This is a genomic window from Citrobacter sp. Cpo221 (assembly GCF_030332345.1).
Classification (GTDB): Bacteria; Pseudomonadota; Gammaproteobacteria; order Enterobacterales; family Enterobacteriaceae; genus Citrobacter; species Citrobacter portucalensis.
This window is the reverse complement of sequence record NZ_JAOWIA010000010.1, coordinates 1-115,343: the sequence shown is the minus strand read 5'-3', so window position 1 is coordinate 115,343 and position 115,343 is coordinate 1. Positions and strand designations below refer to the sequence as shown.

Below are 115,343 nucleotides of genomic sequence, written 5' to 3'. Positions count from 1 at the left end.
TGATATCTGACATTGGCTGCAACGGTAAATCGACAATGCCTTTCAACTGCGGATGCAAATCGGAGATTAATTTTCCTGCATCATTGCTTTGCGCTGAGACGGTCAAAGCGGTTATGGTCATATCAGGATGGCGATTTACATAGGTCACAAGCTCTGCGCCGGCATAGCCACTGGCGCCCACAATCAGCGTATTCAACATCGGGGCTGCTCACCTTCTTAGATTCTGTTGCCAGGTATAAGCCTTTATCACCTCACCTTACACTTGGTGGGTTTTATTACGCTCAACGTTAATGTATTTTTATTCACAAATACTGCATGAATATTGATACTATCATGACCCGAGGTGTGTCAACAATGAAAAACAATTTACCGCCATTTATCGAGATTTACCGCGCTCTGATTGCCACGCCATCGATTAGCGCTACCGAAGAAGCGCTCGATCAAAGCAATGCAGGTTTAATCACTCTGTTGACGGGCTGGTTTAAAGATTTAGGCTTCAATGTGGAGGTCCAGCCGGTTCCCGATACGCGAAATAAATTCAATATGCTGGCGAGCATTGGACAGGGCGCTGGTGGTCTGTTGTTGGCGGGTCATACCGATACCGTACCCTTTGACGACGGACGCTGGACGCGCGATCCGTTCACCCTGACCGAACATGACAATAAGCTCTATGGTTTGGGTACGGCGGACATGAAAGGCTTCTTCGCCTTTATCCTCGACGCGTTGCGTGATGTCGACGTCACAAAGCTGAAAAAGCCCCTCTACATTCTGGCCACTGCTGACGAAGAGACCAGCATGGCGGGAGCTCGCTACTTTTCTGAAACCACTGCTCTGCGCCCAGACTGCGCGATTATTGGCGAACCCACTTCACTGCAACCGGTTCGCGCGCACAAAGGTCATATCTCTAATGCGATACGCATTCTGGGGCAGTCGGGTCATTCAAGCGATCCGGCGCGTGGCGTTAATGCGATTGAACTGATGCATGATGCCATCGGCCATATCATGCATCTGCGCGATGACCTGAAAGCGCGCTATCACCATGATGCCTTTACCGTCCCGTATCCAACGTTAAATTTGGGCCACATCCACGGCGGCGACGCCGCCAACCGAATCTGCGCCTGCTGCGAACTGCATATGGATATTCGCCCGCTACCGGGTATGACGCTAAACGATCTCAATGGGTTACTTAACGAAGCGCTGGCCCCTGTCAGCGAACGCTGGCCGGGTCGCCTGACCGTATCGGAACTGCATCCGCCGATTCCAGGCTATGAGTGTCCGCCTGACCATCAACTGGTAGAGGTGGTTGAGAAACTGCTGGGCGCACAGACTGAAGTGGTGAACTACTGCACCGAAGCGCCATTTATCCAGACGCTTTGCCCGACGCTGGTATTGGGTCCAGGTTCTATTAATCAGGCGCATCAGCCGGATGAATATCTGGAAACACGCTTTATTAAGCCAACTCGCGAATTAATCACCCAGGTTGTGCATCATTTTTGCTGGCATTAACTACTTGTCACCCCGCTAATCCTTAAGTGGTAAGCGGGGTGATTTTTTAACATTTCCATAAGCAACGCTTATTTGATTGGATGTGAATTAAATAACGTAAATTCACGGCATTTATTCGTTTGCTGAACCGATTTCGCAGCAATTGACGTCACGTGTTTTACGTGGCTTTATAAAAGACGGCTAAAAAGTTAAGTCCGCAAGATTTCGCGTGATAGTCAGGCGCGAAAGATACAGGACATATTCAAAATAGATGGGGTGTCTGGGTTAATATGAACGAACAATATTCCGCGTTGCGTAGTAATGTCAGTATGCTCGGCAAAGTGCTGGGAGAGACCATCAAGGATGCGCTGGGAGAGAACATTCTTGATCGCGTAGAAACAATTCGTAAGCTGTCCAAATCATCTCGCGCTGGCAATGAAGTTAATCGCCAGGAATTGCTCACCACACTGCAAAATCTGTCTAACGACGAGCTACTGCCGGTTGCCCGCGCATTTAGCCAGTTCCTGAACCTGGCCAACACCGCCGAGCAATACCACAGCATTTCGCCAAAAGGCGAAGCAGCCAGCAACCCGGAAGTGATTGCTCGCACTCTGCGTAAACTGAAAGAGCAGCCCAACCTCAATGACGCCACCATCAAGAAAGCCGTAGAATCACTCTCTCTGGAGCTGGTACTCACCGCCCACCCGACCGAGATCACTCGTCGTACGCTGATCCATAAAATGGGTGAAGTGAACGCCTGCCTCAAGCAGCTTGATAACAAAGACCTCGTCGATTATGAACGCAACCAACTGATGCGCCGTCTGCGTCAACTCATTGCTCAGTCCTGGCATACGGATGAGATCCGCAAGCTGCGCCCAAGCCCGGTTGATGAAGCCAAATGGGGTTTCGCGGTAGTTGAAAACAGCCTGTGGGAAGGTGTGCCGAACTACCTGCGCGAGCTGAATGAACAACTGGAAGAGCATCTGGGTTATAAGCTGCCGGTTGATTTTGTCCCGGTTCGATTTACTTCCTGGATGGGCGGTGACCGTGATGGTAACCCGAACGTAACGGCAGATATCACCCGTCACGTGCTGCTGCTCAGCCGCTGGAAAGCGACAGACCTGTTCCTGAAAGACATCCAGTTTCTGATTTCTGAGCTGTCGATGGTGGATGCCACGCCGGAGCTGATGGCGCTGGTAGGCGAAGAAGGTGCAGCTGAACCTTATCGCTATCTGATGAAAACCCTGCGTTCTCGTCTGATGGCAACCCAGGCCTGGCTTGAAGCCCGTCTGAAAGGCGAGAAATTGCCGAAACCTGCGGGACTTCTCACCCAAAACGAACAGCTCTGGGACCCGCTATACGCGTGCTACCAGTCTCTACAGGCCTGTGGCATGGGCATTATCGCCAATGGCGAATTGCTCGACACCCTTAGGCGCGTGAAGTGTTTCGGTGTACCGCTGGTGCGTATTGATATTCGTCAGGAAAGCACCCGTCATACTGAAGCCCTGGGCGAACTGACTCGGTATCTGGGCATTGGCGACTACGAAAACTGGTCGGAAGCGGATAAACAGGCTTTCCTGATCCGCGAACTGAATTCCAAGCGTCCGCTCCTGCCGCGTAACTGGGAACCGAGCAACGACACCCGCGAAGTGCTCGACACCTGTCGGGTCATTGCCGAAGCCCCATATGGCTCCATTGCCGCCTATGTTATCTCGATGGCGAAAACTCCGTCGGATGTGCTGGCCGTGCATCTGCTGCTGAAAGAAGCCGGAATTGGTTTTGCTATGCCGGTCGCTCCGCTATTTGAAACGCTGGACGACCTCAACAATGCCGATGACGTCATGTCGCAACTGTTGAATATCGACTGGTACCGCGGCTTTATTCAGGGCAAACAGATGGTCATGATTGGCTACTCTGATTCCGCAAAAGATGCGGGCGTGATGGCGGCCTCCTGGGCGCAATACCAGGCTCAGGACGCGCTAATCAAAACCTGCGAAAAAGCCGGTATCGAACTGACGCTGTTCCACGGTCGCGGTGGTTCCATTGGTCGCGGCGGCGCGCCTGCCCATGCAGCGCTACTCTCTCAACCGCCGGGCAGCCTGAAAGGTGGTCTGCGCGTGACAGAACAAGGGGAGATGATCCGCTTTAAGTACGGCCTGCCGGAAGTGACCATCAGCAGCCTGTCGCTGTATACCGGAGCAATTCTGGAGGCCAACCTGTTGCCACCGCCAGAACCGAAAGATAGCTGGCGTCATATCATGGATGAACTTTCCGATATTTCCTGCGAGCTCTATCGTGGATATGTGCGTGAAAACAAAGACTTCGTCCCTTATTTCCGCTCAGCTACACCGGAGCAGGAACTGGGTAAACTCCCGCTCGGTTCACGTCCGGCAAAACGCCGTCCGACCGGCGGGGTAGAGTCTCTGCGCGCCATTCCGTGGATCTTCGCCTGGACGCAGAACCGCCTGATGCTCCCGGCCTGGCTGGGTGCAGGTACCGCGCTGCAAAAAGTGGTTGAAGACGGCAAGCAAAGCGAACTTGAAGCCATGTGCCGCGACTGGCCATTCTTCTCCACACGCCTTGGCATGCTGGAAATGGTTTTCGCGAAAGCAGACCTGTGGCTGGCAGAGTATTACGATCAGCGCCTGGTCAAAAAAGATCTGTGGCCGTTGGGTGCAGAGCTACGCCAACGCCTGGCAGCAGATATCGATGTCGTACTGGCGATTGCCAACGACTCACATTTGATGGCCGACCTGCCGTGGATTGCCGAGTCCATTCAGTTAAGAAATATTTATACTGACCCGCTAAACGTATTACAGGCAGAGCTGTTACACCGCTCACGCCTGGCGGAAGAGCAAGGCAATGCACCGGACCCTCGCGTGGAACAAGCATTGATGGTCACAATCGCTGGTGTCGCCGCTGGTATGCGTAATACAGGCTAACATCCCTCCCCCGTCGCCTTCGTGCTATTATTCGGAGGCGACGGCAAAAACCGCTGTTACAACCACTTCATTTTCAATATATTCCCCCTCGAATATATTCACTAAATGAATATATAGATGGCAAAACACGATCCTAAGATCGTGATGCTTCAGTTCCTCTTAATGTTTAAGTGCTACTCTTGGCGCTACAATTAAAGACAGGCTTACATTATGCAATCCTTACACCCCCAGTCTAAACCTAAATTTAGCTGGAAAGCCCTGGGTTGGGCGCTCCTCTATTTTTGTTTTTTTTCCAGTTTACTCCAGGTCGTTATTCTCTTATCCGGCTATAGCGGAACTAATGGTTTACGCGACTCCTTACTGTTCAGTTCGCTGTGGTTGATTCCGGTATTCTTATTTCCAAACCGTATCCGCGTTATTGCTGCCGTCATTGGCGTAATGCTATGGGCGGCCTCGCTGGCTGCTCTAAGCTATTACGTCATTTACGGACAAGAGTTCTCGCAAAGCGTTCTGTACGTAATGTTTGAAACCAATGCGAACGAAGCCAGCGAATATCTGAGCCAATATTTCAGTCTGAAGATTGTCTTAATTGCGCTGGCCTATACAGCTGTGGCAATTCTGCTATGGACACGTCTGCGTCCTGTGCATATTCCATCACCCTGGCGCTATCTGGTGTCGTTTGCACTGTTATACGGTTTGATTCTGCATCCGATGACGGTGAACACGTTTATCAAACATAAACCATTTGAAAAAACGTTGAATGGTCTCGCCTCACGCATGGAACCAGCTGCGCCATGGCAATTCATCTCCGGTTATTATCAGTATCGTCAGCAGTTGACCGCGCTGAACAGCCTGCTGAATGAGAACAATGCCCTACCGCCGTTGGCCAACTTTAAAGACAGCTCAGGTGATGCACCGCGTACGCTGGTACTGGTGATTGGCGAATCAACGCAACGTGGCCGCATGAGCCTGTACGGTTACCCACGCGAAACAACGCCGGAACTGGATGCGCTGCATAAATCCGATCCTAACTTCACCGTGTTCAATAATGTTGTGACCTCCCGTCCGTACACCATTGAAATCCTGCAGCAGGCGCTGACCTTCGCTAACGAGAAGAACCCGGATCTGTATCTGACTCAGCCGTCCCTGATGAACATGATGAAACAGGCAGGTTATAAAACCTTCTGGATCACCAATCAGCAGACGATGACTGCCCGCAACACCATGCTGACAGTGTTCTCTAAGCAGACGGATAAACAGTTCTATATGAACCAGCAGCGTACACAAAGTGCGCGCGAATATGACAGCAACGTGCTGGCACCGTTTAAAGAAGTACTGGCCGACCCTGCACCGAAAAAGTTCATCATCGTGCACCTGCTGGGAACGCATATTAAGTACAAATTCCGCTATCCGGATGGTCAGGGTAAGTTCGACAATAATATCGACAATGTGCCCGCTGGCCTGAGTGACGATGAGCTGGAAGCTTACAACGATTACGACAGCGCGAATGTTTACAATGACCATATCATTGCCAGTCTGATCAAAGACTATAAAGCGACCGATCCGAACGGCTTCCTGCTGTACTTCTCCGATCATGGAGAAGAGGTATACGATACGCCGCCGCATAAAACGCAGGGTCGTAATGAAGACAACCCAACGCGTCATATGTATACGGTGCCGTTCCTGCTGTGGACCTCGGAAAAATGGCAGGCTGCACACCCACGTGACTTCTCACAGGATGTGAATCGTAAATACAGCAGCTCAGAGCTTATCCACACCTGGTCTGATTTAGCGGGCTTCACCTATGATGGTTTCGATCCAACTCGTGCCATTACCAGCCCGCAGTTCAAAGAGACGACCCGCTGGATTGGCAACCCGTACAAAAAGAATGCCCTGATTGATTACGATACCCTGCCTTACGGCGATCAAATCGGTAATCAGTAACAGTCTGCCGGATGCGCTACGCTTATCCGGCCTACAGCTCGCAAAGACTTGTAGGCCGGATAAGGCATTAGCCGCCATCCGGCAATAATCACTTGAGGGCGATTGTTTTCAACGTTACTGTTTCCCTGTCTGCTGCCTGCAAGGGATTAACATGTATCACGACATCAGCCACCTGCTCTCTCGCCTGATCAACGGCCCCACACCGCTGCGCCAGATTTACTTTGCCAGCACCAGTAGCTCAACGCCGGAACTGGCGTATCAGGTCGATTTCCCCCGACTGGAGATTGTGCTGGAAGGTGAATTCACCGATAACGGTGTTGCTGGAGCATCCGCGACGTTACAGCCTTGCGATGCCTTGTTCGTTCCGGCTGGTGGCTGGAACTTTCCACAGTGGCTCACACCGGTGACCACGCTCAGTATCTTATTTGGCAAACAGCAACTGGGTTTTAGCATCGTGCAGTGGGACGGTAAGCAATATCAAAACCTTACCCGCCAGCACGTCGCGCGGCGTGGACCGCGTATTGGCTCATTCCTGCTGCAAACGCTCAATGAAATGCAGATGCAGCCGCAGGAGCAGCAAACCGCCAGGCTAATCGTTGCAAGCTTACTGAGCCACTGTCGCGATCTGCTCGGCAGCCAGATCCAAACCGCATCACGCAGTCAGGCGCTTTTCGAAGCCATTCGCAACTATATTGACGAACGCTACGCTTCACCACTCACCCGAGAATCCGTCGCGCAGGCGTTCTACATCTCACCCAATTATCTTTCCCACCTTTTTCAAAAAACGGGCGCTATCGGTTTTAACGAATACCTGAACCACACGCGACTGGAGCACGCAAAAACGCTGTTGAAGGGTTACGAATTGAAGATTAAAGAGGTGGCGCACATTTGTGGGTTTGTTGACAGCAACTACTTCTGCCGCCTGTTTCGCAAAAATACCGAACGTTCGCCATCAGAATACCGTCGGCAGTACCACAGCCAATTGACGGAGAAAGAAGCTAATCCAGAGTAAGATGCGTATGCTGTGGCGCTGAAAGCAGCTTTCGCACGGCGCTCATCACCCGCTGCGGCTCACGCAGAAATGCGCTAATGCCCGACTGAACGTATCGGCTCTGCGTAAAACGCTCTGCTCCTGCCAGTTCAATATCAGTAATCAGCAACACCACATCAGCGCGGTTAATATCCTCTTCCGTCAGGCGATTTTCGGTACCCAACGCACCCTGAGTTTCGATCTTGATGCTCCATTTTTCTTGCTGGCAGAGTTTCTCCAGCCGCTCAGCTGCCATATAGGTATGGGCCACGCCGCTTACGCACGCGGTGACAGCGACCAGATATCGTACAGGTGCGATGGTCATACTATCCTCCTACTGTTACCTGAAATCCGGCGCATTCTGCCATCTTACGTATACTATCCACCTCTTGCGCCGTCGGTACGGGCACTTCTTTCATCAACCAGGGCAAACCGAGCAGGCTGTATTTTGGCTCGCCATATTGATGAAACGGTAGCAGGTGTACCTGCTTTATGCCTAGTGATGACAACATCGTCAACACATGCTGCGTGTTATCTGAATTCATCGTAAAGCCCGGAATCAGCGGCAGGCGAGGTATGACATTAACCCCTTCCTCCACCAATAACCGTAAATTCGCCAGTACACGCGGTAGGTTCATGTTGATGACCTCACGAGCCAGATCTCCATCCATTATTTTGAGATCGAACAACACCTCATCACACTCTTTTGCCAGCGATAACAAGCGACCGGCCGGCGCATCGCCAGCCGTTTCAATTGCACAGCGCACATCCCAGCGCCGCAGACGTTGCAGGAACCGTGTGGCAAAGGGCGCTTGCATCAGCACTTCACCGCCGGAAAGCGTCACCCCTCCACCAGAAGAGCGAAAGAAAATATCATCTTTCATCACTTCACGTTCCAGCTCGTCCAGCGTGATATCACGACCAATACGCTCAAACGCACCGGAGGGACACTCGTCAGCATCACGCAGACAGGGTGTGCAGTGCAGGCATTTACTCTCCCGCCGTACCGTTTCAATACGTGGGGAGAGAGATTCAGGGTTAGCACACCAAGGGCAGGTATGCGGACAGCCTTTAAAAAAGACGACCGTACGAATACCCTGCCCATCATTCAGTGAGTAACGCTGAATGTTGAATATACGCGCGACGTCCTCGCCACGGGGGTCAATTACTTCACAGTTGATGCGCGGTGCGGCGAATGATGTCATCCTGGATCTCCTTCGACAGCTCGACAAAGAAGGCGCTGTAACCCGCCACGCGCACCACCAGCCCGGTGAAATCCTGCGGGCGCTGCTGTGCTTCGCGCAATGTGTCGGCATTTACCACGTTAAACTGGATGTGCTGGAGCTTGAGCTGGGTAAATGCCCGCAGAAAATCCGCCAGCTTGCGTAAACCGGCCTCACCTTCCAGTGTGGCTGGCGTAAACTTCACATTCAGCAACGTCCCATTGGAAAGTAGCGTGTTATCCAGCTTGCTGACCGACTTCAATACCGCCGTCGGTCCTTGCATATCCTGTCCCAGCATCGGCGACAGGCCCCCATCTGCCAGTTGTTCCCCGGCGAAGCGGCCATCCGGTGTTGCCCCAACGACCGAACCCAGCGGCACGTGCGCAGAGACGGTATACGAACCCGGCGTAAATTGCCCGCCGCGTGGATTCTGGTATTTCTCTACCTCTTTGCAGTAATGACGTAGCAGTTCGGCGCTGATGTTATCTACATCATCGATATCGTTGCCGTATTTTTCGAAGCGATTGATCAGCCTGGCGCGAACTTTCTCGCCTTCCGGGGTAGCAAAGTTATCTTTTAGCACCGACAAAAGTTCATCAAAAGATAAGCGCTGTTGTTCGAATACCAGCCCATTGAGCGCATGCAGCGAATCGCTCAGGTTTGCAATACCGATCCCCTGTACGCCGGAGAAGTTATAACGCGCGCCGCCGTCGGTAATATCGCACCCTTTATCCAGACAGTCGCTAATAAACGAGGAGAGCAGCGGCACCGGTGCCCAGTCGCGGTGACCGATATCGCAGATATTACTGCCCTCCACCATCAACGTGATGTAGTGGCTGATTTTGGCACGAATATGCGCCAGGAGATCGTCGTACGTCAGAGTGCGGTTGCCTTCGTTCTCATGCAGACAAATTTCCATCACTTTCAGCAGATTAAACATAGCGATATCGTGCAAACCGTATGTTCTGCCTGGAATAGACAGCTCGACACAGCCTACTACCGCGTAATCCCGCGCATCTTCCAGAGAAACACCGCGATTCAGAAACGCGGGCACCACCACTTCATCGTTAAAGATTTGCGGGATGCCGGTACCAAGACGAATGGTCTGTGCTGTTTTCATCAGGAACGGTGTATCGATCAACGCATTCGTGCGCACACCGAGGTTTGGTTGTGGCAGCTGTACGTTCTGATACGCATCAAGACAGAGGAAAGACAGTACATTTACCGCACTACGACCATTCTCCGTTAATCCCCCCAGTAGCGCGGTGTAGCCTGTTGGGAAGCCAGCGAAATAGCGCGCGCTGCTGGTGGATCGCAGCAGTACGATGTCATTACATTTCACCCACAGGGATTCGAGGATCTCTTGTAAGAATGCCGGGTCTTCCCCCTGCGTCAGCGAAGCCTGATAAAACGGCAGCATATACTGGTCGAAGCGTCCGAGTGAAAGCGAACTGGCGTTGGATTCATATTGCAAAATAATGTTCATGTACCAGAACAGCTGACATGCCTGCCAGAAGGTTTGCGGCTTGCTCTGGGCGTTATGCCGGGAGTTTTCAGCAATCGTCAGTAATTCCTGGCGTCGCTGCGCATCCGGGCAGCTTTCCGCCATCTTCTCTGCCAACATAGCGTAACGCAGAATATGGTTTTGCGAAGCCTCCAGCAGTAGCAGCGCAGCCTGATAAAAGTGATTCTCCGGCTGCTGCAGACAATGCGCTCGCATCTGCGCTACCAGCTCGCCAAGCCCGTGATTCAACAGGCGTGGATAATCAATAATGATATGTCCCTGACCTTTGTCAGTCTGGTTAATGCTAAAAATCTGGGTGCTGACGGCAGCTTTAACCTCATCGGTCATCTGACCGTTGATGAAATCTTTCATCGACCGCTTTTCCCAGTACGGATACAGCACATCACGATAGCGATGTTTATCCTCTTCGCTGATGTCAAAACGGTCCTGCGGACGGGTTGGAAACTGCTCCAGCTCTTTAAGCAGCCAGTAAGGATCCATTTCCGGTGACATAATGCCCGCACGCGGTTTAACAGTACGGTTTCCGGCAATCAGTTCCTCATCACGAATCGAAATCTCAACGTGCTCAAGAATATATGCGGTGGCTTTCGCCCGACGCAGAATAACCGGCTCTCCCTCCGTCTGCTGGTGGCTGGCGGTATATAACAGCGCACGCTCAAGCGAAATTTCACGGTTGTTCTGAAACAGAGCGGTTTTTAAACGTTGGATGCGGTTCGTCATGAGGAACTCCTGCGGGAATAGTTGCCTGATGGCGCTACGCTTATCAGGCCTACGCATCTGTAGGCCGGATAAGGCGAAGCCGCCATCCGGCAAACAAACGGTTAAGCGGTTTGCGCCAGATGCGCGCCAATCTTGCTCATGATGGCGTCGGCACGTTTCACTGCATCGCTGATGTTGACGCGAACGATAGTTTTGCCCGCAAAACGTTCTTCAAATTTAATACCAATGTCCTTGGTCAGAATGACCATGTCGGCTTCCGCCACATCCGCCGCGGTCAGTTCGTTTTCCAGACCGATCGAACCCTGAGTCTCAACCTTTACTTGCCAACCTTTAGCTTTAGCGGCGCTTTCCAGCGCTTAGGCTGCCATATAGGTGTGGGCAACGCCAGAAGGACATGCGGTTACTGCGATAATCTTGGTCATGACTCATTCCTCACTTAATTCATTTCAAAATCTAAATCCAGGTCATCTTCTTTCTGATCGACCTGAGACACTTTTTTCCGCGCCAGACTTTTCAGTACGTTAACGCACACGGCGGTCACTACAGCACCAACGGCAACCGCCGCGATATAACCCAGTTTTCCTTCCACTACAGGCAGAACAATCAGCCCGCCCCAGCCGGCATAACACTGCGCACCAAACAGGGCGGCAGTTACCGTGCCGCAGGCGGAACCCACCATAATCGATGGAATGACGCGCAGCGGATCGGCTGCAGCAAACGGAATCGCGCCTTCCGTTACGCCAACACAACCCATTACCAGCGCAGCTTTACCGGCTTCGCGTTCTTCAGAAGAGAAATTCTTACGACCAATCAGCGTCGCTAAACCTAAACCCAGCGGCGGCACGCAGATCCCTACTGCGGCGATTGCCACCACGGTATAAACCCCCTGCGCCACGCAAATCAGCATGAAGGCATAGGCAACTTTGTTAATTGGCCCTCCCATATCGAAGGCCAACATCAGTCCCATAATTACCGCCAGCAGCACAATGCTGCCCTGCTGCATACCCTGCAGCCACTCGGTCAGGCTAGTGGTTAACGCGCCAACAGGCTCCCCCAGCCCCCACATCATGATGCCTGCGGTGATAAAAGTGCCGACGATGGGAATAACGAAGATAGGCATTACCGAACGCAACACCTTATGTACGGGGATCTTCTTCAGATAATGGACAACGATACCGCCAATAATCCCAGCAATTAATGCGCCAAAGAAACCTGCACCGAAGCTGTTTCCCACCCATGCGCCAATCGCACAAGGGGCCAGAGCAGAACGTTCAGCGATGGAATAGCCGATAAAAGCAGCAAGAAATGGCACCATCAAAGTCAACCCGGCGACGCCAATATCAAACAGCTTTTTAAGATTAGGATCGGTCGCAGCATCCGGTACCGCGCCTTTGCCATACAGCATGACGGAGACAGCCAGCAAAATACCGCCCGCTACGACGAAGGGGATCATATGCGAAACACCGGTCATCAGGTGCTGACGAGTATTTTTCAGGATTTGTACCAACTCTTTCATAAGTCGCTCCCGGGCTGCCTAAAGCCCATATCCATAAACTTGTTGCGGAAAACAATAGGCAATCTGACGCGACGCAAACAGTGGATAAAAAGGCCATTTGCTGGACTTTTGTAATATCAGTACAAAAATGCGATCCGCCTCATAACTTGCAGTTTCTCGGAATTTATAGGGGATACGCTGACTTGTGAGGGATGTCTCACTTTGATGGTTACATTACATTTATCCAGTTTTTGGCAGTTTTGTCACATGGCAGGCTCAGGCGTTGCCCTTTTATCCTGTAGCGAGAAATCGTTATGGGAGATGAGGCTATGGCCCTGATTGTGGAATTTACCTGTGAGCTACCCAATGGCGTACATGCACGCCCGGCAAGCCACATAGAAACGCAGTGCAACACCTTTACTTCGCACATTGAGTGGCACAACCTGCGTACCGAACGTAAGGGCAACGCTAAGAGCGCGTTATCGCTGATTGGCACCGATACTCTGGCGGGTGATAGCTGTCAGTTGCTGATTTCCGGTACAGATGAACAAGCAGCTCACCAGCATCTGAGCCAATGGTTACGTAATGAATTTCCACACTGCGATGCACCGCTAGCGGAAGCCAAAAACAACGAGCTGGAGCCTCTTCCGGCATCGCTCACCCATTTAAATCCACAGCTTTTCCGCGCTCGCACCGTCTGCAGCGGCAGCGCAGGAGGCGTTCTGAGTCTGCTTTCTTCGCTGGATCTTAACGCGCTCAGTAACCTTCCATCCGCTCAAGATATTGAAACCGAGCAAGCGGCACTGGATAACGGTTTAACGCTGTTGATGAAAAATATTGAGTTTCGATTACTCGACAGCGACGGCGCTACCAGTGCGATTCTGGAAGCACACCGCTCGCTGGCAAGCGACCTCTCACTGCGCCAGCACCTGCTCGCCGGCGTATCACGCGGGTTAAGCTGCGCCCAGGCGGTTGTTGAAAGTGCCGGACATTTTTGTGATGAATTCTCCCGTTCAAGCAGCAGTTATTTACAGGAGCGTGCGCTGGATGTACGCGATGTTTGCTTCCAGCTTCTGCAGCAAATTTATGGAGAACAGCGCTTCCCTGCGCCGGGAAAACTGACCCAGCCTACGGTTTGCATGGCGGATGAGCTAACACCGAGCCAGTTCCTCGAACTGGACAAAACATTGCTGAAAGGCTTGCTGTTAAAAAGCGGTGGTACTACGTCACACACGGTGATTCTCGCCCGGTCATTCAACATCCCTACGCTTGTTGACGTAGATATTGAATCTTTGATGCCATGGCTGCAGCAAACAGTTTATATCGATGGTAACGCAGGAGCAGTCGTCGTTGCCCCTAATGAATCCGTCGTACGTTACTATCAGCAAGAAGCCCGTATTCAGGATGCCATTCGGGAACAGCAACGTATCTGGCTGACCCAGGAGGCACGCACGGCTGATGATATCCGCATGGAAGTCGCCGCCAACATCGCCCACTCCGTGGAAGCGCAGGCAGCCTTTAGTAACGGTGCGGAAGCGGTTGGCCTGTTCCGTACGGAAATGCTGTATATGGACCGTACCTGCGCCCCGGATGAGAACGAGCTATACAACATTTTCTGCCAGGCGCTGGAACCCGCACAGGGACGCAGCATTATTGTGCGCACCATGGATATCGGCGGTGATAAACCCGTTGATTACCTGAATATTCCTGCTGAGGCCAACCCGTTCCTCGGTTATCGCGCGGTGCGTATCTATGAAGAATATGCCGCATTGTTTACCACGCAACTGCGATCGATCCTGCGCGCCTCAGCGCACGGTAGCCTGAAAATCATGATCCCAATGATCTCCTCGATGGAAGAGATCCTGTGGGTCAAAGAGAAACTGGCTGAAGCCAAACAGCAGCTACGAAGTGAACACATTCCGTTTGATGAGAAGATCCAGCTCGGTATTATGCTGGAGGTTCCGTCTGTGATGTTCATCATTGACCAATGCTGCGAAGAGATTGATTTCTTTAGTATTGGCAGCAATGACCTAACGCAATACTTACTGGCGGTCGACCGCGACAACGCCAAAGTTACCCGCCACTACAACAGCCTGAATCCGGCCTTCCTGCGCGCACTGGATTACGCCGTGCAGGCAGTACATCGACAGGGGAAATGGATTGGCCTGTGTGGTGAACTGGGTGCCAAAGGTTCTGTACTGCCACTGCTGGTGGGGCTGGGCCTGGACGAACTTAGCATGAGCGCTCCCTCCATTCCCGCCGCCAAAGCGCGGATGGCGCAACTCGACAGCCGCGCCTGCCGTCAGTTGCTGAATCAAGCGATGGCTTGTCGAACTTCGCTGGAGGTCGAACATCTGCTGGCCCAGTTCCGCATGACCCAACAGGATACTCCGCTGGTTACCGCCGAGTGCATCACGCTGGATAGCGATTGGCGCAGTAAAGAAGAGGTCATCAAAGGGATGACCGACAACCTCCTGCTGGCAGGCCGTTGCCGCTATCCACGTAAACTGGAAGCAGATCTGTGGGCACGCGAAGCCGTCTTCTCTACCGGATTAGGTTTTAGCTTCGCCATTCCACACAGCAAATCCGAACATATTGAGCAGTCCACCATCAGTGTAGCGCGCCTGCAAGCGCCTGTACGTTGGGGTGATGATGATGCACAGTTCATTATTATGCTGACGCTCAACAAACATGCCGCTGGCGATCAGCATATGCGTATTTTCTCGCGTCTGGCGCGCCGCATTATGCATGAAGAATTCCGTAACGCGCTGGTTAGCGCCGCCTCAGCCGACGCTATCGCCAGCCTGTTGCAACATGAACTTGAACTTTAAAGAGGATGTTTTTGTATGGAACTTTACCTTGATACCGCCAACGTCGCGGAAGTTGAACGTCTGGCACGCATCTTCCCTATCGCGGGTGTTACCACCAACCCAAGCATTGTAGCGGCAAGCAAAGAATCCATCTGGGATGTACTGCCGCGCCTGCAAAACGCCATCGGCGAAGAGGGTATTTTGTTTGCCCAAACCATGAGTCGAGACGCGCAGGGCATGGTGGAAGAAGCTAAACGCCTGAGCAATGCGGTGCCTGGTCTGGTAGTGAAAATCCCGGTGACATCCGAAGGTCTGGCCGCGATTAAGATGCTGAAAAAAGAGGGCATCACCACGCTAGGAACCGCGGTTTACAGTGCTTCTCAGGGGCTACTGGCTGCGCTGGCGGGAGCTAAATATATCGCACCTTACGTTAACCGTATCGACGCGCAGGGCGGCGACGGAATTCGCACTGTACAGGAACTGCAAACGTTACTGGAACTGCATGCGCCAAACAGCATGGTACTGGCAGCCAGCTTTAAAACCCCACGTCAGGCGCTGGATTGCTTACTGGCAGGATGTGAAGCTATCACCCTGCCATTAGACGTAGCGCAACAAATGCTCAATACCCCTGCGGTAGAGTCAGCAATAGAGAAGTTTGAGCAGGACTGGAACAACGCATTTGGTCACATCAACCTGTGAGGGAAATAAAGTATGGATCGCATTATTCAATCACCTGGTAAGTACATCCAGGGTGCCGATGTTATTACCCGTCTTGGCAGCTACCTCAAACCACTGGCAGAACGCTGGCTGGTCGTTGGGGACAAGTTTGTCTTAGGTTTTGCCCAGGGCGCACTGGAAAAAAGCTTCCAGGATGCCGGACTGGCGCTGGAAATTGCACCGTTTGGCGGCGAATGTTCACAAAACGAAATCGACCGTCTGCGCGGCGTGGCAGAAAAAGCGCAGTGTGGCGCAGTACTTGGTATTGGCGGCGGTAAAACGCTGGATACCGCCAAAGCGCTGGCGCACTTTATGGGCGTGCCTGTCGCCATTGCCCCAACCATCGCCTCTACCGATGCGCCGTGCAGCGCGCTGTCCGTCATTTACACCGATGCCGGTGAATTCGATCGCTATCTGCTGCTGCCCAACAACCCGGACAGGGTCATTGTGGATACCAAAATTGTCGCGGGCGCACCGGCACGTCTGTTAGCTGCGGGTATTGGCGATGCGCTGGCGACCTGGTTCGAAGCCCGTGCCTGTTCACGTAGCGGCGCAACCACCATGGCGGGCGGTCAGTGTACTCAGGCGGCGCTGGCGCTGGCAGAGCTGTGCTTTAATACGCTAATCGAAGAAGGTGAAAAAGCGATGCTGGCAGCCGAGCAGCACGTGGTTACACCAGCACTGGAACGTGTTATTGAAGCCAACACCTATCTGAGTGGCGTCGGTTTTGAAAGCGGTGGTCTGGCAGCGGCTCACGCCATTCATAACGGTCTGACCGCAATCCCGGATGCGCATCACTACTATCACGGCGAGAAAGTGGCTTTCGGTACGCTGACGCAGCTGGTGCTGGAAAACGCGCCGGTCGATGAAATTGAAACCGTTGCAGCACTGTGCCATTCCGTTGGCCTACCGATTACCCTGGCGCAACTGGATATCAAACAGGATATCCCAGCGAAAATGCGCATTGTGGCTGAGGCAGCCTGTGCCGAAGGCGAAACCATCCACAACATGCCTGGCGGCGCGACGCCGGACCAGGTGTATGCCGCCCTGCTGGTGGCTGATCAGTACGGTCAACGTTACCTGCAAGAGTGGGAATAACCTGCAAATAGAAAATCCCCGCAAAAGCGGGGATTTTTTTATTCATACCATGCCGGATCCGCGCAAGCGACATCCGGCATTAGCTGTTACAGCAGATCGAAACGATCCAGGTTCATTACTTTCACCCATGCGGAAACGAAATCTCTCACAAACTTCTCGTGAGCATCGCTGCAGGCATAAACTTCAGCCACTGCGCGCAGTACGGAGTTAGAACCGAACACCAGATCGGCGCGGGTTGCCGTGTATTTTACTTCGCCGCTCAGACGGTCACGACCTTCGAACAGCTCTTTTGACTCATCAACCGCCTTCCACTCATGACGCATATCCAGCAGATTGACGAAGAAGTCAGTGCTGAGTACGCCTGGACGATCGGTAAAGACGCCATGCTGGCTGCCGTCGAAGTTGGCACCCAGTACGCGCATACCGCCCACCAGCACAGTCATTTCCGGTGCGGTCAGCGTCAGCTGCTGTGCTTTATCGATCAGCAGCGACTCGGTGGTCGACACGTCAGGACGAGAGCGGTAGTTACGGAAACCATCGGCAATCGGCTCGAGCAGTTCAAACATCTCAATATCCGTTTGATCCTGGCGCGCATCCACGCGGCCCGGTGCAAAAGGTACTTTGATGCTGACACCCGCAGCGCTAGCCGCCTGCTCTATACCAACAACCCCGGCCAGCACGATAATATCGGCTAACGAAGCGGTATGGGCTGACTTATAAATGCCTTCCAGCACAGGCAGTACGCGTGCCGCGGTAGCATTCACATCCCAGCCACGCTGTGGGTCCAGCGCCAGACGCGCACCGTTAGCGCCGCCACGTTTATCCCCACCGCGGAAAGTTGATGCGGAAGCCCACGCTACCGATACCAGTTCGCCCACGGACAACCCGGAAGCGGCGATGGTCGCCTTCAGCTTCAGAATATCTTCTTCGCTTGGGTTGAAGAACGCATGCGGCAGCGGGTCTTGCCAAATCAGATCTTCTTTTGGTACTTCCGGTCCGATGTAGCGCGATTTTGGCCCCATATCACGGTGCGTCAGCTTAAACCATGCACGGGCAAACGCTTCGTTAAACGCCTGCGGATCGTTCAGGAAACGGCGGGAGATCTTTTCGAACTCAGGATCAAAACGCAGCGTCAGGTCGGTAACCAGCATCGTCGGCTTACGTTTTTTCGATGGATCAAACGGATCGGGAATAATTTCTGGTGCGTCAACGGCTTCAAACTGAATCGCGCCTGCCGGACTGCGAGTTTGTACCCACTCGTATTTGAACAGGTTCTCGAAGAAATAGTTGCTCCATTGGGTCGGCGTCTGCGTCCACACAACTTCCAGACCGGAAGTAATTGCGTCTGCACCCGCGCCGCTGCCGTAGCTGCTGGCCCAGCCCAGGCCCTGCGCTTCAATCGGCGCGGATTCTGGATCGGCGCCAACGTGCGAAGCCGGTGCTGCGCCGTGGGTTTTGCCCAACGTATGACCGCCGCCAATCAGCGCCACGGTTTCTTCGTCGTTCATGCCCATGTTACCGAAGGTCGCACGAATCGCCGCTGCCGCTGAGAGCGGTTCGCCGCTATGGTCCGGCCCTTCTGGGTTTACATAGATAAGACCCATTTCGGTCGCGCCCAAAGGCGCTTTCGCCAGCTCTTCCGGGTGACGGTGGGTCAGCCAGGCTTTTTCATCACCCCAGTTTACGTCGAGATCCGGTTCCCAGACATCTTCACGACCAGCACCGAAGCCGAAGGTGCGGAAGCCGGAGTTTTCCAGCGCCACGTTGCCCGCGAGGATAAACAGGTCGGCCCAGGATATTTTCTGACCATATTTCTGCTTGATAGGCCACAGCAGGCGACGCGCTTTATCCAGGCTGACGTTATCTGGCCAGGAGTTCAGTGGAGCAAAACGCTGCTGTCCGCGACCCGCGCCACCGCGTCCATCGATGGAGCGATAGGTCCCTGCACCGTGCCATGCCATGCGGATAAATAATCCGGCATAGGTTCCCCAGTCAGCGGGCCACCACGGTTGAGATTCGGACAGAAGGGCTCTGAGATCCCCTTTCAGGGCAGAATAGTCGAGTTTGCTAAACTCTTTACGGTAGTCGAAGTCCTCACCCAGCGGGTTCGAACGATTAGAATGTTGGTTTAAAAGATCAACGCGGAGTTGATTTGGCCACCAGTCGCGGTTATTCGTTCCTGCTCCCGCGCTCTGATCGTGACCGCCCTGATGAAAAGGACACTTACCGGCAGTTGATGCGTTCTGGCTATCGTCGGACATGCTCATCTATATGCTCCCTTTACAGTGTTCTGACTACGATATACACCACCAGAGATAAGATATAGTCGAAATAACCCACAGATTCGATAGCTAATTCCTTTTATATTTTAAGTTACAGAGATGTAGATCAAAATGATCAAAAAAAAGCCCTCCGTAGAGGGCTGGGGCATCTGTTTAATTCGGTCTTACACCCAGTGTGTGACAAATTGCGTAGCTCATCTCGGCGCGGTTGAGCGTATAGAAGTGAAAATCTTTCACCCCTTCGCGACTGAGGATCTTCACCATGTCCATGGCAATATTCGCACCCACCAGCTTACGGGTTTCGGCATCATCATCCAGACCATCAAACATGGTCGACATCCAGGAAGGGATACGAACATTGGTCATATCGGCAAATTTTTTCGCCTGTTTAAAGTTAGATACCGGCAAGATGCCCGGAATAATTTCCACATCGATACCCGCAGACACGCAGCGATCACGAAAACGCAGATAGCTTTCTACATCGAAGAAAAACTGGGTGATCGCGCGGTTTGCACCGGCATCTACCTTCCGCTTCAGGTTCAGCAGATCGGCCTGAGCGCTCTTCGCTTCCGGGTGTACTTCCGGATAAGCCGCAACGGAGATATCAAAATCCGCAACGTCTTTCAGCAGAGTCACCAGGTCAGAGGCATACATATCCGGTTTACCGCTTCCCGGCGGCAAGTCACCGCGCAGAGCAACAATATGACGAATACCGTTATTCCAGTAGTCCTGAGCAATGGTCCGCAGCTCATCGCGGGTTGCATCAATACAGGTCAGGTGCGGAGCCGCTTCAAGACCCGTGCGATCCTTAATACCTTTAATAATGCTGTGCGTGCGGTCGCGCTCACCAGAGTTTGCACCGTAGGTGACTGAAACAAACTTCGGCTTCAGGCTGCTCAGGCGATCGATGGAATTCCACAGGGTTTGCTCCATTTCACTGGTGCGCGGCGGGAAAAACTCAAATGAAACGTTAATCTGACCCTGCACTTCCGCCAGGCTCTGATTCAGGGCTTCCCGCTGGTTGGCGTGAAAAAAGCTCATACCTTACCTCATCAATCTTTTGTCGTTATATGTTGTGTTGTGAACTGCTATACGTTTAGACGTCTAGATGTAAAAATGACGGAAAAGCACGCTGGCGTCAACACAAAAATCATCGTTAAAGGTGAGGAATACTCAGCCAACGTGAAAAAAATTCACATCAGCCTGAAAGATGGGGGATTGCGGCACGACCGTCTGCAAGCCGTTAACGAGAGCGGTGACAGCCTCGCCTCTGGCCAGAGCGCGGGTAAGACGCAATACGGGTAGGTTTAACCCAGGATGAGAGTTGAAGTGATTATGCAGAAGGCTGTTGACGTATTTTATCCGGCCAGGGTCACAAACGAACCGTCGGCCGGATCATCCGGCAACAAAAACTACAGCAGCTGCGCCAGACGGTTGATGTCTGACTGAATAGCGCCGGCGGTGACGTCACGACCTGCGCCCGGTCCACGGATCACCAGCGGGTTATCGCGATACCAGCGGCTTTCAATGGCGAATACGTTATCACACGGCAACAGCGCCGCCAGCGGGTGTTCAGGACGAACCGCTTCAACACCAACGCGCGCTTTACCGTTAGCATCAAAACGCGCCACATAGCGCAGCACCAGCCCCATTTCACGCGCCGCTTCCAGACGCTGCACCATCTGCTCGTTCAGCTCATCGCCATTCTCAAAGAAATGGTCAATAGAGCCTTCTTCACAGTGCGCAGGCACCAGCGATTCCACGCGAACCTGGTCCGGTTCGATGTCGTAACCCGCTTCACGCGCCAGAATCACCAGCTTACGCATCACATCTTTGCCGGAAAGATCTACGCGCGGATCGGGTTCAGTCAGACCCTGTTGCCACGCCTGATCCACCAGATCGGTGAACGGGACCGTGCCATCAAATTGCAGGAACAACCACGACAACGTGCCTGAGAAGATCCCGCTGATCGACAGAATGGTATCTCCGCTATCAATCAGATCGCGCACGGTATGGTTGATCGGCAAGCCTGCACCCACGGTGGCGTTATACAACCAGTGGCGACCGGTTTTTTCAAAAGCGTCATGAATTTGGCGATAATTATGACTGCTGCTCGCCCCCGCCAGTTTGTTGGCGCTGATAACGTGGAAACCATGGCTGGCAAAATCCAGATACTGATCCGCCAGTTGCTCGCTGGCAGTAACGTCCAGCACCACTAAATCATCATACGGGTGAGCACGCATCCACAGGAATAGAGACTCTTCATCCTGCTCTACTGCCTCGTCATCAAAGAAAGCTAACGCGCGGCTGGCATCCAGCCCTTCGTAATTCAGCAGACTACGACGGCTATCAACCACACCCGCCAGCACAAACTCTAATCCGGTGCGCGCCGAGAGCGTGCTCTGCTCGCGAGCGAACAGCTCCAGCCAGCGCGAGCCAATGTTGCCTTTGCCGAACAGCACCAGACCAATGCGTTTTTCCGCACGGAAGATTGACTGATGCAGACCCTGAATCAGGCTCTCCGTTGGCCCAGTACGCAGTACCGCGACCAGGCTGATACCCTCTTCCGACTGCCAGGTGAATTCAACCGGCTGACCTTTCAACTGTTGCCAGAAACGGTGGCAGTGCAGCGGGTTACGAGTGACGCCCGCCCCGACCATCGCCACCAGCGCCAGCCCCTGGCGCAGACGCAGCTCGCCTGGCAGACCAGCTTCATCCAGAATTTTTAGTGCGCCATCGGCGACTTCGGAGGTATAGCAAAATTGCAGCAGTTGGCGGTCAGGATGCACACCCACTGCCAGCGGACGCACCTGGGTACGTTTTAAAACCTGATCAATCTCTTTATAAGCCAGCTTAAAGTCCTGGCCAGTCGGAACCAAAAACTCAATCAGGCAGACGTCATCATGACTGGTCACAATACGCGCCCCGGTACCGGAGGCTAGTACGCGTTCAATGCGCGTTGAACCCTGCTCCGGCGTATAGCTACAACGCAGCTGGAGATCGATATCGCTACCGGAAACCGGCTGTAAGGTACGGGCATGGAGAACCGGTGCCGCCAGACGCGCCAGTTCGCTGGCTTCATCCAGACGCAGCAGCGGCAGCAAACAGGCGTCTTTTACTTTACGCGGATCCGCGCTGTAAACCCCGGCGACATCGCTCCAGATAGTTACGCGAGAAACGCCCGCCAGCGCGCCAACCTGCGTCGCCGAGTAGTCGGAGCCGTTACGCCCCAGCAGGACCGTTTCACCGGAATTGCTGCGGCTAATAAAGCCGGTAACCACCAGCCGTTTACCCGGATGCTGCGCCAGCAGTTGCTGTAGCAGCGGGTAAGAAAGACCTTCATCTACCTGCGGCTGGGCACCGCGTTCAGCACGTAAAAAATCGCGCGCATCCAGCCAGGCTGACTCCAGCCCCTGTTGGTTAAGGACCGCAGACATCAAACGCGCGGACCATACCTCACCATGCCCAACAACCTCAGCATAGACGGCATCGTTCACACCGCTGTCGAGTAATCCGGCCAGACGCTCCAGATCGTGAATAAACGCGCCAATCAGTCCATCCGCTACCTCAGGAGGTAACAAACCGCTGATAAGCTCACTTTGATAGCGACGTAACGCCTGTTGAACCTGATGCGCAGAAAGGCGATCGGTCTGGCTTAATTTCAGCCAGCTAATCAACTGGTTAGTGGTACTGCCTGCGGCTGAAACAACCATCATGTCATCAGGCTGCGAGTAATCCGCCATAATGCCTGCGACACGCAGATAACATTTCACGTCTGCCAGACTACTACCACCAAATTTGTGCAGTTGACGACCCTTCGCCCCTGCCTGCGCAATCACACTCATGTTTACCCCTTGTTTGCAGCCCGGAAGCCATTTTCCAGGTCGGCAATTAAATCTTCGCCATCTTCAATACCGGTGGAGATACGCAGCAGCGTTTCGGAAATCCCGGCAGCAGCACGCGCTTCTGGTGCCATGCCCGCGTGTGTCATGGTTGCGGCGTGGGAGATCAAACTTTCAACGCCCCCTAACGATTCCGCCAGCGTAAACAATGACAACCCGCCGAGGAAACGGCGCAGCGTTTGCTCATCGCCATCCAGTTCAAAACTTAACATCGCGCCAAAGCCTTTTTGCTGACGCGCAGCAATCTCATGGCCCTGATTATCCGGCAATGACGGGTGATACAATTTTTTCACCAGCGGCTGAGTTTGCAGATAATCGACTATCGCCTGAGCATTACGTTGCGCCACCTCCATTCGAGGAGACAGAGTACGCAGGCCGCGCAACAGCAGATAACTATCAAACGCGCCGCCGGTCACACCAATATTATTCGCCCACCATGCCAGTTCAGTGACCGTTTCCGGATCTTTCGCTATCACAACACCAGCCACCACGTCTGAGTGACCGTTTAAATATTTCGTGCATGAATGCAACACCAGATCGGCGCCCAATGCCAGTGGATTTTGCAGTGCCGGGCTTAAAAAAGTGTTGTCGACCACGCTGACCGCGCCAGCTTCACGCGCCAGCTGACAGATTTTCGCAATATCCACCACGCGCAGCAGCGGGTTGCTTGGGCTTTCTACCAGCACCAGCTTCGGTTTTTCCGCCAATGCGGCCTGCAATGCCTGCTCATCTCCTTGATCGACAAACAGGACGCGGTAACAGCCACGTTTTGCCAGACTGTCAAACAGTCGATAGCTCCCGCCGTAGCAGTCATGCGGTGCGACCAGCAGATCGCCTGGCTTGAGGAAGACCGTGGTCACCAGATGAATCGCCGACATGCCAGTATTGGTCAGCACAGCACCAGCACCGCCTTCCAGTTCCGCCAGCGCACGCTGAACAACATCGCGCGTTGGGTTGCCGCGACGCGAATAGTCATGGGCGCGAGGTTCATTAAATCCGGTAAAGTTATAGGTGCTGGAGAGGTGAATCGGCGGGACAACGCAACCGTACTGTTCGTCGTCATTTAACCCGCTACGCACTGCGATGGTGGCCTGTTTACGCGTCATATTGAGGAGATCCTGGCTGAGTCGGTGAAAAGTCAGACACCAGAGTAATCATAGTTACGATAGCCGTCAATACATCTGGACATCTAAACTTCTTTGCGTATAGATTGAGCAAACTGGAAATAGCCGTTAAAATTATATGCATTAGCGTACATCTGCGTCGGCTTACTTCGTGTCAGGGCCACGCCACTACGATAAACTACGCGCAATTATGGTCCGGGCTCAGGTTCTGGCCTCAATATTAATGACGAAGAGGATTAGGTATCTCATGGCTGAATGGAGCGGCGAATATATCAGCCCATACGCTGAGCACGGTAAGAAGAGTGAGCAAGTCAAAAAAATTACGGTTTCCATTCCTCTGAAGGTGTTAAAAATCCTTACCGATGAACGCACGCGTCGTCAGGTGAACAACCTGCGCCACGCCACCAACAGTGAACTGCTGTGTGAAGCGTTTCTGCATGCTTTTACTGGGCAACCCTTACCCAACGATGACGACCTGCGTAAAGAACGCAGTGATGAAATCCCGGAAGAAGCAAAGGTAATCATGCGTGAACTGGGTATCAACCCGGAAACGTGGGAATACTGATAGTTAGAACAGCAATGGGCGTGTAGAGGCGGGAATGCTCCCGCCTTTTCTCACTGTGTTACTTACTAATACCATTGAGTTTATTCAATGTTTCTTCCATTTTGAGCGTTTCCGTACGGTTCAATGGATAGAAATAAATCAGAATGACCGCCGCCAAAAACAGGCATAGCGCCGGCAAGAGATTCGCCATCGTATAAATATTTTCCTGCACAATGCTGGTTTGCACTGCACCACCTGTTGACGATGATTGATAGCCAATGATAGCCAACATAAAGCCACCAATCGCCCCTGCGCATGCCTGACCAACCTTGCGCGCAAAGAAGTTCACACCATAAACCGTGCCATCCTCGCGATCGCCAGTGACATACTGATGGTAGTCACAAACATCAGTCATAAACGCCCAAATCATCAGGTTGAATAACCCTGCACCCAGTGTCGCCAGGAACAAGAAAACCAGATAGACCTTTGCATCCGTAATGTGGACAAAGTACATAATCACATACATGACCACGGCAAAAAGCAACGCGCCTACGCTGGCTTCTTTTTTACCAAACCGCTTCGTGAGCCAGGATGCCGATGGCGCCAGCAAAACCAGGGAACCAAAGGTAAACAGCAACGCGACTGACATCGCCTCTTTATTGTGGAAATAGTCATTAAACAGGTAAGTCATGTTGGTACCGGACAACCCCTGATTAATTACAATCAGCAAATCCACAACCACTAAAACAATCAGCGCCTTATTGCGTGCCAGTCCCTTCAGCAACACCGAAACGGGCATGCTCTCTTTTCTCTCCACGCGCACGCGCTCCGTCGTTAAATGACAGGTCAAGGATAAAAAGATCAAGCCCAGCACTGCGCAACCAATGGAAATCCAGAAGAAGTGTTGCCCGGAAATCACCTGGCTTCCGTCCACCAGGGTGGTGTACATCAGGATCGGAATGAAAAAGCCAGTTGCCCCACCGCCAATTGCTGACCCAACGCTACGCCAGGTTGAAAGCGATACACGATCATCCGGATTCGAGCTAATCGCCGCAGACATAGCACCGTACGGAATACTCACGGTCGATAACAGCGAACCGTAAATGAAATAGGAGCAACAGATGTAGATGATTTTCGCCGTATAAGAAAAATCATTCACAAACGGCAGGAACAGGACAACCGCAATGATGCAAAATGGATACTTCATGCGACGCACCCACGGGTTGAAACGTCCATGTACCGTCAGTTTAGAGGTATCGCATAAGCGCCCTACACCAACATCAACGAACGCATCAAAGAGTTTGGTCACAAAATAGAGTGAGCCAACAATAACGCCGGAAATACCGAGGACGTTAGTGTAATAAATCATTAAAAAACTATTAACTAAGCCAAGAATAAAACAGGTTCCGAGGTCACCACATAAATAACCGATTTTATCTCTAATTCCGAAAGGCCTGACGGCAGTGGTTTCATTATTTCCGATAATAGTTCCATCATTAGACATGATGTCAACTCCTTAGACATATTATTCACACAAACTATGCTTATCGACGTAATCAGCCAATACGAAAACTATTACCGATTAGAAGTTATAACCAAGACCGACACGATAACGGGTCTGACGATCGTCTGTAGTGGTAGTGTTATAACCCGAGGAAACGTTGCCAACTTCAACAAATGGAACCCATGAGCCTAGTTTATACGCCACGCGGAAGTTATATTCATAATCATCTTTCCGGTTGTTATATAAATCTTCGCTATCGGCAATTTTATAAATACCATTTAGCTCAAACATCCAGTCATTGACGTTATAACCAAGCCAGGCTTCCGGACGATAGACCATGCGGTCATCTTTGCCGTCAGTGTTTCTGCGCATGTACTCCTGACGATAGCGGAACGCGGTCCACCAGTTGTCGTTGATGTTGTACTGCACGCGGATATAAGGCTTATAAATCGCGATATTATCGCCCGTTTCGATCGCAATGCCGGGCTGCCAGACAAGACCCTGCCATGTGAACTGGTAGCTTGCGGTATACTCGTTACCGTTACTTTCCATATTATTCCACGCATCATTTGACTGCGTGTTTTCGGAACGAGAAATGGCTTCGACTGCGACACCAAAACCCGTGGCAAAACGGTGAGACATATACACACGATCGTAATTACGTCCATCGTCATAATATTCATGTCGGTAATCAACATAACCCGCCTGTGCGGCCGCAGAGAATAATGGAATCAGTAATAACGCAGATTTAAATTTCATGACAATCCCTCTTCACACTCAACAACGGAAATAACCCATCTCGTTTGTCCATAAAATGGGAAAACAAAAAGGCTTTTAGATTAATTTTATATTTCCACGAAAGTGTATTTTAGAAAGAAAGCAGAAACCTTTGGTATTTTGCCAGGAGCTGGTAAAAGTGGCAAAAGACAGAAGATAAAAAGGACGCAGATCACCAGTTGCAATATTTTATCGAAAAAATAAAACACCGTTTTATTTATTGAATAAAATAGATTATTCAATACATCAATATATATTTCAGTTCTGAAGCGCAGAAACAAAAAAAGCGCCATAAGGCGCTTTTTTCTGACAGCTGAAACTTACTTGCTGCCTGGGATGCTGAAACGCTTGTTGAAGCGATCAACACGGCCACCGGTAGCAACATCACGCTGCTTGCCAGTATAGAACGGGTGGCACTGACCGCACACGTCCAGGTTCAGATCGTGACCGACGGTAGAGCGGATTTTCATGACGTTACCGCAAGAGCAGTTTGCAGTAATTTCTTCGTATTTCGGGTGAATATCTTTTTTCATGGGAAAACCTCGGTTTAAGGCCGCGTCGCTCTTCCAGCCCTAACGCCAGACACCACGCGATGTTAATTATTCCCCGTCACCTTTCACACTGCTGATGCGTTGCCTGCGTTCACTCACTCTGGTCACATAGTTCACTATGCTCCCAGAGATTCGCTCGCTTGCCGCCTTCCAGCAGCGCGAAACTCTCGGGTAATGGTCAGTATTTGACGCAATCAATTTGCATCAAAGGCGGCGAATCATACAGAAATTAACCTGCTCATGCAAACTGATCCGCATTCTACCCTCCACTAATGTGTATACTAACCCGCCAGATTTCAAGTCAGGATGATTCAATGCCCGTTGCGCACGTTGCCTTACCTGTTCCGCTACCTCGCACCTTTGACTACCTCCTGCCGGAAGGCTTGAGTGCCAAAGCCGGGTGTCGTGTACGCGTGCCCTTTGGCAAGCAGCAGGAGCGCGTGGGTATCGTCCTTTCCGTCAGCGAGCACAGTGAACTGCCGCGGAGCGAATTGAAAGCCGTTCTAGAAGTGCTGGACAGCGAACCGGTCTACTCGACCTCTGTCTGGCGTCTGCTGTTGTGGGCGGCTGATTATTATCATCATCCCATCGGTGACGTACTGTTTCACGCTCTGCCAATTTTACTGCGCCAGGGACGCCCGGCGACAAACGCGCCCATGTGGTACTGGTTTGCCACTGAAGAAGGCCAGGTTATTGACCTCAACAGCCTAAAGCGTTCTCCCAAGCAGCAACAGGCGCTAGCTGCGCTACGCCAGGGGAAAATCTGGCGCGACCAGGTGGCTGAACTGGAATTTAATGATGCCGCATTACAGGCACTGCGGAAAAAAGGGCTGTGCGATCTGGCGAGCGAAACACCAGGCTTTAGCGACTGGCGTACGCACTACGCGGTTTCCGGTGAGCGTCTGCGGCTGAACACCGAGCAGGCCACCGCCGTCGGGGCGATTCACAGCGCCTCAGACAGTTTTAGCGCCTGGCTATTAGCGGGCGTAACGGGATCAGGCAAAACAGAAGTCTATCTCAGCGTTCTGGAAAACGTCCTTGCCCAGGGCAAGCAGGCGCTGGTGATGGTGCCGGAGATTGGCCTGACGCCGCAAACTATTGCCCGTTTTCGCGAACGCTTCAATGCGCCGGTCGAAGTCCTGCACTCTGGTTTAAACGACAGCGAACGTCTTTCAGCCTGGCTGAAAGCCAAAAACGGCGAGGCGGCGATTGTTATCGGCACACGCTCGTCGCTGTTTACGCCGTTTAAAAATCTCGGCGTGATTGTCATCGACGAAGAACACGACAGCTCTTATAAACAGCAGGAAGGCTGGCGCTATCATGCGCGCGACCTCGCGGTTTACCGCGCCCATAGCGAGCAGATCCCGATTATTCTCGGCTCAGCCACCCCGGCGCTGGAAACGCTGTGCAACGTGCGGCAGAACAAATACCGCATGCTGCGCCTGACGCGCCGCGCCGGAAATGCGCGCCCAGCCACTCAGCACGTGCTGGATCTCAAAGGTCAGCAGGTGCAGGCCGGTCTAGCCCCTGCGCTGATCGCCCGTATGCGTCAGCACCTGCAGGCGGATAACCAGGTGATCCTGTTTTTGAACCGTCGTGGTTTTGCGCCTGCGCTGCTGTGCCACGACTGTGGTTGGATTGCCGAATGTCCGCGTTGCGATCATTACTACACGCTACATCAGGCGCAGCACCACCTGCGTTGCCACCACTGCGACAGCCAGCGCCCAATACCGCGTCAGTGCCCTTCCTGCGGTTCGACGCATATGGTTCCGGTAGGACTCGGCACCGAACAGCTTGAGCAGGCTCTGGCACCTTTTTTCCCCGGTGTGCCAATTTCACGTATAGATCGCGACACCACCAGCCGTAAAGGGTCGCTGGAGCAGCATCTGGCGGAAGTGCATCGCGGCGGCGCACGAATACTTATAGGCACGCAAATGCTGGCCAAAGGCCACCACTTCCCGGACGTCACTCTGGTGGCGCTGCTGGACGTTGACGGCGCGCTATTCTCCGCAGATTTCCGGTCAGCAGAACGCTTCGCCCAGCTCTATACGCAGGTCTCTGGCCGTGCCGGACGCGCCGGGAAGCAAGGCGAAGTGGTGCTGCAAACGCACCATCCTGAACATCCGCTGCTGCAAACCTTGCTGTATAAAGGCTATGACGCGTTTGCCGAACAGGCGCTGGCCGAGCGACAAACGCTCCAGCTTCCACCGTGGACCAGCCATGTGATCGTGCGGGCAGAAGATCATAACAACCAGCATGCACCAATGTTCTTGCAGCAACTACGGAATCTCATTCAAGCCAGCCCGTTGGCCGATGACAAACTCTGGGTGCTCGGCCCGGTTCCCGCACTGGCGCCCAAACGCGGTGGTCGTTATCGTTGGCAAATATTGTTGCAACATCCATCACGAATTCGCCTGCAACATATCGTCAGCGGCACGCTGGCACTGATCAATACGCTACCCGATGCACGCAAGGTTAAATGGGTGCTGGATGTCGATCCCATCGAGGGATAACCCCTCACGATGCGAGGCGGATCGTAAAATTAAAGATCCATCACACTTTTTATGAAAATTCTGTAACCGCTTCCATTCACTATCTGATAAAAATGTTTCAGATGAAGGTTATCCAGGGACGAGTCTGTGCCAGCAGCTCTCTGGCGAGGAGAAAGAGTGAAACCGAATAAGCAGGTTGCCGCCGCTACGATGAAAGATGTTGCTCTGAAGGCGAAAGTCTCAACGGCAACCGTATCCCGCGCATTAATGAACCCGGACAAAGTCTCGCAGTCAACCCGTAACAAGGTTGAGCAGGCAGCGCTGGAAGTGGGATATCTACCCCAATCAATGGGACGTAACGTTAAGCGTAATGAGTCGCGTACCATTCTGGTGATTGTGCCGGATATCTGCGATCCGTTTTTTAGCGAAGTGATTCGTGGCATTGAAGTGACTGCCGCAGAACAGGGATACCTGGTGCTTATTGGCGACTGCGCGCACCAGAACCAACAGGAAAAGACGTTTCTTAACCTCATTATCACCAAGCAGATCGATGGCATGGTACTGCTCAGCTCGCGCCTGCCGTTTGATGCCAGCGTGGAAGAGCAGCGCAATTTACCGCCGATGGTCATGTCCAACGAGTTCGCGCCAGAGCTGGAACTCCCCACCGTGCACATTGATAACCTCACCGCCGCCTTTAACGCGATGAATTATCTGCTGGAACTGGGGCATAAACGCATTGGCTGTATCGCCGGCCCCGAAGATATGCCGCTGTGCCATTACCGTCTGCAAGGCTACGTTCAGGCATTACGCCGCAGCGGAATTACGGTCGATCCGCATTTTATCGCGCGCGGTGACTTTACCTATGAAGCGGGAGCCAATGCGTTGAAGCAGCTCCTTGAACTACCGCAGCCGCCTACCGCTGTCTTTTGTCACAGCGACGTCATGGCGCTGGGCGCACTCTCTTACGCCAAACGTCAGGGTCTGAAAGTCCCTGACGATTTATCCATTATTGGCTTTGATAACATTTCGCTCACGGAATTTTGTGATCCACCCCTGACAACCGTCGCACAGCCGCGTTTCGATATCGGACGTGAAGCTATGCTGTTACTGCTCGATCAATTACAAGGGCAGAGCGTCAGCAGTGGCTCACGTTTACTGGACTGCGAGCTTATTATTCGGGGTACTACCCGGGCACTGACGTAAAGTAAAGTGCTTTCGGACTCCCCTGTCTGGTCAAAGGCCCGCCGCTTAAGTAACATGGCGGGCTGACGAACGAATAAATACAGCGAAACGATAGTGGCACAACGAGATTATGTACGTCGCGGCCAACCGGCACCTTCGCGGCGCAAGAAGAGCACATCACGGAAAAAACAACGCAATACGCCTGCGGTATCGCCCGCAATGGTTGCTATTGCTGCAGCCGTACTCGTGACCTTTATCGGTGGTCTGTACTTCATTACGCATCACAAGAAAGAAGAGTCCGAAACGCTGCAAAACCAGAAAGTCACCGGTAATGGCATTCCGCCAAAACCGGAAGAGCGCTGGCGATACATCAAAGAGCTGGAGAGCCGTCAGCCTGGCGTACGTGCGCCTACCGAACCGTCTGCGGGCGGCGAGGTGCTGAATGCCGATCAGCTAACCAATGAGCAGCGTCAGCTATTGGCGCAAATGCAGGCTGATATGCGTCAACAGCCGACACAGCTCAACGAAGTACCGTGGAACGAGCAAACGGCTGAACAGCGCCAGCAAACGCTGCAGCGTCAGCGTCAGGTGCAACAGCAGCAGTGGAACAATGCCCAGCAGCAAACGCGTACAGCACAAGCCGCGCCGGTACAACAGCCGAAAGCGCAGCCAAAACCGGCGGCGCAACAGCCGTATCAGGATCTGCTGCAAACGCCAGCGCATACCACCGCTGCTCAGCCAAAACCGCAGCCGGCCGCGCCAATAACCAATGAAACGCAGCCGCCAAAACAGACGGCTGAGAAAAAAGATGAACGCCGCTGGATGGTTCAGTGCGGATCATTTAAAGGCGCTGAGCAGGCAGAAACTGTGCGTGCACAGCTGGCCTTTGAAGGCTTTAACTCCCGTATAACCACCAATAACGGCTGGAATCGTGTGGTCATTGGTCCGGTCAAAGGCAAAGAGAATGCCGACAACACCATCAGCCGCCTGAAGGTTGCTGGTCACACAAACTGCATTCGACTCTCTACTGGGGGTTGAAACCCCCAAAATCTCCCCCATCTATACTTGCATTACGCCCCGTACACTGTGCGGGGCCTGTACATTGCATTTGTAACCAAGGGGTCTGCTCGTGACAACAATAGTAAGCGTACGCCGTAACGGCCATGTGGTAATCGCCGGTGATGGTCAGGCCACACTGGGTAACACCGTAATGAAAGGCAACGTGAAGAAAGTCCGCCGTCTGTACAACGATAAAGTCATCGCGGGCTTTGCGGGCGGTACTGCGGATGCATTCACGCTGTTTGAACTGTTTGAACGCAAGCTGGAAATGCACCAGGGTCACCTGGTGAAAGCTGCCGTTGAACTGGCAAAAGACTGGCGTACCGACCGTATGCTGCGCAAACTCGAAGCGCTGCTGGCCGTCGCAGATGAAACTGCATCGCTCATCATCACCGGTAACGGCGATGTCATCCAGCCAGAAAACGATCTGATTGCTATCGGCTCCGGCGGTCCCTACGCCCAGGCTGCTGCACGCGCTCTGCTTGAAAACACCGAGCTTGGCGCACGCGAGATTGCTGAGAAAGCGTTGGATATTGCAGGGGATATCTGCATTTATACCAACCACTTCCATACCATCGAAGAATTGAACTCCAAAGCGTAAGGATCCCCCATGTCTGAAATGACCCCACGCGAAATTGTCAGCGAACTGAACAAACACATCATCGGCCAGGATAACGCTAAGCGTTCCGTGGCGATCGCCCTGCGTAACCGCTGGCGTCGTATGCAGCTCAACGAAGAGTTGCGCCATGAAGTCACGCCGAAAAACATTCTGATGATTGGCCCGACCGGCGTCGGTAAAACCGAAATCGCCCGTCGTCTGGCAAAACTGGCCAACGCGCCGTTCATCAAAGTCGAAGCAACAAAATTCACCGAAGTCGGCTATGTTGGTAAAGAAGTTGACTCCATCATCCGCGATCTGACCGATGCGGCCATCAAAATGGTCCGCGTGCAGGCAATCGAGAAAAACCGCTTCCGTGCCGAAGAGATGGCGGAAGAGCGCATTCTCGACGTGCTGATCCCACCGGCTAAAAATAACTGGGGACAGTCAGAGCAGCCGCAGGAACCTTCTGCAGCACGTCAGGCGTTCCGTAAAAAACTGCGTGAAGGCCAACTGGATGATAAAGAGATTGAAATCGATCTCGCGGCCGCACCGATGGGCGTTGAAATTATGGCGCCTCCGGGAATGGAAGAGATGACCAGCCAGCTGCAGTCCATGTTCCAGAACCTCGGCGGTCAGAAACAAAAACCGCGTAAGCTGAAAATCAAAGACGCGATGAAGCTGCTGATTGAAGAAGAAGCGGCCAAACTGGTGAACCCGGAAGAGCTGAAACAGGAAGCTATCGACGCCGTTGAACAGCACGGGATCGTGTTTATCGACGAAATCGACAAAATCTGTAAGCGCGGTGAATCCTCCGGCCCGGACGTGTCCCGTGAAGGCGTACAGCGCGACCTGCTGCCGCTGGTTGAAGGCTGCACTGTCTCCACCAAGCACGGCATGGTGAAAACAGATCACATTCTGTTTATCGCTTCTGGTGCATTCCAGGTAGCCAAACCGTCCGACCTGATCCCAGAACTGCAGGGTCGTCTGCCGATTCGTGTCGAGCTGCAGGCGCTGACCACCAGCGATTTTGAGCGTATCCTTACCGAACCGAATGCCTCCATCACCGTCCAGTACAAAGCGCTGATGGCGACTGAAGGTGTGGACATCAACTTCACTGAATCCGGTATTAAACGCATTGCCGAAGCGGCCTGGCAGGTTAACGAAACCACCGAAAACATCGGTGCACGTCGTCTGCATACCGTTCTGGAACGTCTGATGGAAGATATTTCCTATGATGCGAGCGATTTGAACGGCCAAAGCATCACAATTGATGCCGAATATGTGAGCAAACATCTGGATGCGCTGGTCGCAGATGAAGATCTGAGCCGTTTTATCCTATAATCGCGTTCAATGCATTTTCATCACTGTTGATGGGGCTGATAAAGCCCCATTTTTATTGGCGCTAAATATGACTGAACAACAACAAATTAGCCGCTCACAAGCCTGGCTGGAAAGTTTACGACCTAAGACCTTACCGCTCGCCTTCGCGGCGATCATCGTCGGTACGGCATTAGCATGGTGGCAAGGATACTTCGATCCGCTGGTTGCTCTGCTGGCATTGATTACGGCGGGACTGCTGCAAATTCTGTCCAATCTCGCTAACGACTATGGCGATGCCGTCAAAGGCAGCGACAAGCCCGACCGTATTGGACCGCTACGCGGTATGCAAAAAGGGGTCATCACCCAACAGCAGATGAAGCGCGCGCTGATCGTCACCGTGGTGCTGATCTGTCTGTCCGGGTTGGCCCTGGTTGCTGTAGCCTGTCACACGCTGGCGGATTTTGTCGGTTTCCTGGTGCTCGGCGGCCTGTCGATTATCGCCGCGATCACTTACACCGTGGGTAATCGCCCTTACGGATATATCGGCCTGGGCGATATTTCTGTGCTGGTATTCTTCGGCTGGCTCAGCGTAATGGGAAGTTGGTATCTGCAGGCGCATACGTTGATTCCAGCGCTGATTCTGCCTGCCACCGCCTGCGGCCTGCTGGCAACCGCCGTGCTCAACGTCAACAACCTGCGCGATATCAACAGCGACAGAGAGAACGGCAAGAACACGCTGGTCGTACGTTTAGGCGCTGTTAATGCCCGCCGCTACCACGCCTGCCTGCTGATGGGGACGCTGGTCTGCCTGGCGCTGTTTAACCTGTTCTCACTGCAAAGCCTGTGGGGATGGCTGTTTATTCTCGCCGCTCCGTTGCTAATCAAACAGGCGCGTTACGTGATGCATGAGATGGATCCGGCGGCAATGCGCCCAATGCTGGAACGTACTGTAAAAGCGGCATTGTTAACTAACCTGCTGTTTGTCGTTGGAATTTTCTTAAGTCAGTGGTCTCTTTAACTGACAAATATCAATTAACAATTGATGATTTTGCCAACAGTACACATAGCGCGATATACTAAAAATTCTCGCAGCAACTGAACGTTAAGCCTATGAAATACGATACATCCGAGCTTTGTGACATCTATCAGGAAGATGTCAACGTCGTGGAACCGCTGTTCTCTAACTTTGGAGGACGGGCGTCGTTTGGCGGACAAATCATCACGGTAAAATGTTTCGAGGACAACGGGTTGCTGTACGATCTGCTCGAACAAAATGGCCGTGGTCGTGTTCTGCTGGTCGATGGCGGCGGTTCTGTTCGTCGTGCGCTGGTCGATGCCGAACTGGCGCGCCTGGCAGTACAGAATGAATGGGAAGGTCTGGTCATCTACGGCTCAGTCCGCCAGGTAGACGATCTGGGAGAGCTGGACATCGGCATTCAGGCGATTGCCGCGATTCCGGTAGGCGCCTCAGGTGAAGGCATTGGGGAAAGCGATGTACGCGTCAACTTCGGTGGCGTGACGTTCTTCTCCGGCGACCACCTGTACGCCGATAACACCGGGATAATCCTCTCCGAAGACCCGCTCGATATCGAGTAAGCGAAAAAGGCCATCAGCAAATTTGATGGCCTTTTTTTCATTCATTTGATTCGTAATGAATGACTTTAATATCATACTTTTTATATTTTTCTTCGACAACGATACTCATCGTCTCACGACTGACAGGATAAGTTTCGATATAAGCATTTAATTTATCCTCAGCTATCTGAATGCCACTCTTTTGTATCCCGGTAAAAATTATCTCACTGCGTTGAAGATGACTACCATCATCTGCATAGCTTACAAAAAACCAGTCGTTAGATATCCTTGGAGCCTGTTTAAGAGGTTTCGGTGTTAGCAGATGATAAAATAATAAATTCTGCTGAGTGTAGATTTTTTCTGTATAGATGCTCACCATAAAATGACAATAAAATAGCGCAATAAAAAGCATAAACACAATAATAAATCCTGATCTCCTGGATTTCATATGTGAAGTTCCCGAACATAATCAGGATTAGCAATAGGTCTTATTACATCCATAAATAAAGGTAATTCACCCGAATAGGGTTCATGTCTCTTATCTTTATTGATAGGGTCAGGAAACAGTAACGGAATAACACTTTTATTCTTAAACTCACCAACTGGGCCATAGAAGTCCCAGATTCGATAAGCCTTTTCTTTCGAGCATATCTGAAGGTAAGAGGTGTAATCTGCATGATTTACCGCTTGGTAAAAACCAAATAGATTTGAGACCAAATCTTCAGCACTATAACCACTATCCGTTAAATAAACATAAGGCCAAAAGTCCTGTAAGGACTCAAAGCGATGTGACGTACCTAAGAATATTGATAAAGCAATACCTTGTAAGGTTCGCTCCTGCAATCCTCGGCGCACCATAAATCTACGATATATACCAGTATTGATATTTATGCCATGAATGTTTTTGGACATACTTTGATGATAATTCACTTCATAAAACTCACTATCACCACCACGAGGCCTTGTCATTTCAAACCATAATTTTTCAGCCCCTGCCGGATTAGCATGGCCTAAATCAATCCATCCTAAATTATCTGTATAGATAAGACCATATCTAATATCTCTGGTGATAAGTCGATCCGAATCATCAATAATATCGTTTCTTTTTGTCATATCGTATTCTTTGATATTTAAAAAATACGATATCCTAATCTCTACATAGCAAAAAGGCATCCATTATGGATGCCTTTTTCAAGAAATCAGAATTAGACTTCTTCCATACGACCCAGCAGGGCATGCAGACGATCCTGCCAGCCGCTCTGCTGTTCTTTCAGGCTGTTGTTCTCACGCTCCAGCTCTTCACGCTGCTGCTGTGCAGTCTGAACTTCCTGCGACAGTGAGTTGTTCTTTTCTTTCAGCTCTTCGATTTCCATCTGCAACAGCGTGATGGTATCAATCGCCTGCTGTACTTTTGCTTCCAGTTTCTCAAACACTTCTAATGACATCGTCATACCTCTCCTGAATTGCAAGGCGTTGATGGATAAAAATCCTCGTCCCGATAACCGGCGACGCCTTAATAAAAACGAGCGCACTCTACTTAACACCGATTGTATGAAGCCGCGTCATCCCTGTCCAGCGGCATCCCGCGCAGATTGCGGTTTGCAACACTTTTAGTCTTTCTCCTGGTGACATTACTGTCATAACTCTTAAGTGTTAACAGATTGATCAGTGAAATGATTCAGCTCACACTATTTTTGTATAACAAATACCTCACAATGGCGCGAAAACGCTCATTTTGTTGATGCAGTACACACATTTTAATTTCGATATTTCTCGTTTTTGAGCGTTAACGATAAATTAACAGTGTGCCTACCGGCTCCGGGGATGTCAGTGACCTTCTCGCACACAATAAACATTAAACTCTCTTCAGGATCCGATTATGAGTCAAACATCAACCTTAAAAGGCCAGTGCATTGCTGAATTCCTCGGTACCGGGTTGTTGATTTTCTTCGGTGTGGGCTGTGTCGCTGCACTTAAAGTGGCTGGGGCTACTTTTGGTCAGTGGGAAATCAGTATCATCTGGGGTCTGGGGGTAGCGATGGCTATCTATCTGACCGCAGGCGTTTCTGGTGCACACCTGAATCCCGCGGTAACCATCGCACTCTGGCTGTTCGCCTGTTTTGATAAACGCAAAGTTGTTCCTTTTATTATTTCGCAAATTGCCGGCGCCTTTTGCGCAGCGGCACTGGTTTACGGGCTTTATTACAATCTTTTCCTCGATTTCGAACAAACTAACCATATCGTACGCGGCAGTACCGAGAGCCTGGGTCTGGCAGGTACTTTCTCCACCTATCCGAACCCGCATATCAATTTTGTGCAGGCCTTCGCGGTTGAAATGGTCATTACCGCTATTCTAATGGGGCTGATTCTGGCTCTGACCGACGATGGTAACGGTGTACCTCGTGGTCCGCTGGCACCACTGCTGATCGGCTTGTTGATTGCCGTTATTGGTGCTTCCATGGGTCCGCTGACAGGTTTTGCGATGAACCCGGCACGTGACTTCGGACCGAAACTCTTCGCCTGGATGGCCGGATGGGGTGAGATTGCCTTCACGGGTGGTCGCGATATCCCTTACTTCCTGGTTCCGGTGTTTGGCCCGATTACCGGCGCGATTTTGGGCGCATGGTCATATCGCAAACTGATTGGTCGTCATTTACCGTGCGATGTCTGCGCGATTGAAGAAAAAGACGTTGCGGCCAACACTCAACAAAAAGCTTCGCAGTAATGTGACTACGGGACAAAAAATTATGACTGAAAAAAAATATATCGTTGCGCTCGACCAGGGCACCACCAGCTCCCGCGCGGTCGTAATGGACCACGATGCGAATATCGTTGCCGTTTCACAGCGCGAATTCGAACAAATCTACCCGAAAGCCGGTTGGGTAGAACATGACCCAATGGAAATTTGGGCGACCCAAAGCTCCACGCTGGTAGAAGTTCTGGCGAAAGCCGATATCAGTTCCGATGAAATTGCAGCGATCGGTATTACCAACCAGCGTGAAACCACCATCGTCTGGGAACGCGAAACCGGTAAACCAATCTATAACGCCATTGTGTGGCAGTGCCGTCGTACCGCGGATATCTGCGAAAAGCTCAAACGTGACGGCATGGAAGAGTACATCCGTAACAACACCGGTCTGGTTATTGACCCGTACTTCTCCGGTACCAAGGTGAAGTGGATCCTCGACCACGTAGAAGGCTCGCGTGAGCGCGCTCGTCGCGGCGAACTGCTGTTTGGTACCGTAGACACCTGGCTTATCTGGAAAATGACGCAGGGGCGCGTACACGTAACAGATTACACCAACGCCTCGCGTACCATGCTGTTCAACATCCACTCCCTGGACTGGGATGACACGATGCTGGATGCGCTGGATATTCCGCGTGCCATGCTGCCTGAAGTACGTCGTTCTTCTGAAGTATACGGCCAGACCAACATCGGTGGTAAAGGCGGTATTCGTATTCCTATCTCCGGTATCGCCGGTGACCAGCAGGCGGCGCTGTTTGGCCAGCTATGCGTGAAGGAAGGGATGGCGAAAAATACGTACGGTACCGGCTGCTTCATGCTGATGAACACCGGCGAGAAAGCCGTTAAGTCCGAAAACGGACTGCTGACCACCATCGCCTGCGGACCGACCGGGGAAGTGAACTACGCGCTGGAAGGTGCGGTATTTATGGCTGGCGCATCTATCCAGTGGCTGCGTGATGAAATGAAACTCATCAGCGATGCGTTCGACTCCGAATATTTCGCCACCAAAGTGAAAGACACCAACGGCGTGTACGTCGTTCCGGCATTTACTGGCCTGGGCGCACCGTATTGGGACCCGTATGCTCGCGGCGCCATCTTTGGTCTGACCCGTGGGGTAAACTCCAACCACATCATCCGCGCCACGCTTGAGTCTATCGCTTACCAGACTCGTGATGTTCTGGAAGCGATGCAGGCTGACTCCGGTATTCGCCTGCACGCCCTGCGTGTTGATGGCGGTGCGGTCGCCAACAACTTCCTGATGCAGTTCCAGTCCGACATTCTCGGCACGCGCGTTGAGCGCCCGGAAGTCCGCGAAGTCACCGCATTGGGTGCGGCATACCTGGCTGGTCTGGCAGTAGGCTTCTGGCAGAATCTGGATGAGCTGCAGGAAAAAGCAGTCATCGAGCGTGAATTCCGCCCAGGCATCGAAACCACCGAACGTAACTTCCGTTACAGCGGCTGGAAAAAAGCGGTCAAACGCGCCATGGCGTGGGAAGATCACGACGAGTAATACGTCATAGCCGGATGGCAACTGTGCCTTATCCGGCAATATCTTCGTGCGGGGGCAACCCCGCACACACATCAATAATCTCGCCCCCTCCCCTGTGCTACACTTCGCGCCATTCCTTTCAGCTACGAGTTTGCAATGAGACGAGAACTTGCCATTGAATTTTCACGCGTGACCGAAGCGGCCGCGCTGGCTGGCTATAAATGGCTGGGCCGCGGCGATAAAAATACCGCTGACGGCGCGGCGGTAAACGCCATGCGTATTATGCTCAACCAGGTCAACATTGACGGCACCATCGTGATTGGCGAGGGCGAGATCGATGAAGCGCCGATGCTGTTTATCGGTGAGAAAGTCGGGACCGGTCTTGGTGATGCGGTCGACATCGCCGTCGATCCTATCGAAGGCACACGCATGACGGCAATGGGTCAGGCAAACGCGCTGGCCGTACTGGCTGTTGGCGATAAAGGTTGCTTCCTGAACGCGCCAGACATGTACATGGAGAAGCTGATTGTCGGCCCAGGCGCAAAAGGGTCTATCGACCTGAACCTGTCGCTGGAAGCCAACCTGCATAACGTTGCCGCTGCACTCAATAAGCCGCTGAGTGAACTGACCGTCACCATTCTGGCCAAGCCACGCCATGATGAAACGATCGCCGAAATGCAAAAACTGGGCGTGCGCGTCTTTGCTATTCCAGACGGTGACGTTGCAGCCTCCATTCTGACCTGCATGCCAGACAGTGAAGTTGACGTGCTGTACGGCATTGGCGGCGCACCGGAAGGCGTGGTTTCTGCCGCCGTCATCCGCGCGCTGGACGGCGACATGCAAGGCCGTTTGCTGGCACGTCATGACGTCAAAGGCGACAGCGAAGAGAACCGTCGTATTGGCGAACAAGAACTGGCTCGTTGCGCCGCCATGGGCATTGAAGCGGGCAAAGCGCTGCGCCTCGATGAAATGGCGCGTAGCGACAACGTCATTTTCTCTGCCACCGGCATCACCAAAGGCGATTTGCTGGAAGGGATTAGCCGCAAAGGTAATATCGCGACCACCGAAACGCTGCTGATCCGCGGTAAATCACGTACGATCCGTCGCATTCAGTCGATTCACTACCTCGATCGCAAAGATCCCGATGTGCAGGCGCACATCCTGTAATTGATTTGATCAATAGAGCCTTCCAGCCCATATGGGCTGGAAATCTTTCGTCCAACGAACGAAGATAAGGCAATCAAAGCAGACAGGAGAAAACCATGGCAGATTGGGTAACAGGCAAAGTCACGAAGGTACAGAACTGGACCGATGCCCTGTTTAGTTTGACCGTGCGAGCTCCGGTTCTTCCTTTCACTGCAGGTCAATTCACCAAGCTTGGCCTTGAGATCGACGGCGAACGCGTCCAGCGTGCCTATTCTTACGTCAATGCCCCTGATAACCCCGATTTAGAGTTTTATCTGGTGACGGTTCCCGACGGCAAACTCAGCCCTCGTCTGGCAGCACTGAAGCCTGGCGATGAAGTCCAGGTGGTGAGTGAAGCGGCTGGTTTCTTCGTGCTGGATGAAGTCCCCGATTGCGACACGCTGTGGATGCTGGCAACCGGCACGGCTATCGGCCCATATTTGTCGATTCTGCAGTTAGGCAAGGACCTGGATCGCTTCAAAAACCTGGTGCTGGTCCACGCCGCGCGTTATGCCGCCGATTTGAGCTATCTACCGTTGATGCAGGCGCTGGAAAAGCGCTACGAAGGTAAATTACGTATCCAGACGGTTGTCAGCCGTGAAACCGTGGCAGATTCGCTGACCGGGCGTGTACCGGCGCTGATTGAAAGCGGTGAGCTGGAAAAAGCAGTCGGGCTGCCATTGGATAAAGAAACCTGCCATGTGATGCTGTGTGGAAACCCGCAGATGGTACGCGACACGCAGCAGTTGCTGAAAGAGACCCGGCAGATGACCAAACACCTGCGCCGCCGACCGGGCCATATGACTGCAGAGCACTACTGGTAAGAACGTTTTACTGCCCGGTAAACACCCGGGCATTTTGCCGGATGGCGCTTGCGCTTATCCGGCCTACGAGCCAGCTCTGTACTTTACGTCCTGCGTATCCTTACCATATTTATTTGCGTCCTGGGTGCCAATGAACGCACCCAGATCGATAAGCATACCGACCAGAATCAACGTTGGAACAAAGCGGCCTACCGCCCATTGCCAGACGCCGGGTAACATCGCCCAATTTCCGGCCAGCAGCATCCACGCCAGAATCATCAACAGCGCCCACGCTCCGGAACGCCCCCGGTCATGCAGACGTTTTACCGTCACTGCCGCCGTTGGCCATAGCAGACACACCAGACAAAAAGCCGCGGTCTGAATATCGAGTAATTGTTTGCTCGCCAGCGAAAACAGAACCAGCATGCCGACGATCCATAGGCCAATCCAAATCCAGAAATCACGGCGCCCGATGCGCCCTTTAAATGAGAATAACCACTGCTGTATGGTCATGTAAGTTCCTTTATTATTACCTTCCAGAACAGTTTACCCTTTTGACAAGCTCGACGGTTACCGTTTTAATCGTGAGCAGTGAGAATGAAAGGTACGATTGATGAAGCACGGATTTACACTGTTTTTATTATTGTTTTCAGCCTTAACCGCGAGCACTGCGGCACTGGCGAAAGAGCCATCGACGGCAACCACAGCCCCCTATTTACTGGCGGGCGCGCCGACCTTTGACCTGTCGATTAGCCAGTTTCGCGAAAACTTTAATACACAGAATCCGAAGCTGATCCTGAATGAGTTCCGCGCTATCGACAGCAGTCGCGATCGGGCAAATCTCACCCGCGCGGCCAGTAAAATCAATGAAAACCTGTATGCGTCTTCCGCCCTTGAGCGCGGCACCCTGAAAATCAAAAGCATGCAGATAACCTGGTTACCAATTCAAGGACCAGAGCAAAAGGCAGCTAAAGCGAAAGCGCTGGAATACATGACCGCCGTCATCCGCACTGTCGCACCACTACTGACGAAGGAACAGAGCCAGAAAAAGCTGCAAAAACTGCTCGCCGCAGGCAAAGGTAAGCACTATTACGCCGAAACAGAAGGCGCAATTCGCTATGTCGTGGCAGATAACGGTGAAAAGGGGCTGACCTTCGCTGTTGAACCGATTAAGCTGGCACTATCTGAAAACCTCGAAGGGTCGAATTCCCCCTAAATTATTCACGTTTCAGGAAGGCGGCGACGCAACGAATCCCCAGGAGCTTACATCAGTAAGTGACTGGGGTGAGAGAGTACAGCCAACGCACCTGCAACGTGGAGAATGACGGGGAAATGACAAAAAGCAAAGCCTTTCGGGGGATGAATCTCTATACTGTTTCACAGACCATGCTGCCCTGACGGGCGGCCATATTCCTTAATTCGCTGACAAGCGTGGAGAAATGAAATGCGACATCCTTTAGTGATGGGTAACTGGAAACTGAACGGCAGCCGCCACATGGTAAACGAACTGGTTGCTAATCTGCGTAAAGAACTGGCTGGCGTTGCTGGCTGTGCAGTAGCAATTGCTCCGCCGGAAATGTATATCGACCTGGCGAAACACGCCGCTGCCGGTAGCCACATCATTCTGGGCGCGCAGAACGTTGATCTGAACCTGTCTGGCGCATTCACCGGTGAAACAAGTGCTGAAATGCTGAAAGATATCGGCGCGCAGTACATCATTATCGGTCACTCTGAGCGTCGTACTTACCACAAAGAATCTGACGAGCTGATCGCTAAAAAATTCGCTGTGCTGAAAGAGCAAGGTCTGACTCCGGTTCTGTGCATCGGTGAAACCGAAGCAGAAAACGAAGCAGGCAAAACTGAAGAAGTTTGCGCACGTCAGATCGACGCGGTTCTGAAAACTCAGGGCGCAGCAGCATTCGAAGGCGTCGTTATCGCTTACGAACCAGTATGGGCTATCGGTACCGGTAAGTCTGCAACTCCTGCTCAGGCTCAGGCTGTTCACAAATTTATTCGTGACCACATTGCTAAAGCTGACGCGAAAATCGCTGAACAAGTTATCATCCAGTACGGCGGTTCTGTAAACGCAGCTAACGCGGCAGAACTGTTTGCTCAGCCGGACATCGACGGTGCGCTGGTTGGTGGTGCTTCTCTGAAAGCAGACGCCTTCGCAGTCATCGTTAAAGCAGCAGAAGCCGCTAAACAGGCTTAAGTTGTTAAGGCGGGAGGAACACCCCTCCCGCTGTATTAACTACCAGTATCCCAACCAGTGCCACCAGAAGGCGCCGGTCACCCCCCAAATGGTCAGGTTGACCACACTCATCACCAGGCCCGTTTTCCACCACTCCGCCAGCGTGACATAGCCCGAACCAAAGATGATCGGCGCAGTACCCGTGCCATAGTGCGTGAGCGACATCATCAAAGAGGAGGAGAAACCGAGCATTAAACCAAGCAATGCTGGTGGCGCGCCGAGGCCTAATCCTGCGGCGAAGAACGCAGCGAACATAGCCGTAATATGCGCAGTTGTGCTGGCGAAAAAGTAGTGCGAGTAGACGTAAAGCAGAATCAACAGCAGCGTTGCAACACTCCAGTGCACGCCAAGATGGTCGATTGCACTACCAACGCTGGTTGCCAGCCATCCCACCAACCCCAGTTTGCTGAGAAAATCTGCCATCATCACCAGCGCGGCAAACCAGACTATCGTATCCCATGCCCCGCGGCATTTAAGAATGTCATCCCAGCTCAATACGCCCGCCATCAATAGAATCGACAATCCAATTAACGCGGCGCTGGTAGGGTTTACGCTCCAGGCACTGCCCATCAGCATCGCTGGAACACCCGCCCACAGGCAGAGCAGCAAAATGAATACTGCCAGGGTGATTTTTTCTGCCAGTGATAGTGGACCCAGCGCATCCAGTTTTTGCCGCGCGAACTGCGGCGCATTTGGCGTGCGCGTGATAGCTGGCGGATAGAGCCACCAGATTACAATCGGCATGACAACCAGTGATACCAGAGCAGGAAGAAGCGCCGCAATAGCCCACATTCCCCAGGTCATGTTCAGCACGCCATCCGTCCCCTTCGTCAAAAAGCTGACGATTAACGGGTTAGGTGCGGTCGCGGTGATGAACATTGCCGAGCTGATCGGGTTAATGTTGTAGTTCACCAGCGCGAGATAACGGCCCGTTGAGCCATTCTCGGCATGGCCTGGCTGCGAGCCGAGGCTCTCCGCAATCGCCCGCATTACCGGGTGGATAATGCCGCCGCCACGCGCGGTATTGCTTGGCGTTACGGGTGCAATTAGCGTTTCCGCAAGGGTTAATGCCCACGCAATGCCCAGCGTTCTTTTACCAAATAGCGCAATAAACCCGTAGCCAATACGCGCTCCCAGGCCCGTCTTTAACAGACTTTGCGACAGCATAATGGATAAACCGATCAGCCAGATTAGCTGGTTAGAAAAACCACTCAACGCATCGTTCAACGCCGCGGAGGGTTTGCCGGGGTTAGTAACGCCAGTCATCGCCACCAGCATAATCGCCACAATCGCAATTGCGCCAATCGGCATGGCTTTACCGATAATCGCAGCGATCGTACCAATAAACAGTGCCAGCAGGTGCCACGCTTGCGGGGTTACGTCAGGTGGACACGGGATAACAAACCAGATGGTCAGCGTAATCACGAGCGAGATGATGGCAGGCCAACAGCGGATGGGGGTTAAACTGTCCATGAATCAATCCTTGAATTTCCAGTGCGCAAATCTGCGCTCAGGCATTAACCAATATTGCCGCGCATAATACAATTCACTCACTCACAAAACAAAAAATTAACATTTTGATACAGCTACAGTTTTCCCAACACCGTAAACCAGGCGTAATCCAGCGGCAGAAGAATCAGATATGTTGCCGCCGCCAGTGCGATACACAGCAGCATCCCCGCCCTTGCAGGTACTTTCCCGAGCGCCATCGCCACCACGATCGGTGAAGCCTGATACGGCAACAGTGGTGTGGAATAACCCAGCACCTGGATCATAATCACCGACAGCAGTGGGAATCCCGTCGCATCGGCAAAGCTTTGCGCCAACGTGGTATACAGCGCCGGAACGCCGTTCGCCGTCATAATAAAATTAAGCGCAGTGGTAATACCGGTCAGTGCGAGGAAACTGGTAAACGGCTTTTCCGCATCCAGCGGCATCACCTGTAACAGCGCTTCGCCAACGGCGCTACCAATACCGGTCTGCGTGACGGTGATCGCCAGCCCCAGAATACCCGCCACATAAATACAGGTACGAATGTTGACCCCAGCGGAAAACTCGTCGCCATTGATAAAGCCAACCCGTGGTAGCAATGTGATAACTGCCGCCGCCAGCCCGGTCCACGCGGGGCCAATACCGTGCCAGCTTTCGCTTACCCACAAGAACAGCACCACCGCTAACATCCAGGCCAGACGTTTTTCATCCCGGCTCATCGGCTCCGGCGGCGTGAGATCGCGCGGCGCATGCGGCTTGCCAGGGAACAACCAGCAGATAAGCACAATGAGCACCGCGCCTTTAAGCCAACCCAGAACCGGCGTATGCAGCAGCAAATAGGGAAGATAATTGAGGTGGATGCCGTAAGAGCCTTCCGCCGCGCCGCTCATCACCAGATTCGGTACGTTAGCGGGTAAAATCGTCGCAGAAAGCTGGAACGTCCCAAATCCGACGGCCAGTGCCAGACCATACCAGGCGCGCGTGCCTTCGTTAATTCCAGCCCGTTTCGCCATCGCCGCGACAATCGGCATCAGCAGCGCAATGCGGCCCATGTTGGATGGCATTACAAATGCCAGCGCGTAACTCAGCAGCACTACGCTCGCCACCATTAACGGCCAGGAATCAGTCAACCTCGATGACAGCGCCCTCGCCGCCCTGTCCGCCAGCCCCGTTTTACGAATCGCAATACCCAGTACAAAGCCGCTAAACACCAGCCAGAATGCGGAGGACGCAAAGCCGCCAAAAATCACATCCGGTGGCGCGATTTTGGCGACCATCGCCACGGCAAAGAACAGCAGCGCCGTTATAAACTCCGGCAGCAGCGACGTAGCCCAGAGCAGAATGGTGATACCAACCACCAGAGAGGGGATAAACAGAGGGTGTGTAAGCCAGAGCGACATGCCTGTCTCCTGTTGTTTTTTTCAACAAGAATACGGGGACAGGCATGCGGAGTAAACGCCAGATTAGGTGGGGTTAACGCAGAATATCACATTGATGATCCTGAATTTCCTCAGCGGAGGCGAGATTCAGTGCCAGCAGATTGCGCTGAGTAGCCAGCAGGACAAAGGATTCGTCGCTCTGGCGCACCATCGCCAACGCATAGCTGCCCATATGCTCACGCGCATCCGGCACCTCTTCCGCCAGCATCATAAACGGGCTGCGTTGTGCCAGTTCATTTTCCGTGACGCGACGTGCCAGATATTCATGACCGCGCAGCCCACCCGGTAATGGTAGCCAGCGGGTGCTGATTTTCGCCAGGTTGTCATCCAGCTGCTTTCTGACATCGGTTCGCAGGCAGGAGATATGAATATGCAGGTGATTTTGCGTACGCCCGCTACGTGAGTTAATGGTCAGAGAGACTGCTTTGTCAGGGATTTCCTGGCCGTATTTTTGGCTCATAAAGCTACGCGCCTGCCAGGCCAGCCAGAAAAAGTTCGGTGTGCCTGATTTCAACAACAGCGGACTTTCCGTTCCGTTGATGCGCCAGGTAGGCATCAACAGATATTGCAGTGGGCCGTTACGGTCTTTGAACACCACATATCCAGCATCCGGCTTTACTTCAGCGCATGGTGCGGGGTCCTGCTGCTGCAACTGGTGCGGCAGGCATTGCTGAAGAACGATCTGGCGTAATGCGTCCGGGTTGCCGGTGAATTTCCAGTACCCGATACCTGCAGCGGCGGCGACCACAATCACCGCCAGTAAAAGATAGCCTGCTTTTTTCATTACGCGTTTCCTGTATCCCATTGAAGGGCAAGAGTAACGCAAAACCATGACAAATAAAAAACCCGGTCGCGTTAGGCCACCGGGTCGGTAAATCAGAGACTTATTTATCGTTTACTGATTTGGTCGAACGTACCGCCGTTAGAGAAGTGCTCTTTCTGCGCTTTCGTCCAGCCGCCAAACTCTTCGTCGATAGTGAACAGCTTCAGCTTCGGAAATGCGTTTTCGTATTTCTTCGCAACGTCTGCATCACGTGGACGATAGTAGTTTTTCGCCGCAATTTCCTGACCTTCCGGAGAGTAGAGATACTTCAGGTAAGCTTCCGCCACCGCTTTGGTGTCTTTCTTTTCCACCACTTTATCAACCACGGACACGGTCGGCTCCGCGAGGATAGATTCACTCGGGGTCACTATCTCGAATTTATCTTTGCCCAGCTCGTTCGTTGCCAACAGCGCTTCGTTTTCCCAGGCAATCAGCACATCACCGATACCACGTTCAACGAAGGTATTGGTTGAACCACGTGCACCAGAATCGAGTACCTCAACGTTTTTATACAGGGCCTTCACAAAGTCTTGTGCCTTGGCCTGATCGTTGTTGTTGTGGTGCAGGGCATAGCCCCATGCCGCCAGATAGTTCCAGCGAGCTCCGCCGGAGCTTTTCGGGTTTGGCGTAATGACCGACACGCCCGGTTTGATTAAATCGTTCCAGTCATGAATTTGTTTGGGATTGCCTTTGCGGACCAGGAATACGATGGTGGAGGTGTAAGGCGCAGAGTTATCCGGCATGCGTTTAATCCAGTTTTTATCGATACGGCCACGTTCAGCAATGGCATCCACGTCGTAAGCCAGTGCCAGCGTCACGACATCGGCTTCAATGCCGTTGATGACGGAGGTCGCCTGTTTACCCGAACCACCATGCGACTGGCGAATCACGACGTTGTCGCCCGTTTCCTGCTTCCAGTGCGCGCTGAAGGCCTTATTGTACTGCTCGTACAGTTCACGCGTTGGATCGTACGATACGTTAAGTAACTGAATATCCTTTGCCAGAACGCTGGTCGATGCCAGCAATAATGTTAACCCTACGCCCCATTTGTTCATCGCCCAGCTCTCTTAGGTAGTGTTGTGATGAGCAAAGCGTGCCAGAAAGGCATCCAAACATTAAAGAATAAAAAAAGATTTGCTATAACTTGGGGGAATATATGGAGTCGAGTTTTTGCCTGATGGCGCTACGCTTATCAGGCCTACGATTTGCATCATGTAGGCCGGATAAGGCGCAAGCCGCCATCCGGCAATTGCAATTAATACAGTTTCTTCGCGCAGTCCAGCCAGTCACCTTTGAACGGACGCTTCATGTTTTCGATAGCGTCGATGATGTCATGGTGAACCAGCTGCTCGTTCTGAATACCTACGCAGCGACCGCCGTGACCTTCCAGCAGAAGTTCAATGGCATAGGCGCCCATACGGGATGCCAGAATACGGTCGTAAGGAACCGGGGAACCACCACGCTGGATGTGACCCAGTACGGTTGCACGCGTTTCACGACCCGTTTCTTTCTCAATGTAATGCGCCAATTCTTCAACGTCACACATGTGTTCAGTGATCGCTACGATTGCGTGTTTTTTACCTTTCGCGATACCTGCTTTGATTTCAGTAACCAAATCGTCACGGCTGAATTCCACTTCCGGAACCACCACGAACTCACAGCCACCGGCAATCGCTGCTGCCAGGGTCAGGTCACCACAGTAGCGGCCCATCACTTCAACGATAGAAATACGCTGGTGAGAAGAAGAGGTATCACGCAGGCGGTCAATCGCTTCAACGACAGTACCCAGCGCGGTGAAGTAGCCGATGGTGTAGTCAGTGCCCTTGATATCGTTGTCGATAGTGCCCGGCAGACCGATGCACGGGAAGCCCATTTCAGTCAGGCGTTTTGCCCCCATGTAAGAACCGTCACCCCCGATAACAACCAGGGCGTCGATGCCACGCTTCTTCAGGTTTTCGATAGCTACCGCACGCACGTTTTCATCACGGAATTCCGGGAAGCGAGCAGAACCGAGGAAAGTACCGCCACGGTTGATCATGTCGGACACGCTGTAGCGGTCAAGCTGGACCATACGGTCTTCATACAAACCCAGGTAGCCATCATGGATCCCCATGACTTCCAGCCCTTCCGTCAACGCTGCACGTACAACACCACGGATTGCTGCGTTCATGCCCGGCGCATCACCGCCGCTTGTCAACACACCGATTTTCTTAATCATGACTACCTCTGAACTTTGGAATGCAAAATGAAATCTGCTGCCGGAAGTCGATTCCGCATATCGAAACGATCCAACGAATATGCAGATAGTATAACAATCACTTCCTGCTGAATTGATTCAGGTCAGGCCAAATGGTGGTAATTTATACACAAAATGCTGGCCCGGTTCACTTTTTTTACAACGAATTATGAAAGCTCAAACATCTTGCCTTCCTTGGGTACGACTGAACAGGGATCCTGATGAATGATGACATCCGATCCCGGGAAACGCCGCAAAATTGCCTGCTCAACCTGTTCAGCCACTAAATGCGCCTGAACGAGCGGCAGATTATCTTCCATTTCCAAATGAATCTGAATAAAGCGGGTCGGCCCTGACTGCCGCGTGCGAAGATCGTGAGCGCCGCTGACTCCAGGCCATGACGTCACGATATCAATAATTTCCTGACGTTCCTCATCGGGTAAAGCGCGATCCAGCAAAGATTGCACTGCCTCATACCCCATGCGTAATGCGCTATATAAAATATAGATGCCAATCCCGAGCGCAAACAAGGCATCCGCACGATGCCAGCCGTACCATGCCAGCCCGAGCGCAATGAGAATCGCACCGTTCATCATAACATCAGACTGATAATGAAGCATATCTGCCCGAACGGCCTGACTTTGCGTACGCTTCACTACCCAGCGCTGAAACGAGACCAGAATGATTGTACACACTAACGCAATAATGGTGACAACCACCCCAACGCCGGGATCTTTCATCGGCGTGGGTTGAATGAGATGCTGAATCCCGGTCAGGAATAAAAACAGCGCCGAACCGGAAATAAACATGCTTTGCGCCAGCGCCGCCAGCGATTCCGCTTTTCCGTGTCCGAACGTATGCTCATCATCGGCGGGCTGCAGCGAATAGCGCACCACCAACAGGTTGGTTAATGACGCCGCGATGTCCACCAGAGAATCCACCAGCGCTGCCAGAATACTGACCGACCCGGTGTACCACCACGCGAAAATTTTGATCAAAAGTAACAGCGATGCCATCACGGTTGCCGCGATTGCCGCCCGGCTCACCAGCCGCCCATAGGTTTGATTCATAAACACTCCTGCCAGGATATGCCGCTAGTATACCGGATGAAGTAAAACAGTCAGGCAATAACCGAGGGACAAATTTTGGGCAAAAAAAAAACCCACATCATATGGGGGAAGACAGGGATGGAATGTTGCAGCAATACGTCACCTGAATACGTTTTATTCTGAATTTTTAAGGCCTCTCTGTAACACTTCTAATCCTCATTTACTTTAGGTGTACGATAAACGCTCAATCAACATATCTTGAGGGATTAAGATGGCGTATTACCCTAATTCTATTGACTGGAAACCGATCCAAGAAGGAGGTCTGCGTAGGTTAAGGCTTGGCGAGATAAATCTTGCAAACTCGCTCTTTGGCTTCAGCATTCTTTACCATCAGGTTTGGGTTCATCTGGAAAGTTATCTTCCTTTTGATACTCAAAACCCAGGTCAGGCGATGACGCCTGACGGCGAAATGTGGTTTAGAACAATAAAATACGAAGATGATTTCTCGATGCCAACAAAACAGCCAACTCCAAATGCCCAGCATCTTTTTTTGCATGAAATGATGCATGTTTGGCAGCACCAATATGGAATGTGGGTACGAACACGTGGGGCGTTCTCATGGGCAGCTGACTATACATACAGCCTAAATGAAAAAAATCTACTTGATTACGGACTGGAGCAACAAGCATCCTTAGTCAGCGATTACTGGTTGTTAAAGCACTATGGGTTTGATGGGCATAGCGATCTGTATGTTTACCGTGATTATGACCCAGAAGAACCGGCGCTGGAATTAACGCAGAAATATGAAAAGGTACTCGGGAGCTTTCCGATATGAAGAAATCGTTCTTTTTTCTCCCTTTACTTTTATTTCTGGCCGGGTGCCCAGGGAAAGGCAGAGAGGGTGCAGAGTCCGGTGAACGACAGGCGATCTACGTAGATGGCAATCGTGTTTGCTTTACCATAGATAAAAATGATGTGTTAAACCGCTATATTCTGTCAACTAATGGTAGAGAAGATAAAAAATTATTAGTCGGCGATTTTAAACATCTCATCTACCCAAGTACCTGCTTCACGGTCAATTTAGAAAAAGGGGTGGTGTATGGTGCAAGCTATACCTTAAATGGAAAAAATCACTACTACACATTTATCATTACCAATGATGGAAAAGTGTTGGATTTAGGAAAAAGCTAAGCATTATTATCAGATCACGCCGCTCTACATAAAGGCAGTAAGTTACATTGAAGTCAGCCATACATAACAAAAGCTGTTTTCAGCTCCAAATACTATCTGCAAGTAGCTGTTTATCTTTGGTAATTCACTGTAATTTTGGGCAAAAAAAACCCCCACATCATGTGGGGGAAGACAGGGATGGTGTCTATGGCAAGGAAAACAGGGTTACTACTGGGAACGTGAGTTGCTACTACTCAATAAATTCAACGATGAGCTTTTTTTCCAGTGCGCTACGTCGCGCAGTTGCTCCATTCGTTGTTCATGTTTCTCATTTAAAACCGCTTGCTGCTCGGGCGTTAACAGGCGATACATCTGGTTGCGGATCCTGGCTATTTCAACCTGGCGGGCAACCTGTTCTTGCGCCATTCTTTCTGCCTGAGCGCGCACTGCGCTTTCATCAAATTTCTCTGCGGTGACAAGGCGATGCATTGTCTCCATTTCGCTAACATTAACAGGAGGCTGTTCGTGTCTTGCCTGCTGCATTAAATCTCGCATCTGTTGACGTTGATGTTCGGTTAAACTGATACCGTCAAACATGTGGCTCTGAACGCTGCGTTGCGATGAGCCTTCACCCAGGTGCCAGTGATCGCCTGTGACGACTTCAGCTGCATGGCTAAATGTACTGAGTGCCAGCGTTGAGGCCATGACGGCAGCGGTAACTTTGCCCATCACTTGCTCCCAAAATCTTTTCTGTCGCGATTCAACGAGAGACAGTTTACGATTCGGGCTGCAAACATGCGTCAGGGGGTGTAAAACAACGTAAAGTCATAGATTAGCGACGCCTGATGACGTAATTTCTGCCTCGGAGGTACGTAAACAATGAATAAAATCCTGTTAGTTGATGATGACCGAGAGCTGACTTCCCTGTTAAAGGAGTTGCTCGAAATGGAAGGTTTCGATGTGCTGGTTGCCTATGATGGGGAACAGGCGCTTGAGCTTCTGGATGACAGCATCGATTTACTTTTGCTCGACGTCATGATGCCGAAGAAAAACGGCATTGATACGCTGAAAGCACTTCGTCAGACACACCAGACACCTGTAATCATGCTGACCGCTCGCGGCAGCGAATTGGATCGCGTACTTGGCCTTGAGCTGGGCGCGGACGACTATTTACCTAAGCCGTTTAACGACCGTGAACTGGTCGCGCGCATCCGCGCTATTCTGCGTCGCTCACACTGGAGCGAACAGCAGCAGAACAGCGATAACGGCTCGCCGACGCTGGAAGTAGATGCGTTAAGCCTTAATCCGGGTCGCCAGGAAGCCAGCTTTGACGGGCAAATTTTGGAGTTAACCGGCACCGAATTCACCCTGCTCTATTTGCTGGCTCAGCATCTCGGTCAGGTGGTTTCGCGTGAGCACCTGAGCCAGGAAGTGCTGGGCAAACGCCTGACGCCTTTCGATCGCGCGATCGATATGCATATCTCGAACCTGCGTCGTAAGCTGCCAGAGCGTAAAGACGGACACCCGTGGTTTAAAACCCTGCGTGGTCGCGGCTACCTGATGGTCTCCGCTTCATGATAGGGAGCTTAACCGCACGCATCTTTGCCATCTTCTGGTTGACGCTGGCACTGGTGTTGATGTTGGTACTGATGTTACCCAAGCTCGACTCACGCCAGATGACCGAGCTACTGGACAGCGAGCAGCGCCAGGGGTTAATGATTGAGCAACATGTTGAAGCTGAACTGGCGAACGATCCACCCAACGATTTGATGTGGTGGCGTCGCTTGTTTCGGGCGATAGACAAGTGGGCGCCGCCAGGACAGCGGTTATTACTTGTTACGACGGAAGGACGCGTGATCGGCGCAGAACGCAACGAAATGCAGATCATTCGTAACTTTATTGGTCAGGCCGATAACGCCGACCATCCGCAAAAGAAAAAATACGGTCGCGTTGAGATGGTCGGGCCTTTCTCCGTCAGAGACGGTGAAGATAACTACCAGCTGTATCTCATACGACCTGCCAGCAGCTCACAATCTGACTTTATCAACCTGCTGTTCGACCGACCGCTGCTGTTGCTGATCGTCACCATGTTAGTCAGCTCACCGCTATTGCTTTGGCTTGCCTGGAGTCTGGCGAAACCGGCGCGTAAGTTGAAAAACGCGGCGGATGAAGTGGCCCAGGGCAACCTGCGTCAGCATCCGGAACTGGAAGCCGGTCCGCAGGAGTTTCTGGCGGCAGGCGCCAGCTTTAACCAGATGGTGACAGCGCTGGAACGGATGATGACCACACAGCAACGCCTGCTGTCGGACATCTCTCACGAGCTGAGAACACCGCTAACGCGTCTGCAACTGGGCACCGCTCTGCTGCGCCGTCGTAGCGGTGAGAGCAAAGAGCTGGAGCGCATTGAAACAGAAGCACACCGACTGGACAGCATGATCAACGACCTGCTGGTGATGTCACGTAATCAGCAGAAAAACGCGCTGGTCAGTGAAACAGTGAAAGCTAATCAGCTGTGGGGCGAAGTGCTGGATAACGCCGCCTTTGAAGCTGAGCAGATGGGTAAATCACTCACGGTGAATTTCCCGCCGGGTCCGTGGCCGCTGTACGGTAACCCAAATGCGTTGGAAAGTGCGCTGGAAAACATTGTGCGCAATGCCCTGCGCTATTCACATACGAAGATTGAAGTTGGCTTCGCGGTGGATATCGACGGGATTACCATCACCGTGGACGACGATGGCCCAGGCGTTAGCCCTGAAGACAGAGAACAGATTTTCCGTCCGTTCTATCGTACCGATGAGGCGCGCGATCGCGAGTCTGGCGGAACAGGTCTGGGTCTGGCGATTGTTGAAACCGCAATTCAGCAGCATCGTGGCTGGGTGAAGGCCGAAGACAGCCCGCTGGGTGGTTTACGGCTGGTGATTTGGTTACCGCTGTATAAACGCGCTTAACAGGCTTCCCCGGTAGCCTCGTGCCGGGGAAGCTCTCGCTTTATGCTGTCACTTCTGCCGCCGCTAGCTTTTGCTTTTTAATCCGCTTCACCAGAATGGTCGAACAGATAAAGCCCATTAAGCTGAACGCAATCATCACGCTAAAGACATAGTTGTAGCCAGTGATGCCGCTATTGGTATCCAGCAAATAGCCGTACAACGTGTACGCAAACATCGCTGGCATATATCCGATGATACAGCCAAATGCCATTGCCGAACCCGCATACTCACGTGGGGTACCGATCTCATCCATTGGCGCGAAGAAAATGGCGCGCTGTGAGAAGATAATCGCTCCGAACCCTAATGTCGCCGCCATACCGATATACACGTTCATTGTTTGATGCGGTAACTGCATGAACACAAGCATCGCCACAGCAGAGATCAGGAACGTCCACTTCAGATACACTGTCGGTGATTTAGCAACTTTATCTGCCAGCATTCCACCAATCGGCCCACCTACCATTTTTAACGCATACTGGTTGATGATGCCGTACGCACCAACGAGCGCTACCGGCAGCATATAGATATCTTTTAAGAACGGAATAAAGTAAGTCAGTCCACAGTACGCGGCGTAAACGAAGAAAATACCTAAAGAAGCCAGCCAAACGTTAGGGCAGGACAAAACATGTTTGATACCCTTTAACACTTCCATGTTGGCACTGGTTTTCTCGCCGCCTTTCACTTTGTCATCATCGACAATAAAGTACGTCACAATACCTGCCACAAGCGTAATGACCGTATAGAACAACAGGCCCGCCTGCATCCCCGCTTTACCTTCACCAAACTGGACGAAGACAAACAGAGCGCCAGAAGCAACGATAACATCCACCACGCCACGTCCGGCTTCTAAAAAGCCGAACATGCGTCCTTGTTCTTCTTTCGTGCCCAGCAAACGAACAGCTTTCAGCAATACCGGCCAATAAACCACATCGGCAAAGAAAGCCATCGCGGCAAAGCAAATGAGATAACCGGTAAATGACGGTAGGGTCGCTAAATATAAACCACATAACCCAACGCCAATCAGACCGAACGGTAATAATATTTTCTTGGAGTAACGGTCTGCGATATAGAGAGAAAGAAAAAGTCCGGTTGTCTGAACAATCGTATAAACCGTAAAGCTCAACCCAATTTGCGTATTGGTTAAACCCCAGTCATTCTGCATTGGCACATAGAAAACATCTTTCATACTTGAAAGTTTGAATATCGTACCGCCGCCTAAAATCAAAAAACAGAGCCTTGCCCATTTATTCATGAACATGATTAAACCCTCATTGCTTGTTGAGAGAAATATATAAATTAGATTATATAATTAATAAAGCCAGGGGATTATTTTCATAATCCTTTCCGCATTTAATAATATTTTAAGAAAACTAATTAATTGCCTGTAAACTTGTCACATATATCACGAATGTATTTTATTTGGGCAAGAGCATGTTCTTTTTCCTGCGCCAGTCGCGCATCAATCATATTACTGTCAGGCAGCGGCGTATAACTTGCATCGCGCCATGGGATCCAGGGGTTATCACCCTCATCGTCGAAGCGAAATGCAGGGGCATAATATTCAACTTCTTCTTCCAGACCAAAGGCATGTACCTGCGGTTTATCTTCACCTAAAAGTAATAATGCCTTGAGCATCTCTTCCATAGGTAAATCGCCGTGTCCTGAACGACAAGCCTCATGCCCCCAGCCTTTACCTTCTTTAATAATTTTAGCGTCTTTAATATGCACCTGAGTGATCAGAGGAGACATAACCTCTAACGCAGAAAGCGGCTGTTCATTAGCATTAATCATGTTGCCAAAATCAAACAGAATAGAGAGATTTTTCATCCCGCTATTGTTCACCAGCGTCACCAGCTCATGGCCTTGCAGATCTTCATGCTGTTCGATAGTAAAGCTTAATCCGCAATCGTCATACTGAGACAACCATGCAATGTCATTGGCAATCTTCGCCATAACATCGTTCAGATGCCCTTCATAACGCGGGTAGAAACGCACTGAAGTTGCACCAGTAGCAACAGCAATACGGATTGCATCCGTCAATGTTGCCTTATCCGATGCGCTCGTTTCGATATGCACATCCAGATTATATTTTTTGGCCTTTTCTTTAAAATCGTGTAGCTGCTGATCGTTCAGTTTCTGCAGTGATTGGGACTCACCATCCTCAACATGTATTTTTACACCCTTCAATTTTTGCTGATGCGCAATATCCAGAAGATCCCCCGGCAGGACTCTCTCGTAGCGCATATTCAGATGAAAAGCATAAGCATGTAGGTACAGCGGTATATTTCTCGCGCGTTCCGCAAGAAGTTCTTGGTTACATTTTCCCATTATTTTTCTCATTCATCGCGAATAACAAGTTCCACTGATTCAAGTCGCCAGTATTCGAAATCAACCTGAACCACTTTTTTATCTCGGGTAGCCCGATGTTTTTCTACTAAAATTCCATACGTATTAGGCGCAACACCCAGCTCTTTGCAGGCCACTTCTGGCATATTGACCGGTTTAAAAATCATTTCTTTGATATTTAAAACATGGCCAAACGCATCTTCCCAGACGCTGGCAAAAGACTGATTGCCCAATTTATTAATGAATCCTGGCGCAACATCGGCATCAATATAGGATTCATGGTAAAACACTTTATGTGAATCAAGGCCGCACCAGCCGGTAACTAAATAGCGATCGCCGGAGGAGAGAAAAACATCATCAACATGATGCGGAACTGTATCAATGGTTTCTTTGGTTAAATAATCCCAAAAAGGCTTACGTCCCTGAGCACAAGCTTCAGCATTGAAGCTGGAAAGTGATTTAGGGTTATAAATAAATCGCTTCGATGAAATAAACCAACCACTGCGGTTCTTGCGGAAAATACGCGCATCGATCTCAAGCTCAATCAGAACCTGACGTAAGGTCATACGCTTTGCATCCAGCAGCTCACATAACTCTCTCTCCGAGGGCAATTTGGAGCCCGCTGGTAAATTATTCTCGTTTAACCAGCTTTCAAAGCGCTCTCTGAGCACATCAACATTGTTTTTCTTTTTCATTTCGCTCATCTGGTTTAAACCAATTTGAAGCTAAGATATTTGAGTGCAGGAAATACTCAAGTTTTTTTTCAACGCAGAGTTTCTTTTTGTGGACCAGGTATCAAGAATGGCTTTGAAGCAAACCGTGACCGTCAGGTTTTTGCCCGGTTTGGTACGCAGGAGATGAACCACGGGGGAGAGGTAAATCAGGTGTCGCCACCTGATTTAATTGCCAGATGAAGGTAGGTTTATTTTCCCCACAAACGGCGGGAATTGTCTTCGATCTTGCCGCTTAGACGGCGCTTTTGCATCGTTCTGGTCCAGCTTTTTGATAACCCGGCAGCCGACAGTAAACGGTGATATTGCGAATCATCAAACGGCATATGCCAGGCGATAGCAATTGCCTCCTGTACGCTGACGTCGCTCACGCGTGACGCCAGGATCAATGGCGCGTCTGCTGACACCTGACCAGGCGCGATGACGCTGCACAGCCAGCCTGTCTTACCCACATCCTGCATCTGGCTGGCCATATCGCTGATGCCAAAATGGAAATTCAGCTTAAAGCACGGCGAGCGCGGCTGCGTGACCTGAATCAGCGCCTCTCCCCACTGGAAAATGTCGCCAATATACACATTCTCTTCAGTCAGCCCCTCAGTAGAGAGGTTCTCACCAAACGCGGGGGCGACAAATAGCTCCGCCTGCTCCGGAAACGCTTGTCTCCAGTGCTGATAGTGTTCACGCGGATAGTGACACAGCGCGCGATCCGGCCCGCCGTGAATTTTCGTTTCCGCTTGTTCATCCCCCGTCAGCCCCAGTTCGGTCAGCATCAACTCACCGTCAATCTGGACTTTAGCAATCGCGCTGGGACGGCTTCCCGTGTAGTCCCGAACTTTGCCCGTAAAAACATCGACCGGATATCGCATCTGTTCCCTCTCCCGATAAATTTCCCCCATTACACCACATTTATTTTACCCCAGTCGCTCAAAATGAGAGCACGGTTCACATGAAACTTAGGGACACATGCTATCAATGTAATCTGGTTTTGAAACATCATTTCAAATAAGGAGTCGACAACGTGACTGGTCAATCGCAATTTGCTGGCGTCTGGTGTCCTTCCATTACGCCAATGGACAATGATGGCAAGATCGATCTCAACGGTCTAAGCCAACATCTCAAACGCCTTACCGAGGCCAAAATCGACGTGATTTTGCTGATGGGCAGCATCGGGGAATTTGCCTCCTTTACGCTCGAAGAAAGGCTGCTGCTGATCCGCGAAGCCCGTGCCATGAGCTCGCTAAAGATGGTCGCCAACGTCTCATCCACCTGCCAGAATGATGTTTTATTGATGGCGCAGGAAGCGTATCGCTCAGGTTACGATGCCGTGATGATCCTGCCACCCTACTACTACGGACAAACAGCGAAACAGCTGCTGAGCTACTTCCGTCAGTTGGGGCAGAAACTCAGCGGCAAATGGTTTGCTTATAACTTCCCGGCACGCACCGGCTGCGATTTAACCCCCGAACTGGTAGCTACCCTCGCCGCCGAGTTCCCGAATTTTGCTGGCATTAAAGACACCGTCGACTGCCAGTCCCATACCCGCAGTATGATTCAGACCACCCGCGCCGTGCGGGAGGATTTTGCCGTGCTGTCCGGCTATGACGAATACTACATTCCCAACCTGTTGGCAGGTGGCGCGGGGATTATTTCAGGGTTGAACAACGTCATGCCGGAACTGTTTGTCAGCGCGCGGGAAGCGTTTAAACAGGGCGACCTGGCAGCGCTTCGCGATATTCAGGACCAGATTGGCACCTACATGTCCATCTATGCCATCGGCGAAGATTTTGTCACCACCATCAAAACCGTGGTATCGCGTAAATTTGGCTATTGTACCGGCGTGTCACGTAATGCCGGTGGAGAGTTGAACGAGAGTGAGTGCCGAACAATCGATGAGGTGTTTGTCGTCAAAGGGTAAAAATTAAGCCGGATGGAGCAGACCATCCGGCTTAAGAGACTTACTTCACGGTACCACGAATATCAATTTCTGCCGCCCTTGCTTTGACCTTTTTCGACCAGATAGACGTGATAATCGGCACCAGAATGGAGGTCACAATCACCGACGTGGCGACCAGGGAAGTTGCTGCCGGTGCCATCGGTTTAAATGCCGGAACCATTTCAGCAATCAGCACAGGCGTAGCAACCGCCGCCCCCGCGGAACTGGAAGCGGCAATCCCCGCCGTACCATCGCCACCACCAATCAGTTTATCGGCGATAATCAATGGAATACCAGTGATGATAATCACCGCCACGCCCAGCAGAATACCCAGCACGCCGGTCTGCGCAATCACGCTCAAATCAATGGTGTTACCTAATGCGAAGGCAAAGAACGGGATCAGCGTCTGCACCGCTTTGCTGAAGAACTCCCGCAGTTCAGGGTCCAGATTCCCCAGCGCAAAGCCAATCAGGAACGGCAATACTGCACCAACAAATACGTGCGGTTCAAACGACGCGATCCCGGCGGTTCCCAGAATCACCATGGTCATCAGCGGGCCAGACTCCAGCGACATCAGGACAAACGCTCCGGCCTCTTCTTTGGTGCCGTACTGCTGCATAATCGAGGCATACAGCCCGCCGTTGGTCATATCCATCGCGGCCACCAGCGCCAGCGTAGACAACCCAGCGAAGAATCCGACCTCTACACCATGTTCCGGCAGAATGCGTGAAGCAATTGCTGCAACCACCCACGCCACCAGAATCTTGGTTATGACTAACGTACCTGATTTACGCAGCACGGTGCCGGTGGCGCTTAGCTTGATCGACGCCCCCATGCAAAAGAACCAGACCGCCAGGATTGGTACCGTACCGGTGATCATACCGTTGGTAAAGGAGCCGAAATATTTCCCGGCGCCGGGGGAAAAGGTGTGACACAACGCGCCCAGGAAAAGCGGCACCAGCATCATACCGCCTGGGATTTTCTCTATCGTACGTTTGATCTGCATTTCCATCACCTGTAGACATAAAAATGGGGCAATTTTTATGGGCGATTGCATCTTGCTTTGAGATGCGCCCGTCTTGATGAAAAGAAGATAGACATTCATAGAGACTATAAAAGTGATCCCACTCGCATAATAAAACCTTGTTTCAATTTAAGTGGGCCATTGTTTTTATATTGAGTTTGATCACAAAAAAACCCCACAAGCATCGCTTGCAGGGCTTTTTGTTAAAGCGTAGAACTTATTTTTTTGCTGCGAAACGCGCGGCAGCTTCGTCCCAGTTCACAACGTTCCAGAACTCTTTGATGTAGTCCGGGCGACGGTTCTGGAATTTCAGGTAGTAAGCGTGTTCCCACACGTCCAGGCCCACGATTGGGAAACCGGAAGCGCCAGAGATAGCTTCACCCATCAGCGGGGAATCCTGGTTGGCGGTGGAAACAACAGCCAGTTTGTCACCTTTCAGAACCAGCCACGCCCAGCCGGAGCCAAAGCGGGTTGCCGCTGCTTTTTCAAATTCAGCTTTGAAGTTGTCAACGGAGCCGAAGTCACGTTCGATAGCCGCTTTCAGGTCGCCCTGCAGCGTAGTACCGGTTTTCAGGCCTTTCCAGAACAGGCTATGGTTAGCGTGACCGCCCGCGTTGTTACGCAGTACGGTTTTCTTGTCTGCTGGCAGTTGATCCAGTTTGGTGATCAGCTCTTCAGCAGACAGGCTCGCAAATTCAGGCAGGCTTTCCAGCGCAGCGTTGGCGTTATTTACGTAAGCCTGGTGGTGTTTGGTGTGGTGGATTTCCATCGTCTGCTTATCGAAGTGCGGTTCAAGGGCATCATAAGCGTACGGCAGGGATGGCAGTGTATAACTCATAATCATCTCCAGTATTGTCGGGCGGCCAGTGTTAACGCCGCGTAAGCAGTTGGGTCATTATAGTTAATTAAATGATATTGAAAATGATTATCAATGCCGTACTTTTTACAGGGTCTTAATGAATCAAACCCATTGTTAAAGATGTGAGCCGAATCACCCACTTAACGTGATAATTGCCAACATGCGCAAAAGGGCGGCAATCGTCAAAAGGTTAACCACCTGCGTAATTTTTAAACTCGTTAGGTCGGAGGGGTCATTACCGACGATAAAAAATAACGAGGATTAAGTCATGAGTAACGCGATTACGATGGGTATCTTTTGGCATTTGATAGGGGCAGCCAGTGCCGCCTGTTTCTATGCCCCGTTCAAGCAAGTCAAACATTGGTCATGGGAAACGATGTGGTCGGTTGGCGGGATCGTCTCCTGGATAATCCTGCCGTGGACCATCAGCGCTATGTTACTTCCCGATTTCTGGGCCTACTTCAGCTCCTTCAGCCTCTCCACACTGGCTCCGGTATTTCTGTTTGGTGCAATGTGGGGGATTGGCAATATCAACTATGGCCTGACCATGCGCTATCTCGGTATGTCGATGGGTATCGGGATTGCGATAGGTATTACGCTGATTGTCGGCACGCTGATGACCCCGATTATCAACGGCAATTTTGATGTACTGATCAATACCTCTGGTGGCCGCATGACGCTGCTTGGCGTACTGGTCGCGCTGATTGGCGTAGGCATTGTTACCCGTGCCGGTCAGTTAAAAGAACGCAAAATGGGCATCAAAGCGGAAGATTTCAACCTGAAAAAAGGTCTGGTTCTGGCCGTCATGTGCGGTATTTTCTCCGCCGGGATGTCCTTTGCGATGAACGCAGCGAAACCGATGCACGATGCCGCCGCCGCGTTGGGCGTCGATCCGCTGTATGTCGCCCTGCCTAGCTATGTGGTTATTATGGGCGGTGGCGCGCTTGTTAACCTGGGCTTCTGCTTCATTCGTCTGGCAAAAGTGAAGAACTTGTCGATAAAAGCCGACTTCTCGTTAGCCAAACCGCTGATTATCACCAACGTGCTGCTCTCTGCGCTTGGTGGCTTGATGTGGTATCTGCAATTCTTCTTCTACGCCTGGGGCCACGCACGTATTCCGGCGCAGTATGACTATGTAAGCTGGATGCTGCACATGAGCTTCTATGTTCTGTGCGGCGGGATTGTCGGTCTGGTATTGAAAGAGTGGAAAAACGCGGGTCGTCGTCCGGTCAGCGTGCTAAGCCTCGGCTGCGTGGTGATCATTGTCGCGGCAAACATTGTCGGTCTGGGAATGGCCAGCTAAGCATGCTGAGTACTGAGATGACGCCACTGGCTCGGCGTCATCCCGGTTTCCCGCGTAAATACCACCGAAAAGTAGTTACTGTCCTCAAAGCCGCAGCGCATGGAAATCTCACTGATCATCAACCGACTATGTTTGAGCAGATACTGCGCATGGCAAACCCGCACCTGGCGGAGATACTGGTTGATAGTCATCCCGGTCTGGCTGCGAAACTGCTGGCGCAAAACGCGCTCGCTGCACCGTTCGCGCTCGCAAAACGTATCCAGTTCGAACGCATGCTCATGGCTACCGGCTAATGCGGTGATCAGTTTATCCAGCAGCGTTTCACTGGAGGTCGCCGGGAGCGTATCTGTGGCATAACGATGCCGCTTAAGTTGTGTCACCAACTGCCCGAACAGCAGCTCAGCCATGGTAAAAGCCTGTGCATCACGTTGATTGCTTTCATGCTCAAGCTGGCTTATCACCTGTCGGACCTGACTCATGCCAACGCTGCCGAGTCGCCAATGCGGCTGCCTCGGCGTACCGTCAAATCCGGGGATCGCCCCTTGCCAGTCAACATTCAGCGTCAACCGCTCCGGGCAGTAGATGATATTTTGCAACACCAGGTCGTTCACGGAGGTGTAGGAGTGTTTATCTTCGGCGCGAATGTAAAACAGATCGCCACGGGTTATCCGGTACGGACGATCGTTAAGGACATGCAGACCATTACCGCGCCAGACCATAACCAGCTCGCAAAACTCGTGGGTATGCTCAGCAAAGACATCCTGCGGATAACGGTCAGCCACGGCCACAGCCTGCTGCTCATGCGCAAAGAAGTCTGATTTCAGAAGGATTAGCTGATTCGCCATCACATGACCTCAACCTGAATGCTTGCCGGATGCGCTGCGCTTATCCGGCCTACAGGACATCCACGTAGGCCGGATAAGGCGTAAAGGGACATGATTATCTGAGATTCAGCGGTAAAAAACGTTGATAGCTTTCGCGTTACTGGAGGCGGCTTGCCACAACGAGATCGCGCCCCTGACGAATATCGCGTGGTGACCACTTGAACTCACGACGAAAAAGCGTGGAAAAGTGGTTACTGTCGCCGAATCCGCAGAGATAAGCGATGTCTGTCACACTGTCATCACTGTGGCGAAGCAGATGTCGGGCCTTGATCAGCCGCAAGCGGTTAAGGTAGCGCTGCGGCGTCAATCCGGTTTGCTGTTTGAGCTGGCGATGCAGAGTGCGCAAAGAGAGGGAAAACTTCTCGGCCAGAGCCTCCCAACACACCTCGTCGGCAAAGTTATCTTCCAGCCACGCCATCAGGAGGTTAAGCCGCGCGTCGTTATCGGTCGCGGCTTCCATCAGGCTGCTTTTACGCAGCAGCACCAGCAGCTGCATAAACAGGATCTCGCGATTTGCCGCCGTTGGTGTATCCATCCCCTCACCGAGCGCTTCCATCTGCCCCACCAGTTGTCGAACCTGCTGCAACACACCCTGATTCACCCGCCAGTGGGAAGGATACTGCCCATTCTGTTCCTGAGGTAAAAGCTGATTCAGCCCAGCCAGAAATTGAAACGCATCCGGGGAACGATACAACACATTGGTCAGGCACAGATTGTCAGTATGTTCATATAAATGCCGGTCATGATCGCGAACGAAACACACCGTACCGCCGCTGATAGTGTAAGGCTGTCCGTTGAACACATGGATCCCCGTGCCGTGTTCGACCACCACAATTTCATGAAAATCATGATGATGTTCTGGAAACGCAGGTTGAGGAAGCCGCGGTTCAATAGCCACTGGCGCTTTACCTGTCGGAAAAAAATCCACGCAATGCAATACCGTCATGATGCCATCCTTCCCGATCAAATGAACATGGCTGAATAGTAATTAAGGGTTATCACCCTCACCTTAAATTTTTGACGCCAAAGTGCGTAAACACGGTCAATTCTTCAAGAAATGGCGGGAAAGATCGGGAATTGCGGAAGACGTCACATCCGCTAAAACCGGTCCTATTAATAGAAATTGTGAACAGCGTCACGTTCACCTTTGCCACGTTGCCAGCCGCTAATTGCGGCTGTCACTGTCAAGAAGGTACGCGTTATCTGGGGTTCTTAGACTGAGTGCAATAAAACTCAGAAGGACCTCGCTATGACTTTTCGCCATTGTGTCGCAGTCGATCTCGGCGCATCCAGTGGGCGCGTAATGCTGGCGCGTTACGACAGTGAACACCGCACCCTGACGCTGCGTGAAATCCACCGCTTCGTGAACTGCCTGCAAAAAACAGATGGTTTTGACACCTGGGACATCGACAGCCTGGAAAACGATATTCGTTTTGGCCTGAAAAAAGTCTGCGATGAAGGCATTCGGATAGACAGCATCGGTATTGATACCTGGGGCGTGGATTACGTCCTGATCGATAACGCCGGACAACGTGTCGGTCTGCCGGTCTCTTACCGTGACAGCCGCACGACCGGCATTATGGCGCAGGCGATGACGCAGCCGGGTAAAGGTGAAATTTACCGCCGTAGCGGTATTCAGTTTCTGCCCTTTAACACCCTGTATCAGCTGCGTGCGTTGGTTGAACAGCAGCCAGAACTGCTCCCGCAGGTGGCCCATGCCCTGCTGATCCCCGACTACTTCAGCTTTCGCCTGACCGGCAAAATGAACTGGGAATACACCAACGCCACCACCACCCAGCTAGTCAATATCAATACCGACGAATGGGATGACACACTGCTGGCGTGGACCGGGGCAGACAAAGCCTGGTTTGGTCGCCCGACGCATCCAGGGAACGTGATCGGCCACTGGATTTGCCCGCAGAAAAACCAAATTCCGGTTGTCGCCGTCGCCAGTCACGACACGGCCAGCGCGGTCATTGCTTCTCCGCTGGCCGACAAAAACAGCGCCTATCTCTCTTCCGGGACCTGGTCGCTGATGGGCTTTGAGAGCAGAACGCCGTATACCAACGATGCGGCGCTGGCGGCGAATATCACCAACGAAGGCGGCGCGGAAGGACGCTACCGTGTCCTGAAAAATATTATGGGGCTGTGGCTGCTCCAGCGCGTATTAAAAGAGCGCCAGATTACCGACCTGCCAACGCTTATCAGCCAAACGCAAGCGCTGCCGGCCTGCCGGTTCCTGATAAACCCGAACGACGATCGCTTTATCAACCCCGACGATATGAGCGCAGAAATTCAGGCGGCATGCCGTGAATCGGGCCAACCCGTTCCCCTGCAAAACGCCGAACTGGCGCGCTGTATCTTCGACAGCCTGGCGTTGCTGTACGCCGACATCCTGCAAGAACTGGCACAACTGCGTGGTGCAGCATTTAGCCAACTGCATATTGTCGGTGGCGGCTGCCAGAACGCCTTACTGAACCAACTGTGCGCGGATGCCTGCGGTATTCGCGTGATGTCCGGGCCGATTGAGGCCTCCACGCTCGGCAATATTGGCATCCAGTTGATGACGCTGGACGAGCTGAACAACGTCGATGATTTCCGTCAGGTGGTGCGCGCCAACTACGAACTGACCACCTTCATTCCCAATCCTGAAAGTGAAATTGCCCGCTACCAGGCGCAGTTTCAATCACTACGACAGACAAAGGAGCTTTGCGCATGACCACTCAACTTGAACAAGCCTGGGAACTGGCAAAACTGCGTTTCGCCGCGGTAGGCATTGATGTCGAGGCGGCCTTACGCCAGCTCGATCGCCTGCCGGTCTCCATGCACTGCTGGCAGGGCGATGATGTCGCCGGTTTCGAAAACCCGGAAGGCTCGCTCACTGGCGGTATTCAGGCTACCGGTAACTATCCGGGTAAAGCGCGTAACGCCACCGAACTGCGGGCCGATCTGGAGCAAGCGCTAAGCCTGATTCCTGGTCCAAAACGTCTGAATTTGCACGCGATCTATCTGGAATCGGATACACCGGTTCCCCGCGACCAAATCAAACCCGAACACTTCAAAAACTGGGTTGAGTGGGCGAAAGCGAACCAGTTAGGGCTGGATTTCAACCCATCCTGCTTCTCACACCCGCTGAGCGCCGACGGTTTCACGCTGGCGCACGCCGACGACACCATTCGCCAGTTCTGGATCGATCACTGCAAAGCCAGCCGTCGCGTCTCGGCGTATTTTGGCGAGCAGTTGGGTACACCATCGGTGATGAACATCTGGATCCCGGATGGCATGAAAGACATCACCGTTGACCGTTTAGCGCCGCGCCAGCGTCTGCTGGACGCGCTGGACGAAGTGATCAGCGAGAAACTCGACCCGGCGCATCATATCGATGCCGTCGAAAGCAAGCTGTTTGGCATCGGTGCGGAAAGCTACACCGTGGGCTCTAACGAGTTCTACATGGGTTACGCCACCAGCCGCCAGACCGCACTGTGTCTGGATGCGGGCCACTTCCATCCGACTGAAGTGATCTCCGACAAAATTTCCGCCGCCATGCTGTATGTACCGCGCCTGCTGCTGCACGTCAGCCGTCCGGTGCGCTGGGACAGCGACCACGTGGTGCTGCTGGATGATGAAACTCAGGCGATTGCCAGCGAGATCGTCCGCCACAACCTGTTTGACCGCGTACACATTGGCCTCGACTTCTTCGACGCCTCCATTAACCGCATTGCCGCGTGGGTGATCGGCACCCGCAATATGAAAAAAGCCCTGCTGCGCGCGCTGTTAGAACCCACCGAACAACTGCGTCAGCTCGAAGCCAACGGCGACTACACCGCACGCCTGGCCCTGCTGGAAGAGCAAAAATCGCTGCCGTGGCAGGCCGTCTGGGAGATGTATTGCCAGCGCCACGACACGCCTGCGGGCAGCCAGTGGCTGGACAGCGTGCGCGCTTATGAAAAAGAGATTTTGAGCAAACGTAGCTAACCGTGACGCCAGGCTTGTAGGCCGGATAAGACGCCCCGCGTCGCCATCTGGCAATGAATGAAACACGATTGCCGGATACCGCTTCGCTTATCCGGCCTTCGTAAGACCCGATAACGTTCGGGCAATAAACAGGAACACCGAACATGCAAAAAATTACTACTTCCTGGTTCGTCCAGGGGATGATCAAAGCCACTTCTGATGCGTGGCTGAAAGGCTGGGACGAGCGTAACGGCGGCAACCTGACGCTGCGTCTTGATGAAGCAGATATCGCGCCGTTTAGCGCCGATTTCTACGAAAAACCACGCTATATTGCGCTAAGTCAGCCGATGCCGCTGCTGGCAAACACGCCGTTTATCGTCACTGGTTCCGGTAAATTTTTCCGTAACGTTCAGCTCGATCCCGCGGCAAATTTGGGCGTGGTACAAGTAGACAGCGACGGTGCGGGCTACCACATCCTCTGGGGCCTGACCCACGAGGCCGTGCCGACCTCTGAACTGCCGGCTCACTTCCTCTCCCACTGCGAACGCATTAAAGCGACGAACGGTAAAGACCGCGTGATCATGCACTGCCATGCCACCAACCTGATCGCTCTGACCTACGTACTGGAAAACAACACAGCGCTGATTACCCGCAAGCTGTGGGAAGGCAGCACCGAGTGCCTGGTGGTGTTCCCGGATGGCGTTGGCATTCTGCCGTGGATGGTGCCGGGTACAGATGAAATTGGTCAGGCTACCGCCGAGGAAATGCAGAAACACTCGCTGGTACTTTGGCCGTTCCACGGCGTGTTCGGAAGCGGACCTACCCTAGACGAAGCGTTCGGTTTGATAGATACCGCAGAGAAATCCGCCGAAGTTCTGGTCAAAATCTTTTCGATGGGCGGTATGAAGCAGACCATCTCACGTGAAGAGCTGGTCGCACTTGGCAAACGCTTTGGTGTTACGCCGCTGGCAAGCGCCATAGAGCTGTACTGATACCTCCCAACTCAACGCCGGATGCGGCTTCACCTTATCCGGCCTACAGGATTTTATTATTAAGGAGAATAGTGATGAGCTTTATGTTGGCACTGCCAAAAATTAGCCTGCATGGCGCCGGCGCGATTGCCGATATGGTGAATCTCGTGGCGAATAAACAATGGGGCAAAGCGCTGATCGTCACCGATGGTCAACTGGTAAAACTGGGCCTGCTGGATAGCCTGTTTGCCGCGCTGGATAAACATCAAATGTCTTACCACCTGTTTGATGAAGTATTCCCGAACCCGACAGAAGAGCTGGTACAGAAAGGTTTTGCGGCCTATCAGAACGCAGAATGTGACTACATCATCGCCTTCGGTGGCGGCAGCCCGATCGATACCGCCAAAGCGGTAAAAATCCTGACAGCCAACCCTGGCCCTTCTACCGCTTACTCCGGCGTGGGCAAAGTGAAAAATGCGGGCGTCCCGCTGGTCGCCATCAACACTACCGCCGGTACGGCAGCAGAGATGACCAGCAACGCAGTCATTATCGACTCTGCCCGTAAGGTTAAAGAGGTGATCATCGACCCGAATATCATCCCGGATATCGCCGTGGATGATGCCAGCGTGATGCTGGAAATCCCGGCCTCCGTCACCGCCGCAACCGGTATGGACGCCCTGACCCACGCGGTGGAAGCCTATGTTTCCGTTGGTGCTCATCCGCTTACCGACGCTAACGCACTGGAAGCGATTCGCCTGATCAACCTGTGGCTACCAAAAGCGGTCGACGACGGTCATAACCTCGAAGCTCGTGAGCAAATGGCGTTTGGTCAGTATCTGGCGGGGATGGCATTTAACAGTGCTGGTCTGGGTCTGGTGCATGCGCTGGCGCACCAGCCGGGCGCAACCCATAATCTGCCACACGGCGTCTGCAACGCCATCCTGCTGCCGGTAATCGAAAACTTTAACCGTCCGAACGCCGTGGCGCGCTTTGCCCGCGTGGCGCAGGCAATGGGCGTCGATACCCGTGACATGAGCGATGAAGCGGCAAGTATGGAGGCCATCAACGCGATTCGTGCACTCAGCAAGCGTGTCGGTATTCCTGCGGGCTTTAGCTCCCTTGGCGTGACGAAAGAGGATATTGAAGGCTGGCTGGATAAAGCGTTGGCCGATCCGTGTGCGCCGTGCAACCCGCGCACCGCCAGCCGCGACGAGGTCCGCGAGCTGTATCTGGAGGCGTTATGATCCGCAAGGCCTTTGTGATGCAGGTGAATGCCGACGCGCACGTTGAGTACCAGCGTCGTCATAACCCCATCTGGCCAGAGCTGGAAGCGGTGCTGAAAGAGCACGGCGCCCATCACTACGCGATTTATCTCGATCAGGCGCGCAATCTGCTGTTCGCCACCGTTGAGATTGAGTCCGAAGAACGCTGGAATGCCGTTGCCAGCACCGACGTTTGCCAACGTTGGTGGAAGCATATGCGTGACGTAATGCCTGCAAACCCGGACAACAGCCCGGTTAGCGCAGAGCTAAAAGAAGTGTTTTATTTGCAGTAAGTTATATGCCCGGTAGCGCAAGCTTACCGGGCCTACGGTTTTATTTTTTGTAGATCGGATAAGCGATAGCGCCATCCGACAATTCAATTTTGCTCAGAGACCAGAATCGCCTGGGTGTCAGGCTCCAGCGCTTTAAAAATATGCGCCCGATCGGCGGGGTAACAAATATAGTCCCCCTCGCCTAACTCCTCCGGCGCTTCAGTCAATCCTACCATCGCCTTACCCTGCGTCACGATGATGTGTTCAACCGATCCCGGTGGATGCGGCTGTGAAATACGATCCGCGCCCGGTTGCGTCAGCAGCAGATAGATATCCCGCCGCGCCCCCGGCGGGCAGGCGGCCAGTAAAATGGCCTGATAGTGCGCCTGCTCGGCTACCACCTTTGTCCCTTCTCCGCGACGAATCACCTGCGTTTTTTGTTCCTGCGGCTCCAGCAGGCGAGCAAAGGGAATATCCAACGCCACACACAGCGACCAGAGCGTTTCCAGGCTAGGATTGCCATTGCCCGCTTCCAATTGCGAGAGTGTCGATTTTGCAATCCCTGCGCGACGGGCAATCTCTGCCAATGACAAACCGGTGCGCTGGCGTTCACGCACAAGGCTTTTCGCGATCATACTGATGGGCTGGGTCATTCACGACTCCATGTTCTTTATATCGAACGAATCGTTCGACTTGTAATATTAACTGGTCGCGTTCATTATAATGGAAATTCGTTCGATATGGCTAAAACGGTATGAAACATTATTTTTCCAGTCTCAAAGGCGACACGATAAAAGCAATATTTTTAGTCTGTCTGGCCGTCGGCGTAGTCGGCATGTCATACGGCTCGCTGGCGATGGCCTACGGCTTCCCGCTGTGGGTACCGTTTGTGCTTTCGATTACGGTACTGGCGGGTGCGTCCGAATTTATGTTTATCGGCATCGTCGCCAGCGGCGGTAACCCACTGGCGGCGGCGGCGGCCGGTTTACTGGTCAACGCCCGACACGTGCCGTTTGGCGTCACGGTGCGCGACCTGGTGGGCTCCCGGGCTGCGAGTTTCCTCGGCTGTCATATCATGAACGACGAAAGCGTAGTCTTTGGCCTGTCGCAAAAAACGCCCGAACAACGTAAAGCCGCCTTCTGGCTGTGCGGTCTGGGCGTCGCGATTTTCTGGCCTGTTGGCACACTGATCGGCGCGGGCGTCGGCAAACTGCTCCCCGCCCCGGAAACCATCGGTCTGGATGCCGTCTTCCCTGCAATTTTATTAGCCTTAGTGGTCCCGGCCTTTAAAAACCGCACCACGCTGATTCGCGCCTGTAGCGGTGCCGGGTTGTCGCTTGCCGCCATCCCCTTTGCGCCGGTCGGTTTACCTGTTCTGCTCTCACTGTTTGGCTTACTGACAAGGAAAAAATAATGGGCAACATGACGCTGTTTATCGTCGGTATCGCCATGTTATCTCTGGGAACGTATTTAATGCGTTTAGGAGGAGCGAAGCTTGGGAGCCGTTTAGCGTTCTCGGAACGCTCGCAGGCGCTGCTTTCCGACGCCGCAACGGTATTACTGTTCTCCGTTGCGCTGGCGACCACCTTTTACGAAGGTGAACACTTCGCTGGCATGGCCCGCGTGCTGGGCGTGGCTTTTGCGGTATTTCTCGCCTGGCGCAAGATGCCGCTAATCGTGGTGATCGTCGCTGCCGCAGTGGTGACGGCGCTGCTGCGAATGGCGGGCATAAACTAAAAAAGCGCCTCAAGGGCGCTTTTCGACAGTACTAAGGTATCTTATTTCAGCAGTTCGGCGGTCATGTGCACGCGGTTACCGGTGTATGCCTGAGTGATTTTGTAATCGCTGGCACCTGCGCGTTCAGCCTGAGCGGCGATTTTTGCTTCAGCGCTTTCCAGCGTAGAACCGGTTGCGGTCACTGTCTGAGCAGCGAAAGAACCGAATGAAGTAGCCAGAGCGATAACTGCGACAAAAGTTTTGATGCTTTTCATGATATAAACCCTTTAACTTAGTTGTTTGAGTAAGGCACCGTGCCTTGATGTGATAAATAATAGGCTGATACTCGAACAACTGAAAGCGGAAGGATTTGCCAGTCTTATTCAAATTATTTGAGAGATAAGATGTTACGTAATCAGGAATCACAATGGCTTGCTGGCAGCCGTAGAAAAACGCAACCGGCGGGTAGTTGGTTACTTCGTCAGGGTGAACCACAAAGTAAAATTCATCTTTTACATCATGGTGTGGCTCGTGCGGTTTATCACGCGGACAACGGCGTTGAAAGGGTTAAAGAGTTCTACTTTGCCGGGGAATACTGCTTTCTGTACCTGAACTGGCTAACTAACACGCCTGCCGATTACAGTCTGCAAATGATCGCCGCTGGAGAAACCACTGAAATCCCCTTGGCTTTGCTGGATGCGCCGGAAAATCAGGATATTAAGACTCTGCTACTGGTCCAGCAATTGATCTACAAAGAGAAAAAAGAGCAAATGCTGCTGCTCAATACCCCAGAGCAACGCTACCAGTACGTACAAACACACTTCCCGGACTGGGAGTCACAGCTCACCCAGCGCGATCTTGCCAGCTATATCGGCATTACCCCCGTTAGCCTGTCCCGTATTCGCCAGCGTCTTAACAAAGGTTAACGCCTTACGGTGATGCGTCGATTATTGTCCCGTCACTCTTTAATAGATGGCGACCACAATGAACGCATTTCTTCTTTCTCAGATGCTGGCTGGCATCAGCTTCTTACTGGATATTTCCGCTTTTCATTTTCAACGCCGGGCTATCACTTTAACGCTGCTCACCAGCTCCACTTCTCTGTTAGCTATCCATTTCTATCTTTTGGATCAACACGCTGCGGCTGGGTTAATGATCATTGCCGCATGCCGCTACGCGACAGCCATCGTCACCTTTCACCGCTGGGTGATGTGGGGATTTATGCTGGGGTCGCTGCTGTGTAGCATTTATCTTTGGCAAAATCTGTCGAGTATATTGCCGCTGATGGGAAGCCTGCTGATGACATTTGCGTCATTTCAAAAACGCAGCGGAAAATTACGGGGATACACCTTGTGTGGCAGCCTGTGTTGGCTGCTGAACAATGTGATTGTTGGCTCGCCAGTTGCCGTAATCATGGAACTGGCGTTTTCAGGCAGTATTCTGGCTGCCTGGTGGCGTCACAGCGCGACCAGACGTTGCGGATGCGTATAGATCGTCGCCCTGCCCGGTTTGCAAAAACCCACCAGCGTCAGGTTACAACGTTCGGCAACTTCCACGGCGAGCGTTGTCGCCGCAGAAACAGCAAACAGGATCTCCACACCGCACATCGCCGACTTCTGCACCATCTCATAACTGGCGCGGCTGGAGACTAATACCGCGCCCTGTTGCCAGGTTTCCCCTTCGATTGCACGTCGTCCCAGCAGTTTATCCAACGCAACATGACGTCCAACATCTTCATGCCCGCCCGCCAGATGACCTGACGGTTGTACCCAGGCAGCCGCGTGCGTGCAGCCTGTCAGTTGCCCCACGGGTTGAAAATCGTTGAGATGTCGTAAAGCGTTATCAAGATTCGCCAGATCGAATGTCTGGGTAAACGGCAGCGGCTGGACCGGCTTGCCAATGTCATTGAGCTGCTCCACGCCACAAACGCCGCAACCGGTGCGACCGGCCAGCGCGCGACGACGTTCCTTCAGCCCCATAAAGCGACGGCTGGACAGTTCAACCTGCACTTCCAATCCGTTGCAGGAAGGCACTACGTCCATTCCGTAGATATCCTGCGGGGACTCAATAATGCCTTCAGAAAGTGAAAAACCCATCGCGAAGTGCTCAAGATCTTTCGGTGATGCCATCATCACCACGTGCGAAATCCCGTTGTATACCAGCGCAACAGGCACTTCTTCAGCTACCTCATCAGGCTGAGGATGTTGCAAATCCTCGCGTTTCCAGAGGGTCAACTGGCGAGATCCTGTCGAAGATGTCACATTCTTGATGTTTTCTTGAATAATCTTATTCACTTTCTTTTAACCATATTGGAACACGCATACCAACATTGTGGTATTCTTTACAAATCCCTCCTGGACGGAGGGAAATTCACCCAATTCTGGACCTTTGCGGTCCCGTCCGCAAAGAAAAATAACAACCACTTCCCTCGCGTTCGCGTTACAGAAAAGCGAAGGGAACGTGACAATGTCGAAACAAGGAGCGAACCATGCAGGTCAGCAGAAGGCAGTTCTTTAAGATCTGCGCTGGCGGTATGGCAGGCACCACGGCAGCGGCACTGGGCTTTGCACCCGGCGTAGCGCTCGCGGAAACACGGCAATATAAACTGCTGCGCACCCGCGAAACCCGTAACACCTGCACTTACTGTTCCGTTGGCTGTGGACTGTTAATGTACAGCCTCGGTGACGGCGCAAAAAACGCCAAAGCATCCATCTTCCATATCGAAGGGGACCCGGATCACCCGGTGAACCGTGGCGCGCTGTGCCCGAAAGGGGCAGGACTTGTGGACTTCATCCACTCCGAAAGCCGCCTGAAATTCCCGGAATATCGCGCACCAGGCTCAGATAAGTGGCAACAGATTAGCTGGGATGAGGCATTTGACCGCATCGCTAAGCTGATGAAAGAAGACCGCGACGCTAACTACGTGGCACAAAACGCTGAAGGCGTAACCGTTAACCGCTGGCTTTCCACCGGGATGCTGTGTGCTTCCGCTTCCAGTAACGAAACCGGCTATTTAACGCAAAAATTCTCCCGCGCGCTCGGTATGCTCGCGGTCGACAACCAGGCACGCGTCTGACACGGACCAACGGTAGCAAGTCTTGCTCCAACATTTGGTCGCGGTGCGATGACCAACCACTGGGTCGACATTAAAAACGCCAACCTCGTTGTGGTGATGGGCGGTAACGCCGCTGAAGCTCACCCGGTCGGATTCCGCTGGGCGATGGAAGCCAAAATTCACAACGGCGCGAAGCTGATTGTTATCGATCCACGCTTTACGCGAACCGCTGCGGTGGCTGATTTCTATGCTCCGATTCGTTCCGGTACTGACATTGCTTTCCTGTCAGGCGTTTTGCTGTACCTGCTGAACAACGAAAAATTCAACCGCGAATACACTGAGGCCTACACCAACGCCAGCCTGATCGTGCGTGAGGATTACGGTTTCGAAGATGGCCTGTTCACCGGCTACGACGCGGACAAACGCAAGTATGACAAAACCAGCTGGAACTACGAGCTGGATGAAAAAGGCTTCGCCAAACGCGATGTCACTCTGCAACATCCGCGCTGCGTGTGGAACCTGCTGAAACAGCACGTCTCCCGCTACACACCGGACGTTGTAGAAAACATCTGCGGTACGCCAAAGGCCGATTTCCTGAAGGTCTGTGAGTACATCGCAGAAACCAGCGCCAAAGATAAAACCGCGTCGTTCCTGTACGCCCTGGGCTGGACGCAACACTCCGTGGGTGCGCAGAACATCCGTACCATGGCGATGATCCAGTTGCTGCTTGGCAACATGGGGATGGCTGGCGGCGGTGTTAACGCCCTGCGCGGTCACTCCAACATTCAGGGCCTGACCGACTTAGGCCTGCTGTCACAAAGCCTGCCAGGCTATATGACGCTGCCAAGCGAGAAACAGACTGACCTGCAAACCTACCTTGCCGCCAACACGCCAAAACCGTTGCTGGAAGGTCAGGTGAACTACTGGGGCAACTACCCGAAATTCTTCGTTTCGATGATGAAAGCCTTCTTTGGCGATAAAGCGACAGCGGAAAACAGCTGGGGCTTCGACTGGCTGCCGAAGTGGGATAAAGGGTACGACGTCCTGCAGTACTTCGAGATGATGAATCAGGGCAAAGTGAATGGCTATATCTGCCAGGGCTTTAACCCGGTCGCGTCATTCCCGAACAAAAACAAAGTTGTGGCTTCACTGTCCAAACTGAAGTTCCTGGTCACTATCGACCCGCTCAACACCGAAACGTCCACCTTCTGGCAAAACCACGGTGAGTCGAACGATGTGGATCCGTCGAAAATCCAGACCGAAGTGTTCCGTCTGCCATCCACCTGCTTCGCCGAAGAGAACGGTTCTATCGTTAACTCCGGTCGCTGGCTGCAGTGGCACTGGAAAGGCGCGGATGCCCCAGGGATTGCCGTTACCGATGGCGAAATCCTCGCTGGTATCTTCTTACGCCTGCGTAAGATGTATGCCGAGCAGGGTGGCGCGAACCCGGAACAGGTGCTGAGCATGACCTGGAACTACTCCACCCCACACGAACCGGCTTCGGAAGAAGTGGCGATGGAGAGTAACGGTAAAGCGCTGGCCGACATTACCGACCCGGCAACCGGCGCGGTTATCGTCAAGAAAGGCCAACAGCTTAGCTCGTTCGCCCAACTACGTGACGACGGCACTACCTCCAGCGGCTGCTGGATTTTTGCCGGTAGCTGGACGCCGGAAGGCAACCAGATGGCGCGACGCGATAATGCCGACCCGTCAGGCCTTGGCAATACGCTGGGCTGGGCATGGGCGTGGCCGCTCAACCGACGTATTCTGTACAACCGCGCCTCTGCTGATCCGCAGGGGAATCCGTGGGATCCAAAACGTCAGATCCTGAAATGGGACGGGGCAAAATGGAGCGGGATGGATATTCCGGACTACAGCGCCGCCGCACCGGGCAGCAACGTTGGGCCGTTCATCATGCAGCCGGAAGGGATGGGACGCCTGTTTGCTATCGATAAGATGGCGGAAGGTCCGTTCCCGGAACACTACGAGCCGTTTGAAACGCCGCTGGGAACTAACCCGCTGCACCCGAACGTTATCTCTAACCCTGCCGCACGTATCTTTAAAGGTGACGCGGAAGCACTGGGTAAAGCAGATAAGTTCCCGTACGTCGGTACAACCTACCGTCTGACCGAGCACTTCCACTACTGGACCAAGCATGCGCTGCTGAATGCCATCGCTCAGCCGGAACAGTTTGTGGAAATTGGCGAGAAGCTGGCGAATAAGCTCGGTATCTCCCACGGCGATACCGTCAAAGTCTCCTCTAATCGCGGCTACATTAAGGCCAAGGCGGTGGTGACCAAACGTATTCGCACGCTGAAGGCTAACGGTAAGGATATCGACACTATCGGTATTCCGATTCACTGGGGCTACGAAGGTGTGGCGAAAAAAGGCTTTATCGCTAACACGTTAACGCCATTCGTCGGTGATGCGAACACGCAGACGCCGGAATTTAAGTCCTTCCTCGTGAACGTGGAAAAGGTGTAACGGAGACGACCTATGGCTTATCAATCGCAAGACATCATTCGTCGTTCCGCCACTAACGGTTTCACCCCCGCGCCTCAGGCGCGGGACCATCAGGAAGAAGTGGCGAAGCTTATCGACGTCACCACCTGTATCGGCTGTAAAGCGTGTCAGGTGGCGTGTTCTGAATGGAACGACATCCGTGATGAAGTGGGCAACAACGTTGGGGTGTACGACAACCCGGCTGATTTGACCGCCAAATCCTGGACGGTGATGCGCTTCTCGGAAGTGGAACAAAACGACAAACTGGAATGGCTTATCCGCAAGGATGGCTGTATGCACTGCGCCGATCCGGGCTGCCTGAAGGCGTGTCCGGCTGAAGGCGCAATCATTCAGTATGCCAACGGTATCGTCGACTTCCAGTCTGAGCAGTGCATCGGCTGTGGCTACTGCATCGCGGGCTGCCCGTTCGACGTTCCGCGCCTCAATCCGGAAGACAACCGCGTCTACAAATGTACGCTGTGCGTTGACCGTGTTGTGGTCGGGCAAGAACCGGCCTGCGTGAAAACCTGCCCAACCGGCGCCATTCATTTCGGCACCAAAGAGTCGATGAAAACCCTGGCAGGCGAACGCGTGGCGGAGCTGAAAACGCGTGGTTACGAAAACGCGGGTCTGTACGATCCGGCGGGTGTTGGCGGTACGCACGTAATGTACGTATTGCACCATGCGGACAAACCGAATCTGTATCACGGCCTGCCAGAGAACCCGGAGATCAGCGCTACCGTTAAATTCTGGAAAGGCATCTGGAAACCCCTCGCAGCCGTCGGCTTTGCAGCGACATTTGCGGCCAGCATCTTCCACTACGTCGGCGTAGGCCCGAACCGTGCGGAAGAGGAAGAAGACAATCTGCATGAAGAAAAAGACGAGGTGCGCAAATGAAACGACGTGACACCATCGTGCGCTACACGGCGCCGGAACGCATCAACCACTGGATCACCGCCTTCTGCTTCATTCTGGCGGCGGTGAGCGGGATGGGCTTTCTCTTCCCGTCTTTTAACTGGCTGATGCACATCATGGGCACTCCACAACTGGCGCGAATTGTGCACCCGTTTGTCGGCGTGATCATGTTTGCCTCGTTTATCATCATGTTTTTCCGTTACTGGCACCACAATCTAATCAATCGGGATGATATCTTTTGGGCGAAGAATATTCGTAAGATTGTCGTCAACGAGGAAGTAGGTGACACGGGACGTTATAACTTCGGCCAGAAATGCGTATTCTGGGCGGCGATTATCTTCCTGGTCCTGTTGTTGGTGAGCGGAGTGGTCATCTGGCGTCCGTATTTTGCGCCTGCTTTCTCAATCCCGGTGATCCGATTCGCGTTAATGCTGCATTCATTTGCCGCAGTAGCGTTAATTGTGGTTATCATGGTGCACATTTACGCCGCCCTTTGGGTGAAAGGCACCATTACCGCGATGGTGGAAGGATGGGTTACCAGCTCATGGGCGAAGAAACATCACCCGCGCTGGTACCGTGAAGTCCGCCAGAAACAGGAAAAGTCATCTGAATGAGTATTCGCATAATCCCGCAAGATGAGCTGGAGAAGAGCGAGAAACGCACGGCGGATATGATTCCGCCGTTATTATTCCCCAGACTCAAAAATTTGTATAACCGCCGCGCTGAGCGCCTGCGCGAGCTGGCCGAGAACAACCCGCTGGGCGACTACCTGCGCTTTGCCGCGCTGATCGCCCACGCGCAGGAAGTGGTGTTGTACGACCATCCGCTGCAGATAGATCTGACCACTCGCATCAAAGAAGCGAACGATCAGGGCAAACCGCCGCTGGATATCCACGTCCTACCACGCGACAAGCACTGGCAAAAACTGCTGCAATCGTTAATTGCTGAGCTGAAACCAGAAATGAGCGGCCCTGCGCTTGCCGTGATCGAAAATCTGGAAAAAGCCTCAGAGCAGGAACTGGAGCTGATGGCCAGCGCGCTGTTTGCCTCTGATTTCGCCTCCGTCAGCAGCGATAAAGCACCGTTTATTTGGGCTGCCCTGTCGCTCTACTGGGCGCAGATGGCAAGCCTGATCCCCGGCAAAGCCCGTGCGGAATACGGTGAGCAGCGTCAGTACTGCCCGGTGTGTGGTTCAATGCCGGTCTCCAGCATGGTGCAAATCGGTACTACTCAGGGGCTGCGCTATCTGCACTGCAACCTCTGCGAAACCGAGTGGCACGTGGTGCGTGTGAAGTGCAGCAACTGCGAGCAAAGCCGTGATTTGAACTACTGGTCGCTGGATAACGAACAGGCGGCAATTAAAGCTGAAAGCTGCGGCGACTGTGGGACTTACCTGAAGATTCTCTATCAGGAAAAAGACCCTAAAGTTGAAGCCGTGGCTGACGATCTCGCTTCACTGATGCTGGACGCGCACATGGAGCAAGAGGGCTTTGCCCGCAGCTCCATCAACCCGTTCCTGTTCCCGGGTGAAGGGGAGTAAGTTTTAAGATCTTCCCCCGGCAATTGAACCAAACTGCCGGGGATTATCTTAGTGCCTGAATGACATGTTTTGGATCATTGGCAATAGCACGTAACAACGCTTTTGCTGGACCGGTCGGTGAACGACGCCCTTGCTCCCAATTTCGCAACGTATCCACGCTTACCGATATCAAATCTGCGAAACGAGTCTGTGATAATCCTGAAGACTGGCGAATTTCCTTTATTTTCATGGCGTCAATATGAAAGGTACGGGAAGGTTGTCGCGTTCCTTGAGCGATCTCATTCATCTGAACCATACTTTGAGTTAATCGCTCAAATAGTGCCTTATCCATTTACCACCCCTCATTCAACATACGCAGCAGTACTTTTTCCTGCGGAGTCAGATCATCCTTGATCCCTTTCTGATAAATCAGCAACAAACGAATTTGTGATTTCCTGATTTGATGAAAGTAAATAATCCTCTTAACTATACGTCAATGGCGTATAGTACATTTTCCTCACAATACCGAATTCAAACAGCAGAAACCAATGACGGTATTTAATCTGCGAGCCGCTTTCCAGAATCATACCTGCCCCCATTTTTCCCATTTTCATTCTTAGTTATCCAGGTTATAAACCTGTATATCTATACAGATAAGGGGATGTAAAAATGGCACTGGAAAGCGGGATTGCACAGCTGGTTGAGGCATTTATCGTGGCGGGACGCCCTTCTTCGCGCGAGCAGAATATTGATGACCGGAGAGCAGGCTATATCGCCAGCACGGTCCTGGCCGGAGACACTGAAACCCGCGTACAAGTTGAAGATATTGAACTCGATGCCATGATGTTTCGCGTAGTTTCGCCGCGGGGCAGCACGGGAAATCTCCCCTGCGTTATCTATTACCACGGTGGCTGCTTTGTCAGCGGCGGATTTGCCACACATGATAACCAGTTAAGGCAACTTGCCTGGTACAGCGGCTGTCGGGTCATTGCAGTGCAGTATCGCCTCGCACCTGAGCACATCTTCCCGGCAGCACATAACGATGCTGAAACCGGGGCCAATATTATCTGGAAGTATGCCCAGAAACTGGGTGTCGACCGTAGCAACATTACGCTGGCTGGCGACAGCGCTGGCGGGCATCTGGCGCTGGTCACCGCACTACGCCTGAAAGCTACCAGGCAGTGGCAACCTGCGCAGCTTATGTTGATCTACCCGATGCTGGACGCAACCGTCAGGTTTGCGAGCTATGACCATAATGGACAGGATTACATTATCACCCGCGACACGCTGCTGTCGGGCTACGAGATGTATATGCCGCAAACCGATCCATTGCATCCCGAAGTCAGCCCACTCTGGCGCGAAGACTTCAACGGTTTACCGCCCACGCACATCATTACAGCTGAATTCGACCCACTGCGAGATGAAGGCGAGGCCCTGTATCAACGGTTCCAGGAGCAGGGCGTGGAGTGCACTTGCCAACGCTATCTCGGCGTTATCCACGGATTTTTCCAGTTGGCTGGGGTGAGCCAGGCAGCACGAAGCGTTATGCGGGATGTGGCCTGGCGGCTAGGTCAGTAAGGTTGTTCATGTTTTCGTCCACGGGTGCTATCTTGTGTGAATAGATAACACAAAGGACAAACCTATGCCCAGAACTACCAGCATTACAATTGGCGAGCATCTCGATCGTTTTATTAACGAAATGATTGAAAGTGGGCGCTATGGTTCCACCAGCGAAGTTGTCCGTTCAGCATTACGTTTACTGGAAGAACAAGAATTGCGAAACAACGCATTACGCGACGCGCTGGAGGATGGGATACACAGCGGCACAAGCGACCTGACTCTACAGGAGGTCGCGCACAGGAAAAAGCGCAGTCTGAATGTATAAACTCTCTAATCAGGCAGTCGAAGACTTTGAATCTATCTATGAATACACCTGGAGAAAATTCGGTTATCAGCAGGCGGATAAATACACGACTGAGATGGAACAGCTTTTTTTACTGTTAGAGAAAAACGCTTTGATGGGTCACAACTGTTCTGCGATTAAGGAAGGTACCCGTCAATACAATCATCGACAGCATGCGATTTTTTATCAAAATGCGGATTATGGCATTTTCATAATCCGCATTTTACATCAGCAAATGAACCCAATATTGCATTTTAGCTAGAAGGCCTACTCTTCCTCGTTCCCGCCTTCTTCATATGCGCCAAACGGTTTTGCGGGTAGCACAATGTAGGTGCCTTCAAACACCACGCCCGGCGTGTCATCGCCAAACACCCCAACCTGCATCTGAACGCGCGCCTTGCGACCTCTTGCCAGACGGTCCAGGTCACCGCTCAGCGAGCCCAGATCGGCGATAGCGGTAGGTTTCCCGGTGATCGGCCTGCTGTATCGGATATGTGCGTCGGCAAGGATTATCGTCCCGCCCAGATGACGCTCACGCAGCATCAGCCAGATAAGTCCCCAGCCCGTTAGCGTCGCCAGTGAAAACAGACTCCCGGCAAACAGCGTATGGTGCGGGTTCTGATTGCCCGTCTCGGGCATCGTGGTGATAAACTTCTGCCCGGTATATTGCTGAATGCGCACGCCCATTTTCTCACTCAATGGAATATGTTCGTACCAGGCTTGCTGTAGCTGTCCGCACCAGTCCCCGCGATGGAGAATATCGTCCAGCGTCGCAATAGGCTTAATCATCAAAAAGTGACGCACCGGCGTGGTTTGCGGCGTGGTGATTTCTCCCTGGCTCACAAACCCCAGTTTGGCAAAAAATTCGACCGCATCTTCACGGGCGCTACAGGTTACGCGTTTGACCCCTTCCTGACGCGCTACAGACTCCAGGGTCATCGCCATCAGCGTGCCCAACCCTTTCTCCTGCACGGAGGGATCAACGGCCATAAAGCGTATGGAGGCTTCGTTATCCGCATTGATATACAGTCGGCCAACTGCGACCAGATTTCCCTCTTCGTCCACCACCATCTGGTGATGCGCCATCGCATCCCAGGCATCCCGTTCTGAGCCTTTAGGCTGGTGCAAAGGTTTACGCAGCATCTCCCAGCGAAACTGGTAGTAACGCTCCAATTCTTCTTCTGTTTGCGGTACTCGAAGGTGATACATAGTCGTATTCTCTCTTGTTGTCCGCGGCCACACCGGTAGCTGGTTCATACTTGTAACCAGAACGTCACGGGGCCATCATTAACCAGTGAAACCTGCATATCCGCAGCGAATCGACCGGTTTGCGTATTCATTTCCTGTTGGCGGCAACGCTCAACAAAGTACTCATACAACGCCTCTGCACGATCGGGCGCAGCCCCTTTTGAAAACCCCGGGCGCATGCCGCGTTCGGTATCTGCCGCCAGCGTGAACTGTGAAACCACCAGCACGCTGCCCCCTGACTGCTGCACGTTAAGGTTCATTTTGCCTTCGGCATCGCTAAAGATTCGATAGCCGAGTACGCGCTCGCACAGGCGGTTCGCTTTCTGTTCGTCATCATCCCTTTCGACACCTAACAGGACCAAAAGTCCTGGGCCAATTTCACCCGTCACCTCGCCCTCCACGGTGACGCTGGCACGGGTTACGCGCTGAATTAATGCAATCATGGTTGCTCTGCTTCTTCTTGTTCTGCGGCTTGTTTAAGTTTGCGGTATTCCCCGAGAGTGACAGTTATTTCCGCGCCTAGCAAGACGATACACCAGGTCCAGTATACCCAGACGAATAAAATGGGGATCACCGCCAGGACACCATAAATGAGCTGATAAGACGGGAACATCGTGATATAGAGCGCAAATCCTTTCTTTCCGGTTTCGAACAACACAGCGGCCACAAAGGCGCCAATAACTGCATCACGGTTGGGTACACGCGTAGTCGGTACGATGCTGTATAGCAGCCAGAACGAGAGCCAGGAAAGCACCAGCGGGAAAATACGCAGGACGTTATCAATCACCGTGTTGAGATCGCTGGCCCAGCGCAATGACAACAGATAAGAGCTGATTGCCAGACTGGCCCCCGCCAACAGCGGCCCCAGCGTTAAAATCATCCAGTAAACGGCGAAAGAGTAAACTTTAGGCCGAGTACGCTTGCTGCGCCAGATAGTATTCAGGGCGTTATCAATGGAATACATCAGTAATAACGCTGTCACAATCAGCCCGCACGCCCCAACGGCCGTCATTTTGTTCGAGTTGGCGACGAACTGTTCAATATAACGCTGAATGACATCTCCCGTCGCCGGAATAAAGTTTGCGAAAATGAAATGACGTAGCTGGACACTGACGTCAGAAAACATCGGAAATGCGGCGAAAAGCGCAAAAACTACGGCAATAAGCGGCACTAATGAGAGCAATGAGACATAGGCAAGATTTCCTGCCAGCGTCGTCATGTTGTCCTCATCAATCCGCTGCCATAGTAGCTTCAGCCAGGCCCGAACAGGACGCGTATGGTGCCTGGCTTGTTGCTGAACATTTTTTAGCATAGCAACTTCGCGAAATAGTCCGGAATGGTCGTTTTATCGACAACCTGGATGCTGGTAATCCCTAACCGATTAGCCCCTTCAATATTATCGGCGTTGTCGTCGAAAAATACCGCCTCATGCGCAGAAAAACCTTCAGACTGCAGGACATGCTGGTAAATCCGCGCTTCCGGTTTACGCATGCCCAGATCCTGGGAAAGGTAAATATGGTCAGCAGCCTGGCGGATTTCGGGGTATTCGTCCGGCCAGAACGTCGTGTGCAGACGGTTAGTATTCGACAAGACAACCACCCGATGCCCCTGCTCACGCAGCTTTTGCATGACGTCGATGACTTCAGGACGCAAGGCAACAAAAACAGCCTGCCAGCCATGGGAGAACTGCTCATAGCTTAACGGTAGCGCCATGTCATGACATATCGCCTCGGCAAAGGCTTCATCCGTTATTTCACCTCGCTCGTGCTGGTGAAAAGCCTCTCCCATGGTGAAACTTTGCTTTAACGAAGCCAGCGGTACACGGCTCAGATCGCTCCAAGTTCCTAACACGCGATTGAAGTCGATATCGACAATCACATTACCCAAATCAAAGATATAGAGCATGCCCTTCTCCTTATTCGCCGTGGATGAATAACTGTAGCGGGAAAGGAGAAGTTTGACTATGCGAGAGTGATGGCTACGAACTTATCGAGCCATCATTGGGGAGAATTACACTGCCAGAGCATCATCCTGTGAAGGACTCACCTGCACAATTTCTACCTGCTGTGACTGGAGTAAATTATGCAGGGCCGGGCCTGGGTACTCATCGGTAAACAGCGCGGTCACCTGAGACACATTGCCAATTTCCACCGCGGCAGAAGCCGTATATTTCGTATGATCCGCAGCCAACAGAATATGCCTTGAATGGGCCATCATCGTCTTCACTACGCTGGCCTCGTTGACATCAAACTCCAGCAGCGCACCATCATTTTCGATCGCGCCAACGCTGGTAACCAGGTAGTCGGCCCGAAAATCAGCGACAAATGCCGAGGCAGAAGGGCCAATGATGCCGCTGTTATGCGGGCGTAACGTCCCCCCCGGCACCATGACTTCAAAACGTGGGTTGTTATACAGAATGTGCGCCACGCGTAGGCTATTGGTAATAATGCGCAAATGATTATGGTTTAACAGCGCGCGTGCTACCTGCTCAACGGTGGTGCCAATGGTAATAAACACCGTTGACCCATCGGGAATGTAATCAGCCACCGCTTCCGCGATGGCTTTTTTCTCTTCCGTCCAGGAGACTTCACGCTGCTCAAACGCCGTATTCACCACGCTGGAAGCTCTGCCCGCGCCACCATGATGACGCGTAATTAATCCCTGCTCACTGAGTTTACGAATATCACGACGCACAGTTTGCGTGGACACGTCCAGCAGGCTGGCCAGCTCGTCGATATTCATATAACCGCGCTCGCTAATCAGCATAAGCAGTTGATCGTGTCGCGGGTTACCGGTCAGTTCGGTAAGACTCATGAAATTTCCTCGAAAAACCATTGCCCTGGCATTTTATACAAAAAGTGACAGAAAAGATCGGGTTTGATCACAGTCAGGGATTCCGGCCCTTCCTCCCGGACGCGTGCATTTTAACGCAGCAACCCCGCTGGCAAACCTGACTGCCTCTTCTGGAGCATCGCCGCCGGCCAGGCTGAATACGAGTGCACCGTGGAAAACATCTCCAGCTCCCGTAGTATCCACAACGTCGACTTTAAATCCAGATTGATGCTGCAACGTATTATTTTTTATCCAGTCACAGCCTTCACTTCCCCGCGTTACGTAAACATGTCCATTTGTGAGTGTTTTTGCTTGTTTCAGTCCAACTTCAGAATCATTTATCCCGGTTAAACGCACCAGACCAGGTTCAGAGAACGCAGCATGATCGCTTAACGCCACCAGCTCGCTGATATCTTGTGGCGTTACGTCACCATCCAGTACTGTCATCACTCCCGCCTGACGCGCCAGCGTGAACGCCTTTCTGGCCCCTTCATGCCAGCGAACATCCGCCAACACCACATCCCACTGGGAAAAATCGATCTCATTCAGCCAATCAGCATCCGGCAATAAATCCGGGCTGGGATAGTTAACGATAATCCGCTCCCCTTGCGTATCAACCATAATTGCCGATTGCGAAGACTTCGCCCCTGCGTAGCGCCGGGTGTAACGGGTATTTACCCCCAGGGATTCCAGCTCCGCCAGTAGGCTATTTCCGGTGTCGTCATCGCCCACACGGCCAATAAAGTCCACCTGTGCGCCCAGCTTCGCTGCAGCCACTGCGGCCGTTGCAGCAGGCCCACCGCCCACTTCCGTATAACGTTTCGCCACATACTTACCCCCTTCAGTCGGTAAACCTTCCACGTAATAGATGCGATCCATCACGGCAATACCTACACAAGCAATACGAATCATGGTCATTCCTTAGGCGTTTCAAGATGGGACCATTTTAATTTCACAAAATGTTTAAAAAGTGACGGCTGTCAATTTTTTGACCATAAATTACAAATACGATCAAAAACAGACAAAAACAAACGACCTTAAATGACAAAAAATGACATCCACGTCTCAGGAGAACGTTATGGCAGTTATAGCATTTATCGGATTAGGTCAGATGGGTTCACCCATGGCGAGCAACTTGCTGAAGCAGGGTCACCAACTCAGCGTCTTTGACGTTAACCCGGATGCCGTTCAGCGCCTGGTGGAAAAAGGAGCACAGCCTGCCAGCAACCCGGCTCAGGCAGCAAAAGGGGCAGAATTTGTCATCACCATGCTGCCAAATGGCGATCTGGTGCGTAGCGTACTGTTCGGCGAGCAAGGTATCTGCGAAAGCCTCTCCCCGCAGGCATTAGTGATTGATATGTCGACTATTCACCCACTGCAAACCGACAAGCTGATCGCCGATATGCGTGCCAAAGGCTTCGACATGATGGATTGCCCGGTTGGGCGTACCTCCGATCACGCTATCGCGGGAACGCTGTTGCTGCTGGCAGGCGGAACAGCACAGCAGGTAGAACGCGCCGCACCGGTTCTGATGGCGATGGGTAATGAACTGATCAATGCAGGGGGTCCCGGCATGGGGATCCGCGTGAAACTCATCAACAACTACATGAGTATCGCACTGAACGCTCTTTCTGCCGAAGCAGCCGTGTTGTGCGAGGCACTTGGCCTCTCCTTTGATGTGGCCTTGCAAGTTATGAGCGGTACCCCCGCCGGGAAAGGCCACTTCACTACCTCCTGGCCGAACAAAGTGCTGAAAGGCGATCTTTCCCCGGCATTCATGATCGATTTAGCTCACAAGGATCTTGGCATCGCGCTGGACGTTGCCAACCAACTGCATGTGCCGATGCCGCTCGGCGCCGCCTCCCGCGAAGTCTATAACCAGGCACGCGCCGCTGGCCGTGGCCGGGAAGACTGGACGGCCATTCTTGAACAGGTTCGCGCATCCGCCGGGCTAAATAAACACACAGATAAGTAAGGACTGAGCAATGACGAAGTACACCCTGAAAGATATCACCCGAGCTTCTGGCGGATTTGCCATGCTGGCGGTCGATCAGCGCGAAGCCATGCGCTTAATGTTTGCCGCAGCAGGTGCAAAATCCCCGGTCAATGACAGCGTACTGACCGATTTCAAAGTCAATGCGGCGAAGATCCTGTCCCCCTATGCCTCCGCCATTCTGGTCGATCAGCAGTTCTGCTACCGCCAGGTTGTAGAGCAAAACGCGGTCGCCAAAAGCTGCGCCATGATTGTGGCCGCTGATGAGTTTATTCCGGGTAACGGAATCCCGGTCGATAGCGTGGTGATTGATAAAAAAATCAACCCGCAGGCCGTGAAGCAAGATGGTGCTAAGGCTCTCAAACTGCTGGTGCTGTGGCGTAGCGATGAAGATGCCCAACAGCGTCTTGATATGGTGAAAGAATTCAATGAGCTATGCCATTCCAATGGCCTGCTGAGCATCATCGAGCCGGTTGTTCGCCCACCGCGTCGTGGCGATAAGTTCGATCGCGAACAGGCCATTATCGATGCCGCAAAAGAACTGGGTGATAGCGGTGCCGATCTCTACAAGGTCGAAATGCCGCTGTACGGCAAAGGTACCCAACAAGAATTGCTTAGCGCCTCTCTGCGCCTGAATGAAAACATCAACATGCCGTGGGTCATTCTCTCCTCTGGTGTAGATGAAAAACTGTTCCCGCGAGCAGTCAGCGTAGCAATGACCGCAGGCGCATCTGGCTTCCTGGCCGGACGTGCGGTCTGGTCATCGGTTGTTGGCCTGCCGGATACCGAACTGATGCTGCGTGATGTTTCCGCACCTAAATTGCAACGCCTGGGCGATATCGTCGACGAAATGATGGCCCGGCGCTAAGAGGATCTAAGAATGAAATGGTTCAACACCCTAAGCCACAACCGTTGGCTGGAGCAAGAAACCGACCGCATCTTTAACTTTGGTAAGAATGCGGCGGTACCCACCGGATTTGGCTGGCTGGGAAACAGTGGTCAGGTCAGAGCAGATATGGGGACACATCTGTGGATCACCGCCCGCATGCTGCACGTCTACTCCGTTGCCGCGTCAATGGGTCGTCCTGGCGCATATCAGCTAGTCGATCATGGCATTAAAGCACTGAATGGCGCGCTACGCGACACTCGCTACGGCGGTTGGTACGCCTGCGTAAATGACGAAGGCGTTATGGACGCCTCCAAACAGGGCTATCAGCATTTCTTTGTTTTGCTCGGTGCGGCAAGTGCGGTCACCACCGGTCATCCGCAGGCCAGGCAATTGTTGGATGACGCTATCGACGTGATTGAAAAGTACTTCTGGAGCGAAGAGGAGCAGATGTGCCTGGAATCCTGGGACGAAGCTTTTAGCCAGACGGAAGATTACCGCGGCGGTAACGCCAACATGCACGCGGTCGAGGCTTTCCTGATCGTGTATGACGTTACCCATGACCGTAAATGGCTCGATCGCGCACTGCGAATTGCATCGGTGATTATTCACGACGTAGCCCGCAGCGGGGAGTATCGCGTTAACGAACACTTCGATTCACAGTGGAACCCAATCCGCGATTACAACAAGGATAACCCAGCTCACCGTTTCCGCGCTTACGGCGGCACGCCGGGCCACTGGATCGAATGGGGTCGCCTGATGCTGCATCTGCATGCCGCACTGGAAGCCCGCTTCGAAACGCCTCCCGCCTGGCTGCTGGAAGATGCCAAAGGCTTGTTCCACGCCACCATCCGTGATGCCTGGGCACCAGACGGTGCAGATGGTTTTGTCTATTCGGTGGACTGGGATGGTAAACCCATAGTTCGCGAAAGAGTGCGTTGGCCGATAGTCGAAGCCATGGGTACCGCCTATGCCTTGTATACCCTCACCGGCGACAGCCAGTACGAAGCCTGGTACCAGAAGTGGTGGGATTACTGCATCACATATCTGATGGACTACGAGACCGGTTCATGGTGGCAGGAACTGGATACCGATAACAAGGTGACGACCAAAGTCTGGGACGGTAAGCAGGACATTTATCACCTGCTGCACTGCCTGGTGATCCCGCGTCTACCGCTGGCTCCGGGCCTTGCTCCGGCAGTGGCTGCCGGTCTGCTGGATATCAACGCTAAATAAGTAACAAGGTGAGCAGCCATGCATAACGGTGGAAAAACCATTCATCTTCAAGCCGGAAACTTCCAGGCGAAAATCGTCACGGTTGGTGCTGGACTAGCAGAATTGACGCACCGTGGACGTCACATTGTGATTCCACATAAGCCGGAAGAGATGCCGCTGGCACATTTAGGAAAAGTGCTGGTTCCCTGGCCAAACCGCGTTGCAGATGGCTGCTATCAACATAACGGCAAGACCTTCCAACTTGCCGTTAACGACCCTGTTTCACATACCGCCATCCATGGATTGCTGGCCTGGCGGGACTGGCAGATTAATCAACTGTCGAACACGGAAGTGTCGTTGACGATTTTTCTTCCGCCCTCTTATGGCTATCCCTTTGCGCTGGTTTCAGAGGTGATTTACCGACTGGAGGCAGACAGCGGATTGCACGTCATTATTCGGACACAGAATGTGGGTGACGAAATTGCACCCTATGGCGCGGGAGCACACCCCTACCTGACCTGCAATCAGCACCCTATCGATGACTGTGAATTAACACTCCCAGCGAGTGAAGAAACATGCGATGAACGGGATTTCACAACGCAGCGACGCATTGCGCAGACCACTATCGATCATACGTTCAGGACCATGCCACCTGACGCTGAGTGGGAAGTCAGGATAACCAGTCCATCGCAAAACATGTCCACTTTTTTACGCAGCCACCAGCCCTGGCTACAGGTGTACACCGGCGAAAAATTAGCACGGCGTGGCCTTGCGGTTGAACCGATGACCTGCCCGCCAGACGCCTTTAACTCCGGAATTAGCCTGATTCATCTCGCGCCCGGAGAAACACATCAAATGCATTTTTTAATCGGCAGTGAATAACAGATTTCCGACAAATTACCGAATTACCCTATTTTTACGGAGACGATAATGAATTCGCTACAACAACGGTCAACCGCCTTAGAACTCACATCACTACCTGATGGATTTGCTTTAACGTACCACCAGCGCCTGATTTTACGTCACAGCACAGAAACCCCTTGTCTATGGATCGGCGCTGGCGTTGCAGACATTGACATGTTTCGCGGCAACTTCAGCATCAAAGACAAGCTCAATGAGAAGATTGCTCTGACCGACGCCACGGTTAGCGAGTCACCTGATGGCTGGCTGGTACATTTCAGCCGCGGTAATACCATCAACGCCACGCTGCACATCTCTACCGATGAACAGGGCCGCCTGAAGCTGGACCTGCACAACGATGATCTCAGCCATAACCGCATCTGGCTGCGTCTGGCAGCCAACCCGGACGATCATATTTACGGCTGTGGTGAACAATTCTCTTACTTCGATTTGCGCGGAAAACCCTTCCCACTGTGGACCAGCGAACAGGGCGTGGGCCGTAACAAAAACAGCTATGTCACCTGGCAGGCTGACTGCAAAGAAAATGCCGGCGGAGACTACTACTGGACCTTCTTCCCGCAGCCGACCTTCGTCAGCACACAGAAGTACTACTGCCACGTTGATAACAGTTGCTATATGAATTTCGACTTCAGCGCACCGGAGTATCACGAGCTGGCGCTGTGGGAAGACAAAACCACCCTGTGCTTTGAGTGCGCCGACACGTATATTTCCCTGCTGGAAAAACTGACCGCGCTGTTAGGTCGCCAGCCGGAGCTGCCGGACTGGATTTACGACGGCGTCACGCTCGGTATTCAGGGCGGTACTGAGATTTGCCAGAACAAACTGGACACCATGCGTAACGCAGGCGTGAAAGTAAACGGCATCTGGGCGCAGGATTGGTCCGGGATCCGCATGACCTCCTTTGGCAAGCGCGTGATGTGGAACTGGAAGTGGAACAGCGACAACTATCCGCAGTTGGATAACCGTATTAAGCAGTGGAAAGAAGAAGGCGTGCAGTTTCTCTCCTACATCAACCCATACGTCGCCAGCGATAAAGATCTCTGTGCCGAAGCTGCCGCTCGCGGTTATCTGGCGAAAGATGCCTCAGGCGCTGACTATTTGGTTGAGTTCGGCGAGTTTTACGGCGGTGTGGTCGATCTGACCAACCCCGAAGCCTACAACTGGTTCAAAGAAGTCATCAAAAAGAACATGATTGAGCTGGGCTGCGGCGGTTGGATGGCCGACTTTGGCGAATATCTGCCAACCGATACGTATCTGCACAACGGCGTCAGCGCTGAAATTATGCATAACGCCTGGCCCGCACTGTGGGCGAAATGCAACTACGAAGCGTTACAGGAGACCGGCAAACTCGGCGAGATCCTGTTCTTTATGCGTGCGGGCTACACCGGCAGCCAGAAGTACTCCACCATGATGTGGGCAGGCGATCAGAACGTTGACTGGAGCCTCGACGACGGTCTGGCTTCCGTCGTTCCTGCGGCGCTGTCGCTGGCGATGACCGGTCACGGTCTGCACCACAGCGATATCGGCGGCTACACCACCCTGTTTGACATGAAACGCAGCAAAGAGCTGCTGTTGCGCTGGTGTGACTTCAGTGCCTTCACGCCGATGATGCGCACCCACGAAGGTAACCGCCCTGGCGATAACTGGCAGTTTGATGGTGATGCTGAAACCATCGCCCACTTTGCCCGTATGACCACCGTCTTTACCACCCTGAAACCGTATCTAAAACAGGCTGTCGCGCAAAACAGCGCTACCGGTCTGCCGGTGATGCGCCCGCTGTTCCTGCATTACGAAGACGATGCTCGGACCTATACCCTGAAATATCAGTATCTGCTGGGACAAGATTTGCTGGTCGCGCCGGTTCACGAACAGGGCCAGCAAAACTGGACGCTGTATCTGCCAGAGGATAGCTGGGTAAACGTCTGGACTGGGGAAACTTACCAGGGCGGTGAAATTACCGTAGATGCGCCTATCGGCAAGCCTCCGGTGTTTTATCGCGCGAAGAGTGAATGGGCGTCACTGTTTGCCACCTTACGCAATATCTAACACGGCTCGCCCGCGGGGAAACTCGCGGGCACATGGAGAATAATAATGAGTCAGACTTCCTCTAATCCGGCAACCCTACGCTTGCCGTTCAAAGAAAAACTCGCCTATGGGATGGGTGATTTAGGCTCCAATATCCTGTTGGACATTGGTACCCTCTATTTACTCAAGTTTTATACCGATGTCCTTGGTTTACCAGGAACTTATGGCGGCATCATTTTCCTTATCGCCAAATTTTTTACCGCGTTTACCGATATGGGCACCGGGATTATGCTCGATTCCCGCCGCAAAATCGGCCCGAAAGGGAAATTCCGTCCGTTCGTTCTTTACGCCGCATTTCCAGTTACGTTGCTGGCGATTGCCAACTTTGTCGGTACACCGTTTGAAGTAACCGGTAAAACGGTGATGGCAACGGTGCTGTTTATGCTGTACGGACTGTTCTTCAGCATGATGAACTGCTCCTATGGTGCAATGGTTCCCGCGATTACGAAAAATCCGGACGAGCGCGCTTCACTGGCAGCCTGGCGACAAGGTGGCGCAACCCTGGGTTTGTTGCTATGTACAGTCGGCTTTGTACCGGTAATGAACTTGATCGAAGGCAATTCACAGCTGGGTTATATCTTCGCCGCCACGTTGTTCTCGCTGTTTGGCCTGCTGTTTATGTGGCTGTGCTATGCCGGGGTAAAAGAACGCTACGTGGAAGTGAAACCCGTGGATGCCGCGCAAAAACCGGGATTATTGCAATCCTTCCGCGCCATCGCCGGTAACCGCCCTCTGTTTATTCTGTGCGTTGCCAACCTTTGTACGCTTGGCGCATTTAACGTTAAGTTGGCAATTCAGGTCTATTACACCCAGTACGTACTGAATGACCCAATTCTCCTTTCCTGGATGGGCTTTTTCAGCATGGGCTGTATCTTCATCGGCGTCTTCTTGATGCCAGGAATGGTTAGACGTTTCGGCAAGAAAAAAGTCTACATTGGCGGTTTGCTAATTTGGGTCGCGGGGGATTTGCTTAACTACTTCTTTGGTGGCGGTTCCGTCAGCTTTGTCGCCTTCTCCTGCCTGGCGTTCTTCGGCTCAGCATTCGTTAACAGCCTGAACTGGGCGCTGGTCTCCGATACGGTGGAATATGGCGAATGGCGAACCGGCGTACGCTCTGAAGGCACGGTATACACCGGTTTCACCTTCTTTCGTAAAGTTTCACAAGCGCTGGCGGGATTCTTCCCCGGCTGGATGCTGACGCAAATCGGCTACGTTCCCAACGTGGTGCAATCAGCAAGTACGGTCGAAGGTTTGCGTCAGTTGATCTTTATTTATCCCTGCGCTTTAGCGGTGATCACCATTGTGGCTATGGGCTGTTTCTACAACCTTAACGAGAAGATGTATGTCCGCATCGTTGAAGAGATAGAAGCGCGTAAACAACCCGTTTGATAATAATAATTAATAGCGCTCTACGGGGCGCTATTGAGGAGCGATTATGTCTTTTCATGATCCGCTAACGCTAAAACTGAGCCTGCGTGAAAAATTCGCCTACGGAGTGGGTGACTTCGGCTCAAATTTGATGCTGTGTATCGGCACACTGTATCTGCTTAAATTTTATACCGATGAACTAGGGATGCCGGCGTATTACGGTGGGATTATCTTTCTGGTGGCGAAGTTCTTCACCGCCTTCACTGATATGTTGACCGGTGTATTGCTGGACTCAAGGCGTAATATTGGCGCAAAAGGTAAATTCAGACCTTTTATTTTGTATGCGTCATTTCCTGTCGCAGTTGTTGCCAGCGCGCAGTTTTTGGCGACAGATTTTACGCTAACGGTAAAAACTGGGCTGGCGACGGTATTGTTTATGCTATTCGGTCTGTTCTATAGCCTGATGAACTGCTCCTACGGCGCGATGGTGCCTGCGATCACTAAAAACCCGCATGAACGCGCTCAGCTCGCCGCCTGGCGTCAGGGCGGCGCTACCGTTGGTCTGTTACTGTGCACCGTTGGCTTTATGCCGATTCAAGCTCTATTTGTCAGTTCATCCTCGCTGGGTTATCTGATCGCCGCACTGATCTTTTCAGTCTGCGGGCTGTTCAGCATGTGGTGGTGTTTCAGCGGAGTGAAGGAACGCTACATTGAAATCGTGCCGGATCACCATAAGCCCAGCATTCTCAAATCGTTCTGTGCCATTTTCCGTAACCCTCCCCTGCTGGTGCTGTGTGTCGCCAACTTATGCACGCTAGCGGCATTCAACATCAAGCTGGCAATCCAGGTGTACTACACCCAGTACGTGCTCAATGATATTCATCTGCTGTCGTGGATGGGGTTCTTCAGCATGGGATGCATTCTGGTTGGGGTGCTGCTGGTTCCCGCTGCGGTGAAACGCTTCGGTAAAAAGCAGGTTTACCTCGGCGGTCTGGCATTATGGGCTATCGGCGATGTACTGAACTTTTTCTGGGGCAGCACATCATTTTTGTTCGTGACATTCTCCTGTATGGCCTTCTTCGGAACCGCTTTTGTTAACAGCCTGAACTGGGCGCTGGTCCCGGATACAGTCGATTATGGCGAATGGAAAACGGGGATCCGCGCTGAAGGCTCGGTGTATACGGGTTATACCTTTTCGCGCAAAATTTCCGCTGCGCTCGCTGGTTTCCTGCCGGGCATCATGCTGACGCAAATCGGTTATATCCCCAACATAACCCAAAGTAATGCAACTTTGCTCGGTCTGCGTCAGCTTATTTTCCTCTGGCCTTGTGGGCTGGCCATTATCGCTGCATTCACAATGGTTTTATTTTATAAGCTCAACGAAACTCGCTTTGCTTTTATTATTGAGGAAATCAGCCAACGGAAGAAAAACAATACTCTATCGAATCCTGTTACCACTAAAAATAATACCTCTGCTGTAAACGTATAAAAATAATAGCCGCCTATTCCATCTTAATGGATGGCGGCCTCCCTACGCTTAAAAAATGGATTTATTATGAAAAAGTTAACAACACTAATTCTCTTATCCTCTGTTGCTTCTACTTCTGTTTTTGCGGGTGCCTATATCGAGAACCGTGAGGCATATAATCTGGCATCCGATCAGATAGAAGTGATGATGCGCGTTGGCTATAACTCCGATATGGGCGCGGGTATCATGCTCACCAACACCTACACCATGCAACGCAAGGATGAGTTAAAACACGGCTATAATGAAATAGAGGGCTGGTATCCGTTATTTAAACCGACAGATAAATTAACTATCCAGCCAGGTGGGTTGATAAATGATAAGAGTGCGGGTTCCGGTGGTGCGGCTTATCTGGATGTTAACTATAAATTTACCCCATGGTTTAATCTTACCGTGCGTAACCGATATAACCATAATAACTACAGCTCAACCGATCTAAACGGTGACCAGGACAATAATGATACCTATGAAATAGGCAACTACTGGAATTTTACTATCACCGATAAATTTTCCTATACCTTTGAGCCGCACTATTTTATTCGAGTGAATGACTTCAATAGCAGTAACGGAAAAGATCATCACTGGGAGATTACGAATACCTTCAAGTATCGTATCAATGAACACTGGTTACCCTACCTGGAACTACGCTGGTTAGATCGTAATGTAGAACCTTATCACCGCGAACAAAATCAAATTCGTGTCGGGGCTAAGTATTTCTTCTAATCTTTCCGAAATAAAAAAAGCCGCTGATAATCAGCGGCTTTTTTGCGCTTACCTGAAAAAGAGTGTTAATTACTCTTCTTTCGCGCCACGCATTGCACGGCGACGATCGTTTTCAGTCAGGTGACGCTTACGGATACGGATAGAGGTTGGGGTAACTTCTACCAGTTCGTCGTCATCGATGAATTCCAGAGCCTGCTCCAGAGTCATCTTAACCGGCGGAACCAGAACCGTTGCTTCGTCAGTACCGGACGCACGCATGTTGGTCAGTTTCTTACCGGTCAGGCAGTTTACAGTCAGGTCGTTAGAGCGGCTGTGAATACCGATGATCTGGCCTTCGTAAACTTCAGCACCGTGACCCAGGAACAGCTTACCGCGGTCCTGCAGGCTGAACAGTGCGAACGCAACTGCTTTACCCTGGCCGTTGGAGATCAGTACGCCGTTCTGACGCTGACCCACATCACCCGCACGAACATCGTCGTAGTGGCTGAAGGTGGAGTACAGCAGACCGGTACCGGAAGTCATGGTCATGAATTCTGAACGGAAGCCGATCAGACCACGGCTTGGGATCACGTAGTCAAGACGTACGCGGCCTTTGCCATCTGGATTCATGTTTTTCAGGTCGCCTTTACGCTCACCCAAAGCCTGCATCACAGAACCCTGATGCTGCTCTTCAACGTCCAGCGTTACGTTTTCGAACGGCTCTTGTTTACGGCCGTCGATTTCGCGGAAGATTACTTTCGGACGGGAAACCGCCATTTCGAAACCTTCACGACGCATGTTTTCGATCAGAACAGACAGGTGAAGCTCACCACGACCGGATACACGGAACGCATCCGCATCTTCGGTTTCTTCAACGCGCAGCGCAACGTTGTGCACCAGCTCTTTGTTCAGGCGGTCAAGGATCTGACGAGAGGTAACATATTTACCTTCTTTACCGCAGAACGGAGAGGTGTTTACGCAGAAGAACATGGTTACGGTCGGTTCATCAACGGACAGAGCTGGCAGCGCTTCAACATTCTGCGGGTCGCAGATGGTGTCGGAGATGTTCAGTTCGCCCAGACCGGTGATCGCGATGATATCGCCTGCTTCGGCAATATCACTCTCGATACGTTCCAGACCCAGATGGGTCAGAACTTTACCGACTTTACCGTTACGGGTTTTGCCTTCGCTATCAATGATAGTGATCTGCTGGTTCGGTTTAACTTTACCGCGTTTGATACGGCCGATACCGATTACGCCAACGTAGTTGTTGTAGTCCAGCTGAGAGATTTGCATCTGCAGCGGGCCATCAAGGTCTACGCTCGGAGCCGGTACACGATCAACGATGGTCTGATACAGCGGAGTCATGTCTTCAGCCATGTCTTCGTGATCCAGACCCGCGATACCGTTCAGCGCAGAAGCGTAAACGATCGGGAAGTCCAGCTGCTCGTCGGTAGCGTCGAGGTTAACGAACAGGTCAAATACCTGATCAACAACCCAGTCAGGACGCGCACCAGGACGGTCAACTTTGTTGATAACAACAATTGGCTTCAGGCCATGGGCAAAGGCTTTTTTGGTCACGAAGCGCGTCTGCGGCATCGGACCGTCCATTGCATCCACCACCAGCAGCACGGAGTCGACCATGGACATTACACGTTCAACTTCACCACCGAAGTCGGCGTGCCCCGGGGTATCAACGATGTTGATACGGTAGTCATTCCATTTGATAGCGGTGTTTTTAGCGAGGATGGTAATCCCACGCTCTTTCTCCAAATCGTTGGAGTCCATCACGCGCTCTTGGGTTTCAGCACGTGCATCGAACGTACCGGATTGTTGGAGCAGCTTGTCTACCAGGGTCGTTTTACCATGGTCTACGTGCGCGATGATGGCGATGTTACGCAAATTTTCGATCACAACTTTGCCTCAGGCATTTTAGAAATAGCGCGTTATTGTACACGGATTAATCGCAGTACAAAACAGGATCACAAACATCCTCCGCAAACAAGTATTGCAGAGTTTCTTTGTGATCACATTCACGGAGCGTTAAAAGGGGTAATCTGACATGCTTTGCACCAATATGGTGCTTAATGTTCACATTAAAGCACTATAATGGTGCAATACAACCTTCATGGTGCAGCCCCTTTGCACGATGGTGCGCATGATAACGCCTTTTAGGGGCAATTTAAAAGTTGGCACAGATTTCGCTTTATATTTTTTATGGCGACACGGCCAATTTTTGCAGAATTGAAGACTTCGTTACCACGACGACAATGACCAATCCGGGAGAGTAAGTATGTCCGCTGAACACGTTTTGACGATGCTGAACGAACACGAAGTGAAGTTTGTTGATTTACGCTTCACTGATACCAAAGGTAAAGAACAGCACGTCACTATTCCTGCTCATCAGGTAAATGCCGAATTCTTTGAAGAAGGCAAAATGTTTGACGGCTCCTCAATCGGTGGCTGGAAAGGCATTAACGAATCAGACATGGTTCTGATGCCAGATGCGTCTACTGCTCTCATCGACCCGTTCTTTGAAGAGTCTACCCTGATCATCCGTTGCGATATCCTGGAACCAGGTACGCTGCAGGGCTACGACCGTGACCCACGCTCCATCGCTAAACGTGCTGAAGAATATCTGCGTTCTACCGGCATCGCAGACACCGTTCTGTTCGGGCCAGAGCCAGAGTTCTTCCTGTTTGACGACATCCGTTTCGGCGCATCTATTTCCGGTTCCCACGTGGCTATCGATGATATCGAAGGCGCATGGAACTCTTCCACCAAATACGAAGGTGGTAACAAAGGTCATCGTCCTGGCGTGAAAGGCGGTTACTTCCCGGTTCCTCCGGTAGATTCTTCTCAGGATATCCGTTCTACCATGTGTCTGATCATGGAAGAGATGGGCCTGGTTGTTGAAGCGCATCACCACGAAGTGGCGACTGCTGGTCAGAACGAAATCGCGACCCGCTTTAACACCATGACCAAAAAAGCGGACGAAATTCAGATCTACAAATATGTCGTTCACAACGTCGCCCACCGTTTCGGTAAAACCGCAACCTTTATGCCAAAACCAATGTTTGGCGATAACGGTTCCGGCATGCACTGCCACATGTCCCTGTCCAAGAACGGCGTAAACCTGTTCTCCGGTGACAAATATGCGGGTCTGTCTGAGCAGGCGCTGTACTACATCGGTGGCGTAATCAAACACGCTAAAGCGATCAACGCCCTGGCTAACCCGACCACCAACTCCTACAAGCGTCTGGTCCCGGGTTACGAAGCACCGGTCATGCTGGCTTACTCTGCCCGTAACCGTTCTGCGTCTATCCGTATCCCGGTAGTTGCTTCTCCGAAAGCTCGTCGTATCGAAGTGCGTTTCCCGGACCCGGCTGCTAACCCGTACCTGTGCTTCGCAGCACTGCTGATGGCTGGTCTTGACGGTATTAAGAACAAGATCCACCCGGGCGAAGCAATGGACAAAAACCTGTACGACCTGCCGCCGGAAGAAGCGAAAGAGATCCCACAGGTTGCTGGTTCTCTGGAAGAAGCACTGAAAGAACTGGATCTGGACCGCGAGTTCCTGACCGCAGGCGGCGTGTTCACCAATGAAGCGATCGATGCGTACATTGCGCTGCGTCGCGAAGAAGATGACCGCGTGCGTATGACTCCGCACCCGGTAGAGTTTGAGCTGTACTACAGCGTTTAATCGTTTGAGTTGCCGTGGAACTTTTAGCCTGCTCAGGCAGGCTTGAGATCGATGGCGAATGATAGGACGCCTGATGGCGCAATCTTACCAGGCCTGGAGGGTAACATTACCTTGTAGGCCGGATAAGGCAAAACCGCCATCCGGCATCTATGTTTGCCAGTCATCTGTAGCCCATCCCAGGATGGGCTTTTTTCTCCACTAACAACCTGCTTTTTCGCGCTTTTTTGATGTAAAACGCTATAATGCACTAAATTGGTGCAACACTTTTCAGGAGACTGCTGAATGGCAACCGGCACGCTGCCCGATGCTGGGCAGATCCTCAATTCTTTAATCAACAGCATCTTACTAGTCGACGATGAGCTGGCTGTACATTACGCCAACCCGGCGGCGCAACAGCTGCTCGCCCAAAGCTCCCGCAAACTATTTGGTACACCGCTTCCCGATCTGTTGAGTTATTTCTCCTTAAACATCGGACTGATGCGAGAGAGCCTGGAAGCAGGCCAGGGCTTTACGGATAACGAAGTGACGCTGGTGATAGACAGCCACTCACATATCCTCTCTGTGACCGCTCAGAGGCTGCCTGATGGCCTTATCTTGCTGGAGATGGCCCCTATGGATAACCAGCGCCGTCTGAGTCAGGAACAGCTCCAGCACGCCCAGCAGATTGCTGCCCGCGATCTGGTGCGTGGTCTGGCACATGAAATTAAAAACCCGCTGGGCGGATTACGCGGCGCGGCGCAACTTCTCAGCAAAGCACTTCCGGACCCGGCGCTGACCGAATATACCAAAGTCATTATTGAACAGGCGGACCGCCTGCGTAATCTGGTCGACCGTCTGCTGGGGCCACAACAGCCGGGAATGCACATCACGGAAAGTATTCACAAAGTGGCGGAACGCGTGGTGGCGCTGGTCTCGATGGAGCTGCCGGAAAACGTCACGCTAATCCGGGATTACGACCCAAGTCTGCCTGAGTTACTGCACGACCCGGACCAGATCGAGCAGGTTTTGCTGAACATCGTGCGCAATGCTTTGCAGGCGCTGGGACCGGAAGGCGGCGAGATCATTCTGCGTACCCGCACCGCGTTTCAGCTCACGCTACACGGCATGCGTTATCGTCTGGCGGCACGAATTGATGTTGAGGATAACGGTCCGGGTATTCCCTCGCATTTGCAGGACACGCTGTTCTACCCAATGGTCAGCGGTCGCGAAGGTGGTACCGGCCTTGGATTATCTATCGCCCGTAATTTGATTGATCAACATTCTGGCAAAATTGAATTTACCAGTTGGCCGGGTCATACCGAGTTCTCGGTTTACCTGCCTATCAGGAAATAAGGTGACGTTTATGCAACGAGGAATAGTCTGGGTCGTTGATGACGATAGTTCCATCCGTTGGGTGCTTGAACGTGCGCTCGCAGGGGCAGGGCTAAGCTGTACCACATTTGAAAGTGGTAAAGAGGTACTGGACGCGCTGGCCAGCAAAACGCCGGACGTGCTGTTGTCGGATATCCGCATGCCGGGTATGGACGGCCTGACGCTGTTAAAACAGATTAAACAGCGGCATCCGATGCTTCCGGTCATCATAATGACCGCGCACTCCGATCTGGATGCCGCCGTCAGCGCCTATCAGCAAGGGGCGTTTGATTATCTGCCTAAACCTTTTGATATTGATGAAGCCGTGGCGCTGGTCGAGCGCGCCATCAGCCATTATCAGGAACAGCAGCAGCCGCGCAATGTTCAGATTAACGGCCCCACAACCGACATCATCGGCGAAGCGCCGGCAATGCAGGATGTCTTTCGCATTATTGGCCGCCTGTCCCGATCGTCAATCAGCGTATTGATAAACGGAGAGTCAGGGACCGGTAAAGAGCTGGTCGCCCATGCGTTGCACCGTCATAGCCCGCGCGTCAAAGCGCCGTTTATCGCGCTGAACATGGCGGCTATTCCGAAAGATTTGATCGAATCTGAGCTGTTTGGTCACGAGAAAGGCGCGTTTACCGGGGCGAATACCATTCGTCAGGGGCGCTTTGAACAGGCAGACGGCGGTACGCTGTTCCTCGATGAAATTGGCGATATGCCGCTGGACGTACAGACGCGTTTATTACGCGTATTAGCCGATGGACAGTTTTACCGTGTTGGCGGTTACGCGCCCGTAAAGGTAGATGTACGCATTATCGCCGCCACACACCAAAACCTTGAACTACGCGTGCAGGAAGGCAAATTCCGTGAAGACTTATTCCATCGGCTGAACGTTATTCGGGTACATCTGCCACCACTGCGCGAACGTCGGGAAGATATCCCCCGCCTGGCGCGTCATTTCCTGCAGGAGGCCGCCCGCGAACTGGGGGTGGAAGCCAAACAATTACACCCGGAAACCGAGGCTGCGCTCACCCGTCTGGCCTGGCCGGGTAACGTACGTCAGCTTGAGAACACCTGCCGCTGGTTAACCGTAATGGCTGCCGGGCAGGAAGTACTGATTCAGGACTTACCAACCGAGCTGTTTGAAACCTCTGTGCCAGACGCACCGTCCCATATGCAGCCGGATAGTTGGGCAACGCTATTGGCACAGTGGGCGGATCGGGCATTACGCTCCGGTCATCAAAACTTGCTTTCTGAGGCCCAACCAGAGTTGGAGCGCACGCTGTTGACTACCGCGCTTCGTCATACTCAGGGGCATAAACAGGAAGCGGCACGCTTGCTCGGCTGGGGTCGTAATACCTTGACGCGTAAGCTAAAAGAACTCGGAATGGAGTGACATATCGTCACTGTGTAAAGATTAATAATTGAGCGCAAATAGCTGCTATTTTGCGCTTTACTGTTCCGATGAGTTAAGTATGATCGTGCCCGGAAAACGGGGGGGAAGTCATCATGCTGGAATCAATCATTAATCTGCTGTCGAGCGGTGCAGTCGAAAGCCATACGCCACAAACTGCGGTCGCCGCAGTATTGTGCGCAGCGCTTGTTGGGCTTTTCAGCTAGCGGGTTCGCCGGGTGGCGCTTCGCCCGACCTACGTATTGAGATTTTCGTAGGCACAATAAGCGAAGCGCCACCCGGAAAAGCGTTAAATCACCCGCGAGAATTGCTGCATCCGCGCTTTCTGGCGCAGATACGCATCGAAGCACATGCAAATATTACGGATCAGCAGACGGCCCTTCGGCGTGACCTGAATCCCCTTCTCATTCACATCTACCAGCCCATCTTTCGCCAGCGGTGCCAGCAGTTTCAGGTCTTCGGCAAAATAGTCAGCGAAGTTCAGATCCCATTGCTGTTCCACAGCGGCATAGTCGAGGCGGAAGTTGCAGATCAGGAGCTTAATAACATCACGACGAATGCAGTCATCGCGGGTCAGGGCAATTCCGCGCCACAGCGCGTTCCCCTGCTCGTCTACCTGCTGATAATAGCGCTTCAGCTCTTTCTGGTTCTGCGCGTAGTTGTCACCAATCATACTAATGGCTGACACGCCCATTCCCAGCAGATCGGTATCACCCTGGGTGGTATACCCCTGGAAATTACGATGCAGCACACCCTTGCGTTGAGCAATCGCCAGCTCATCATCCGGGCGAGCAAAGTGATCCATACCAATGAACTGATAACCGGTTTCGGTCAGTGAAGAGATGGTTTCCTGCAGGATATCCAGCTTCTGCTGCGCGCTGGGCAGGTCGGCATCTTTAATTTTGCGCTGAGCGGCAAACAGCGTCGGCAGGTGCGCGTAGTTAAAGACGCTCAGTCGGTCTGGATTCAGCTCAGCAACGCGTTTCAGGGTGAAGGCGAAACTTTCCGGCGTCTGTTTTGGCAAACCATAAATCAGATCGATGTTCGTTGAGGTAAAGCCAATCTCACGCGCATGATTCAGCAGCGCAAAGATAAACTCCTCATCCTGCTCACGGTTCACCAGGCGCTGAACTTCTTTATTGAAGTCCTGCACCCCCATGCTCAGGCGGTTAAAACCTTCAGCGCGTAAATGATCGAGCACATCCAGCTCAATTTCACGCGGATCCACTTCGATCGAAATTTCGGCGTCGTCGTTAAAGTTAAAGTTGCCACGTAGCAGCGACATCAAACGGCTGATTTGCGCTTTATTCAGGTACGTTGGCGTGCCGCCGCCCCAGTGCAGCTGACTGACATGGCGTCCGGCGAACAGCGGTGCGCGATGAATAATTTCTTGTTCTAAGACATCGAGGTATTGATCGGCTTTATGCTGCTGGCGAGTCACGACCTTGTTACAGCCGCAGAAGTAGCACAGCTTGTGGCAGAACGGGATGTGAACGTACAACGAGAGAGGACGCTCAGGATAACGCGCCACGGCCTTTAGAAATGCCTCAGTGCCGTAGTCTTCAGAAAACTCCAGCGCGGTCGGGTACGAGGTATATCGTGGCCCGGAATAGTTATATTTCTGGATCAGGGCCAGGTCCCAGTCTATTAACTGCTCTGACATGCTCACTCCTTCCGATGGCGTCTCTGGCGGGTACGGCGTACCGACTTAACCCCAGTACGGGTGATAAGTCGGTTGCGCAGCCACTTCTGTCGCCGCGACAACCGCTGTAGTTTAACGAATAACCACACCAGATAACATATAACCGGAAGGGTTATAAGCAGGACGGGAAGACCCACGGTGTAAAACCGTTAGTTGCCGCCTTTCAGCAGGCGCATCATGTCTTCCTGCTTTTCTTCTTCTTCCTCTTCTTCCTCGTCATCGTAAGAAAGACCCAGCTTTTGCATCAGCTCATCGATGCGATCCAGCTTGGCATCAACCCAGGACTGATCTTCCGCGCTCAGGGTTTCTCCTGCTTCAAGACGCTCCAGCAGCGCATCCAGGCGCTCATCCGTTTCCAGTAAATCCAACTCAGCCTGTGGTGAAAGCATAGGTTTCTCACTCTTCGGTTTGTGCTGTTTGGTGACTTTTTCGGTCACGCCCAATGGAATGGGGGTTTTGCTGCCAATACGAGGATCTTTTTGCTTATTTTGGTTTCCGCCACCAGATGCGCCTTCGCTACCGGACGCACGGCTACCTGCCGCATGACCACGGTGTTTTTTCTGGCGCTTACGGTCGCGAGCTTCCTGGTTAATTTCTTCGCGTGTTTTACGACGCGCTTTTGCAGGACCTTTACCGCGTGGTGTAGAAGTTGGTTTCATCATGATTCGTCTTTGGCTGTTTTTATTCAGTATATAATTGCGCCGGAATCTAGCAGAAATAAAGAAAAAAGGCGACAGAGTAATCTGTCGCCTTTTTTCCTGACTCTCAACCCTTACGGGCTCTACAATCCCTGTTGGCTATCAACACACCCTGTTTTTCCCTTAGCCTGTAACATTCCGTGTTGTTTCCATTTCCTTTTACTAACGTCTCCGGACGTTTGTCTTCCTGACAATCCTGTGTCTTCGCCTCCTGGCGCTCCTGACCCTCATCCTGAGTCATCTATCCTTTCAGCTTCCTCGCTATGGACGCTACTTTACCGTTTTGGTTTAAACGTACAAGTAACCTGGGTAACAATTTCTGATTTTAAGAATAGCGCCCAAATGTAACCATATGATTTATTTTAGTTCTGTCATTTTTTACTCTGTCATCTCGTATAGAAACTGTCGGCAATGTCTCACAAAGCGCGGGGTTTTTACTTACACAGCCCACTCGTCGAAAAACCAGCCTTTTGCTGGGGTTCAGGTATAATCGCTGCAAAGCCCTGATTGATGGAGAGGACTGCTTTGACTAACTTGAATTATCAACAGACGCACTTTGTGATGAGTGCGCCTGATATTCGCCACTTACCTTCCGATACCGGTATCGAAGTGGCTTTTGCTGGCCGTTCCAACGCAGGCAAATCCAGTGCGCTAAATACCCTGACGAATCAAAAAGGTCTGGCGCGTACATCTAAAACGCCGGGTCGTACACAGCTCATCAACCTGTTTGAAGTCGTTGACGGCAAACGCCTGGTCGATTTGCCAGGATACGGTTATGCCGAAGTTCCAGAAGAGATGAAGCGTAAATGGCAACGCGCGCTGGCTGAATATCTGGAAAAGCGTCAGAGCCTGCAAGGTCTGGTGGTACTGATGGATATTCGTCACCCGTTAAAAGATCTCGATCAACAGATGATCCTGTGGGCGGTTGAGAGCAACGTTCAGGTTCTGGTACTGCTGACTAAAGCAGATAAGCTGGCCAGCGGTGCACGCAAAGCGCAGCTGAATATGGTACGTGAAGCCGTACTGGCATTTAACGGTGACGTGCAGGTAGAAGCATTTTCATCGCTGAAAAAACTGGGTGTGGACAAACTGCGGCAAAAACTGGATAGCTGGTTTAGTGAACTGGCACCGGTTGAAGAGGAGCAGGACGGGGAATAACCCACCGATATGCCGGATGGCGCCGCTGCGCGTCTTATCCGGCCTACAGATCTTTATTTTTGCTCTAAATAATTCGAGTTGCATAAAGGCGGCGACGCAGCAAATCCCAGGAGCTTACATAAGTAAGTGACTGGGGTGAGCGAGGAAGCCAACGCGTATGCAGCTTGAAGTATGACGAGCAAAATAAAAAACGCCCCAGTCATTACTGACTGGGGCGGCTAAAATATTCAGCCAAATCCGATTACGTGAAGTAAAAGGTCTGAAAGATAGAACATCTTACCTCTGTACCCTACGAGAATAACTTTACTCTTTTTTGAGCAGCTCAGAAAGCACTTTTTGTAATTTTTTTTCATTCCTTACATAGGGAATTCTAATGGACATCACAAAAAGCTCTCTCTTATGTTGCTTAGTTACGAAAAAGGGGCGTTATTAAGTAAACCCTTAGTGCGCCTGATCCCAGTTTTCACCACTCCCGACTTCCACCAGCAACGGCACGTCAATCTGGGTCTCGTTTTCCATCAGTTGGTGGATCTTTTTAGAGACGCTTTCCAGATCATCTTTGTGCACTTCAAACACCAGTTCATCGTGTACCTGCATGATCATGCGCACGCGCGGTTGCTCGGTTTGCAGCCATCCATCCACAGCAATCATGGCTCGCTTGATAATATCTGCGGCAGTTCCCTGCATCGGGGCGTTAATGGCCGCACGTTCAGCACCAGCGCGACGAGCACCATTACTGGATTTAATATCCGGTAAATAGAGACGGCGACCTTCCAGCGTTTCTACATAGCCTTGCTCTTTCGCCTGCGCGCGGGTACGTTCCATGTATTCCAACACACCTGGGTAGCGTTCAAAGTAGAGCTCCATGTACTTCTGTGCTTCTTTGCGCGGAATATTCAACTGGCGCGCCAAACCAAAGGCGCTCATCCCGTAGATCAAACCGAAGTTGATGGCTTTCGCGCTGCGGCGTTGTTCGCTGGTCACGGAATCAAGCGGTAAACCAAAGACTTCAGCCGCCGTTGCGCGGTGAATGTCTTTCCCTTCGGCAAACGCGGTAAGCAGACCTTTATCACGTGAAAGGTGCGCCATGATACGCAGTTCAATCTGTGAGTAGTCCGCAGAGACAATCACGTAGTCTTCTGGCGCAATGAACGCCTGACGAATACGACGACCTTCGTCATTACGTACCGGGATGTTTTGCAGGTTTGGATCCGTTGAAGACAAGCGCCCGGTGGCGGTAACCGCCTGATGGTAGGAGGTGTGCACGCGTCCGGTTTTCTTGTTAATCATCAACGGAAGCTTATCCGTATAGGTCGACTTCAGTTTTGCTAAACCACGATATTCCAGGATCACTTTCGGCAATGGGTAATCCAGCGCGAGCTCTTCCAGTACCTCTTCCGACGTTGATGGCGCGCCGCCTGGGGTTTTCTTCAACGGCTTAATACCCTGCTTTTCAAACAGGATAGTTTGCAGTTGCTTAGTGGAAGAGAGGTTAAACGCTTCTCCGGCGATCTCGTGCGCTTTTTGCTCCAGCTCATTCAAACGCAGCGTCAGCTCTTCTGAATGCTTGTGCAGAACAGCCGGATCGATTTTCACACCGTTGCGCTCAACGCGAGACAAAACCGGCACCAGCGGCATATCGATATTTTCAAAGACGTTCAACGGCCCTTTATGCTGCTGCAATTCTGGCCACATCTTCAGATGCAGCTGTAACGTAACGTCGGCGTCTTCCGCAGCGTAACGACCGGCCTCTTCCAGTGCTATCTGGTTAAAGGTCAGCTGATTTTTGCCTTTTCCAGCGATCTCTTCAAAGGTGATGGTTTTATGTTTCAGCCAGCGGTCCGACAGGCTGTCCATATCGTGTCGTCCAGCGACGCTGTTAAGAATGTAGGATTCGAGCATGGTGTCAAAAGTGATGCCGCGCAGCTCGATGCCATAGTTCGCCAGGATGCCGCGATCGTACTTCAGGTTTTGCCCGACTTTGTGCGCGTTCTCATCTTCCAGCAGCGGCTTTAGCAGCTCCAGCGCGCGGTCGCGCGCGATCTGGTCAGGGGCATCCAGGTAATCGTGGGCAACAGGAACATACGCCGCCACACCCGGTTCAATGGCAAAAGACAGGCCAACCAGATTCGCGGAAATGTTGTCCAGGCTGTCAGTTTCAGTATCGAAGGCAAAGACAGGTGCTTTTTTAAGCTTAGCGATCCACGCTTCCAGCGTCGCTTCGTCCAGAATCGTCACATAGTTATCGTACGAAAGAACCGTAGCCGGCTCCTCAGGCGTTTCATCGACGACAATAGTTTCTTGTGGTTTTGCCGCCGGCTTCGTTCCTTTTGCCTGTAGCCATTTACCTGCTTCAACGTCAGTAACCCAACGTTTGAATTCATACTGTTTAAACAGGCCAAGCAGTTCTTCTGCAGCGGGCTGACGGACTTCCAGCTGCTCACAGGTCAATTCCAGCTCAACATCCGTTTTGATGGTAGCCAATTGATAAGAGAGGTACGCCACCTCTTTGTTCTGCTCAAGTTTGCCCGCCATGGTTTTCGCACCACGGAAGGTCAGCCCCGCTATTTTGTCTGATTCGGCATAGAGGGTATCCAGCCCACCCAGCCCCTGCAGCAGTGCCTGAGCGGTTTTTTCGCCTACGCCTGGAACGCCAGGAATGTTATCTGAGGAATCCCCCATCAGCGCCAGGAAATCGATGATCAGTTCCGGCGGGACGCCGTACTTATTCACAACTTCATCCGGGCCGAGGATCGTATTGGTCATGGTGTTGATAAGGGTGATATTCGGCGTCACTAACTGAGCCATATCTTTATCACCGGTGCTAATCAGCACCGGGCGACCGATCTTCTCTGCTTCCCGCGCCAGCGTACCGATAACATCGTCCGCCTCCACGCCAGAAACAGCCAACAGTGGCAGCCCCATCGCCTTTACCATCGCATGCAGAGGTTCAATCTGCGCACGCAGATCGTCCGGCATCGGTGGGCGGTGAGACTTATAATGTTCGAATAATTCATCACGGAAGGTTTTACCCTTGGCGTCGAATACCACCGCAGCATGGGTTGGTTGATATTGCAGAATCAAGCTACGCAGCATGTTGAGGACACCGTACATCGCGCCCGTAGGTTCTCCTGCGCTGTTAGTCAGCGGTGGGAACGCGTGGTATGCGCGATACAGGTAAGATGAGCCATCTACAAGGATAAGTGGGTTTTCTGGGATCTGAACCATAATGTCCGTGCCTGTTTATCAGATTATGGGTAAAGGATGCCACAGACAGGATGAAAACATGAGTTTTTCGCCGCATTTGTCGAAAAACTTTTGCAGATCTTCTGCTTTGCTCGCAAAGACAGCTGTGGATAACTTTGTGAATAAATAATTTTCAGCTCTTTAAATATAGCAAGGAAATTAATGCTTCATTATATTTATATATATTTTTCAAAAGGTTAAATTAACGCACAGCATTTTATTCCATTTTTTCAGCTTATATCCTGATGTGGATAGATATTCTCTTTTTTTCTATTCAGGGAAGATCCATCATTTGGTTCGTTTTCTGATAAAATCAGCCCCTTGCGCCTCTTTCGCGCACTGTCTATGGCTAACCTTTTGAATAATTTAATTATGACGAGAATACTCGCTGCGATAACGCTGTTGCTGAGTATCGTGTTGACCATATTGGTCACGATTTTTTGTTCTGTGCCGATCATCCTTGCCGGAGTTGTGAAACTCCTTTTGCCCATTCCTGTCGTCTGGCGCAAGGTTTCCGTCTTCTGTAATTTCATGATGTACTGCTGGTGTGAAGGTCTGGCGCTACTGCTGCACCTTAATCCGCGGCTGAAGTGGGATGTTGAAGGGCTGGAAGGTCTTAGCAAGAAAAACTGGTATCTGCTCATTTGTAATCATTACAGCTGGGCCGATATCGTTGTGCTTTGCGTTCTGTTCCGTAAGCACATCCCGATGAATAAATATTTCCTCAAGCAGCAGTTGGCCTGGGTGCCCTTTATTGGCCTGGCCTGCTGGGCGCTGGATATGCCGTTTATGAAACGCTATTCACGTGGCTATCTGCTTCGCCATCCGGAACGCCGTGGTAAAGATGTCGAAACAACGCGTCGTTCCTGCGAGAAGTTTCGCGTACACCCGACAACCATTGTGAATTTTGTCGAAGGTTCACGCTTTACCAAAGATAAACGTGAGCAAACCCGCTCTCCTTATCAAAACCTGCTCCCTCCTAAAGCGGCAGGTATTGCAATGGCATTGAACGTACTGGGGTCACAGTTCGATAAAATGTTGAACGTCACGTTGTGCTATCCGGAAAACAGTAGCCGACCGTTCTACGATATGCTGAGCGGTAAGCTAACGCGGATTGTCGTGCGGGTGAATCTGGAGCCAATCCATGAAGAGTTACACGGTGATTACGTGAACGATAAGGCATTCAAGCGCCGCTTTCAGCTGTGGTTGAATACGCTGTGGAGTGAGAAAGACGCGCAGCTCGACGCGATTAAAGCCTCAAAATAAAAAAGCCGGTCAGTGACCGGCTTTTGCTTTTACTTCTGACCGACCAGGTATTTCACGGTATCCGCATACTGTTGTACAAAGATATCCATGCTGCTGGTATCCATGCCTTGCGGATTTACCTGATATTTACCATTCACGAACATCGCCGGAACGCCCTGCAGCTGTAAATCAGCCGCTGCTTTTTCCTGCTGTGCCACGAGAGATTTCACTACGAAGCTGTTCCATGCCGCATCATAGTCTTCGCCTTTAATACCCGCATCGACAAACACTTTACGGATATCAGCAACAGACTGAACGGTCTGGGTTTTCTGAACCCCTTCAAACAGCGGAACAGTGACCTGATCTTCAACACCCAGCGCCATTGCAACCGCCCATGCCTGCGTCAGGTCTTTGCCCAAAGGCCCGAGAAACTCGACGTGGTATTTGGTCATCTTGGTGCCTTCCGGCAGTTTTTTCTTCACGTTATCAGACACATGAAGCACTTCTTCAAACTGATAGCAGTGCGGGCAGTAGAAGGAGAAGAACTCCAACACTTGCGGTTCACCCGCAACAGGCTTCTCCAGGGTGATGTATTGTTTACCATCCTGGAACTGCGCTGCAGATGCGCTAAAAGCTAAGACCATACCAGCCAGCGCCAGCCATATTTTTTTCATGTTCAAGTTTCTCCGATTAATACATTGGCGTTAATTGTAAGGGGGGCTCTTGCAGAATTTTTGCCTGCTCAATAAAGGTCGCGGTCTGACGATGCCAGTAATCTTCCCCAGTTAACCACGGGAAATTTTTTGGAAATGCAGGGTCAGCCCAACGTCGAATTAGCCAGGCAAGATAATAAACTAAACGCATAGCGCGTAAAGGTTCTATCAGTCCGATTTCAAAGGTGTCGAACTCACTAAACTCTTCATAAGCCTCGATAATGGTTTCCAGCTGCATACGTTGTTCAGCTTTATCACCATTGAGGAGCATCCATAAATCCTGAATAGCCGGACCGTTTCGGGCATCATCTAAATCGACAAACATCGGGCCATCGCGCCACAGAATATTACCGGCATGACAATCACCGTGCAGGCGTAATGTGGTAAAACGCGTATGCCAGCGTTCGGTAACGATCGCGATAAGCGCATCCGTTGCCTTCAGGAATGCCGCTTTTTGCCCTGATGGGATTAGCTGTGCGTGTTCAAAAACTTTACGCGGTTCGGTCAGGTATTCTTCAAGGCCAATCGTTGGGCGGAAGGTAAAAATACGCTTGCTTCCGGTCTGGTGCATACGCCCGAGATAGCGCCCCACCGCTTCCATCTGATCGATGTTGTCGGCTTCAAACTGGCGTCCACCGACGCTGGGGAAGATCGCATAATGGAAACCCTGGTGGCTTAACAGCGTTTGGCCGTTCAGTACCAACGGCGCAGCTACCGGGACTTCATCGCTTACCAGTTCCAGAGCAAACTGGTGCTCTTCCTGGATCTGATCGACAGACCAACGTTCAGGGCGATAAAACTTAACGACAAAGCGTCGACGGTCTTCGTCCTGGAATTGATAGACACGGTTTTCATAGCTGTTAAGCGGGGTAAGCCCGGAATCCACCCGGATCCCCTGCTCAAACAGTGCATCCATGATGGTATCCGGGTGTAGCGTCTGGAAATTAAAAGCGTTGTCGTTCATCCCATCATCCGGAAAATACTACGAATGATTCAGGATATCATTTCGCAGCGCTTTCGGTGGCGGCGATTACAAGCTTTTACTCTTTAATTACACCACGAGCGCGGAGTAGTGCAGTTTTAAAATCTTCTTCATAATCTTTCTGAATACCTGGAATGACAGCATCCTTCGCTGAGTCTCGCATTTTCAGGTGATAGATCAGAATGTCATCAGTTAAATCCGCCAGTTCGCCGTCAAAACCTGACTCTTGCGCCAGTTTCTGCAAAAATTGCATCAGGTTAAGATCGGGTTCCTTCTGCCAGGCTGGCTGGAGGAGTTCAATAACTTCATTCAGACGTTTACATTTCATGGTTGTGCTCCTTAGGCTCAATACAGATACGTTAGCAGGGTCAATCCCACATTAAAAGAGGCGATATCAGTGATTCTGGATAGTGCAATAACAGGGGTTGTGCTGGCTGGCGGTAAGGCCAGACGGATGGGTGGAACCGATAAAGGTCTGCTTGAACTGGACGGTAAACCTCTTTGGCGGCATGTGGCCGACATTCTCGCTTTGCAGGTCGAAACCGTGGTGGTTAATGCCAATCGCCACCGGGATATATACCAGCAAAGCGGCCTGAAAGTTATTCCCGATTCCTTGGCCGATTTCCCTGGCCCACTGGCCGGGATGCTATCGGTATTCCTGCAGCAAACGGGGGAGTGGTTTCTGTTTTGCCCGTGCGATATGCCCTATATTCCTCACGATCTGGTCGCTCGTTTAAAAGAGCAGCGCAAAGCTGCACCGGTTGTCTGGGTGCATGATGGGGAAAGAGATCACCCAACCATTGCGCTGATGCACCGCTCTATGCAGCCTTTGCTGCAGGATTATCTTCAGTCTGGTGAACGACGCGTTATGGTCTTTATGCGTCTGGCTGGCGGTCATGCTGTCGATTTCAGCGATCATAAAGATGCGTTCGTAAACGTGAATACCCCCGAAGAGCTCGCAAAATGGCAGGAAAAATCATGATCCCATTACTCGCCATTGCGGCATGGAGCGGCACGGGAAAAACCACGCTGCTCAAAAAGTTGATCCCGGAACTACGTGCCAGAGGTATACGTCCCGGATTGATTAAACATACTCATCACAATATGGATGTCGACAAGCCCGGTAAAGATAGTTATGAACTGCGCAAAGCCGGTGCAGCACAAACGCTGGTCGCCAGCCAGCAACGTTGGGCATTAATGGTAGAAACACCGGAAGAGCCCGAACTGGATTTAGCGTATCTGGTAAGCCGGATGGATGCAGCGACGTTGGATCTAGTGCTGGTTGAAGGGTTTAAGCATGAACCTGTCGCTAAGATCGTGCTTTTTCGCGACGGTTGCGGGCATAGTCCTGAAGAATTGGCGATAGACGAATATGTTATCGCGGTTGCCAGTGATGTTCCGCTGGCGGTGGATGTTCCATTGTTAGACATCAACGATATACAGCAACTTGCTGATTTTGTTACGCAATGGATAAGATGGTAACCGTGGTGTTGTGATGCGCCTGATGCGCTGCGCTTATCAGGCCTACAAAATACATTCAGCCCAGCCCCTGCACGCCGCATCCGGCGGTTTTCATCCCGCACAGACGCAAAAAAGCCCATCCGGCAGGATGGGCTTCTTCACTTTAATTA

109 protein-coding genes and 3 pseudogenes (1 of these 112 running past the window's edge) are annotated in these 115,343 nt (G+C 52.1%); 60 read left to right on the top strand and 52 right to left on the bottom strand.

The annotated features are described in order from the left end of the window. Positions 1-199, bottom strand: partial view of an N-acetyl-gamma-glutamyl-phosphate reductase gene (gene argC, locus OGY72_RS00590; protein WP_149384912.1) — the 5' end (the start) only. 806 nt of this gene lie to the left of the window's left edge; 199 of the gene's 1,005 nt are visible here — the first part of the coding sequence; its start codon is at positions 197-199; the stop codon falls past the left edge of the window. 155 nt (positions 200-354) lie between these two features. Between argC and argE the strand changes: the two genes are divergently transcribed. The 4 genes from argE to OGY72_RS00570 all read left to right on the top strand — a co-directional run bounded on the left by argE (position 355) and on the right by OGY72_RS00570 (position 7,383). Next, positions 355-1,506 carry an acetylornithine deacetylase gene (argE, locus tag OGY72_RS00585; RefSeq protein ID WP_126319600.1) on the top strand — a complete coding sequence of 384 codons (1,152 nt, stop codon included), beginning with the start codon at positions 355-357 and terminating at the stop codon, positions 1,504-1,506. A 269-nt stretch (positions 1,507-1,775) separates the two neighbouring features. Next, positions 1,776-4,427, top strand: coding sequence for a phosphoenolpyruvate carboxylase (ppc, locus tag OGY72_RS00580; RefSeq protein ID WP_003825139.1), 2,652 nt, complete (start codon positions 1,776-1,778; stop codon positions 4,425-4,427). 210 nt (positions 4,428-4,637) lie between these two features. Continuing rightward, positions 4,638-6,371 (top strand): phosphoethanolamine transferase CptA, encoded by a 1,734-nt coding sequence (locus tag OGY72_RS00575; RefSeq protein WP_126957417.1) that lies wholly within the window; start codon positions 4,638-4,640, stop codon positions 6,369-6,371. 151 nt (positions 6,372-6,522) lie between these two features. After that, the gene (locus tag OGY72_RS00570; protein ID WP_008787053.1) at positions 6,523-7,383 is read left to right on the top strand and encodes a helix-turn-helix transcriptional regulator; all 861 of its coding nucleotides are present in this window, start codon (positions 6,523-6,525) and stop codon (positions 7,381-7,383) included. Here OGY72_RS00570 and OGY72_RS00565 read toward each other — a convergent pair. The 5 genes and pseudogenes from OGY72_RS00565 to OGY72_RS00545 form a co-directional block, all read right to left on the bottom strand. After that, the gene (locus tag OGY72_RS00565; protein ID WP_008787052.1) at positions 7,370-7,726 is read right to left on the bottom strand and encodes a PTS fructose-like transporter subunit IIB; all 357 of its coding nucleotides are present in this window, start codon (positions 7,724-7,726) and stop codon (positions 7,370-7,372) included. The two genes, OGY72_RS00570 and OGY72_RS00565, sit on opposite strands and share 14 nt — an antisense overlap. A 1-nt stretch (position 7,727) precedes the next feature. Then, positions 7,728-8,606, bottom strand: a complete 879-nt coding sequence (locus OGY72_RS00560; protein WP_286546054.1) for a [formate-C-acetyltransferase]-activating enzyme — start codon at positions 8,604-8,606, stop codon at positions 7,728-7,730. Continuing rightward, entirely contained in the window at positions 8,572-10,869 is a 2,298-nt protein-coding gene (locus OGY72_RS00555; RefSeq protein WP_286546051.1) for a formate C-acetyltransferase, read from the bottom strand. The genes OGY72_RS00560 and OGY72_RS00555 overlap by 35 nt, the downstream gene beginning before the upstream one ends. Positions 10,870-10,970: 101 nt before the next feature. Continuing rightward, positions 10,971-11,291 (bottom strand): annotated as a pseudogene (locus OGY72_RS00550) (PTS fructose-like transporter subunit IIB). Between the two features lie 14 nt (positions 11,292-11,305). Further along, positions 11,306-12,385 (bottom strand): PTS fructose transporter subunit EIIC, encoded by a 1,080-nt coding sequence (locus tag OGY72_RS00545; RefSeq protein WP_286546050.1) that lies wholly within the window; start codon positions 12,383-12,385, stop codon positions 11,306-11,308. A gap of 308 nt (positions 12,386-12,693) precedes the next feature. Between OGY72_RS00545 and ptsP the strand changes: the two genes are divergently transcribed. From ptsP to gldA, 3 genes are read left to right on the top strand one after another with little or no spacing between them, the layout of a single operon-like run. Further along, positions 12,694-15,195 (top strand): phosphoenolpyruvate--protein phosphotransferase, encoded by a 2,502-nt coding sequence (gene ptsP, locus OGY72_RS00540; RefSeq protein WP_286546067.1) that lies wholly within the window; start codon positions 12,694-12,696, stop codon positions 15,193-15,195. Between the two features lie 15 nt (positions 15,196-15,210). Then, on the top strand, positions 15,211-15,873 hold the full coding sequence (fsa, locus tag OGY72_RS00535) for a fructose-6-phosphate aldolase (protein WP_003825157.1): 663 nt from the start codon (positions 15,211-15,213) through the stop codon (positions 15,871-15,873). A gap of 12 nt (positions 15,874-15,885) precedes the next feature. Then, positions 15,886-16,989: a bifunctional L-1,2-propanediol dehydrogenase/glycerol dehydrogenase gene (gene gldA, locus OGY72_RS00530; protein ID WP_003825158.1), complete on the top strand. Its 1,104-nt coding sequence runs from the start codon at positions 15,886-15,888 to the stop codon at positions 16,987-16,989. Positions 16,990-17,075: 86 nt separating this feature from the next. On the opposite strand, the gene katG is transcribed toward gldA, so the two are convergent. Both katG and metF read right to left on the bottom strand, forming a co-directional pair. Further along, complete coding sequence (katG, locus tag OGY72_RS00525; protein ID WP_003825159.1) at positions 17,076-19,256, bottom strand: catalase/peroxidase HPI; 2,181 nt, start codon at positions 19,254-19,256, stop codon at positions 17,076-17,078. A 168-nt stretch (positions 19,257-19,424) separates the two neighbouring features. Beyond that, positions 19,425-20,312: a methylenetetrahydrofolate reductase gene (gene metF, locus OGY72_RS00520; protein WP_003825161.1), complete on the bottom strand. Its 888-nt coding sequence runs from the start codon at positions 20,310-20,312 to the stop codon at positions 19,425-19,427. Between the two features lie 75 nt (positions 20,313-20,387). Between metF and OGY72_RS00515 the strand changes: the two genes are divergently transcribed. Then, on the top strand, positions 20,388-20,576 hold the full coding sequence (locus OGY72_RS00515; RefSeq protein ID WP_286546045.1) for a hypothetical protein: 189 nt from the start codon (positions 20,388-20,390) through the stop codon (positions 20,574-20,576). A 107-nt stretch (positions 20,577-20,683) separates the two neighbouring features. Here OGY72_RS00515 and OGY72_RS00510 read toward each other — a convergent pair whose 3' ends face one another. Further along, complete coding sequence (locus OGY72_RS00510; protein ID WP_003825164.1) at positions 20,684-23,116, bottom strand: bifunctional aspartate kinase/homoserine dehydrogenase II; 2,433 nt, start codon at positions 23,114-23,116, stop codon at positions 20,684-20,686. Positions 23,117-23,118: 2 nt separating this feature from the next. Continuing rightward, positions 23,119-24,279, bottom strand: coding sequence for a cystathionine gamma-synthase (gene metB / locus OGY72_RS00505; protein ID WP_003028818.1), 1,161 nt, complete (start codon positions 24,277-24,279; stop codon positions 23,119-23,121). Between the two features lie 265 nt (positions 24,280-24,544). On the opposite strand from metB, the gene metJ reads away from it, so the two are divergent. Continuing rightward, positions 24,545-24,862 carry a met regulon transcriptional regulator MetJ gene (gene metJ / locus OGY72_RS00500; protein WP_003825168.1) on the top strand — a complete coding sequence of 106 codons (318 nt, stop codon included), beginning with the start codon at positions 24,545-24,547 and terminating at the stop codon, positions 24,860-24,862. Between the two features lie 58 nt (positions 24,863-24,920). Here the strand turns inward: metJ and OGY72_RS00495 are convergent, their stop codons facing one another. The 3 genes from OGY72_RS00495 to rpmE all read right to left on the bottom strand — a co-directional run bounded on the left by OGY72_RS00495 (position 24,921) and on the right by rpmE (position 27,655). Then, the gene (locus tag OGY72_RS00495) at positions 24,921-26,345 is read right to left on the bottom strand and encodes an MFS transporter (protein ID WP_003825170.1); all 1,425 of its coding nucleotides are present in this window, start codon (positions 26,343-26,345) and stop codon (positions 24,921-24,923) included. A 78-nt stretch (positions 26,346-26,423) separates the two neighbouring features. Continuing rightward, positions 26,424-27,104: an oligogalacturonate-specific porin KdgM family protein gene (locus tag OGY72_RS00490; protein ID WP_003825173.1), complete on the bottom strand. Its 681-nt coding sequence runs from the start codon at positions 27,102-27,104 to the stop codon at positions 26,424-26,426. A gap of 338 nt (positions 27,105-27,442) precedes the next feature. Next, positions 27,443-27,655: a 50S ribosomal protein L31 gene (rpmE, locus tag OGY72_RS00485; protein WP_008787040.1), complete on the bottom strand. Its 213-nt coding sequence runs from the start codon at positions 27,653-27,655 to the stop codon at positions 27,443-27,445. A gap of 332 nt (positions 27,656-27,987) precedes the next feature. On the opposite strand from rpmE, the gene priA reads away from it, so the two are divergent. The 7 genes from priA (at position 27,988) to rraA (ending at position 35,923) form a co-directional block, all read left to right on the top strand. Beyond that, positions 27,988-30,186, top strand: a complete 2,199-nt coding sequence (gene priA / locus OGY72_RS00480; RefSeq protein WP_048215183.1) for a primosomal protein N' — start codon at positions 27,988-27,990, stop codon at positions 30,184-30,186. Positions 30,187-30,342: 156 nt separating this feature from the next. After that, positions 30,343-31,368 carry a DNA-binding transcriptional regulator CytR gene (gene cytR / locus OGY72_RS00475; protein WP_003825179.1) on the top strand — a complete coding sequence of 342 codons (1,026 nt, stop codon included), beginning with the start codon at positions 30,343-30,345 and terminating at the stop codon, positions 31,366-31,368. A gap of 93 nt (positions 31,369-31,461) precedes the next feature. After that, positions 31,462-32,385, top strand: coding sequence for a cell division protein FtsN (ftsN, locus tag OGY72_RS00470; protein ID WP_286546037.1), 924 nt, complete (start codon positions 31,462-31,464; stop codon positions 32,383-32,385). A gap of 91 nt (positions 32,386-32,476) precedes the next feature. After that, positions 32,477-33,007: an ATP-dependent protease subunit HslV gene (hslV, locus tag OGY72_RS00465; protein ID WP_003028805.1), complete on the top strand. Its 531-nt coding sequence runs from the start codon at positions 32,477-32,479 to the stop codon at positions 33,005-33,007. A gap of 9 nt (positions 33,008-33,016) precedes the next feature. Beyond that, positions 33,017-34,348: an ATP-dependent protease ATPase subunit HslU gene (hslU, locus tag OGY72_RS00460; RefSeq protein WP_003028803.1), complete on the top strand. Its 1,332-nt coding sequence runs from the start codon at positions 33,017-33,019 to the stop codon at positions 34,346-34,348. A gap of 67 nt (positions 34,349-34,415) precedes the next feature. Then, entirely contained in the window at positions 34,416-35,345 is a 930-nt protein-coding gene (gene menA, locus OGY72_RS00455) for a 1,4-dihydroxy-2-naphthoate polyprenyltransferase (protein WP_149384907.1), read from the top strand. Between the two features lie 92 nt (positions 35,346-35,437). Then, entirely contained in the window at positions 35,438-35,923 is a 486-nt protein-coding gene (gene rraA / locus OGY72_RS00450) for a ribonuclease E activity regulator RraA (protein WP_079939327.1), read from the top strand. A gap of 37 nt (positions 35,924-35,960) precedes the next feature. Here rraA and OGY72_RS00445 read toward each other — a convergent pair whose 3' ends face one another. From OGY72_RS00445 to zapB, 3 genes are all read right to left on the bottom strand, one after another. After that, on the bottom strand, positions 35,961-36,350 hold the full coding sequence (locus OGY72_RS00445) for a hypothetical protein (RefSeq protein ID WP_003825190.1): 390 nt from the start codon (positions 36,348-36,350) through the stop codon (positions 35,961-35,963). Beyond that, a complete protein-coding gene (locus tag OGY72_RS00440; RefSeq protein WP_286546032.1) occupies positions 36,347-37,015 on the bottom strand; it encodes a hypothetical protein in 669 nt (222 codons plus the stop codon). Before OGY72_RS00440 ends, OGY72_RS00445 begins: the two co-directional genes overlap by 4 nt. A gap of 92 nt (positions 37,016-37,107) precedes the next feature. Further along, positions 37,108-37,353, bottom strand: a complete 246-nt coding sequence (zapB, locus tag OGY72_RS00435; RefSeq protein WP_095533156.1) for a septal ring assembly protein ZapB — start codon at positions 37,351-37,353, stop codon at positions 37,108-37,110. A gap of 428 nt (positions 37,354-37,781) precedes the next feature. Here zapB and OGY72_RS00430 point away from each other — a divergent pair, with 428 nt between their 5' ends. From OGY72_RS00430 to fpr, 4 genes are all read left to right on the top strand, one after another. Beyond that, positions 37,782-38,627: an MIP/aquaporin family protein gene (locus tag OGY72_RS00430; RefSeq protein ID WP_286546031.1), complete on the top strand. Its 846-nt coding sequence runs from the start codon at positions 37,782-37,784 to the stop codon at positions 38,625-38,627. A gap of 22 nt (positions 38,628-38,649) precedes the next feature. Next, positions 38,650-40,158, top strand: coding sequence for a glycerol kinase GlpK (gene glpK / locus OGY72_RS00425; protein WP_003028792.1), 1,509 nt, complete (start codon positions 38,650-38,652; stop codon positions 40,156-40,158). Between the two features lie 135 nt (positions 40,159-40,293). Next, positions 40,294-41,304, top strand: a complete 1,011-nt coding sequence (glpX, locus tag OGY72_RS00420) for a class II fructose-bisphosphatase (protein ID WP_003840506.1) — start codon at positions 40,294-40,296, stop codon at positions 41,302-41,304. Between the two features lie 95 nt (positions 41,305-41,399). Next, positions 41,400-42,146, top strand: a complete 747-nt coding sequence (gene fpr, locus OGY72_RS00415) for a ferredoxin--NADP(+) reductase (protein ID WP_126319619.1) — start codon at positions 41,400-41,402, stop codon at positions 42,144-42,146. A gap of 63 nt (positions 42,147-42,209) precedes the next feature. Here the strand turns inward: fpr and OGY72_RS00410 are convergent, their stop codons facing one another. Then, positions 42,210-42,638 (bottom strand): DUF805 domain-containing protein, encoded by a 429-nt coding sequence (locus OGY72_RS00410; RefSeq protein WP_003825201.1) that lies wholly within the window; start codon positions 42,636-42,638, stop codon positions 42,210-42,212. A gap of 100 nt (positions 42,639-42,738) precedes the next feature. Between OGY72_RS00410 and OGY72_RS00405 the strand changes: the two genes are divergently transcribed. Together OGY72_RS00405 and tpiA are read left to right on the top strand one after the other, a co-directional pair. Then, entirely contained in the window at positions 42,739-43,341 is a 603-nt protein-coding gene (locus OGY72_RS00405; RefSeq protein WP_003825203.1) for a YiiQ family protein, read from the top strand. A gap of 228 nt (positions 43,342-43,569) precedes the next feature. Beyond that, positions 43,570-44,337 (top strand): triose-phosphate isomerase, encoded by a 768-nt coding sequence (tpiA, locus tag OGY72_RS00400; protein WP_003028783.1) that lies wholly within the window; start codon positions 43,570-43,572, stop codon positions 44,335-44,337. Between the two features lie 39 nt (positions 44,338-44,376). Here tpiA and OGY72_RS00395 read toward each other — a convergent pair whose 3' ends face one another. From OGY72_RS00395 to fieF, 6 genes are all read right to left on the bottom strand, one after another. Further along, on the bottom strand, positions 44,377-45,849 hold the full coding sequence (locus tag OGY72_RS00395) for a DASS family sodium-coupled anion symporter (protein ID WP_003825206.1): 1,473 nt from the start codon (positions 45,847-45,849) through the stop codon (positions 44,377-44,379). Positions 45,850-45,962: 113 nt separating this feature from the next. Then, positions 45,963-47,267 (bottom strand): SLC13 family permease, encoded by a 1,305-nt coding sequence (locus OGY72_RS00390; RefSeq protein ID WP_126957433.1) that lies wholly within the window; start codon positions 47,265-47,267, stop codon positions 45,963-45,965. A gap of 73 nt (positions 47,268-47,340) precedes the next feature. Beyond that, entirely contained in the window at positions 47,341-48,090 is a 750-nt protein-coding gene (locus tag OGY72_RS00385; protein ID WP_020996109.1) for a CDP-diacylglycerol diphosphatase, read from the bottom strand. A gap of 104 nt (positions 48,091-48,194) precedes the next feature. Further along, positions 48,195-49,184 (bottom strand): sulfate/thiosulfate ABC transporter substrate-binding protein Sbp, encoded by a 990-nt coding sequence (gene sbp, locus OGY72_RS00380; protein WP_286546022.1) that lies wholly within the window; start codon positions 49,182-49,184, stop codon positions 48,195-48,197. A gap of 200 nt (positions 49,185-49,384) precedes the next feature. Then, on the bottom strand, positions 49,385-50,347 hold the full coding sequence (gene pfkA / locus OGY72_RS00375) for a 6-phosphofructokinase (protein WP_286546018.1): 963 nt from the start codon (positions 50,345-50,347) through the stop codon (positions 49,385-49,387). Between the two features lie 185 nt (positions 50,348-50,532). Further along, entirely contained in the window at positions 50,533-51,435 is a 903-nt protein-coding gene (fieF, locus tag OGY72_RS00370; RefSeq protein WP_003825216.1) for a CDF family cation-efflux transporter FieF, read from the bottom strand. Between the two features lie 250 nt (positions 51,436-51,685). On the opposite strand from fieF, the gene OGY72_RS00365 reads away from it, so the two are divergent. Together OGY72_RS00365 and OGY72_RS00360 are read left to right on the top strand one after the other, a co-directional pair. Further along, the gene (locus OGY72_RS00365) at positions 51,686-52,249 is read left to right on the top strand and encodes a type IV secretion protein Rhs (RefSeq protein WP_286546017.1); all 564 of its coding nucleotides are present in this window, start codon (positions 51,686-51,688) and stop codon (positions 52,247-52,249) included. Further along, the gene (locus tag OGY72_RS00360; RefSeq protein WP_079939318.1) at positions 52,246-52,605 is read left to right on the top strand and encodes a putative T6SS immunity periplasmic lipoprotein; all 360 of its coding nucleotides are present in this window, start codon (positions 52,246-52,248) and stop codon (positions 52,603-52,605) included. The genes OGY72_RS00365 and OGY72_RS00360 overlap by 4 nt, the downstream gene beginning before the upstream one ends. Positions 52,606-52,812: 207 nt before the next feature. Here OGY72_RS00360 and cpxP read toward each other — a convergent pair whose 3' ends face one another. Continuing rightward, positions 52,813-53,313, bottom strand: coding sequence for a cell-envelope stress modulator CpxP (gene cpxP / locus OGY72_RS00355; RefSeq protein ID WP_008787022.1), 501 nt, complete (start codon positions 53,311-53,313; stop codon positions 52,813-52,815). 150 nt (positions 53,314-53,463) lie between these two features. Between cpxP and cpxR the strand changes: the two genes are divergently transcribed. Both cpxR and cpxA read left to right on the top strand, forming a co-directional pair. Next, a complete protein-coding gene (gene cpxR, locus OGY72_RS00350; protein ID WP_003028763.1) occupies positions 53,464-54,162 on the top strand; it encodes an envelope stress response regulator transcription factor CpxR in 699 nt (232 codons plus the stop codon). Continuing rightward, positions 54,159-55,532, top strand: coding sequence for an envelope stress sensor histidine kinase CpxA (gene cpxA, locus OGY72_RS00345; protein ID WP_003028758.1), 1,374 nt, complete (start codon positions 54,159-54,161; stop codon positions 55,530-55,532). The genes cpxR and cpxA overlap by 4 nt, the downstream gene beginning before the upstream one ends. A 40-nt stretch (positions 55,533-55,572) precedes the next feature. On the opposite strand, the gene OGY72_RS00340 is transcribed toward cpxA, so the two are convergent. The 4 genes from OGY72_RS00340 to yiiM form a co-directional block, all read right to left on the bottom strand. Continuing rightward, positions 55,573-56,823 (bottom strand): MFS transporter, encoded by a 1,251-nt coding sequence (locus OGY72_RS00340; protein WP_122973888.1) that lies wholly within the window; start codon positions 56,821-56,823, stop codon positions 55,573-55,575. A gap of 122 nt (positions 56,824-56,945) precedes the next feature. Further along, entirely contained in the window at positions 56,946-57,899 is a 954-nt protein-coding gene (locus OGY72_RS00335; protein WP_191235882.1) for a sugar phosphate isomerase/epimerase family protein, read from the bottom strand. Between the two features lie 8 nt (positions 57,900-57,907). Next, positions 57,908-58,612 carry a GntR family transcriptional regulator gene (locus tag OGY72_RS00330; RefSeq protein WP_003825231.1) on the bottom strand — a complete coding sequence of 235 codons (705 nt, stop codon included), beginning with the start codon at positions 58,610-58,612 and terminating at the stop codon, positions 57,908-57,910. A 227-nt stretch (positions 58,613-58,839) separates the two neighbouring features. Next, the gene (yiiM, locus tag OGY72_RS00325) at positions 58,840-59,514 is read right to left on the bottom strand and encodes a 6-hydroxyaminopurine reductase (protein ID WP_003825233.1); all 675 of its coding nucleotides are present in this window, start codon (positions 59,512-59,514) and stop codon (positions 58,840-58,842) included. A gap of 152 nt (positions 59,515-59,666) precedes the next feature. Here yiiM and OGY72_RS00320 point away from each other — a divergent pair, with 152 nt between their 5' ends. After that, entirely contained in the window at positions 59,667-60,563 is an 897-nt protein-coding gene (locus OGY72_RS00320; RefSeq protein WP_003825235.1) for a dihydrodipicolinate synthase family protein, read from the top strand. Positions 60,564-60,603: 40 nt separating this feature from the next. Here OGY72_RS00320 and kdgT read toward each other — a convergent pair whose 3' ends face one another. Both kdgT and sodA read right to left on the bottom strand, forming a co-directional pair. After that, the gene (gene kdgT / locus OGY72_RS00315) at positions 60,604-61,587 is read right to left on the bottom strand and encodes a 2-keto-3-deoxygluconate transporter (protein WP_003825237.1); all 984 of its coding nucleotides are present in this window, start codon (positions 61,585-61,587) and stop codon (positions 60,604-60,606) included. 235 nt (positions 61,588-61,822) lie between these two features. After that, positions 61,823-62,443, bottom strand: a complete 621-nt coding sequence (sodA, locus tag OGY72_RS00310) for a superoxide dismutase [Mn] (protein WP_003840480.1) — start codon at positions 62,441-62,443, stop codon at positions 61,823-61,825. 289 nt (positions 62,444-62,732) lie between these two features. Here sodA and rhaT point away from each other — a divergent pair, with 289 nt between their 5' ends. Further along, complete coding sequence (gene rhaT, locus OGY72_RS00305; protein ID WP_003825242.1) at positions 62,733-63,767, top strand: L-rhamnose/proton symporter RhaT; 1,035 nt, start codon at positions 62,733-62,735, stop codon at positions 63,765-63,767. Here the strand turns inward: rhaT and rhaR are convergent. Together rhaR and rhaS are read right to left on the bottom strand one after the other, a co-directional pair. Further along, positions 63,764-64,612 carry an HTH-type transcriptional activator RhaR gene (rhaR, locus tag OGY72_RS00300; protein ID WP_286546005.1) on the bottom strand — a complete coding sequence of 283 codons (849 nt, stop codon included), beginning with the start codon at positions 64,610-64,612 and terminating at the stop codon, positions 63,764-63,766. The two genes, rhaT and rhaR, sit on opposite strands and share 4 nt — an antisense overlap. 136 nt (positions 64,613-64,748) lie before the next feature. Then, complete coding sequence (rhaS, locus tag OGY72_RS00295; RefSeq protein WP_008787013.1) at positions 64,749-65,597, bottom strand: HTH-type transcriptional activator RhaS; 849 nt, start codon at positions 65,595-65,597, stop codon at positions 64,749-64,751. Positions 65,598-65,900: 303 nt separating this feature from the next. On the opposite strand from rhaS, the gene rhaB reads away from it, so the two are divergent. The 5 genes from rhaB (at position 65,901) to rhaM (ending at position 71,131) form a co-directional block, all read left to right on the top strand. Beyond that, positions 65,901-67,370 (top strand): rhamnulokinase, encoded by a 1,470-nt coding sequence (gene rhaB, locus OGY72_RS00290; RefSeq protein WP_286546000.1) that lies wholly within the window; start codon positions 65,901-65,903, stop codon positions 67,368-67,370. After that, entirely contained in the window at positions 67,367-68,626 is a 1,260-nt protein-coding gene (rhaA, locus tag OGY72_RS00285; protein ID WP_149281832.1) for an L-rhamnose isomerase, read from the top strand. The genes rhaB and rhaA overlap by 4 nt, the downstream gene beginning before the upstream one ends. 143 nt (positions 68,627-68,769) lie before the next feature. Next, positions 68,770-69,597, top strand: a complete 828-nt coding sequence (gene rhaD, locus OGY72_RS00280) for a rhamnulose-1-phosphate aldolase (RefSeq protein ID WP_286545997.1) — start codon at positions 68,770-68,772, stop codon at positions 69,595-69,597. A 74-nt stretch (positions 69,598-69,671) separates the two neighbouring features. Beyond that, complete coding sequence (fucO, locus tag OGY72_RS00275) at positions 69,672-70,820, top strand: lactaldehyde reductase (protein ID WP_020996115.1); 1,149 nt, start codon at positions 69,672-69,674, stop codon at positions 70,818-70,820. Further along, complete coding sequence (rhaM, locus tag OGY72_RS00270) at positions 70,817-71,131, top strand: L-rhamnose mutarotase (protein WP_003825253.1); 315 nt, start codon at positions 70,817-70,819, stop codon at positions 71,129-71,131. The genes fucO and rhaM overlap by 4 nt, the downstream gene beginning before the upstream one ends. 83 nt (positions 71,132-71,214) lie before the next feature. Here rhaM and OGY72_RS00265 read toward each other — a convergent pair whose 3' ends face one another. After that, complete coding sequence (locus tag OGY72_RS00265; protein ID WP_003825255.1) at positions 71,215-71,763, bottom strand: helix-turn-helix domain-containing protein; 549 nt, start codon at positions 71,761-71,763, stop codon at positions 71,215-71,217. 101 nt (positions 71,764-71,864) lie between these two features. Here OGY72_RS00265 and OGY72_RS00260 point away from each other — a divergent pair, with 101 nt between their 5' ends. Continuing rightward, positions 71,865-72,524, top strand: a complete 660-nt coding sequence (locus OGY72_RS00260) for an AzlC family ABC transporter permease (RefSeq protein ID WP_003825259.1) — start codon at positions 71,865-71,867, stop codon at positions 72,522-72,524. Beyond that, positions 72,524-72,847 (top strand): AzlD domain-containing protein, encoded by a 324-nt coding sequence (locus OGY72_RS00255; protein ID WP_003825260.1) that lies wholly within the window; start codon positions 72,524-72,526, stop codon positions 72,845-72,847. The genes OGY72_RS00260 and OGY72_RS00255 overlap by 1 nt, the downstream gene beginning before the upstream one ends. A 41-nt stretch (positions 72,848-72,888) precedes the next feature. Here OGY72_RS00255 and OGY72_RS00250 read toward each other — a convergent pair whose 3' ends face one another. Then, on the bottom strand, positions 72,889-73,101 hold the full coding sequence (locus OGY72_RS00250; RefSeq protein ID WP_003825262.1) for a YdgH/BhsA/McbA family protein: 213 nt from the start codon (positions 73,099-73,101) through the stop codon (positions 72,889-72,891). Between the two features lie 129 nt (positions 73,102-73,230). Between OGY72_RS00250 and OGY72_RS00245 the strand changes: the two genes are divergently transcribed. Next, the gene (locus tag OGY72_RS00245) at positions 73,231-73,752 is read left to right on the top strand and encodes a Crp/Fnr family transcriptional regulator (RefSeq protein WP_286545992.1); all 522 of its coding nucleotides are present in this window, start codon (positions 73,231-73,233) and stop codon (positions 73,750-73,752) included. 58 nt (positions 73,753-73,810) lie between these two features. Beyond that, complete coding sequence (locus tag OGY72_RS00240) at positions 73,811-74,317, top strand: YgjV family protein (protein ID WP_032945569.1); 507 nt, start codon at positions 73,811-73,813, stop codon at positions 74,315-74,317. On the opposite strand, the gene fdhD is transcribed toward OGY72_RS00240, so the two are convergent. After that, positions 74,284-75,120: a formate dehydrogenase accessory sulfurtransferase FdhD gene (fdhD, locus tag OGY72_RS00235; protein WP_198579052.1), complete on the bottom strand. Its 837-nt coding sequence runs from the start codon at positions 75,118-75,120 to the stop codon at positions 74,284-74,286. The genes OGY72_RS00240 and fdhD overlap by 34 nt on opposite strands. A 194-nt stretch (positions 75,121-75,314) precedes the next feature. Between fdhD and fdnG the strand changes: the two genes are divergently transcribed. The 4 genes from fdnG to fdhE are packed head-to-tail and all read left to right on the top strand — an operon-like array spanning position 75,315 to position 80,838. Then, the gene (fdnG, locus tag OGY72_RS00230) at positions 75,315-78,365 is read left to right on the top strand and encodes a formate dehydrogenase-N subunit alpha (RefSeq protein WP_100193805.1); all 3,051 of its coding nucleotides are present in this window, start codon (positions 75,315-75,317) and stop codon (positions 78,363-78,365) included. A 12-nt stretch (positions 78,366-78,377) separates the two neighbouring features. Next, positions 78,378-79,280 (top strand): formate dehydrogenase O subunit beta, encoded by a 903-nt coding sequence (fdoH, locus tag OGY72_RS00225; RefSeq protein ID WP_003028691.1) that lies wholly within the window; start codon positions 78,378-78,380, stop codon positions 79,278-79,280. Continuing rightward, positions 79,277-79,912: a formate dehydrogenase cytochrome b556 subunit gene (fdoI, locus tag OGY72_RS00220; RefSeq protein WP_003028686.1), complete on the top strand. Its 636-nt coding sequence runs from the start codon at positions 79,277-79,279 to the stop codon at positions 79,910-79,912. Before fdoH ends, fdoI begins: the two co-directional genes overlap by 4 nt. Beyond that, on the top strand, positions 79,909-80,838 hold the full coding sequence (fdhE, locus tag OGY72_RS00215) for a formate dehydrogenase accessory protein FdhE (protein WP_286545983.1): 930 nt from the start codon (positions 79,909-79,911) through the stop codon (positions 80,836-80,838). Before fdoI ends, fdhE begins: the two co-directional genes overlap by 4 nt. A gap of 43 nt (positions 80,839-80,881) precedes the next feature. On the opposite strand, the gene nadS is transcribed toward fdhE, so the two are convergent. Together nadS and OGY72_RS00205 are read right to left on the bottom strand one after the other, a co-directional pair. Then, a complete protein-coding gene (gene nadS, locus OGY72_RS00210; protein WP_279275992.1) occupies positions 80,882-81,169 on the bottom strand; it encodes a NadS family protein in 288 nt (95 codons plus the stop codon). Continuing rightward, a pseudogene (locus OGY72_RS00205) lies at positions 81,170-81,298 on the bottom strand (type II toxin-antitoxin system RelE/ParE family toxin); the annotation flags it as partial. A 188-nt stretch (positions 81,299-81,486) separates the two neighbouring features. On the opposite strand from OGY72_RS00205, the gene OGY72_RS00200 reads away from it, so the two are divergent. From OGY72_RS00200 to OGY72_RS00190, 3 genes are all read left to right on the top strand, one after another. Next, positions 81,487-82,395, top strand: coding sequence for an alpha/beta hydrolase (locus OGY72_RS00200; RefSeq protein ID WP_286545976.1), 909 nt, complete (start codon positions 81,487-81,489; stop codon positions 82,393-82,395). A 64-nt stretch (positions 82,396-82,459) separates the two neighbouring features. Further along, positions 82,460-82,702 carry a type II toxin-antitoxin system ParD family antitoxin gene (locus OGY72_RS00195; RefSeq protein WP_003825282.1) on the top strand — a complete coding sequence of 81 codons (243 nt, stop codon included), beginning with the start codon at positions 82,460-82,462 and terminating at the stop codon, positions 82,700-82,702. After that, positions 82,695-82,982: a type II toxin-antitoxin system RelE/ParE family toxin gene (locus OGY72_RS00190; protein ID WP_003825284.1), complete on the top strand. Its 288-nt coding sequence runs from the start codon at positions 82,695-82,697 to the stop codon at positions 82,980-82,982. Before OGY72_RS00195 ends, OGY72_RS00190 begins: the two co-directional genes overlap by 8 nt. Positions 82,983-82,987: 5 nt before the next feature. On the opposite strand, the gene fabY is transcribed toward OGY72_RS00190, so the two are convergent. The 6 genes from fabY to OGY72_RS00160 form a co-directional block, all read right to left on the bottom strand. After that, positions 82,988-83,929: a fatty acid biosynthesis protein FabY gene (fabY, locus tag OGY72_RS00185; protein WP_003825286.1), complete on the bottom strand. Its 942-nt coding sequence runs from the start codon at positions 83,927-83,929 to the stop codon at positions 82,988-82,990. A gap of 44 nt (positions 83,930-83,973) precedes the next feature. Further along, positions 83,974-84,411, bottom strand: coding sequence for a D-aminoacyl-tRNA deacylase (dtd, locus tag OGY72_RS00180; protein WP_003825289.1), 438 nt, complete (start codon positions 84,409-84,411; stop codon positions 83,974-83,976). Next, positions 84,408-85,280, bottom strand: a complete 873-nt coding sequence (locus tag OGY72_RS00175; protein ID WP_008786998.1) for a virulence factor BrkB family protein — start codon at positions 85,278-85,280, stop codon at positions 84,408-84,410. The genes dtd and OGY72_RS00175 overlap by 4 nt, the downstream gene beginning before the upstream one ends. Next, on the bottom strand, positions 85,274-85,873 hold the full coding sequence (yihX, locus tag OGY72_RS00170) for a glucose-1-phosphatase (protein WP_003825293.1): 600 nt from the start codon (positions 85,871-85,873) through the stop codon (positions 85,274-85,276). The genes OGY72_RS00175 and yihX overlap by 7 nt, the downstream gene beginning before the upstream one ends. A 105-nt stretch (positions 85,874-85,978) precedes the next feature. After that, positions 85,979-86,782, bottom strand: coding sequence for a DeoR/GlpR family DNA-binding transcription regulator (locus OGY72_RS00165; RefSeq protein ID WP_003825295.1), 804 nt, complete (start codon positions 86,780-86,782; stop codon positions 85,979-85,981). Positions 86,783-86,815: 33 nt separating this feature from the next. Next, positions 86,816-87,712, bottom strand: a complete 897-nt coding sequence (locus OGY72_RS00160; RefSeq protein ID WP_286545970.1) for a sugar kinase — start codon at positions 87,710-87,712, stop codon at positions 86,816-86,818. A gap of 166 nt (positions 87,713-87,878) precedes the next feature. On the opposite strand from OGY72_RS00160, the gene yihU reads away from it, so the two are divergent. From yihU to ompL, 8 genes are all read left to right on the top strand, one after another. After that, a complete protein-coding gene (yihU, locus tag OGY72_RS00155; protein ID WP_048227546.1) occupies positions 87,879-88,775 on the top strand; it encodes a sulfolactaldehyde 3-reductase in 897 nt (298 codons plus the stop codon). Positions 88,776-88,785: 10 nt separating this feature from the next. Further along, positions 88,786-89,661, top strand: a complete 876-nt coding sequence (yihT, locus tag OGY72_RS00150; protein ID WP_003825301.1) for a sulfofructosephosphate aldolase — start codon at positions 88,786-88,788, stop codon at positions 89,659-89,661. A gap of 12 nt (positions 89,662-89,673) precedes the next feature. Further along, positions 89,674-90,915: a sulfoquinovose isomerase gene (gene yihS / locus OGY72_RS00145; RefSeq protein ID WP_126957459.1), complete on the top strand. Its 1,242-nt coding sequence runs from the start codon at positions 89,674-89,676 to the stop codon at positions 90,913-90,915. 18 nt (positions 90,916-90,933) lie between these two features. Then, positions 90,934-91,776 (top strand): aldose-1-epimerase, encoded by an 843-nt coding sequence (locus OGY72_RS00140; protein WP_003825305.1) that lies wholly within the window; start codon positions 90,934-90,936, stop codon positions 91,774-91,776. Positions 91,777-91,824: 48 nt separating this feature from the next. Then, a complete protein-coding gene (locus OGY72_RS00135) occupies positions 91,825-93,861 on the top strand; it encodes an alpha-glucosidase (RefSeq protein WP_286545960.1) in 2,037 nt (678 codons plus the stop codon). A gap of 45 nt (positions 93,862-93,906) precedes the next feature. Next, positions 93,907-95,289, top strand: coding sequence for an MFS transporter (locus OGY72_RS00130; protein ID WP_003825308.1), 1,383 nt, complete (start codon positions 93,907-93,909; stop codon positions 95,287-95,289). Between the two features lie 46 nt (positions 95,290-95,335). Beyond that, positions 95,336-96,757 carry an MFS transporter gene (locus OGY72_RS00125; protein WP_286545958.1) on the top strand — a complete coding sequence of 474 codons (1,422 nt, stop codon included), beginning with the start codon at positions 95,336-95,338 and terminating at the stop codon, positions 96,755-96,757. Between the two features lie 66 nt (positions 96,758-96,823). Next, a complete protein-coding gene (ompL, locus tag OGY72_RS00120; protein ID WP_286545955.1) occupies positions 96,824-97,516 on the top strand; it encodes a porin OmpL in 693 nt (230 codons plus the stop codon). A gap of 69 nt (positions 97,517-97,585) precedes the next feature. Here the strand turns inward: ompL and typA are convergent, their stop codons facing one another. Continuing rightward, positions 97,586-99,409 carry a ribosome-dependent GTPase TypA gene (gene typA / locus OGY72_RS00115; protein ID WP_008786988.1) on the bottom strand — a complete coding sequence of 608 codons (1,824 nt, stop codon included), beginning with the start codon at positions 99,407-99,409 and terminating at the stop codon, positions 97,586-97,588. 379 nt (positions 99,410-99,788) lie between these two features. Between typA and glnA the strand changes: the two genes are divergently transcribed. The 4 genes from glnA to OGY72_RS00095 all read left to right on the top strand — a co-directional run bounded on the left by glnA (position 99,789) and on the right by OGY72_RS00095 (position 104,174). Next, on the top strand, positions 99,789-101,198 hold the full coding sequence (glnA, locus tag OGY72_RS00110; RefSeq protein ID WP_003825314.1) for a glutamate--ammonia ligase: 1,410 nt from the start codon (positions 99,789-99,791) through the stop codon (positions 101,196-101,198). A 282-nt stretch (positions 101,199-101,480) separates the two neighbouring features. Further along, complete coding sequence (gene glnL / locus OGY72_RS00105; protein ID WP_008786986.1) at positions 101,481-102,530, top strand: nitrogen regulation protein NR(II); 1,050 nt, start codon at positions 101,481-101,483, stop codon at positions 102,528-102,530. Between the two features lie 10 nt (positions 102,531-102,540). Further along, the gene (gene glnG, locus OGY72_RS00100; protein WP_079939351.1) at positions 102,541-103,950 is read left to right on the top strand and encodes a nitrogen regulation protein NR(I); all 1,410 of its coding nucleotides are present in this window, start codon (positions 102,541-102,543) and stop codon (positions 103,948-103,950) included. 113 nt (positions 103,951-104,063) lie between these two features. Continuing rightward, positions 104,064-104,174, top strand: a complete 111-nt coding sequence (locus tag OGY72_RS00095; protein ID WP_020996121.1) for a YshB family small membrane protein — start codon at positions 104,064-104,066, stop codon at positions 104,172-104,174. A gap of 83 nt (positions 104,175-104,257) precedes the next feature. Here the strand turns inward: OGY72_RS00095 and hemN are convergent, their stop codons facing one another. From hemN to OGY72_RS00080, 3 genes are all read right to left on the bottom strand, one after another. Then, positions 104,258-105,631 carry an oxygen-independent coproporphyrinogen III oxidase gene (hemN, locus tag OGY72_RS00090; RefSeq protein WP_286545947.1) on the bottom strand — a complete coding sequence of 458 codons (1,374 nt, stop codon included), beginning with the start codon at positions 105,629-105,631 and terminating at the stop codon, positions 104,258-104,260. Between the two features lie 188 nt (positions 105,632-105,819). Further along, on the bottom strand, positions 105,820-106,329 hold the full coding sequence (yihI, locus tag OGY72_RS00085; RefSeq protein ID WP_003028627.1) for a Der GTPase-activating protein YihI: 510 nt from the start codon (positions 106,327-106,329) through the stop codon (positions 105,820-105,822). Between the two features lie 106 nt (positions 106,330-106,435). Then, on the bottom strand, positions 106,436-106,609 hold the full coding sequence (locus OGY72_RS00080) for a hypothetical protein (RefSeq protein ID WP_122973887.1): 174 nt from the start codon (positions 106,607-106,609) through the stop codon (positions 106,436-106,438). A 284-nt stretch (positions 106,610-106,893) separates the two neighbouring features. Between OGY72_RS00080 and yihA the strand changes: the two genes are divergently transcribed. Beyond that, on the top strand, positions 106,894-107,526 hold the full coding sequence (gene yihA / locus OGY72_RS00075; RefSeq protein ID WP_063941722.1) for a ribosome biogenesis GTP-binding protein YihA/YsxC: 633 nt from the start codon (positions 106,894-106,896) through the stop codon (positions 107,524-107,526). A gap of 227 nt (positions 107,527-107,753) precedes the next feature. Here the strand turns inward: yihA and spfP are convergent, their stop codons facing one another. Both spfP and polA read right to left on the bottom strand, forming a co-directional pair. Then, complete coding sequence (gene spfP, locus OGY72_RS24865; protein WP_071892919.1) at positions 107,754-107,801, bottom strand: small protein SpfP; 48 nt, start codon at positions 107,799-107,801, stop codon at positions 107,754-107,756. Between the two features lie 166 nt (positions 107,802-107,967). Continuing rightward, entirely contained in the window at positions 107,968-110,754 is a 2,787-nt protein-coding gene (gene polA, locus OGY72_RS00070) for a DNA polymerase I (RefSeq protein ID WP_286545943.1), read from the bottom strand. Between the two features lie 363 nt (positions 110,755-111,117). On the opposite strand from polA, the pseudogene yihG reads away from it, so the two are divergent. Continuing rightward, a pseudogene (yihG, locus tag OGY72_RS00065) lies at positions 111,118-112,054 on the top strand (1-acylglycerol-3-phosphate O-acyltransferase, YihG family). A gap of 13 nt (positions 112,055-112,067) precedes the next feature. On the opposite strand, the gene dsbA reads toward yihG, so the two are convergent. From dsbA to OGY72_RS00050, 3 genes are all read right to left on the bottom strand, one after another. Next, positions 112,068-112,691: a thiol:disulfide interchange protein DsbA gene (gene dsbA, locus OGY72_RS00060; protein ID WP_003028621.1), complete on the bottom strand. Its 624-nt coding sequence runs from the start codon at positions 112,689-112,691 to the stop codon at positions 112,068-112,070. 16 nt (positions 112,692-112,707) lie between these two features. Beyond that, the gene (locus OGY72_RS00055; protein WP_149385181.1) at positions 112,708-113,694 is read right to left on the bottom strand and encodes a serine/threonine protein kinase; all 987 of its coding nucleotides are present in this window, start codon (positions 113,692-113,694) and stop codon (positions 112,708-112,710) included. A 76-nt stretch (positions 113,695-113,770) separates the two neighbouring features. Further along, entirely contained in the window at positions 113,771-114,040 is a 270-nt protein-coding gene (locus OGY72_RS00050) for a YihD family protein (RefSeq protein ID WP_003028616.1), read from the bottom strand. 69 nt (positions 114,041-114,109) lie between these two features. On the opposite strand from OGY72_RS00050, the gene mobA reads away from it, so the two are divergent. Then, positions 114,110-114,694 (top strand): molybdenum cofactor guanylyltransferase MobA, encoded by a 585-nt coding sequence (mobA, locus tag OGY72_RS00045; protein WP_003028614.1) that lies wholly within the window; start codon positions 114,110-114,112, stop codon positions 114,692-114,694. Further along, positions 114,676-115,194 (top strand): molybdopterin-guanine dinucleotide biosynthesis protein MobB, encoded by a 519-nt coding sequence (gene mobB / locus OGY72_RS00040; RefSeq protein WP_103015350.1) that lies wholly within the window; start codon positions 114,676-114,678, stop codon positions 115,192-115,194. The genes mobA and mobB overlap by 19 nt, the downstream gene beginning before the upstream one ends. The last annotated feature ends 149 nt before the right edge of the window (positions 115,195-115,343 follow it).

What these genes read in the sequence shown, in the direction of transcription:
- argE (WP_126319600.1), top strand. Translation starts at nt 355, where the DNA reads ATGAAAAACAATTTACCGCCATTTATCGAGATTTACCGCGCTCTGATT.
- ppc (WP_003825139.1), top strand. Translation starts at nt 1,776, where the DNA reads ATGAACGAACAATATTCCGCGTTGCGTAGTAATGTCAGTATGCTCGGC.
- OGY72_RS00575 (WP_126957417.1), top strand. Translation starts at nt 4,638, where the DNA reads ATGCAATCCTTACACCCCCAGTCTAAACCTAAATTTAGCTGGAAAGCC.
- OGY72_RS00570 (WP_008787053.1), top strand. Translation starts at nt 6,523, where the DNA reads ATGTATCACGACATCAGCCACCTGCTCTCTCGCCTGATCAACGGCCCC.
- OGY72_RS00565 (WP_008787052.1), bottom strand. Translation starts at nt 7,726, where the DNA reads ATGACCATCGCACCTGTACGATATCTGGTCGCTGTCACCGCGTGCGTA.
- OGY72_RS00560 (WP_286546054.1), bottom strand. Translation starts at nt 8,606, where the DNA reads ATGACATCATTCGCCGCACCGCGCATCAACTGTGAAGTAATTGACCCC.
- OGY72_RS00555 (WP_286546051.1), bottom strand. Translation starts at nt 10,869, where the DNA reads ATGACGAACCGCATCCAACGTTTAAAAACCGCTCTGTTTCAGAACAAC.
- OGY72_RS00545 (WP_286546050.1), bottom strand. Translation starts at nt 12,385, where the DNA reads ATGAAAGAGTTGGTACAAATCCTGAAAAATACTCGTCAGCACCTGATG.
- ptsP (WP_286546067.1), top strand. Translation starts at nt 12,694, where the DNA reads ATGGCCCTGATTGTGGAATTTACCTGTGAGCTACCCAATGGCGTACAT.
- fsa (WP_003825157.1), top strand. Translation starts at nt 15,211, where the DNA reads ATGGAACTTTACCTTGATACCGCCAACGTCGCGGAAGTTGAACGTCTG.
- gldA (WP_003825158.1), top strand. Translation starts at nt 15,886, where the DNA reads ATGGATCGCATTATTCAATCACCTGGTAAGTACATCCAGGGTGCCGAT.
- katG (WP_003825159.1), bottom strand. Translation starts at nt 19,256, where the DNA reads ATGAGCATGTCCGACGATAGCCAGAACGCATCAACTGCCGGTAAGTGT.
- metF (WP_003825161.1), bottom strand. Translation starts at nt 20,312, where the DNA reads ATGAGCTTTTTTCACGCCAACCAGCGGGAAGCCCTGAATCAGAGCCTG.
- OGY72_RS00515 (WP_286546045.1), top strand. Translation starts at nt 20,388, where the DNA reads ATGACGGAAAAGCACGCTGGCGTCAACACAAAAATCATCGTTAAAGGT.
- OGY72_RS00510 (WP_003825164.1), bottom strand. Translation starts at nt 23,116, where the DNA reads ATGAGTGTGATTGCGCAGGCAGGGGCGAAGGGTCGTCAACTGCACAAA.
- metB (WP_003028818.1), bottom strand. Translation starts at nt 24,279, where the DNA reads ATGACGCGTAAACAGGCCACCATCGCAGTGCGTAGCGGGTTAAATGAC.
- metJ (WP_003825168.1), top strand. Translation starts at nt 24,545, where the DNA reads ATGGCTGAATGGAGCGGCGAATATATCAGCCCATACGCTGAGCACGGT.
- OGY72_RS00495 (WP_003825170.1), bottom strand. Translation starts at nt 26,345, where the DNA reads ATGTCTAATGATGGAACTATTATCGGAAATAATGAAACCACTGCCGTC.
- OGY72_RS00490 (WP_003825173.1), bottom strand. Translation starts at nt 27,104, where the DNA reads ATGAAATTTAAATCTGCGTTATTACTGATTCCATTATTCTCTGCGGCC.
- rpmE (WP_008787040.1), bottom strand. Translation starts at nt 27,655, where the DNA reads ATGAAAAAAGATATTCACCCGAAATACGAAGAAATTACTGCAAACTGC.
- priA (WP_048215183.1), top strand. Translation starts at nt 27,988, where the DNA reads ATGCCCGTTGCGCACGTTGCCTTACCTGTTCCGCTACCTCGCACCTTT.
- hslU (WP_003028803.1), top strand. Translation starts at nt 33,017, where the DNA reads ATGTCTGAAATGACCCCACGCGAAATTGTCAGCGAACTGAACAAACAC.
- menA (WP_149384907.1), top strand. Translation starts at nt 34,416, where the DNA reads ATGACTGAACAACAACAAATTAGCCGCTCACAAGCCTGGCTGGAAAGT.
- rraA (WP_079939327.1), top strand. Translation starts at nt 35,438, where the DNA reads ATGAAATACGATACATCCGAGCTTTGTGACATCTATCAGGAAGATGTC.
- OGY72_RS00445 (WP_003825190.1), bottom strand. Translation starts at nt 36,350, where the DNA reads ATGAAATCCAGGAGATCAGGATTTATTATTGTGTTTATGCTTTTTATT.
- OGY72_RS00440 (WP_286546032.1), bottom strand. Translation starts at nt 37,015, where the DNA reads ATGACAAAAAGAAACGATATTATTGATGATTCGGATCGACTTATCACC.
- zapB (WP_095533156.1), bottom strand. Translation starts at nt 37,353, where the DNA reads ATGACGATGTCATTAGAAGTGTTTGAGAAACTGGAAGCAAAAGTACAG.
- OGY72_RS00430 (WP_286546031.1), top strand. Translation starts at nt 37,782, where the DNA reads ATGAGTCAAACATCAACCTTAAAAGGCCAGTGCATTGCTGAATTCCTC.
- glpK (WP_003028792.1), top strand. Translation starts at nt 38,650, where the DNA reads ATGACTGAAAAAAAATATATCGTTGCGCTCGACCAGGGCACCACCAGC.
- glpX (WP_003840506.1), top strand. Translation starts at nt 40,294, where the DNA reads ATGAGACGAGAACTTGCCATTGAATTTTCACGCGTGACCGAAGCGGCC.
- fpr (WP_126319619.1), top strand. Translation starts at nt 41,400, where the DNA reads ATGGCAGATTGGGTAACAGGCAAAGTCACGAAGGTACAGAACTGGACC.
- OGY72_RS00410 (WP_003825201.1), bottom strand. Translation starts at nt 42,638, where the DNA reads ATGACCATACAGCAGTGGTTATTCTCATTTAAAGGGCGCATCGGGCGC.
- OGY72_RS00405 (WP_003825203.1), top strand. Translation starts at nt 42,739, where the DNA reads ATGAAGCACGGATTTACACTGTTTTTATTATTGTTTTCAGCCTTAACC.
- tpiA (WP_003028783.1), top strand. Translation starts at nt 43,570, where the DNA reads ATGCGACATCCTTTAGTGATGGGTAACTGGAAACTGAACGGCAGCCGC.
- OGY72_RS00395 (WP_003825206.1), bottom strand. Translation starts at nt 45,849, where the DNA reads ATGGACAGTTTAACCCCCATCCGCTGTTGGCCTGCCATCATCTCGCTC.
- OGY72_RS00390 (WP_126957433.1), bottom strand. Translation starts at nt 47,267, where the DNA reads ATGTCGCTCTGGCTTACACACCCTCTGTTTATCCCCTCTCTGGTGGTT.
- OGY72_RS00385 (WP_020996109.1), bottom strand. Translation starts at nt 48,090, where the DNA reads ATGAAAAAAGCAGGCTATCTTTTACTGGCGGTGATTGTGGTCGCCGCC.
- sbp (WP_286546022.1), bottom strand. Translation starts at nt 49,184, where the DNA reads ATGAACAAATGGGGCGTAGGGTTAACATTATTGCTGGCATCGACCAGC.
- pfkA (WP_286546018.1), bottom strand. Translation starts at nt 50,347, where the DNA reads ATGATTAAGAAAATCGGTGTGTTGACAAGCGGCGGTGATGCGCCGGGC.
- fieF (WP_003825216.1), bottom strand. Translation starts at nt 51,435, where the DNA reads ATGAATCAAACCTATGGGCGGCTGGTGAGCCGGGCGGCAATCGCGGCA.
- OGY72_RS00365 (WP_286546017.1), top strand. Translation starts at nt 51,686, where the DNA reads ATGGCGTATTACCCTAATTCTATTGACTGGAAACCGATCCAAGAAGGA.
- OGY72_RS00360 (WP_079939318.1), top strand. Translation starts at nt 52,246, where the DNA reads ATGAAGAAATCGTTCTTTTTTCTCCCTTTACTTTTATTTCTGGCCGGG.
- cpxP (WP_008787022.1), bottom strand. Translation starts at nt 53,313, where the DNA reads ATGGGCAAAGTTACCGCTGCCGTCATGGCCTCAACGCTGGCACTCAGT.
- cpxR (WP_003028763.1), top strand. Translation starts at nt 53,464, where the DNA reads ATGAATAAAATCCTGTTAGTTGATGATGACCGAGAGCTGACTTCCCTG.
- cpxA (WP_003028758.1), top strand. Translation starts at nt 54,159, where the DNA reads ATGATAGGGAGCTTAACCGCACGCATCTTTGCCATCTTCTGGTTGACG.
- OGY72_RS00340 (WP_122973888.1), bottom strand. Translation starts at nt 56,823, where the DNA reads ATGAATAAATGGGCAAGGCTCTGTTTTTTGATTTTAGGCGGCGGTACG.
- OGY72_RS00335 (WP_191235882.1), bottom strand. Translation starts at nt 57,899, where the DNA reads ATGGGAAAATGTAACCAAGAACTTCTTGCGGAACGCGCGAGAAATATA.
- OGY72_RS00330 (WP_003825231.1), bottom strand. Translation starts at nt 58,612, where the DNA reads ATGAAAAAGAAAAACAATGTTGATGTGCTCAGAGAGCGCTTTGAAAGC.
- yiiM (WP_003825233.1), bottom strand. Translation starts at nt 59,514, where the DNA reads ATGCGATATCCGGTCGATGTTTTTACGGGCAAAGTTCGGGACTACACG.
- kdgT (WP_003825237.1), bottom strand. Translation starts at nt 61,587, where the DNA reads ATGCAGATCAAACGTACGATAGAGAAAATCCCAGGCGGTATGATGCTG.
- sodA (WP_003840480.1), bottom strand. Translation starts at nt 62,443, where the DNA reads ATGAGTTATACACTGCCATCCCTGCCGTACGCTTATGATGCCCTTGAA.
- rhaT (WP_003825242.1), top strand. Translation starts at nt 62,733, where the DNA reads ATGAGTAACGCGATTACGATGGGTATCTTTTGGCATTTGATAGGGGCA.
- rhaR (WP_286546005.1), bottom strand. Translation starts at nt 64,612, where the DNA reads ATGGCGAATCAGCTAATCCTTCTGAAATCAGACTTCTTTGCGCATGAG.
- rhaS (WP_008787013.1), bottom strand. Translation starts at nt 65,597, where the DNA reads ATGACGGTATTGCATTGCGTGGATTTTTTTCCGACAGGTAAAGCGCCA.
- rhaB (WP_286546000.1), top strand. Translation starts at nt 65,901, where the DNA reads ATGACTTTTCGCCATTGTGTCGCAGTCGATCTCGGCGCATCCAGTGGG.
- rhaA (WP_149281832.1), top strand. Translation starts at nt 67,367, where the DNA reads ATGACCACTCAACTTGAACAAGCCTGGGAACTGGCAAAACTGCGTTTC.
- rhaD (WP_286545997.1), top strand. Translation starts at nt 68,770, where the DNA reads ATGCAAAAAATTACTACTTCCTGGTTCGTCCAGGGGATGATCAAAGCC.
- fucO (WP_020996115.1), top strand. Translation starts at nt 69,672, where the DNA reads ATGAGCTTTATGTTGGCACTGCCAAAAATTAGCCTGCATGGCGCCGGC.
- rhaM (WP_003825253.1), top strand. Translation starts at nt 70,817, where the DNA reads ATGATCCGCAAGGCCTTTGTGATGCAGGTGAATGCCGACGCGCACGTT.
- OGY72_RS00265 (WP_003825255.1), bottom strand. Translation starts at nt 71,763, where the DNA reads ATGACCCAGCCCATCAGTATGATCGCGAAAAGCCTTGTGCGTGAACGC.
- OGY72_RS00260 (WP_003825259.1), top strand. Translation starts at nt 71,865, where the DNA reads ATGAAACATTATTTTTCCAGTCTCAAAGGCGACACGATAAAAGCAATA.
- OGY72_RS00255 (WP_003825260.1), top strand. Translation starts at nt 72,524, where the DNA reads ATGGGCAACATGACGCTGTTTATCGTCGGTATCGCCATGTTATCTCTG.
- OGY72_RS00250 (WP_003825262.1), bottom strand. Translation starts at nt 73,101, where the DNA reads ATGAAAAGCATCAAAACTTTTGTCGCAGTTATCGCTCTGGCTACTTCA.
- OGY72_RS00245 (WP_286545992.1), top strand. Translation starts at nt 73,231, where the DNA reads ATGTTACGTAATCAGGAATCACAATGGCTTGCTGGCAGCCGTAGAAAA.
- OGY72_RS00240 (WP_032945569.1), top strand. Translation starts at nt 73,811, where the DNA reads ATGAACGCATTTCTTCTTTCTCAGATGCTGGCTGGCATCAGCTTCTTA.
- fdoH (WP_003028691.1), top strand. Translation starts at nt 78,378, where the DNA reads ATGGCTTATCAATCGCAAGACATCATTCGTCGTTCCGCCACTAACGGT.
- fdoI (WP_003028686.1), top strand. Translation starts at nt 79,277, where the DNA reads ATGAAACGACGTGACACCATCGTGCGCTACACGGCGCCGGAACGCATC.
- fdhE (WP_286545983.1), top strand. Translation starts at nt 79,909, where the DNA reads ATGAGTATTCGCATAATCCCGCAAGATGAGCTGGAGAAGAGCGAGAAA.
- nadS (WP_279275992.1), bottom strand. Translation starts at nt 81,169, where the DNA reads ATGGATAAGGCACTATTTGAGCGATTAACTCAAAGTATGGTTCAGATG.
- OGY72_RS00200 (WP_286545976.1), top strand. Translation starts at nt 81,487, where the DNA reads ATGGCACTGGAAAGCGGGATTGCACAGCTGGTTGAGGCATTTATCGTG.
- OGY72_RS00195 (WP_003825282.1), top strand. Translation starts at nt 82,460, where the DNA reads ATGCCCAGAACTACCAGCATTACAATTGGCGAGCATCTCGATCGTTTT.
- OGY72_RS00190 (WP_003825284.1), top strand. Translation starts at nt 82,695, where the DNA reads ATGTATAAACTCTCTAATCAGGCAGTCGAAGACTTTGAATCTATCTAT.
- fabY (WP_003825286.1), bottom strand. Translation starts at nt 83,929, where the DNA reads ATGTATCACCTTCGAGTACCGCAAACAGAAGAAGAATTGGAGCGTTAC.
- dtd (WP_003825289.1), bottom strand. Translation starts at nt 84,411, where the DNA reads ATGATTGCATTAATTCAGCGCGTAACCCGTGCCAGCGTCACCGTGGAG.
- OGY72_RS00175 (WP_008786998.1), bottom strand. Translation starts at nt 85,280, where the DNA reads ATGCTAAAAAATGTTCAGCAACAAGCCAGGCACCATACGCGTCCTGTT.
- yihX (WP_003825293.1), bottom strand. Translation starts at nt 85,873, where the DNA reads ATGCTCTATATCTTTGATTTGGGTAATGTGATTGTCGATATCGACTTC.
- OGY72_RS00165 (WP_003825295.1), bottom strand. Translation starts at nt 86,782, where the DNA reads ATGAGTCTTACCGAACTGACCGGTAACCCGCGACACGATCAACTGCTT.
- OGY72_RS00160 (WP_286545970.1), bottom strand. Translation starts at nt 87,712, where the DNA reads ATGATTCGTATTGCTTGTGTAGGTATTGCCGTGATGGATCGCATCTAT.
- yihU (WP_048227546.1), top strand. Translation starts at nt 87,879, where the DNA reads ATGGCAGTTATAGCATTTATCGGATTAGGTCAGATGGGTTCACCCATG.
- yihT (WP_003825301.1), top strand. Translation starts at nt 88,786, where the DNA reads ATGACGAAGTACACCCTGAAAGATATCACCCGAGCTTCTGGCGGATTT.
- yihS (WP_126957459.1), top strand. Translation starts at nt 89,674, where the DNA reads ATGAAATGGTTCAACACCCTAAGCCACAACCGTTGGCTGGAGCAAGAA.
- OGY72_RS00140 (WP_003825305.1), top strand. Translation starts at nt 90,934, where the DNA reads ATGCATAACGGTGGAAAAACCATTCATCTTCAAGCCGGAAACTTCCAG.
- OGY72_RS00135 (WP_286545960.1), top strand. Translation starts at nt 91,825, where the DNA reads ATGAATTCGCTACAACAACGGTCAACCGCCTTAGAACTCACATCACTA.
- OGY72_RS00130 (WP_003825308.1), top strand. Translation starts at nt 93,907, where the DNA reads ATGAGTCAGACTTCCTCTAATCCGGCAACCCTACGCTTGCCGTTCAAA.
- OGY72_RS00125 (WP_286545958.1), top strand. Translation starts at nt 95,336, where the DNA reads ATGTCTTTTCATGATCCGCTAACGCTAAAACTGAGCCTGCGTGAAAAA.
- ompL (WP_286545955.1), top strand. Translation starts at nt 96,824, where the DNA reads ATGAAAAAGTTAACAACACTAATTCTCTTATCCTCTGTTGCTTCTACT.
- glnA (WP_003825314.1), top strand. Translation starts at nt 99,789, where the DNA reads ATGTCCGCTGAACACGTTTTGACGATGCTGAACGAACACGAAGTGAAG.
- glnL (WP_008786986.1), top strand. Translation starts at nt 101,481, where the DNA reads ATGGCAACCGGCACGCTGCCCGATGCTGGGCAGATCCTCAATTCTTTA.
- glnG (WP_079939351.1), top strand. Translation starts at nt 102,541, where the DNA reads ATGCAACGAGGAATAGTCTGGGTCGTTGATGACGATAGTTCCATCCGT.
- OGY72_RS00095 (WP_020996121.1), top strand. Translation starts at nt 104,064, where the DNA reads ATGCTGGAATCAATCATTAATCTGCTGTCGAGCGGTGCAGTCGAAAGC.
- hemN (WP_286545947.1), bottom strand. Translation starts at nt 105,631, where the DNA reads ATGTCAGAGCAGTTAATAGACTGGGACCTGGCCCTGATCCAGAAATAT.
- yihI (WP_003028627.1), bottom strand. Translation starts at nt 106,329, where the DNA reads ATGAAACCAACTTCTACACCACGCGGTAAAGGTCCTGCAAAAGCGCGT.
- OGY72_RS00080 (WP_122973887.1), bottom strand. Translation starts at nt 106,609, where the DNA reads ATGACTCAGGATGAGGGTCAGGAGCGCCAGGAGGCGAAGACACAGGAT.
- polA (WP_286545943.1), bottom strand. Translation starts at nt 110,754, where the DNA reads ATGGTTCAGATCCCAGAAAACCCACTTATCCTTGTAGATGGCTCATCT.
- dsbA (WP_003028621.1), bottom strand. Translation starts at nt 112,691, where the DNA reads ATGAAAAAAATATGGCTGGCGCTGGCTGGTATGGTCTTAGCTTTTAGC.
- OGY72_RS00055 (WP_149385181.1), bottom strand. Translation starts at nt 113,694, where the DNA reads ATGAACGACAACGCTTTTAATTTCCAGACGCTACACCCGGATACCATC.
- OGY72_RS00050 (WP_003028616.1), bottom strand. Translation starts at nt 114,040, where the DNA reads ATGAAATGTAAACGTCTGAATGAAGTTATTGAACTCCTCCAGCCAGCC.
- mobB (WP_103015350.1), top strand. Translation starts at nt 114,676, where the DNA reads ATGGCAGGAAAAATCATGATCCCATTACTCGCCATTGCGGCATGGAGC.